General features: G+C 57.8%; 53 protein-coding genes and 1 pseudogene. 27 read left to right on the top strand and 27 right to left on the bottom strand.

Annotation, left to right across the window (positions count from 1 at the left end):
* The 6 genes from J3U88_RS30195 to J3U88_RS30170 form a co-directional block, all read left to right on the top strand.
* A partial coding sequence (locus J3U88_RS30195; RefSeq protein ID WP_207862751.1) for a hypothetical protein occupies positions 1 to 220 on the top strand: 220 nt, incomplete at its 5' end.
* A gap of 309 nt (positions 221 to 529) precedes the next feature.
* Positions 530 to 1,624, top strand: a complete 1,095-nt coding sequence (locus J3U88_RS30190; RefSeq protein WP_207862750.1) for a hotdog domain-containing protein — start codon at positions 530 to 532, stop codon at positions 1,622 to 1,624.
* A gap of 127 nt (positions 1,625 to 1,751) precedes the next feature.
* Entirely contained in the window at positions 1,752 to 2,648 is an 897-nt protein-coding gene (locus tag J3U88_RS30185) for an ABC transporter ATP-binding protein (RefSeq protein ID WP_207862749.1), read from the top strand.
* Positions 2,635 to 4,083 (top strand): ABC transporter permease, encoded by a 1,449-nt coding sequence (locus J3U88_RS30180; protein ID WP_207862748.1) that lies wholly within the window; start codon positions 2,635 to 2,637, stop codon positions 4,081 to 4,083. The genes J3U88_RS30185 and J3U88_RS30180 overlap by 14 nt, the downstream gene beginning before the upstream one ends.
* 208 nt (positions 4,084 to 4,291) lie before the next feature.
* A complete protein-coding gene (locus J3U88_RS30175; RefSeq protein WP_207862747.1) occupies positions 4,292 to 5,857 on the top strand; it encodes a protein arginine N-methyltransferase in 1,566 nt (521 codons plus the stop codon).
* A gap of 501 nt (positions 5,858 to 6,358) precedes the next feature.
* On the top strand, positions 6,359 to 7,921 hold the full coding sequence (locus tag J3U88_RS30170; RefSeq protein ID WP_207862746.1) for a tetratricopeptide repeat protein: 1,563 nt from the start codon (positions 6,359 to 6,361) through the stop codon (positions 7,919 to 7,921).
* Position 7,922: 1 nt separating this feature from the next.
* On the opposite strand, the gene J3U88_RS30165 is transcribed toward J3U88_RS30170, so the two are convergent.
* Both J3U88_RS30165 and J3U88_RS30160 read right to left on the bottom strand, forming a co-directional pair.
* A complete protein-coding gene (locus tag J3U88_RS30165) occupies positions 7,923 to 11,930 on the bottom strand; it encodes an Ig-like domain-containing protein (RefSeq protein WP_207862745.1) in 4,008 nt (1,335 codons plus the stop codon).
* A 43-nt stretch (positions 11,931 to 11,973) separates the two neighbouring features.
* Positions 11,974 to 18,567 carry an RHS repeat-associated core domain-containing protein gene (locus J3U88_RS30160; protein WP_207862744.1) on the bottom strand — a complete coding sequence of 2,198 codons (6,594 nt, stop codon included), beginning with the start codon at positions 18,565 to 18,567 and terminating at the stop codon, positions 11,974 to 11,976.
* 448 nt (positions 18,568 to 19,015) lie between these two features.
* On the opposite strand from J3U88_RS30160, the gene J3U88_RS34500 reads away from it, so the two are divergent.
* The 9 genes from J3U88_RS34500 (at position 19,016) to J3U88_RS30115 (ending at position 28,414) form a co-directional block, all read left to right on the top strand.
* Positions 19,016 to 20,035: an ATP-binding protein gene (locus tag J3U88_RS34500; RefSeq protein ID WP_207862743.1), complete on the top strand. Its 1,020-nt coding sequence runs from the start codon at positions 19,016 to 19,018 to the stop codon at positions 20,033 to 20,035.
* A gap of 105 nt (positions 20,036 to 20,140) precedes the next feature.
* Positions 20,141 to 20,506, top strand: a complete 366-nt coding sequence (locus J3U88_RS30150; RefSeq protein WP_243436232.1) for a roadblock/LC7 domain-containing protein — start codon at positions 20,141 to 20,143, stop codon at positions 20,504 to 20,506.
* Positions 20,507 to 20,553: 47 nt separating this feature from the next.
* The gene (locus J3U88_RS30145; protein WP_207862742.1) at positions 20,554 to 21,312 is read left to right on the top strand and encodes an oxygen-binding di-iron domain-containing protein; all 759 of its coding nucleotides are present in this window, start codon (positions 20,554 to 20,556) and stop codon (positions 21,310 to 21,312) included.
* Positions 21,309 to 22,193, top strand: coding sequence for a response regulator (locus J3U88_RS30140; protein ID WP_207862741.1), 885 nt, complete (start codon positions 21,309 to 21,311; stop codon positions 22,191 to 22,193). Before J3U88_RS30145 ends, J3U88_RS30140 begins: the two co-directional genes overlap by 4 nt.
* A 25-nt stretch (positions 22,194 to 22,218) precedes the next feature.
* Positions 22,219 to 23,010: a ParA family protein gene (locus J3U88_RS30135; protein ID WP_207862740.1), complete on the top strand. Its 792-nt coding sequence runs from the start codon at positions 22,219 to 22,221 to the stop codon at positions 23,008 to 23,010.
* Positions 22,988 to 23,518 (top strand): hypothetical protein, encoded by a 531-nt coding sequence (locus J3U88_RS30130; RefSeq protein ID WP_207862739.1) that lies wholly within the window; start codon positions 22,988 to 22,990, stop codon positions 23,516 to 23,518. The genes J3U88_RS30135 and J3U88_RS30130 overlap by 23 nt, the downstream gene beginning before the upstream one ends.
* A 261-nt stretch (positions 23,519 to 23,779) precedes the next feature.
* Positions 23,780 to 26,683: an ATP-binding protein gene (locus tag J3U88_RS30125; protein ID WP_207862738.1), complete on the top strand. Its 2,904-nt coding sequence runs from the start codon at positions 23,780 to 23,782 to the stop codon at positions 26,681 to 26,683.
* 1 nt (position 26,684) lies between these two features.
* The gene (locus tag J3U88_RS30120) at positions 26,685 to 27,740 is read left to right on the top strand and encodes a diguanylate cyclase (RefSeq protein ID WP_207862737.1); all 1,056 of its coding nucleotides are present in this window, start codon (positions 26,685 to 26,687) and stop codon (positions 27,738 to 27,740) included.
* A 77-nt stretch (positions 27,741 to 27,817) separates the two neighbouring features.
* Positions 27,818 to 28,414, top strand: a complete 597-nt coding sequence (locus J3U88_RS30115; RefSeq protein WP_207862736.1) for a YfiR family protein — start codon at positions 27,818 to 27,820, stop codon at positions 28,412 to 28,414.
* Between the two features lie 7 nt (positions 28,415 to 28,421).
* Here J3U88_RS30115 and J3U88_RS30110 read toward each other — a convergent pair whose 3' ends face one another.
* On the bottom strand, positions 28,422 to 30,590 hold the full coding sequence (locus tag J3U88_RS30110) for a TonB-dependent receptor plug domain-containing protein (RefSeq protein ID WP_207862735.1): 2,169 nt from the start codon (positions 30,588 to 30,590) through the stop codon (positions 28,422 to 28,424).
* 364 nt (positions 30,591 to 30,954) lie between these two features.
* The gene (locus J3U88_RS30105) at positions 30,955 to 31,677 is read right to left on the bottom strand and encodes a glutathione S-transferase family protein (protein ID WP_207862734.1); all 723 of its coding nucleotides are present in this window, start codon (positions 31,675 to 31,677) and stop codon (positions 30,955 to 30,957) included.
* A 164-nt stretch (positions 31,678 to 31,841) separates the two neighbouring features.
* Between J3U88_RS30105 and J3U88_RS30100 the strand changes: the two genes are divergently transcribed.
* Both J3U88_RS30100 and J3U88_RS30095 read left to right on the top strand, forming a co-directional pair.
* Complete coding sequence (locus J3U88_RS30100) at positions 31,842 to 32,642, top strand: hypothetical protein (RefSeq protein ID WP_207862733.1); 801 nt, start codon at positions 31,842 to 31,844, stop codon at positions 32,640 to 32,642.
* Positions 32,643 to 32,763: 121 nt separating this feature from the next.
* Positions 32,764 to 34,749 carry a vWA domain-containing protein gene (locus J3U88_RS30095; RefSeq protein ID WP_207862732.1) on the top strand — a complete coding sequence of 662 codons (1,986 nt, stop codon included), beginning with the start codon at positions 32,764 to 32,766 and terminating at the stop codon, positions 34,747 to 34,749.
* Between the two features lie 11 nt (positions 34,750 to 34,760).
* Here the strand turns inward: J3U88_RS30095 and J3U88_RS30090 are convergent, their stop codons facing one another.
* Positions 34,761 to 35,492, bottom strand: a complete 732-nt coding sequence (locus J3U88_RS30090) for a pseudouridine synthase (protein WP_207862731.1) — start codon at positions 35,490 to 35,492, stop codon at positions 34,761 to 34,763.
* Between the two features lie 136 nt (positions 35,493 to 35,628).
* On the opposite strand from J3U88_RS30090, the gene J3U88_RS30085 reads away from it, so the two are divergent.
* Genes J3U88_RS30085 through J3U88_RS30070 form a run of 4 tightly spaced genes read left to right on the top strand, consistent with a single transcriptional unit; the run spans position 35,629 to position 45,156 of the window.
* Positions 35,629 to 36,990 (top strand): hypothetical protein, encoded by a 1,362-nt coding sequence (locus J3U88_RS30085; RefSeq protein ID WP_207862730.1) that lies wholly within the window; start codon positions 35,629 to 35,631, stop codon positions 36,988 to 36,990.
* Positions 36,987 to 39,188 (top strand): CHAT domain-containing protein, encoded by a 2,202-nt coding sequence (locus tag J3U88_RS30080; RefSeq protein WP_207862729.1) that lies wholly within the window; start codon positions 36,987 to 36,989, stop codon positions 39,186 to 39,188. The genes J3U88_RS30085 and J3U88_RS30080 overlap by 4 nt, the downstream gene beginning before the upstream one ends.
* On the top strand, positions 39,181 to 43,980 hold the full coding sequence (locus J3U88_RS30075) for a hypothetical protein (protein ID WP_207862728.1): 4,800 nt from the start codon (positions 39,181 to 39,183) through the stop codon (positions 43,978 to 43,980). Before J3U88_RS30080 ends, J3U88_RS30075 begins: the two co-directional genes overlap by 8 nt.
* Before the next feature lie 3 nt (positions 43,981 to 43,983).
* Entirely contained in the window at positions 43,984 to 45,156 is a 1,173-nt protein-coding gene (locus J3U88_RS30070) for a hypothetical protein (RefSeq protein WP_207862727.1), read from the top strand.
* A gap of 435 nt (positions 45,157 to 45,591) precedes the next feature.
* On the opposite strand, the gene J3U88_RS30065 is transcribed toward J3U88_RS30070, so the two are convergent.
* The 8 genes from J3U88_RS30065 to mbhE form a co-directional block, all read right to left on the bottom strand.
* Complete coding sequence (locus J3U88_RS30065) at positions 45,592 to 46,224, bottom strand: hypothetical protein (protein ID WP_207862726.1); 633 nt, start codon at positions 46,222 to 46,224, stop codon at positions 45,592 to 45,594.
* A 161-nt stretch (positions 46,225 to 46,385) separates the two neighbouring features.
* Complete coding sequence (mnhG, locus tag J3U88_RS30060) at positions 46,386 to 46,778, bottom strand: monovalent cation/H(+) antiporter subunit G (protein ID WP_207862725.1); 393 nt, start codon at positions 46,776 to 46,778, stop codon at positions 46,386 to 46,388.
* Positions 46,775 to 47,068 carry an MrpF/PhaF family protein gene (locus tag J3U88_RS30055; protein WP_207862724.1) on the bottom strand — a complete coding sequence of 98 codons (294 nt, stop codon included), beginning with the start codon at positions 47,066 to 47,068 and terminating at the stop codon, positions 46,775 to 46,777. Before J3U88_RS30055 ends, mnhG begins: the two co-directional genes overlap by 4 nt.
* Positions 47,065 to 47,397 carry a Na+/H+ antiporter subunit E gene (locus J3U88_RS30050; RefSeq protein WP_207862723.1) on the bottom strand — a complete coding sequence of 111 codons (333 nt, stop codon included), beginning with the start codon at positions 47,395 to 47,397 and terminating at the stop codon, positions 47,065 to 47,067. Before J3U88_RS30050 ends, J3U88_RS30055 begins: the two co-directional genes overlap by 4 nt.
* The gene (locus tag J3U88_RS30045; RefSeq protein ID WP_207862722.1) at positions 47,394 to 48,893 is read right to left on the bottom strand and encodes a Na+/H+ antiporter subunit D; all 1,500 of its coding nucleotides are present in this window, start codon (positions 48,891 to 48,893) and stop codon (positions 47,394 to 47,396) included. The genes J3U88_RS30050 and J3U88_RS30045 overlap by 4 nt, the downstream gene beginning before the upstream one ends.
* Positions 48,890 to 49,237, bottom strand: a complete 348-nt coding sequence (locus J3U88_RS30040; protein ID WP_207862721.1) for an NADH-quinone oxidoreductase subunit K — start codon at positions 49,235 to 49,237, stop codon at positions 48,890 to 48,892. Before J3U88_RS30040 ends, J3U88_RS30045 begins: the two co-directional genes overlap by 4 nt.
* Positions 49,213 to 49,653 carry a Na+/H+ antiporter subunit B gene (locus J3U88_RS30035; RefSeq protein ID WP_207862720.1) on the bottom strand — a complete coding sequence of 147 codons (441 nt, stop codon included), beginning with the start codon at positions 49,651 to 49,653 and terminating at the stop codon, positions 49,213 to 49,215. The genes J3U88_RS30040 and J3U88_RS30035 overlap by 25 nt, the downstream gene beginning before the upstream one ends.
* A complete protein-coding gene (gene mbhE / locus J3U88_RS30030; RefSeq protein WP_207862719.1) occupies positions 49,650 to 51,989 on the bottom strand; it encodes a hydrogen gas-evolving membrane-bound hydrogenase subunit E in 2,340 nt (779 codons plus the stop codon). Before mbhE ends, J3U88_RS30035 begins: the two co-directional genes overlap by 4 nt.
* An 809-nt stretch (positions 51,990 to 52,798) precedes the next feature.
* Between mbhE and J3U88_RS30025 the strand changes: the two genes are divergently transcribed.
* Positions 52,799 to 53,572 carry a hypothetical protein gene (locus J3U88_RS30025; RefSeq protein ID WP_207862718.1) on the top strand — a complete coding sequence of 258 codons (774 nt, stop codon included), beginning with the start codon at positions 52,799 to 52,801 and terminating at the stop codon, positions 53,570 to 53,572.
* 495 nt (positions 53,573 to 54,067) lie between these two features.
* Here the strand turns inward: J3U88_RS30025 and J3U88_RS30020 are convergent, their stop codons facing one another.
* Entirely contained in the window at positions 54,068 to 54,871 is an 804-nt protein-coding gene (locus tag J3U88_RS30020; RefSeq protein ID WP_207862717.1) for a hypothetical protein, read from the bottom strand.
* A 479-nt stretch (positions 54,872 to 55,350) separates the two neighbouring features.
* On the opposite strand from J3U88_RS30020, the gene J3U88_RS30015 reads away from it, so the two are divergent.
* Together J3U88_RS30015 and J3U88_RS30010 are read left to right on the top strand one after the other, a co-directional pair.
* Positions 55,351 to 56,688, top strand: a complete 1,338-nt coding sequence (locus J3U88_RS30015) for an SRPBCC family protein (protein WP_207862716.1) — start codon at positions 55,351 to 55,353, stop codon at positions 56,686 to 56,688.
* Between the two features lie 52 nt (positions 56,689 to 56,740).
* Positions 56,741 to 56,884 (top strand): hypothetical protein, encoded by a 144-nt coding sequence (locus J3U88_RS30010; RefSeq protein ID WP_207862715.1) that lies wholly within the window; start codon positions 56,741 to 56,743, stop codon positions 56,882 to 56,884.
* A gap of 336 nt (positions 56,885 to 57,220) precedes the next feature.
* Here the strand turns inward: J3U88_RS30010 and J3U88_RS30005 are convergent, their stop codons facing one another.
* The 8 genes from J3U88_RS30005 to J3U88_RS29970 all read right to left on the bottom strand — a co-directional run bounded on the left by J3U88_RS30005 (position 57,221) and on the right by J3U88_RS29970 (position 69,383).
* Positions 57,221 to 58,027 carry a hypothetical protein gene (locus tag J3U88_RS30005; protein ID WP_207862714.1) on the bottom strand — a complete coding sequence of 269 codons (807 nt, stop codon included), beginning with the start codon at positions 58,025 to 58,027 and terminating at the stop codon, positions 57,221 to 57,223.
* Between the two features lie 245 nt (positions 58,028 to 58,272).
* Entirely contained in the window at positions 58,273 to 58,719 is a 447-nt protein-coding gene (locus tag J3U88_RS30000; protein ID WP_207862713.1) for an AAA family ATPase, read from the bottom strand.
* Positions 58,720 to 58,815: 96 nt separating this feature from the next.
* Positions 58,816 to 63,675, bottom strand: coding sequence for a non-ribosomal peptide synthetase (locus tag J3U88_RS29995; protein WP_207862712.1), 4,860 nt, complete (start codon positions 63,673 to 63,675; stop codon positions 58,816 to 58,818).
* Positions 63,676 to 63,924: 249 nt separating this feature from the next.
* A complete protein-coding gene (locus tag J3U88_RS29990; RefSeq protein ID WP_207862711.1) occupies positions 63,925 to 65,103 on the bottom strand; it encodes an ABC transporter permease in 1,179 nt (392 codons plus the stop codon).
* Positions 65,104 to 65,113: 10 nt separating this feature from the next.
* On the bottom strand, positions 65,114 to 66,268 hold the full coding sequence (locus J3U88_RS29985; protein WP_207862710.1) for an ABC transporter permease: 1,155 nt from the start codon (positions 66,266 to 66,268) through the stop codon (positions 65,114 to 65,116).
* A complete protein-coding gene (locus J3U88_RS29980; protein ID WP_207862709.1) occupies positions 66,265 to 66,993 on the bottom strand; it encodes an ABC transporter ATP-binding protein in 729 nt (242 codons plus the stop codon). The genes J3U88_RS29985 and J3U88_RS29980 overlap by 4 nt, the downstream gene beginning before the upstream one ends.
* Positions 66,990 to 68,216, bottom strand: coding sequence for an efflux RND transporter periplasmic adaptor subunit (locus J3U88_RS29975; RefSeq protein WP_207862708.1), 1,227 nt, complete (start codon positions 68,214 to 68,216; stop codon positions 66,990 to 66,992). Before J3U88_RS29975 ends, J3U88_RS29980 begins: the two co-directional genes overlap by 4 nt.
* Before the next feature lie 237 nt (positions 68,217 to 68,453).
* Positions 68,454 to 69,383, bottom strand: a complete 930-nt coding sequence (locus tag J3U88_RS29970; protein WP_207862707.1) for a DMT family transporter — start codon at positions 69,381 to 69,383, stop codon at positions 68,454 to 68,456.
* 400 nt (positions 69,384 to 69,783) lie between these two features.
* Here J3U88_RS29970 and J3U88_RS29965 point away from each other — a divergent pair, with 400 nt between their 5' ends.
* The 3 genes from J3U88_RS29965 (at position 69,784) to J3U88_RS29955 (ending at position 75,911) form a co-directional block, all read left to right on the top strand.
* Positions 69,784 to 71,247 carry an aminotransferase-like domain-containing protein gene (locus tag J3U88_RS29965; protein ID WP_207862706.1) on the top strand — a complete coding sequence of 488 codons (1,464 nt, stop codon included), beginning with the start codon at positions 69,784 to 69,786 and terminating at the stop codon, positions 71,245 to 71,247.
* A gap of 157 nt (positions 71,248 to 71,404) precedes the next feature.
* Positions 71,405 to 71,821: a hypothetical protein gene (locus J3U88_RS29960; protein WP_207862705.1), complete on the top strand. Its 417-nt coding sequence runs from the start codon at positions 71,405 to 71,407 to the stop codon at positions 71,819 to 71,821.
* A 16-nt stretch (positions 71,822 to 71,837) separates the two neighbouring features.
* Positions 71,838 to 75,911 carry a sensor histidine kinase gene (locus J3U88_RS29955; RefSeq protein ID WP_207862704.1) on the top strand — a complete coding sequence of 1,358 codons (4,074 nt, stop codon included), beginning with the start codon at positions 71,838 to 71,840 and terminating at the stop codon, positions 75,909 to 75,911.
* On the opposite strand, the gene J3U88_RS29950 is transcribed toward J3U88_RS29955, so the two are convergent.
* The 5 genes and pseudogenes from J3U88_RS29950 to J3U88_RS29930 all read right to left on the bottom strand — a co-directional run.
* Positions 75,877 to 77,562, bottom strand: a complete 1,686-nt coding sequence (locus J3U88_RS29950) for a diguanylate cyclase (RefSeq protein WP_207862703.1) — start codon at positions 77,560 to 77,562, stop codon at positions 75,877 to 75,879. The two genes, J3U88_RS29955 and J3U88_RS29950, sit on opposite strands and share 35 nt — an antisense overlap.
* Positions 77,563 to 78,580: 1,018 nt before the next feature.
* Complete coding sequence (locus J3U88_RS29945) at positions 78,581 to 79,018, bottom strand: tellurite resistance TerB family protein (RefSeq protein WP_207862702.1); 438 nt, start codon at positions 79,016 to 79,018, stop codon at positions 78,581 to 78,583.
* A 150-nt stretch (positions 79,019 to 79,168) separates the two neighbouring features.
* Entirely contained in the window at positions 79,169 to 81,250 is a 2,082-nt protein-coding gene (locus tag J3U88_RS29940; RefSeq protein WP_207862701.1) for a TonB-dependent receptor domain-containing protein, read from the bottom strand.
* A gap of 217 nt (positions 81,251 to 81,467) precedes the next feature.
* A complete protein-coding gene (locus J3U88_RS29935) occupies positions 81,468 to 81,878 on the bottom strand; it encodes a hypothetical protein (protein ID WP_207862700.1) in 411 nt (136 codons plus the stop codon).
* 483 nt (positions 81,879 to 82,361) lie between these two features.
* Positions 82,362 to 82,584, bottom strand: a pseudogene (locus tag J3U88_RS29930) (hypothetical protein); the annotation flags it as partial.

Below are 82,584 nucleotides of genomic sequence, written 5' to 3'. Positions count from 1 at the left end.
CCGGCCGAACGGCGAAGAGGCGAGCATCAGGCAGATATATCGTGAAGATTCAAATTTTCGCGCCTGGCTACAAATCAAACCGCTAGCCCATTTTCCTATCGTTTTGGTTCTTAACTTAACGGCATTGAGGGTAGGGGGGCGACGTTTTTTTCAGGGGGGTTGTCTGATGATCCATCTTGGGGTCCTCTCCGATTGGGTTCCTGTCCATCCTACAACATGATCGCAAGCGGGTTGGTTTGCAACCTTTTCGCCAAGTGGTTATCCTTTGTCCCCGTCGCTTTTTTTGAAATTTCAGGGGCGGGGCGCCGCGGTAAATGTTTTGATAAATAAGTTCGACACCCCTGTTCAGTTCCACCTGGAACGGGGTAGGTTGTCAGAGGTTGGCGGTTCTCGGGCGCGGGTGTTTGATCCGCCGCAAAAGGATTGCTTCCGAACTCAGGTCTATGTCGCCTCGCGTCGATAACCCTCGGTAACGCGATGCACGGCGGTGCACCCACGCAACCTGCGATGCGCCCGGTTAGGAGAAGGTATGAATGAGGTAGCGGCCAAACGGCCCGGCGACTCTCGCTTCGAGAAACGGTTTCTGTTCAGCAGCGATCCCGCCCTACGCGAACGGTTTATCAATTTTTTCGGGGATTTGCGCTTTGGCATTTTATTAGAAGAAATGGATTCGGCCGCCGGCGTGGTGGCCTATGACCACACCGACGGATTCGACAAGGATCTCACCATCGTGACCGCGGCCTGTGATCGCATTGAACTTCTGTGCCCGCTGCAAAGTGATCGCGATTTGCGCATCCTCGGCCAGGTCAACTATGTGGGTCGCAGTTCCATGGAAGTCGGCCTGCAAATGGAATCGAAAACCCAGCGCGGCTGGGAAGCGGTCGCCAATGCCTTCTTTATCATGGTCGCACGCCGCGAGGAGGGCGCCTTTCCGGTGCCGCCGTTGCGGGTGGAAGGCGAGCAAGAAATGCGCAGCTGGGACGAAGGCCGCGTTCGCCAGGGGGAACGGCGTTCTCAGGCCAAAAGTCATTACCTCAACAAACCGCCCTCGGCCGAGGAAAGCGCCTTGTTGCACAGCTTGCTGCGCGAGACCGAACAGCAAAGCCAAAAAGGCGTGCTGATGAAGGATACCCATCGCCAGGCCACCATTTTGATGCATCCCCAGAACCGTAACATCCACAACAAGGTGTTTGGTGGTTACATCATGCGGCTTTCCTTTGAAACCGCCTGGAGCATCGCCCATATTTTTTCCCGACGCCGCCCCTTGTTTTTGGCCGTTGACCAGTTTGATTTTCTCAAACCGGTTGAGATCGGTTCGATTGTTTCCTTCGACGGCATGGTGACCTTCACCGGTAAAACCAGCTACATCATTGAGGTGAAAGCCGAGGTGATTAATCCCCGCAACGGCACCCGCGAAATTACCAATATTAGTTATTTCACCTTCGTGGCCGCCGACGCCGCGGGGCAACCGCGACCGGTTCCGGCGGTCCTGCCGCGCAGTTACGACGAGGGCTTGAAGTTTATCGACGGACGGCGCCGTTACCACATGGTCAAAGCGAAGCGGGAAACCGCGTCCGACACAACGCCCGATGAAACATCGGACACGCCCGAGGAAGGCGCCTAAAACGAATCAAAACCGGCTTTGTTATCCTCGGATCCGGCTTCCTGCTTGCACTTGACGCAACCATCGGACAATAATGGTGTTACTTCATGAATGGTCCGTGTTTGATGATTTGCTTGGAGAGTCGCTTTTGATTTTATCGGTGGACGGTGTCTCGAAGTCGTTCGGCTCCTTAAAGGCCGTTAATAACGTAAGTTTTGAAATCAAGAAAGGGCGCATCTGCGGGTTTCTCGGACCCAACGGCGCCGGAAAAACCACCCTGATCCGCATGATTATGGACATTTATACGCCGGATCAGGGGCGGGTTACCCTGGCCCCGGACCTGACCGACCACGACCGCAAGAACCAAATTGGTTACTTGCCCGAGGTGCGGGGTTTGTACACCAAAGCCAAGGTGCGCGAGACGCTTTTGTACTTTGCGCGGCTCAAGGGTTTGTCCAAGCAAAAGAGCGTAGAACACACTGACTTTTTTCTCGAGCGGCTTCACATGCAGGACGTGGCTAATCAGAAAATCGAAAAGTTATCCAAGGGCAACCAACAAAAGATTCAGGTCATCGCGGCCATGGTCGCCAAACCACCGCTGCTCATTTTGGACGAACCCTTTTCCGGGCTCGATCCGGTCAACATCAAAATGGTATCCGACCTCATCACCGAACTTTGCGCCGAGGGCGTCAGCATTGTCCTGTCGACCCACCAAATGAATCAGGCCGAAACCTTTTGCCACGATATCTTGCTGTTCAACAAAGGGACCTTGATTCTGTCCGGTGAAATGGGCGCGGTGATCGAACAATTTTCCGGCAATGTGCTCATGTTGGAAACCTCGGATGAAATTCCGCCTTCCCCGCTTTACCGTTTGATCGGCCGCGAGGGCAAGGTGAGCCGCATTGAATTGGCCGAGGATATTACCGTCCAAGCCTTGCTGCATTGGTTGGTCTGGAGCGGGGTGGATACCCATTCGCTGCAACCCTACCGCGTGCCGCTCTCCGACATCTTTATCCAAGAAGTGAGTCGCCATGAAACCCGCTAAGATCGTGCTGGTGGCGAAACGCGAATACTTTGGGCAGCTTCGGCATTGGTCGTTCTGGATGGTGACTTTTGGTTTGCCCGTGATCCTGCTGATGGTCGGCATCGTCTTTTTTATATCCTTCATTTACTTCGTGGGCCATGAGTTACGTGAGATGAACACCGAACAACGGGTACCCAAGGTGGTCGGTGTCGTGGATCCCGGGCAGTTCCTTGATTTGTCCGCCTTTGAAGCCGACGAACAATCATCGGGCGACCCCAAACGCGAACGGGTGGCCAAGTTCGTTTTGGAAGAGATGAATCTGCCCGCACAATTCCGAACCCCGTTTGAAGAGATCATGCGGCTGAGCAACGAGTTGGAAGCCCGTTACGCGTATCAAAGCTACCCCAGCGTGGAAGCGGGCGAACAGGCGTTGCGTGATTTGGAAATACGCGCCGTCCTCTTTGTGGATCCGGCCTTTCGCGAGAATTTCCACTCCCGGTTGACCTATCTCAACGAGGAGAAGACCTTTTCGATCCCGCTCGATCCCATCGAAAACCAACTGAGCCGCAACCTTATCCAAGCGCGTTTTGAAGACGCACCTGTCGACGCCCTAATCGAACCGCTTAAATCCATGGAAACCGGCTTTGTTGCCGCGCAAGCCGTGGCTGAACCCGAATCGGAAGAACAGGGTCAGGCGGATGCTTCAGCCGAAACCGGGGGCGCGTCCGCCACCGCGGATGGCACGGCCGAGGGCGAAGAATCGGCCCAAGAAGCGACGGTGATGGATATGGGGCTGGGGATATTTTTTGCCTCCGCCATGTTAATGCTCGTCCTGGTCTCGACCAACCGCCTGCTGATGGGTTTGGTGGAAGAAAAACAGAACCGTGTTTTGGAGGTCCTCTTGTCCTCCATGTCGGCTGAAGACCTGATGGGCGGCAAGGTCATCGGTCTGGGGGCAGTCGCCCTCACCCAGTTTGGGGTTTGGTCCATGCTGGGTATGCTGCCGATGTTTATGCTGTTCCACGGGCTCGACATGAGCCTTTACGAGCTGGTTCTGTTTTTTATTTACTTCTTGTTCGGTTACCTGCTGATTGCCATCATCATTCTCGGTTTGGGTTCGCTGGTGAGCAATGCCCAAGAAGCGGGCCAGTGGACCGGGTACTTGATCCTGCTGTTTATCATCCCGCTCTACGCCATTCCTTTTGTGGCGCGGGAGCCCGGGACTTGGATCGAGACCTTTTGCACCATGTTCCCTTTTTGTAGTCCGGTCATGGCCGCGTTTCGCATCGGCGTCGGTACCTTGGGTTTGGGCGAGGCAATCATTAGTCTGGCGATTCTCGGTGGGACCATGTACCTTTCCCTGCGACTTATGGCCAAGGTGTTCCGGCTCGGCATCCTGATGACCGGCAGTCCGCCGTCACCGATGAAGTTGGTCAAGTTACTGCGCGAGGCATAAACCTAAGCGGCGCTGAAGCGAGGGGTTTTGGCTAAAGATCTGGAGCGAAATGGTTTGGAAAAAGCGATCCGGGGCCGCGTACGTCCGCAGCCACTGGCCCTGAGCATTTTTGTAAGCCGTTTAAGTCCAGGTTTTTAGAGAAAGTCACCGCGAGTTATCGTGCTTCTTAGGTTAAACCGAGGGTAAATCCATCCCCAAGGAAGGAACCATGAACAACGGCTTGTCACTGCGAAATGCGTTGCGCGGCAAAGACCAGGCCGCCTGTGATGCGACCCTGGCCGCATCGGCCTGCTTGGTTTGCGGTAACAGCGGCTTTACCGGTTCGCTTGATTGGGGGCCCCTCAAAAAGCACCGACAGCTCTTGTTTTACGAGGTGGTCAAAACCTGTGTTTGCGGCTTTCAAAACCGCCTGTTTGTGATCGCCAACGATGTGGAACGCCGCCGTGCCCCGGCCCTAAAAACCAGTGAGGCCGCCCTTGCCGACGCCTTGGCCCGCGGCAACCTCGATCCCGTTGAGCTGGATGAATCGGTAGCCCACATCATGGCACTGGTTTTTGCAAAAAAAAGCGCCGAGGCGCTGGCCCGCGCCGAAGCGGCGGTATCCATCCTATCCGATCACCCGCGCGCTTGGTACAACCTCGCCTGGCTTTACGGTGAGATGGGCCGTTTGCAGGAGGGGATCGTCGCCTATCAGGTTTCGCTTTCGCTTGCCCCTGATTCCATTGAGTCGCTTTACAACCAAGCTTTTCTTATGGCCGAAATCGGGGATGCCGGTCGGGCCGTGCTGAACCTTGCCCGGATCATCAGCATTGCCGAACGCAACGGCGATCAGCAACTGGTTGACGACATGCACAAGCTGGTCGGCGAAACCATGAAAGTCAAGGACCGCTCCGTCGGCCCAATCGGCACCGTGGAAGTGGTGGAGGACGACCTGGGCCGCCGCGTGCTCATCGATCAGCAAAACCAGGGCGGCGCGCTTTTTTCGCCCTCGGCCGCGCTTTATTTGGCCAGCCTGCCCGAGGCCTCCGTCTGGACCGGCAACAACGATAGCGAGGCGCAACCGCTTGCGCTTGAGCCGGGACCGGTGCCGGATAGCTTTTTCTCGACGGCTTGGACCGCGCTCGCGCTGCAACATGCCAATGTCACCGGCTTGGCGCTCGGTTTGGGGTCCGGCACCGGTTTACTCGCGCTTCTGGCCGCCCAACCCAAACTCAAAATCACCGTGGTGGAAGTATCACCCGAGGTGGTCGCCCAGGTTCGGCGCTGGTTCCCGCTGCTGCGCTGGTTTGAGGACAGCGGCCGGCTCACCATTGAGATTGATGAAGGAGGCGCCTGGCTGGACGGTCATAACCTCGACCCCTATGCGTTTTTGATCACAGATGTGTTTTGTGGTGAAGCCGAGGTGCCCGATGTACTTACCGCATCGCGGCTTGAAAAATGTCGCCGGGCCGAGGTCGATGTCTGGCTCAACCTGATCGTTGATCCCAAAAAAGAGCGCTTGGCCCTGCTTGTGCGGCGCTTCGAGGCGGCCGGTTTGCCCTTGGCCTACGCGGGCTTGTCTTGTCCGCCGCTTGTTGCGCGACGCATTAGCGCACACTGGATTTTGGCCACCCGCGCACCCGACTTTGCAGCGATGAAACGGCACCAGCCTTTTGGGTGGTGTCTGCCGGATCCGCTGAACCTGTTCCACAGTTATTACCGCCTGCTCGGCGAATGGTGTTTCAACGCGGCGGAAATAAAGCGTTGGTTCACATTGACCGATATGTCCCAATAACAGAACAGGCAAAACCCCGAGCGTCTTCCTTCGGGCACACCTGCCTCGGCTTCCGCACCCGCAACTTTTTTAACCGGCCGTTCATCAAATCCGAATCTGTCCGCAATTGGTAACCTATCCAAACCATGCTTGTATCCGTTCTTGCTGTTCCTTCCGCGTTGGGCGTGGGTAAGCGGCAGAATTGCAATGATTTATGTTTTACCAGAATTTATCTGGAAAGATGAGCAACGCTAACAGGCTCTTTCTCAGTTAATTACATGTACGTTCTTCATCCTTTGGTCCAAAAAATCGTCATCTAAATCGGCTGTCGGGACGAATTCATTGACGATCACACCTGTTTTTCTTTGTTGTCGAGACGACTTGGTCTGTCAATTGCAAGTGAGTATTTGTCGCTTCATGAGGCACAAAGACGCGAAATCGTGACAAAGATCGATGTTTTCAAGCTAACAAAGGAACCATATTGATGGTGGTGGGGTTGCGTGCAACCAAAGGAGCATAGCCATGGCAGAGGACACCGCAACGTTTACCCGACAGCCCTCGTGGCATCAATACTGGGAGCAAGCACTCCACCTCGCGGATTCGCGCAGACTCCAATCTGCCTTGGCCGCTTGTGATCGCGCCTTGGCGCTGAGTCCACCGGAACAAACCCTGTACAGCGATTTGCTCGCCGATTGTTACCTTGAATCGGGCATGAACTTTTTGGAAGCCGGTCGGCCGGCACGCGCGTTGGATCAGATCCAAAAGGCCGAACGCTTGAATCCCGACAACGCGCTCATTCATTTTTATGCCGCCAGCCTGCTGGAGATGCAGGGCCGGAGCACCGAGGCCTTGGCCGCGTGTGGCCGTGCGGTTTCCCTCGACAGTCAATTCGCGCAGGCTTACAACCTGCGAGGCGTATGTCTGCTCAAACAGGCTCGATTTGAAGAGGCACTCAAAGATTTCAACAGTGCGCATCTGTTCAAGCCCCACGAATCTTTGTATTTATCCAATCGTGGAAAAGTTTTACAGAAGTTGGGCAGGCACCGCGAGGCGATCACCGACTTTGATGTCGCCTTGTCGATGAACCCAAAAGATGCGGACACCTGGAACGCGCGCGGCGTCGCCTACAAAGCCTTGGGTGAACCGGAGCGGGCGCTTGACGATTACGAGCGGGCCATTGGTTTGGCCTCGGATGAACCGCTGTATTTGCTCAATCGCGGCAACACCTTGGAAGATTTAGGTCGTTGGCGGGAAGCAATTGCCGATTGCACCGCGGCCATCGAACTGGATCCCCAATGCAGCCGCGCCTGGAATGTGCGCGGCATCGCCTACAAACAGCTTGGCGAATACTTTAATGCGCTCGATGATTTTAGTCAGGCTTGCTCGCTGGATCGTCATGAAACCATGTACTTTTTTAACCGCGCTTTGGTCTTTGAAAAATTAGATTGCTGGGAAGACGCGCTGGACTGTTACGGCCAAGCCTTGGCCCGGGATCCACGTGCTTCCACCATTTACAACAACCGCGCCGTGGCTTATGAACACCGCAAACGCTGGCAGGACGCCCTTTACGATTATGGCAAAGCTATCGAAATGGATCACCTGGAGCCTCTTTATTACTGTAACCGCGCCGAACTGCTTCTGCGACTGGGCAAACACGAGGAAGCTTTGGCGGATGTTGATCAGGCACTGGAAATTTCCCCGAAACAGGCGCGTGTCTTCTATTGTCGCTCCGTGATTAACGAGGAGATGCGCCGCTTCAAAGAAGCGCACAAAGACATTGACGAGGCGATTGCCCTCGATCCGCAACAGGCGGTTTTTTACCACATGCGTGGTGTGATTTTTGCCCGCATGGGCCGTCTGAAACACGCCCTGACCGAGGCCGGCGAGGCCTTGCGTTTGGACCCACAACTGGAAGAGGCCCGGTTTAGCATGGCCGGCTATTATGCGCGCCTGGGATTGTGGGAGCCCGCGGTTGCCTGCTACAAACCCCTAACGCGCTCACCCAAGGCCGACTATTGGTATGAATTGCTTTCTTCAAACCCGGATTACGACACCTTGCGCCAACAGATCCGCGAACTAGATTAAGTTAAGGCGTACCGGCAGCCGCGCTTAAAGAAAACGAATAGGTCCCAACCGCGTCGTTATCCGTTTCACCAACGATGATGGTGTAGGTTCCACCGCGGCTTAGCAACCGCGAGCCGGGGTCGCTACAGGCCAGGCAGGTGTCGAAAACAACCGTGCCCCCTTCATCCATGCAACGCCAGTCGAGTGTGCGCACACCGTCTTGGGTAAGTGAATCAAAAGAAACGGTTTGGCCCGCCGCCGCGGTGAAGATGTACACATCCATGGCGCCAGGTACCTCGATGCGTCCGGCACCAATCATCGGATCATCCGGCCCAATGCGGTCTCCCAGGGCGATGTCAAACTCCTGAGCCGCCGGTACCTCGGTCACGGCAAAGCGGTAGGTTCCGGTGGTGTCGTCGTCATCTTCACCGACAACGATTTGGTAGGTCCCCGTTGCCGGCAGGTTGATTGAACCGGGATCGCCACAGGCGAAACATTCGCTAAAGAGCAAGCTGTCGTCCGGGGCAAACAGGCGCCATTCCAGGATGCGAATCTGGGTGCTGTCCTGTACGTCGAAAAAGACATTTTGGCCGGCGGTGCCCGCGAATTGGTAGATGTCAAAGGCCCCTGGCGTCTCGATGTTGCCCGCCCCGGCGGCGGGCGTGCCGTCTGAAACCGTATCGCCGATGTTAAGGGTAAAACGTTGCGGCGCGGGGACCTCTGTCACTCGAAAGCGATAGGCGCCCGTCTGGTCGTTGGTATGTTCGCCGACCTCAAGTTGGTAGGTTCCCGTTTGGCTTAGCGTGAAATTACCGGGATCGCCGCAACCAAAGCATTCGTTAAAAACCAAACGGTCGTCCGGTGCGTACAAGCGCCAATCCAAAATCCCCAATTCACGGTCATCTTGTACGTCGAAAAAGACGGTTTGGCCGGCGCTTCCTTCAAAGCGGTACAGGTCAAACGCACCCGGGGTTTCGATGAGGCCGGCGCCCGCGGCGGGAACCCCCTCGGAGACGCTATCACCGACGGCGATTTGGAAATGTTGCGCGGGCGGGACCTCGGTGATTCGGAACTGGTACACCCCGGTTCGATCATTGTTTGCTTCTCCGACCCAAAGCGTATAAGTGCCCCCGCGTTCCAATAGGTGGGTGCCTGGATCGCCGCAGCCGAAGCATGTCTCAAACAGGTTCGCGCCGGTTTCATCTTCCAGACGCCAATCAATATTGCTTATGTCATTTGAGCGCTGCACATCGAAAAAGACCCGTGTTCCGGCCGCGACGGAAAAACGGTAGCCGTCGAAGGCGCCCGGCGTTTCAATGTTGCCGGCGCCTGGGCCGGGCGACCCGTCGGAAACTGTATCGCCGAGGTTAATGTCGAACAGGTTGGCGGGCGGTACCTCGGTTAATCGAAAGCGGTAGTCGCCCACATCGTCCTCGCGGTCTCCGCCGACCTGAATGGTATATTCCCCGGTTTCAGCCAAGCGAAAGGTGCCGGGATCGCCACAGCCGAGACAGTTTGAAAATAAAGCGACGCCTGCCGGATTTTCCAGTTGCCAATCCACGCTGCTGAGTTGACCGTTGCGTTGCACATCCAAAAAGATCTGTTGTCCGGCGGTGGCTTGGAATCGGTATTGGTCAAGGGAGCCCGGTGTTTCAATGCGGCCCGCGCCCGGACCCGGTATGCCGTCCGACACGGTATCGCCGATGGTAATGGCGAACCGGTCCGGCTCAGAAACGTCCCACAGTTGGAAGCGGTAGCTGTCGGTATTGTTGGTGCCCGGCTCACCCAGTGTGATGAGATAAATGCCTGGTTCTAATAAAGAATATGAACCAGGATCGGCGCTGCCGAGGGATTGGCGGAAGAGGGTTTCGCCGGAAGGCGTGAGGCAGGCCCAATCCACCGTTCCCAGGTTGCCGCTGATTTGGCGATCAAAGAATACCCGTTGACCGGGGGCGGCCACAAAGGCGAAACGATCCAATTCGCCGGGGGTTTGAATGGCGCCGTCGACCACCGTGCCGATTTCGATGCGGGTCACCAATTCGAAGAGCCACTGAAAGGCGTCAACCGGATTGTTCGCCGCGTCGGTCAGGGTTGCGGCCAGGTCGGCGCGGTACCGACCCGCGGGCAGGGACGTGGGGAAGGACAAGGTGACCGTCGCACCGACCACCTGGACCACGCCCTCGGGGAAGCGGTGATCGTCCGCGGTGTCGAAAGTTTCGTCGGGACCTGCTTCGCGGAGTAACAGGACGCCGGGGGTAAGGCTGCTGGGTTCAAGTGGTTCGTCGAAGGTGATGCCGACTTGGTCGATGAAATCCTCGGCCAAAATGCGATTGGGTGCCGGACTGACCGACAAGCGCGTGGGTGCGGTGGCGTCGTCCACCACTGAAAGCGTGAGTGGTTCCGAGCGGCGGTTGTTGCCGCCGGTATCAAAGGCGCGGGCACGCACGGTGAGGGTGGCCCCGTGTTGGGCGGGTGCGAGGAAGCGCTGCTCGAAAGGGAAGCTGCCGTCGCTTGGAACCTCGGTTCCGTCTAGGCTGAACACGACCTCGCGTACTTGAATATCGTCGTTCACCTCGGCAGTGACCAGGAAGGGGCGACCGCCTTCAACGCGGTTATCGGCGCGGCCGGTGAGGTTAAGGCTGATCGCGGGAGGTTGGGAGAGGGTATCGCTGCCGAGGAAATTGACGACGCGCAGGCCGCCCGTCCCATCTGCCAAGTAAGCCAAACCATTGTAGACGCTTAAGCCTCGAACTTGGCCAGGCGTGGTGAACGATGTGATGAGGTTGGTGACATCGCTGGGTTGGCTGAGGTCGTAGAGCGACAAGGCCAGCGTGGTGGTGCCGCCGAAGCTGGTAACCACCAGCAGGGTGTCCGATCCAGTCAGCCCAAAGGCGTGGGCGGCGGCCTGGGTACCGCTTGGTTCGCCGATCAGTTGCGGGTTTGTGGGTTGACGGATATCGATGGTTTTGAAACCGGTGAAGGTGCCGACGAGCGCCAAATCGCGGCCGACGCCCAGCGTGCGACCGGGTGCTTGCGGGACGGCTGAACCGGTGATGGCGAGGTTGCCCAATTCGGTGTGGTCGCGGCCGGGATCGTAGAGGCGCAGATCGCTGTTGGTGAGGACGAAAAGCAAACCGCCGCTTTGTGCCATGGCGTCGATGCGGGTGTCACCGGTGGTGAGGGTTTCGCGCAAGCTGCCGTCGTCGGGGTCGAACCCAAGCACGCGGCCGTCGGCCAGACCCGCGTAGATGTGTTCGGGACCGATCTGAACCGCGTTGACCCGTGCGCCCAACTGGACCGTGCTTACCTGGAAGCGGACGGCGAGGTTGGGGGGATCGGCGACGTCGATGACGACCAGCCCGCCGGAACCGTCGGCGACGGCGAGGCGGTTGCCCGCGCCGTGGAGGTGTTCGGCGCTGCCGGGCGTATCGATGCGACCGATGAGGAGTGGGGCCATGCCGTTAAATACGTTGTAGAGTGAGATGCCTGCCGCGCTCTCGGCGACGGCGACGCGGTTGTTAAAGGCGCACAGGTCCCGGGCGATGTCGGCGGTGGGCACGGCGGCGATGATGCCGGTCCGGGCGATCAGGCCGTCGAGGAGGTCAGAGCCCTGTTCGAATTCGAAGCCGTCGTCGAGGCCGTCGTTGTCGGTGTCGGCCAGGGCGCCGTTGCTGCCCAGGATGAATTCGGCCTCGTCGTGAAGGCCGTCGCCGTCGCTGTCAAAGGTGGCGGGGCGGCGCAGGGTTACGGCGGGGATGGTGAAGCCGCGGCCGGGTTCCGGTGTTTCAAAGGCAAGGACACCGACAAAGAGGGTCGCACCGTCGAGCAGCCACTCGCGGTACCGGGTTTGCGGTGCCAAAATCAGGTTCCCGGCGGGAATCCCGCGAGCGTCGGTTTCGCCACGTTGCACCACGCGCCCGGTTTCGGCTTCTTCGATGAGGTAGTAATAAGTTTGGGACCATGCGGAGGTGGTCATTATAAAGAGGGTAAAAGCCATATTAATAAATCTGAATGTTATTTGATGAATCATTAATGAACCTCCTAGATTGAAAGAATTCTATGCTGAAAATTTATTAAAGACAGGACGTTGCGCAGAAGCCGTGTTGTGCATAAAAGCCATCTGTATATTCGCCATTACATGAATCAAAAGAATCTCTTAAACATCGTCTCATGCAGCGCAACCAACGAGTATCACCCAAGGAGTCTTCAAACCATTTACTGACCGTATCAAGCTTCACGATTTTTGGACCGCCATAGTTACCCAAAAGTTGCCAATACGCATCGCCATAGGTTTCTCTTACGGAGGGTCCATAGGGGATTCCTTCTTTGTAAGGAGAGTACCCCACGTTATAAATAGCTCCGCTTACAGCACCGACCACCGCCTGAAATGCTGCGCCAATCGCCCCGACCACGCCCATTTGAACTTTATATTCTCCAGTTGGGTCAAGGCCGTTTAATGGGTTGTTGTGGAGATAGCTGCGAGCATGACCTAGGTTGGCCCTGTCGACCCAAGGGCCGATCGGATCACGACTGGTGAACTGTCCTGTTTTGGGATGATAATAGCGCTTACGGTAGTAGGTAAGCCCGGTTGAGGAATCTGACCGTCTCCCGGTAAAGTCGTAAGGGTTCCCAACCATTGAAGCCGCTAATATTTGGTCAGCGTTATCTAAGATAAGGACCTCACCAAAATCACGGTATTTGTACCGCTCGGTTAATATTCCAGTATGATCGCTAATACTTCGAACATGATACAAATCATCGGAATGATACCAGTATCGTTGCCCGTTTCGGTTCATGTTGAGGATTTCATCGATGTAATTACCGTACACATAGGTCGCGGAGGTTTCTTGCGTTACGTCTTGTTCTTCAACCACTTGCCAACCCGAGTAAGCAAAAAAGGTGATCCCCGTGGTGCCGGTATCAACCGTTTTTGAAAAACGTCTGCCGAAGGGATCGTAACCGTAGCGCGCGGTTTGCGTGGCGTCGCTGTAGCGCACCAACCGGTTGCGGTAATCGTAGCCGTACACGCGCGTCAGGTTGTCCGTGCCGACGGTTTGGATCAGGTTGCCGTTGCGGTCGTATTGGTGCGTCCCCAGCGGGGTTTGCGTGTATTGGTTTTGCTGGGCGTCGGCCGGTTCCGGGGTGGTTGCGTCGCGGGTGTAAACGCCGGGATCAGGGCCGCCGCTGACGGAGGTGCGGTTGCCGACGGCGTCGTAAGCATAGGTCACCACCGCATCGTCCATCCCGGTTTGGGTCCTTTGCGAGCGCTGCAGCCGGTAGATCGAATCGTACTGATAGCTTTGGTTAATACCGTTGACCAAATCCACCTGACCCCTTTTGTTGTTGCGCCCGTCCCACCTATAAGCGCGGTCGTCGAGAAGGCTGCTGTCGCTGATGCGTGCGTGGGTGGTGCGCACGATTTGTTTGGCGCCGAAATCGCCGGGCACATTGGCGATCCCGTCGATTCCGTTGTAACCCACATCCAGGCGGGTTCCGTTGCCCAGGTCGCGGCGTTCCACCCGGTTGGGACCGAAATAATGGTAATCGGCAAGGGTTCCCTGGCTGTCGCGGATGGTCGCTTTGCGATTCAGGCTGTCGTAATCGGTTTCAATAATCCGCCCGCCGGGATACACGCAACGCACCATGTTGCCCTCGCCGTCGTGTTCCGCTTGGGTCGTTTGCCCGTTCAGCGTTTCGCTGGTGCGGTTGGAGAGGCTGTCATAGGTGAAGGTCACCAGCGCGTCGTCGTCCTCCGCCCGAATCACGCGGCCTAACCCGTCGTAACGGAAGCGCTCGAAGGTGGTGTCGGCCACGGCCCCGTCGCCCACCACTACATCGGCCGCGGTTACCCGGTTGAGGCGATCATAACGGTAGGTCACGCTGTTGCCGACCGCATCGGTTTCGTTGACGACATTGCCAAAGACATCGTACCGCCGCCCGGTTTCCGTCAGGTCGGCGAAGCGCGTCGTGGTTTCGCGGTCCAAGGCATCGAACCGGGATTCGGTGATGTTGCCGTTGCCGTCGATGCGCTGCACCAGGCGCGAGCTGTCGTCCCAAACCTGTTCCAGTACAATACGGCCGACCTCCTCGCTGTTGCCGGTGCCGTCCTCGGTCAGCACCCATTCTTCCCGCACCAAGCGATTCAACCCGTCGTAGCGGTAATGCCGTTGGTTGCCCAAGGGGTCCACCGAACGCACGGTGTTGTGGCGGGAATCGTAAAAGGTACGGGTGAGATTCCCGGCGGAGTCGGTGATGGTCGCTGGACGGTCCAGGGGATCGTAGCTGATGTGGGTCGTGAAACTTTGGGCCGGGTTGTCCAGATCCGAAACCTCGCTTTCTACCACGGTGACCACGTTGCTGTTCGCATCGTAGCGATAATCAAGGGTGTTCCCCGCGGCGTCGGTCTTAAAGTCAGGGCGGTTGGCGCTGTCGTACTGAAACGCGGTCACCCTTTGGTTGTCGTCGGTGAAATGCAGCAATTGCGAAACGTCGCTGTACCGCCAGGCCTGGGTTTGGATACCGTCGCTAAGCGGGGCTTGGGTGGCCGCGTCGAAGAAGGCGCGTTCACGACGTTCCAACCGATCCATCGCATCGTAGTTCAGCGTTTCCTCGGCCAAGCGCAGGTTGTTGGTGTCGCCGACCCCGTCTTCTAGTTCGCCCTCGGTCACGGCTCGGGTCGGGTTGCCGTTGGCGTCGTAAAACAAACGCCGCACGTTGCCCATGGCGTCGGTGGCGGTCACCAGACGATTAAAGCCGTCGTAGGCAAAGACCGTGACCCGCGGGGTGGGCGCCTCCAAACCCACGCGGCGCACCACCGGGTTGCCGTTGCCGTCGTAATCCGTTTGGGTGGTGGCTTGAACCGTGCGTTGCGGCGCGCGAACCTCACGAAACAACAGGTCGCGTTCGTCGTATTCATAGCGCACTTCATTGCCCGGCTGGTTGCCGTTGGTTGCCTCGCCGTTGCGGGTCAACACCAGGTTGCGGTTGCGGTCGTAGCGTTTTTCGGTCACAAGGTTGCGGGTTGCATCAACCTCACGGGTGGTCACCAGCGGCATGTTGAGGATGTCGTAGGTGGTGGTTTGGGTGAGCCGCGCATTTTCAGCCGGGGAACCTGTTTCGTCGCGGTTGGCCACGTCGACTTGAACCAGGTTGTCGTTGGCGTCATAAAAATAATCAATCTCATAACGCACCTCTGAACCGGGTGCAATCGGGCGCGACAAACGCCGCACCACTTGGTCGCGCTGGTTGACCACGTAGTGGGTGTCAAATCCGCGCGGATCGACTTCGCGAACTACATTGCCGACCGTATCGTATTCATAGGCCGTCGTCAGCGCCGTTCCATCCGCATCCACCACGTGCTCGTGTAAATAACCCCGTTGATGCCCGCTTTCGTGGTAGCGAAAAACATCGCGGCGACGCGACCCGTTGCCGTTGTCGGGGTGATGGTGCTCGGTCAGTTGACCGAAGGCGTTGTAATCAAAATCTTCCACAATGGTGCCGAGGCGATGGGTGGTGCGCGTGCGGTTGCCGGCGCTGTCGTACTGATGAACCGTTTCATTGCCGCGTCCGTCCACGTGGTGGGTCACAAAGTTGAAGCAGGTGCCGCAGCCGAATGCATCGCTGTAGGTGAAGTGTTCCTCAATCACCGCCTGATCGCCGGGCGGCGTGTGGCTGCCCGGCAAACGGCGGATGATGCGCAGGTTGGCGCGCGATCGCACCGGCGCCGCCGGGTTGAGGTCGCTTTCATAAACGTATTCGGTGATGTTGCCGTTGGGAAAGGTTCGTCGCTTGAGCAACGAATCGTCGGTCCATTCCAGCCGCGTTTCAAAAAAGGCGGGATCGCCGGGACGCAATTTACCCGCCGGCCGGTTCTCCGTCTCGGTGGTGGGTAGGTTTGGCACCGCGCGGCCCGTGTAATCGCGATGGCGCACGCAGCGGTTGCCCAAATCATAAAAATATTCTTTCACGTTGCCGACGCGGTCGTTGACGATGGTTTTCACCACCGCCCCGTCGTTTTCCGGCGAGGCCGTCAGCGGGACATAACTGAGATCGATGATGTCGTCGCGGTCGCCCCAGCGTTGCCGCACCACGCGATCAAACAGAAAATGGCGCGGATTGGTTTCGCTGCTGTATTCGTTGACCAGCCAGGTTTGGCCTTTTCCGTCCGTGACCGTAAGCAGGTTGTGGTTGAGCCGTTCGTCCGCGAACCCCGTTGCGTAGGTGTAAACCGTGGTTTTCCCCGCGGGGAAATCATTGCCGTTGGGGGTGCCCACCACCGCCGGCGTGGTGACCGACTTGAGATCACCCGCGTTCCCGCCGGGTTCGACACCGTCGTAATAGGCGAACCGCAGGGCGCGGCCGGCAAAATCGGTCACGGCTTCAATCAGGCCGCGAGGGTTGTAGCTGAGGGTGATGATGCGGTCGAGCGTGTCGGTAACCCGTGTTAGCCGGCCGCTGCCGTCGTATGAAAAGGCAAGCTGATTGCCGTTTCGATCAATAGAAAAGGCGAGCTTGCCCGAGGCTGCGCCCGCGGCGAAGCCAAAAAACACCCAGCGGCCCCGATCCTCAAAGGTCAAGGTGTATTGGTCCGTTTCCGGGTCGTACTGCAGGGTGCGGAAGAATTCGCGGCGACCCCAGGTGTTGGGGCGGCCGGGGAGTGGGAAGTAGCGATCTCGGCGGGAATTGCCGTCGCACATCAGCAGCGCGGACCCGCTTTGTTCGAGAAATACATGGTAGGAAAAATCCCAGCCGTTGCCTTGAGCCGTGTTGGGACCCCGCTGCGAGCGGTACTTGCGCGACCAAACAAAGTCCAGGCCGCGACCGGGAATGCGCCAATCCTCAATTTCTTCATAGTACTCGCCGGAAAACAGATACACCGGATCGGTGGGGTTGTCGCCGCTGTTCGGTTGGTTCGGGTTCTTGTCGCAATCGGGATTCGACGGCCGGTTGTTGGGTTGCGCGGGTGGACTTGAGCCGGTGCCTTTTTCGTAGGGCGGGGCCTCGGGCGCGTCCGGTGCGCCGCCGCCGCCTTGACTGGCGGGATTGACCCCGTGCCAGCCCGGCGCGCGAATACCGACACCTTCGTCCGTGCACACCAGCAAGCCGTCGGCGCTCACCGTCATGGAACCCACGATTTCCCAGCGTCCGCGGTCGTGGTTAAAACTCCAGAGCGCGGTTTTCGCGCCCGGCGGCAGTCGTTGACCGCTGTTGGAATCGGGTAGGTTCGGCAAACAGATCGCGGCGGGCTCATCGAAATTGGTGGCGCCGTCGGTTTGAACCGTCACCACCAACCCAAAATCCAAGCCGTCGGGTAAGGCACCGGGAATGCGATCAGGATCAACGGGCGCGATACCCACCTGGCCGCCCTGGCTGCCGTCGTCGGCGAAAAGGGCGCCGGGCGGTACCAGCAGGCGCACGCCTTCCCATTCGGGGTTTTCCGCCAAAACGGCCGCGGGGAAGTTGACCACCGTCGTGCTGGTTTCGCTGACGGGCTGCAGGGTATCGGCCGCGATCAGGGGTAGGTAGACTTCGCCGATGTTGGTTTCTTCCAAGGGGATCGCGGTCCAGGTTTTGCCGACAAAAGGGTAGTACCCGCCCTCGGCCGGGTTGACCGCGGTACGCCCGTCGATATGCACAAAAAATTCACCGGCCGGCGCAGGTTCCAAGCGAAAATCGCCGTTGGCGTCGGTGCGCGCAAATAACTGATTTTCTAAGCCGTCGACCGTGATGGTGACCCCTTCGAGCGGTTCGTTAACGCCGGCGTCGGCCGGCCGTGAGGCGAACACACGCCCGCACACCGCCGTTCCCTCCACCACCGCAAGGGAGAGCGTGTCAAACGAGATTCGTGCCGTGCCGCCGGGCAAACCGTCGCCGTCCGCATCCAGCAAACAACCGTTTTCCAGAACAAAGGCGTCCGCAGTCAAATCCAGTTGGACCCTTGCCCGCTCGGGCAGCGGCGCCGCATAAAACAAGGTGAGGGTACGCCGGTTTTTGGCCAAACGCCGGGTGAAGGGGCGCGATGAATCGCCGACCTGAACCGAAATGGCGAGATCGTCGGGGGAAACCGCCGGCGCCAGGGGTTGCGGGAACCGCAAAATGGTTTCGCGGGTGACCGCCACACCGCGGTCACCGTGAGCGGGGGAAACCGTCAAAAACCCCGCGTCGTTGCACAGGGTTTCGTTGCGAACCGTAACCGCCATGTCGCGCCGTATCCGAAACAAACCGTCATCCACGAACAATACGAAACGGTAGGTGCCCGCCTGGGTTTCATCGGGCGCAAAGGAGAACAAGCCGGAGGATGAATCAAAAGCGGCGTTGGCGGGTAGGGCCGGCGCGAAAAAAGAAAGCGAATCCCCGTCGAAATCCTCGGCATCCACGGTAAAGGCAAGGGTTTCGCCAACCGTCAAAAGGCGGTCCTCAAGCATGGCGACATCGGGTGGGGTCAGATTCGGTGTCTGGTTCAGCAAACAGACCAAATCGACGATATCGGCGGATTCATCGCCGTTGCAATCCCGGCTGTCGGAACCCCAACGCGCCAGTTCCGCCCGCAATTGGCCGGCACTTAACTGATCACAGCCTTCGCGATCACAAGCCGTTGCCGACGGAATGAGCCCGTAAAAGAAAAGCAATAAGCCAATAAAACCGGCGTGAATAAGCTTGCAACACATGAAATCGCTACCTTGTGAAATTGTTTCTAGTGACAGTCTAACCGAGTGACCACGGAAAAAAGAATGAATTAAATATAAAGGTAAAAGTTATCTGTTGGGCATTACCTCTGTAGAGAGAATCACATAGATAGCAACACTTTTTTCACGGTCATGAGGATCAAACCGAGGCAATTGCCTCATCGTCCCAAACCCATCCCCAATGCCTCGTCGGTATGAGCAGAAATGAACCAGCAGCCTCAAGCGGCGTATCCATCCACACCTTCATGCGCAAATTTTCGCAATGGACCGGTCTTTACCGTGGGATATCACCCTGTTCTTGGTTGAAAGCCGGGCGATAGGGTCGTTTTTCGACTAGGCACGATGGTTGCTATCCCTGCAACAAGAACAGCAACCGTTGTGAAATCCATCACCCGGCCCTGTTTAGAATCACCAGAGAAAGGAGCCCGACGTGGAAGCCACCGCTTTTCAGCTAGAACCCGTCGCGCATGTTCCCCAAATGTGGCTGGACCGGCATTTCATCATTCAAAAAACCGCCGGTCTGGGTGAATCTTTTTTTGACGGCGATCAGCCCCTGGTCGGCGCCTCCTTTGAAACCCGTTTTTTACCGATTCCCGCCGAGGCGCACACGGCCGACAAACCCTTTTCCCTGTGCCGCGACTTTGACGCCTTCACCCTGGTGTTTCGCTTTCGTCCCGCGACGGAACCCCATCCCTGGGCCTGGCATCTCTACTTGCATCGACTGGACGAGGAACAAACGGTGAGCAAACACCAAACCCGTTTGCTGGAAATGGCCACCGTCAACGAGGTGTTGCCTACCTTTTTACACGAATTAAAAAACCCGCTGGCCTCGGTGATGGCCATGTGTGAACTGGTTTTGGAAGACGATTTACCCGAGGACCAGCGCGAGCTTTTGGCCGGCATTTACCACGAATCGCAACGCATGAAACTCGCCTTTGACGGCATCGGCAGCGTCTCGCAAAAACTCACCCACAACGAAGTTCAGGATATCGGCATGGCGCTCCTCGAAACCTGTGCCGTTTTCCGGCCGCTGCTCGAGCGCTTGGGTGTCGATTTGGTGGTGGACCTCGATCCCTTGCCCCCCCTTCCACTTGAGACCGGCGGCATTCGCGGCATGTTGTTTAACCTTCTCAACAACGCCAAGCAGGCCTGTCAACCCGGCGACCAGATTCGCGTGCAAGCCGGCCTCGACGACGCCGGCTGCTTCAGCTTCGAAGTTCGCGATACCGGGATCGGTATGGATGCCGAAACGGTCAGCCAATGCACCGACCTTTTCTACACCACCAAATCCATGGGGAGCGGGATCGGCATGGCCATGTGTCGCGCCGCCTTGGCCGCCCACAACGGCAGGCTCACCATTCAATCGGCGCCTGGCGAAGGGACCGCCGTACGTGCCGCGATCCCGCTGGAAGGACATCACGAACGACCGCGAGCGGCCGGCCGCGATTAAGCCGTTGCCGACCCGTACCGGCCATCGGCAACCACGGGTAGAGGACCACATCCGCGACGGTGAAACACCAAGGGCGCCGCGCGGGGAAGCAAAGGAGTTTGGCACATGAGCCGCATTGAACAGATCAACGAAATTTTGCGTTACATGCAGGGCGGAACCCCGGATGTCGAGGGCTGTGCCGTCGTGAGTGAGGACGGGCTGATGATTGCCTCCGCCTTCCCCGCTAAGTTTGACGACGGGCGTGTCGCCGGCATGACCTCGACCTTGCTCAGTTTGGGCACCCGCACCGCCCAAGAACTCGAACGCGGCGACCTAGAACAGGTGTTCGTCAAAGGTCGCGACGGTTATGTGATCGCGATGAATGCCTCGGAAGGCACCGTTTTGGTGGCCTTGACCAACGGCCGCGCCAAGTTGGGGCTGATTTTCCTCGACATGAACCGCGCCGCCGAACAACTCAAACGCATCTTGTAACCCAGTTCCACGGATTGACGCATCGCGAAGATTGGAGAAACACAAGCATGGAAGTTTTATTTGAGCAGGACGGCCACCGCAACATTTGGCTCGAGGATTTCGGCCACGGTTTGGCGGTTCAGGCTAACCAACACATGATTATTGACGACGGCTTGGCGCTGTTGCTCGACCCCGGTGGGCACAAGGCGTTTAAACCCACCTTGGCCCAGGTGACCGGTTTGATCCGCGCCGCCGACTTGAAATACCTGTTCTTATCCCACCAAGATCCCGACATCGTCGCCGCCATCAACGGCTGGCTGCTCGCCTCCGATGCCGAGGCCTACTGCTCCAAATTGTGGGTGCGCTTCGTGCCCCACTTCGGCCTCGACAAGTACCTACAGCACCGTCTCCACGCCGTCCCCGACGAAGGGATGGTCTTGGAACTGGGTCGCAACAAGCTCCACCTGTTGCCCGCCCATTTCCTCCATTCCGCGGGTAACTTCCACCTTTACGATCCCGTTTCCCGCATTCTGTACACCGGTGATCTCGGTGCATCCATGGGCATTGATTACGCCTTTGTCGACGATTTCGAAAGCCACCGCGCCTACATGGAACCCTTTCATCAGCGCTACATGGCCTGTAACAAAGCCATGCGCACGTGGGCGCGCATGGCGCGACGCCTCGATATCGACACCATCGCGCCCCAACACGGCGCGGCCTTCCGCGGTCCCGAGATGGTGAACCAGTTCATGGATTGGGCGGAAAACCTCGCCTGCGGGATTGATCTCCTCGACGTGCTCTACGAAGAAGCGGCGGCATCGCTATGAGACGCATTTTGGTGTTGGAGGACGAGTTCTTTTTGCTCGACTCCATGACGCGTTACTTGCGCGGCATGGCGGATGTGCGCGTTTACGGGTACAGCACCCTGAAGGCCGCCTGTCAGGGCTTGCGCGATCATCCACCCGATCTCGTTTTCTCGGATATTCGTCTGCCCGACGGTTCCGGCTTGGGGCTTATTAAAGAAATGCAACAGCTCGGCACCGCCGCGCCGCTGGTGTTCATTTCCGCCTACAGCGCCGACCACCGCCACGCCATCCCCAACTCCGGCAACATCACCGTGCTTGAAAAGCCCGTGTCCCTCAAAAAACTGCGCGATCTCGCCGAACAGAAGTTGCGGCGACCCGACGAATCGGGCGAGTTCCAGTTCGACCTGTCCGATTACCTGCAAATCGCGGCCATGGGGCGGCATTCCGTCCGCATTAGCTGCGGTGACTACGGTGCGATTGTCATCCTCGAAGGCCAACCCTGGCACGCGGAAGACACCGCGGGGCAGGGGACCCCCGCCTTTAATCGGATCGTGGCCAACTGGGAAACCCACAAACAGGAAGTGCCCGTGATTTGCAGCCAGCAGGATGTCGGCACCGCCGGGCCGCAAACCTTGATCGGCACCTTGGACGGGTTGCTGCTCGACGCCTTGCGTGCCTTTGACGAGGCCGGTCGCGACGCTGAAACGCCCGCCGAACCCGCGTTGGCCGACGCCGGCGATTTTGATCGCTGTTACGAATGCGGTGTCGAAGCGATGTTGGATCGCGATTATGTCGTGGCCCATAAGGCCTTTGCCGCCGCCGCCAAGATGCAACCCAACAACGGCCTGGTCCGCGCCAATTTGGAACGGCTCGGTGTTTTGATCGAGCAACAAGCGGGCTGAAACCCGCCACGAAAAAGGAGAAGCCATGAGTGTCCGGCTTGCGATTACCAGTCAAAAAGGTGGGGTGGGGAAGTCCACCTTAGCCCTGAACTTGGCCTTTACCTTCGCCCAAATGGGATACCCGACCGTGCTGGTCGATACCGATCCTCAGTCCGCGGTGAACCTTAATTTGGCTAAGGGCGAATCCGAGTATGTCGGTTTGGCCCAATTGATCAAAAATCCAGACGCGTTACCCTCGCTGTTGTTGTCCACCAACCATCCCAATTTACGGTTGTTGCCCAAGGGGCGGATGGCCGCCAAGGCCGTGCCCGCTTTCGAGTGGGCCTTGTACCGCGAGGGCGTTCTTCAGAAGCTGGCCAATCATGAAGCGCTTGGCGATGGGCTTGTTCTCTTCGATACCCCCGCCGGGATGGGCATGATCACGCGCGCCGTGTTGCGCGTGGCCACCCATGCGCTGACGCCGTTTCGTCCCGATCAACTCAACCTGCGTTCCATGAACCAACTCATGGAAACGCTTGACTTCATTCAAAATGAGGAAAACCCCAACCTGCAATTCCTCGGATTCGTGCTGAATATGTTTTTGCGCGAACGGGCTGAGGATTTGCGGGTCGCCGCCGATTTGTGGCGCGACATCCCGATGGTGCTGGATACGGTGATCCCGTTCAGTACCCGGTTTGCCGCCGCCCAGGAAGAAGGCCTGCCCGTGTCGGCGCGGGGCGCAACCGCCGAGGCGCGGCGTTTTCGTCAATTGGCCGAGGAATGTTTGCAGAGCATGGTGACCAAGGGAGAAACCCATGAAATTCGACAGCTCGTATGATCGCGACAAGGCACGCCGTCTGGTTGCCAATTTACAAACCCGCAAAAACACCGCCGTGCTTATGAATAAGGAGCCCGTGCGCAACGCCGTTGCGCTGCCGACCGGTGGGATGCCCAACCTCGATGTAAACGATCCCGGCGTGTATCGGCAGGATGTGATCAATGGATTACTCGATTGGCTGCTCAGTACCGAGGGCATGGCCAGGGTGATGTTGGTGGACCAACGCGGTTTGGTTGTTGCCGACCGTGGCGAAACCGGTGATTGGGATATGGAATCGCTGGCCTGTCATATGATTGAAGCCTTGGGTTTGCTGAGCCGGGTGCGCGAGGGCGGGCACAGCCCCGATATGTTGCTGTGGCAAAGTGGCGATTGGTGGCCCGCGGCGGTGGTCCTCCCATTGGAGCCGGAGCCCTTGGTCTTGGGGGTGGTTTCCAGTGTGACCCTGACCCCGGAATCGCTTTCTTTTTTCCGCCGTCGTCTTTACGAGCGCATGCTGGAAACCCCTTAGTAGGTGGCAGTTTGCTTGAATCGGTTGGATTCGTGAGCGGGGAAGAGTACAGGATTCGTCCTAAATGAAGCCACGGCGAATGAAGCCCCGTTAAGTGTGTCTGATGGGAAAAGTAAAATACTGCTTGAAAACCGGTGCTCCCGTCGTGGTGTGGGTCTGTTGTTGCGGTTGGGATGCGGGAGGTCCTGTGGTATTCTTTGCCAATCCTCCGCCGCTTACAAAAGACCCGCCGCCTGAGTCGGGTGCATCCTGGATTTCCCTATGGCGCGATCCACTGATATGACCCTTAATCAGCGTTTGATGCTGATTATCATGGCGACGAGTGTTAGCTCGTTAACGCTGGCCTGTTTGATTGTCTTTTTTGCCTGGAATAATTATTTCAAAACATCATTGGAGAACCACTCCGCTGTTTTGGCGCAGGTCGCCGGCTCCATGTGTGAAGCCGCCTTTGACTTCGACCAGCCACGTGATGCGTTAGAAACCCTGGCCCATTTACGTGCCGAGCCTCAGGTCGCCTTGGCCGTCGCCTATCGACCAAACGGCGACGTTTTCGCCGCTTATCATCGCGATACGGCGGCGCAACCTGCCGACCTTCCGCCGCTCCAAACAGCCGGTGCCTTTTATACGGAACGTTATTATTGGATTTATCAACCGATTCTTTCTCACGAGGAACACATTGGCACCATCTTGTTGCAGGTAGAGCTCACCGCCATTCATGAACTCTCGTTTAAAAACATCTTCCTCATTCTGGGTGTAATGGTTTTCTCAACCGTACTTGCTTTATTTCTTTCTTATCGATTACAGCGTACCGTTTCCGAACCCATAATGAACTTGGCGCGCATTGCCCGCGAGATTTCCCAGTCGGGTAATTTTACCCTGCGTCCCGTGGCCAAACGTGGTGGCGAAGTAAGTACACTGATTAAAAGTTTTAATTACATGTTGGATCAAATCGAACAGAGCAATGACCAAATTCGGCAATCCGAGGCCGGTTACCGAAAAATCTTCGAACGCTCCACCGAGGGCATTTTCCAATCGACGCACCAAGGTCGCTTCATCAAGGTCAATCCCGCCATGGCCAACCTATTCGGCTTTGATTCGCCCCAAGATATGGTCGACGGCGTGACCGATGTTTCCGCCGAACTCTACGTCAATCAAGACGACCGGATTCAGTTCACGCGGCTTATTGAAGAAAACGCCAGTGTGCTTAACTTTCAAACCCGGGTGTACCGCAAAGACCGCTCGGTGATGGATGTCGCCATCAATGCCCACCCAGTCCGCGGTGAGGACGGTCGATTGTTGTATTTTGAGGGCACCTTGCGTGACATTTCACTGCTGTTACGCGCCGAAAAATTAAAAATCGATGTGGAGGCGGCTCAAGCCGCCGACGAGGCCAAAAGTAAATTTTTGGCCAACATGAGCCACGAAATTCGCACACCGCTCAATGCGATCATCGGCTTGTCCAATTTGGCGCTTCAAAAAGAGCCCACGAATGAAGGCCGACAATTTCTTTCCCAGATCCTCAATGCCTCCAAGGTATTGCTGGGGCTGATTAACGATATTCTCGATTACTCCAAGGTGGAAGCAGGCAAGTTCAAGATTGACGCGATTGCCTTTAACCTTGGCGAAGAACTCAACAACATTCACGACATTTTTAGCCAAAAAGCCGCTGCCAAAGGGATCGCCCTGGCGTGGATGATCGACCCGCAACTGCCGCCGATTGTGATTGGGGATCCCCTGCGGCTCAACCAGGTCTTGATCAACCTGATCAACAACGCGCTTAAATTCACCCTGGTTGGTTCCATCAGCGTGAGGGTCTCCCTGGAAAAACAGGATGATCGAGAACTGACCGCCAAATTTGTCGTTCGCGATACCGGTATCGGCATTGATTCCGCCAAGTCGGGAGATGTGTTTGAGGCGTTTTCCCAAGCCGATGATTCGATTAACCGCCAGTTCGGCGGTACCGGACTTGGGTTGGCAATTTGCAAACAATTCATTGCCTTAATGGGCGGAGAAATCGGACTTGACAGTGTTCCCGGGCACGGCAGCACCTTTTGGTTCACCTTGCCGTTTCGGGCTTTTGACGCCGGCACGGAACACATGGCTGACGTGCACCCGGCCGAGGAGGAACACCTGTGGAAACCCACGAGGGAGAAACCACGGGGGCCGGCCGTCATTCTGGTGGCGGAGGATATCGAAGTCAACCGCGTGGTCCTGCGGGGTTTGTTGGCGGGGACCGAGATTCATTTGGACTTTGTCGACAATGGACAGAAGGCTGTTGCCGCCGTGGCGCACAAGACCTACGACTTGGTGCTGATGGACCTGCAAATGCCCGAGATGGATGGGTTTGAGGCCACCCGGTTGATTCGCGCAAATAGTGCCCATCAAGCCCTCCCGATCGTCGCCATGACCGCCCATGCCCTTGAAAGTGAGCGGGAAAAATGTTTTCAAGTCGGCATGAACGACCACATTACCAAACCCATTAGCCCCAAGCGGATTTATGATGTGATCCGGCGTTTTGTGCCGGGTGCCGCCGTGAAGGCCGCGCCGGAGGTCGAAAACCCGCACAACCTGTTACCGGCCGCTCTGCCGGGTTTTGATGTGGTCGACGCCCTCAATCGCATTGGGGGAGATGAGCCGGTGTTAATTCGGCTGCTTTATGATTTTTGCGAACAAGCCGTGGATTACCGGAGCGATTTGGGCAAGGCATTGGCGACCGACGACCGCCTCTCAGCGGCCAAAATCGCCCACGCCTTCAAAGGTCTGGCGGGGAATTTGGGGGCGCGGACCATCCATCGGGCGCTGGTCTCTTTATACGATGAGCTCGCGACCGACCGTCCCGCCGACTTGGGTCCGCTGGACAGCGCGTTGAAGCAGTTACCCGAGGTCCGCGAAGGTTTGGCGGGTCTGCTTCCGAGGGCGGATGTGGCCCCGCAACACCGTCTTGGTCGGGACGAAATTGACGCTTTGTGGCTCAGGATGCGGGACCTCGTCGCCAAACGTGACATGGACAGCGACGAATGTCTTGCCCAACTCATCGCCGGCTTGGGTGCCGGCGCCCTTAAAAACCAATTCATCGCGCTTCAGCCGCTGCTGGACGCCATGACCTATGCCGAAGCCGAAAGACTAATGGACACCATTGAAAACCACTTGAAAGGGGAGCAGTGAGATGCCGGCGAAACACCCTGACATTCTGATTGTCGACGACCAGGTCGCCAACCTTAAATTGTTGCGCGCCGCGCTGCGGGATCGCTACACCGTGCGCGGGGTGACCTCCGGCGACGATGCCCTAAAACTGTTGGAGGGCGACTTGCCCGATTTGGTCCTGCTCGATATCGAGATGCCCGGCATTGACGGTTACGAGGTTTGCCGGCATATCAAGGCCAAGGAACGAACGCAGCATCTACCGGTGATGTTTTTGACCGGCAAAAACAACTCTGGTGACGAGGAAAAGGGCCTTGCTTGCGGGGCCGTGGATTACATCGGAAAACCCTTTCAATTGCCCATTGTCAAAGCGCGTATCCACACCCAACTCAGCCTCAAATTTAGCCGAGACCGCCTTTTGGCCCTGTCCACCCACGATGCGTTAACCGGCATTGCCAACCGCCGTCAATTCGACATTTCCTTGGGGTTGGAATGGCGTCGGGCTTTACGCGCTGAAACATCGCTTTGCATCATCATCGGTGATATTGATTATTTCAAAAAGTACAACGATGGTTACGGGCATACCGCCGGTGATGAAACGCTCAAAAGGGTAGCCGAAATTTTGTCCGGCTCCATTCATCGCGCCGGCGAGATTCTGGCGCGTTACGGTGGCGAGGAATTTGTCGTTATCCTACCCAACGCCGACATAGAAAGTGGCCGCAAGGTCGCCGAATCCATGTGCCGCGATGTGGCAGCAGCGGCTCTGTCCCATCGTTTTTCGCCTCTAAAACAGGTCACCATGAGTTTTGGCGTCGCTGCCTCGGTACCCATGGACGCTCAATCACCCGAATACCTCACCTCGTCCGCCGACACCGCGTTGTACCAAGCCAAAGGCGGCGGACGCAACCAAGTCCATGTCTACACGGGGCCGATCTCCCGGCTTAAGTCACCGCACGAGGTGGCGTTGTTGGAGCCCGCCCCGGTCACCCTCAGCGAGGATCAATGGCAGATCTTGGCCGATGCCGTTGCCAGGCGCTGTATGGATGAGCCGGTGCTTTCCATGTTGCGGCGGTTGGTATAAATCCTGAATGGAGGGTAGGGTGACGCCGCCTAAATGGTGTGAACCTGCTGGATAAGGAGTCGCCCGCGGGCAAGATCATGAAACAAGCAACCAATCGAACAAGATCAGGATGTCGGCGTCGCGGCAACGTCGTGCGGTGTTCCTTGCTGTGTTTGATGCTTTTTGGGGGCCTGATTCATGGCTGGGCGCAAGATCCCAGTCAAGAAGAATTTGTCAAAACCGCTTACAAGATTAAGGCGAGCATGCTGTATCGCTTTGTGAAATATGTGGAATGGCCGTCCGAGTTTGGTGATCTTTCCGAACTCACCATCGGCATCGTGGGTGACGATCCCTTTCAAGGTGCCTTTGAACCCGTTGAGAACAGCCGTTATCTTGGAAAAACCTTGCGCATTCACCGCTTCGGGTCCTACCACGCCGACCTGGATTTTACCCGCTGCCAGGTGTTGTTTATCAGCGTTTCCGAGCGAGCAAATATCAACACCATTCTCACCAAAACCAGGGGGAAAATGATCTTGATCGTGACCGAGGGCGCCGAGGCGCCGGTCATTACCGGCATGGTGAATTTCCGCATCCAAGGGGATCAGGTGCTTTATGAGTTGAACCCGGCCAACGCCGCCGCCAACCGTCTGCGGTTCACGACTTCGATGCTCAAATACGCCCACGTGATTTATTAACAGCGCTTTAATATCGGTACTGAAAACGCACTTGATAGGAAATACCGGCGCGTGGAACGTCATCAATGAGCCGGCCGCTCTGATCTGGGTCACGCCAATGTTCGTCGAGCAAATTGAATCCCTGGAGCTTTATGCCTAATTGAGGGGATAGTCTGGCCGTGAACGCGGTATTGAGTAGCGTCCGCGACGGCGTATCAGGTCGGGCATCCAGGGGAAGACGCGTACCGTTTTCGAGATAGGTTTGTTCCGAACGCCCGCGCGAACCCACGTGGTTAACGGAGCACGCCCATTGCAATGACCGGTTTAGTTCGTGCTGGAAACTAAGATTGGCCAGTAAATCGGCCGTATAACCGGGCGCAAAGGTGATGATTTCGCCGTTTTGATCCTGCTTCCGGGTGACATCGTTGAACGATAGATTGCCGCGTACCGAGGTTTTGGTGGTTGGCATCCAGCGACCTTCCACTTCCATGCCGTGACTGTCGATTTGGTCCGCGTTGGTGTGTAGGGTGTTGATGACCTGGATGTTGTCCTTGAGATCGATCTCGAACAGGGTGAGCCCGACCTCGAACCGGCGCGAGGCCTGGTAACCGATTTGAAGCTCGTACGTGGTGAGTTGCTCCGGTTGCAGATCGGGGTTGCCGATAATGGCTGGGTTGTTCTTCTGGTAAAGTTCGTCAAAGGTAGGAACCCGAAACGCTTCGCCGTAGAGTAGTTTGAGGAAAAAGCCCGATTTAGCGCCGTAAACCAGACCGATCCTGGGACTGGCGGCGCTTCCCACGTCGTCATAATCGTCGTAGCGTAAGCCCGTGGTGAGGGTGAGTGTTTTTGCAGCGCGCTGAACAAGAGCACGCAGGTCCCAAATGGCTTGGGTGTAGAGTGCACGGTTGAATCGGTCTGCCGGGGAGATCCAGTTGCCTCCGAGCGTGTGAAGGTCGCGGAAGCCACCCAAATACTGGTTGGGCAGGTAAAGGGTCCCGTCTATGGTGAGGGGCACCCCGGTGACATTGGCGTTGGCGCGGTGAAGGGGCGCGTATATTTTTGATTGGTTTAACGCAAGCCCCGCCAACAGGGAAAACCGGTCCGAAATTTTGGCGTCCAATGAGAACTCGATACCCGTGTCGGCATAGGTCACAATGGGTTTACCCACCACCCCCTCGTCCTCTGGAAAAGGTGTGTCTGGATTGGGGTTAATGAATGGGGTCGAAGCCTCGGAAAGTAGTTCCAAGGCTTGATCGATTTGGTAACGGTTGTAGTACACCGCCGTGCTGAGCGTGACGCGGTCTTCTCGGATTTTTTTTTTATAACCCAATTCGGCATAGCTGTAGTTCACGTCAATGTGGTTCTCGTCCGTGGCCGCACCAATCATGCCGATCGGTACATTCCGATTGAGTCGATTGTGGAATACATTGATGGAAAAAGACGAACGAGATAGCTTGAGATGGGTTTGGAAAAAATCCGCATCGATGGTGGTCCGTGTGGGAACCGCGCTTGCGTCCTCCCCAAAAAGAAGACGTGCGAAATCGTTGTTAATGGGTTCCTTGTAACCGTCGGTTTCGTAATAGGAAGCCGCCCATTGAATAGCCCAGTGACCCACGGTTTCGGTTAGGTTGATACTGGGTGAGACCGTCGCGAATTCACCAACCGTGAGGGCGGCGGAAACAGGGTGTTGCTCCCCGTCTTTGGTGATGATGTTAATGACGCCGAAAAAGGCATTTCCACCGTACAGGGCCGAACCGGGACCGCGAATGATTTCCAGCCGCTTGATGCGGTCCAAGGGGAAATAATCGAAATAGTGGAGCGGCGCACCCGTGAGCGAGGTCAGCATATGGCCGTCTAGCAGGTATTTGATGCCGTTTGCCGAAAAAGACAGGCTCTTAACGCCCCGCACGGTAAAGCTTAAGTTGCCGCCCAGCGCTTGTTGGGCCGGCTCAAAACCCGCCACCATCTGCAGGACGTCCTCGATGGTTTGAACCGGCAGTGCCGCCAACTCTTCCGCGGTAATCACCGTAACAATGGCAGGAGCCTGGTTTTGTGTTTGTTCCCTTTTGGCCGCAACCTGAATCTGAATGTTTGCCAGTTCTTCGAGGCTCAAGTCAAAGAAGCCGGGATCATTGGGGAGCGCGTAAAAAACAAACGTCCAGAAGAAGGGGAGCCATGCAAGACGGGTGACGACCATTGTCGAACCTTCGCGTTTCGATTGGGGGTAATCGATTTTAACACAGGATCAGCGAAAAAGTGACGTGTCGATAATTAGAGGAAAAGACATGGATTTCGGAGGATAATTAACAACTGAAAATCTAGGTTTTTCAGGGCTGTTGAAAACGAATGCCGGCGTTTCCAGGGCGATTTGGGTGACGGCAATCGCGGCTCAGAGTTTGAAGCAGCACCAGATGGGAAAGGTACGGCGCACCAGGTGGTACGCCTTTTCAAATAGTGCCGCGCGGTTCCCGCGAGAAAAGCGCGTAACGCAAGCCGCGCTTGTTTTAGCAGGTGGAGGACGCTTTGAACCTTCGACCGCCGGGAATCCCGGCGCTGATGCATTAGTCCATTTTTACGTCGTGTTTGAAGCGTTCCGCGTTTTCTTTTTCTTGCGCCGCCACGTCGCCTTGGCCGAAAAAGGCCCAGAAGGGACGCGGTTTCTCCAATGCCGCCTGGGTTTTTTCCCGGCCGTCGATGCGTGCGAACCAGGCTTGCAAATGGGGTAATCCCTCCACGGAGACATTGGCCCAATAATGGGCGCGCGCCCATGGATAGGTCGCCATGTCGGCGATGGTATAGGTTTCGCCGACCAGGTAGGTTTTGCCCTCGAGGTGGGTGTTCAGCACCTCGAATAAGCGGCGTGATTCGTTGACGTAACGTTCAATCGCGAAGTCGTCCTGATGCCCTTGTTTGGCCGCGATGCGTTGGAAATACATCGCTTGCCCCATCATGGGACCGATCCCGCCCATTTGGAACATCAACCACTGCAGCGTTTGGTTTTCCAGTTTGGGATCGTTCGGCAGGAATGCGTTGTACTTTTTGGCCAGGTACCACAGGATCGCGCCTGATTCGAATACCACAAAATGGTCGTTGCCGCGATCCACCATCGTGGGAATACGGCCGTTGGGGTTGAGCTTGGTGTACCATTCGGACTTTTGTTCTTTTTTCGAAAAATCGATGTGGGTTAGTTCATAGGGGACCTCGGCTTCCTCCAAAAAAATGGTGGGTTTCCAACCGTTCATGGTTGAAGCCGTGTAGAGGTGAATGTCGGGCTGATCGCTCATGGGTGTCTCCTTGTCTACCGGAATCCTTTTGAATCCATCCTCGCGAAAACCGGCGCGGGCGTCAATTAGTGGAAAAAAGGTAACCAGGGAGGGCGCCCTGGTTTTGAATGGATGGGTGAGCGCGAACGCTATAATTCCGGGTGTAGGGTCGGCTGGGAGATGAGATGAACAAAGGCTCGGACGCAACATGGTACTTGGAAATGCTTTCCAAACTGGGGATGGCCGGTGGTTTCCTGTTTTGTCTGTTCCTGCTTGCCGCGGGGCAGAATTCGCCCTGGCCCGCGGTTTGGGTTGGCTCGATGTCGCTGCTCGGCCACGGCCTGATCAAACTCTATAAAAAACGCCTGCCCTGGCGACTGCGCCACCAATCCATCTCGTCTTTGGTCGATGAGGCCCATCAAATCGGGGTGACCCAAAGATCGGAGGTCCACCTTGTTTTGGGGGATGTGCTCTCGGTGCTCCACGACCCCTACCAGGCCTCCCTCAAGAACGGGGAACTTGAGCTGACCGGGACGGATGGCCGCCTGATCGCCGCGGTCATTGATGCTGTCCAGGCTTATGGGATGGGTTTGGGACAGCATGCGCGTGGGCGGCTGGAGCCCACGCGAGAAGCGATCCAAACCGACGGCGGCGACGTGGAAAGCCTGCCCATCCGCTATGCTCGGGTGTTGTGGCTCTTGGGTGACGTCTTGACCGGTGAGTTAACGGCGCGACAAAAGACTCAGCTGAGCGTGGCGCAAGCCGACTGGGATCAGGCCTTGGTGCTTGTGGTGCGGTGGGTCGTCGCCCACCAGGCCGCGCGTGAAGGCAACGCAGCCGATGCGCGGGCGTGTTTTCAAGCATTGGCCGTGGATGCGCCTTCTTTATACGTGCTCCACGGACCCGTCGGCACGCTTTCCCCTTCGGCGCCTCGTTTAAGTGGCGAAGAACGCGGTTTAATCACCCCGGAATCGGGCGCACCCTGACCGCCCGCGCTTGGCAGCGGATCGCTTTTAGGGCAAGATGGAAGCGGTACCCGTTTTTCAATTCAACCCCGACCGACCTCAAACGCCGCACCTCATCCGTCTCGGGGTTTGCCGAGGATCTATGAAAACCACCCTGTTCCTTTTCTCCGCGCTCTTGTTCCATCTAATCTTTGCTGCCGAGCAGGCCAAACCGATTCATTTGGTGTTTGATGTGTCCGGTTCCATGTGGGGTCGCGTACCCGATCCAGACGGGGGCGAAGCACGAATGAAAATCGCCGTGGCGCGTGAGGCCCTAAACGCGCTCCTGCAAGACTGGGATCCCAAGCAGCCGCTCGGTTTGACCGTGTACGGTCACCGCCGTGCCGGCGATTGCGCCGATATCGAAACCCTGTTTTCCACCGGCGAAGTGGACGTTGCCGCCTTGCGCCGGCGGGTAAGCACCCTGAAACCCAAGGGGAAAACTCCGCTGGCCGCCGCCGTACGCCGGGCCGCGCAAGACCTCGCTTTCGAGAAACAAGCGGGAACCATTATTCTCCTGAGTGACGGCATTGAAACCTGCGCGGAGGAGCCCTGTCAATTAGTGAAGGAATTGGCGGCCAAGGGCATCGATCTCAAATTACACGTGATCGGGTTTGACGTCGACACCGCCGCCGCCGACCAACTGCACTGCTTGGCCGATGCAACCGACGGCATGTATTTCGCCGCTGAAAACGCGGCTGACCTAAAAGACGCGCTAACCCAAGTAGTTGCCTTCGAACAACCGCAACCCGAACCGGAAAAAATCAGCGCGGCCACGGTTAGCGCACCGGCCGAGGTTCCCGCCGGCGCGCCTTTTGAGGCCGCCTGGACCGGCCCGGCCAACCCCGGTGACCGCTTGCAAATCCAAGCCGTCGACGCCGCGGTGAGAAGCCGTGCCTTCGACACCGCCTACATTGAACAAGGGAATCCATCCAAATTACGGGCACCGGATCAGCCCGGCAGCTACCAAGTGCGCTACGTCACCGCGCGCAGTCGCAAAATCCTGGCTGAGGCGGTGGTCCAAGTGGTCCCGACCCAGGCTGAAGTGGACCTGCCCGCCGAGGTCGTCGCCGGCGCCATTGTGGACGTTGCCTGGAAAGGGCCCGGTCATTCAGGCGAAAAGTTGGCGGTTTATCCCAGTGGCTGGAACGGTGAAAACAAAACCTGGCTCACCATGAACTATGCCTACCGCAATCCGGTGAAGATGCGTGTCCCGGTCGAGCCGGGTGCTTATGAAATGCATTACCTAACCGCGCGCACCAAGGAATCGCTGGGTTTTGCGGCCTTCACCGTGGTCAAAGCCGAGGTGACCTTAACCGCCGAGCCGCGTTTCGACGCCGGCGCCGATGTGTTTGTCCGGTTCGAGGGTGGCGGCCAGGGGGGTGATCGCATCCATTGGTTCGGCCCCTTGGGTGAGGCCGGCAAGCGCGGTGACAGTCTTTATGTCAACCCCGATAAACCCGACGTAAAAATGCGCGGTCCTGTCGAGCCGGGTCGTTATGAATTCCAATACCTTAACCACAAAAAAGAAGTACTCGCCCGGTTGCCGTTTGATGTAGTGCCCAGTGTGGTGGCCCTGACCTTTCCCGAGCAAGCCTCGGTTGGTGCCCATCTGAATATCACCTGGCAGGGACCGGCCGGTTCCGGGGATCGGATCCAAATTTTGGAAGGACCTGAACCGCGACCCGAGGTGTGGTACAGCGCTTACATCAATCCCGACAAAGAGGTGGTGCGCGTGGATGTGCCTTCCCGTCCCGGCGAATACCGCGTGGTCTACCGCCATGGGCGAGCCAAGACGGTGCTGGCCGAATCGGTGTTGCGCGTGAAGGACGTTACCGTGACCCTCAAGGTGCCCGCGACCGTAAAGGCCGGCGAACGGATGGTGCTGTCGTGGGAAGGGTCGCATAACGCCAACGACCGCATTTTCATCATGGACGGGCAGGGTAAACGCGTGCGTTCCGCTTATGCCCAGAGCCGCAAGGAAATGGCCGTCAAGGCACCCGATGCGCCGGGTGACTACGAGGTCCAGTTTTTGGTCGGTGTCAAACACCGCCGTGTCGTCACCACCGTACCGCTAAAGGTTCAATAGGTTCTATAAATTCAGGAGGCGGCGGGCCCTTGTCCGGTTCCGCCGCCCCGAAACGGTTTGGGTTTGGGCGCCCGGATCGTGATCGTCTCGCCGCTAACCGGATGCTCGAAGCAAAGTTGCCAAGCGTGCAGCAAATAGCGGTTGTGTTCCGGCCCGCCGTAGAGGGTGTCGCCCAGGATCGCGTGGCCCGTTTGAGCCAGGTGAACGCGAATCTGATGGGTACGGCCTGTTTTGGGACGGGCTTCGATAATCAGGCGGTTACCCTGTTGGCTGAGCCGCTGGAATTCGGTGATTGCCGTGTCGCCGCCACCGCGCACCGCCGTCATGCGCTGTTTGTTTTTTTTGTCACGGGCCAGGAAATTTTGGATCGTCCACCGTTGCGGCGGCGGTGCTTGACCGGGACGCAGCACCACCACTGCCAAATAAACCTTGCCGATGCGGCGCTCGCGAAAGGCATCGTTGAGGGATGGATTCACCGACGGGTCTTTACTGAACAGCAACACGCCCGAGGTGTCGCGGTCAAGGCGATGCTGTAACGCGATTTTGGGCGACGCCCCATCGCGTGCCTGGAGGAAGCGTTGCAATGCCGCGGTAACGTGATCGCGTTTCGGGTCATGGGTTTGGTGGCAGGGGAAACCCGGCGGTTTGTTGACCGCGATCAGCACCGCGTCTTCGTAAAGGATGCGGTTCGCCGTGAGTGCCAGGGAGGGTGGGGGCGCTGTTTTTTTGGTGGATCGGGGCACGGGTTTCTCCTTCAACACGCCATCATAACCGAGCACAACCACGCCTGGCTTTCCATTTGTGAATAAGCGGTTTGGGGCAGGTCGCGTGAGGATGCTATACTTCGAAAAATCCGTAATTTCGCAGGTTCGCTTCATTATGAACGATCCCGTTTTTGTGATATCGCCGCAAGCACGCCTTGCCGAGGTAACCCGTGAGCTCGACCAGCTGCAGGGCGAGGTTTCCGCCTGGCTTTCAACCTGGGCGAACCGGGACCGCGCCGGCTTGTTCCAAAGTCAGCGCCAGGTGCTGGCGCGGCTGTTCGCAAGCGCCCATGATCAACTCAGAACGCGCTTGGCGCCCGAGCAATGGCCCGACACGCCGGACGAACGGCGGCTGCACGGATTGCGAACCGCCAGGGATCAGGTCTGGTTGCGTCGTTTGCTGGGGTATTACCGCGATAAATACGCCCAGCGCGAGACCGCCGCGGAGCTGTTAAGCGCCGCCGATGAAGTCGTGTGGAGCTGTTACGCGCCCGCGCTGATCGAGGCCGAGGATCTGGCGCTTCCGCTCGATCACCGTCCGCCACCCCTCGCTTATTTGCACCACGAGGTATCGCCCGCCGCCGTCTTGCCCCACATGGTGCCGGGTGCCGTGCGCACCCACGATCCCAAGTTAAGCGCATTCATCCAAACCCTGCCGATTCCGCTGTTAATCCTGCCCGACCTCAACCAACGCGCGCCCTGGTGGCTGGTGTTGATCGGTCACGAGGTCGGTCACCACCTGCACTACGCCTTGGCGCCCAAGGGGGCCTTGATACCCGCCTTTGAAAACGCCGTGCGAACTGCCGTTCGCGACCTGGGCTTGCCGGATGTGTACCTTTGGGGCGATTGGTCGATGGAACTTTTTGCCGATGTGGTTTCGGTTCATCTGATGGGACCCGAGGCCGTCAGCGCCGTGGCCTGTTTTGAACTCGCCGACCCGCGCGCCCTGGACCAACACAAGGCACGTTATCCCGCGCCGCTGCTGCGGGTGGCTTTGCTCGGTGCCTGTTGGAAACACTTCTCCGGTGACGACCGTCCCTTGCTCGGTTCACCTTGGTCCGATCTACTGGCCGGGCTCGCCAACGCTTCGCCGACCTATGCCGCCGTGGATCAGATCGCATCGGCCTTGTGTGGGGATTTACCCGGACTCGGCGTCTCCATCAGCGAACTTTGCGGCCGCAACCCGGCGGATTTTTTACCCGGCGGGCGGGTTGACGACCGGGCCGCCTGGCTTTTGGGAGACGGCGCCCCGTCCCAATGGCAGGCTTTGGATGACGCCGCCCTTTTCGCCGCCGCCGGTTTCCGCGCCTGGCGCGAGCTACAAAACGAACCGGCCGCGCGACTAAAACACCTCGCCGAACGCATCCTGCAGACCCTCAACCGCTGCGGCCCACCCGGCGTGCGTGACGACCGCCCCATCCCGGCGTTGGACGTCCCCGATGCCTTGGCCTTTTTTGCCGACCAGGTGCCCTCATGAGCACCGTCTTTAAGCTTCACCTGGCCCGCGACGGCGCGGACCGGCTCACCATCACCCTTGCAACCCAAAGCGGTGAGGAACTTTTGCTACGCCATGTCCCATGCGCCGAACACGAACGGCGAACCTATCCCTTGGCACCCGCCGCCGACCCCGACCGCGCCATCCCCGATTTCGGCGATTGGTGCACCTTGGCCGAGGCCGTTTACCAAGCCTTTAAAGGTTTGGCCTCACATCGCTTAACCCGCGAGTCAGCCGCCAAATGCGGCGCTTTTCTCTTCCATGTGCTGCTCGGCCCGGACGGTTGGGACAAACTCGCCGCGGTTGCCGGCGGCAAACACCTTTACCTCAGCACCGACCCCGACTGCAGCGGGCTGCAACACCTGCCCTGGGAACTGATGCGCCTCGGCGACCAATACCTGGCGATGAAAAAGGTCGATGTGGTGCGTTATTGCCCCGATCCCGCCGCGGCCGTCCCTGTCTTAACGGCACCCCTGCGGGTGTTGTTTGTGGTCGGCCCCGAATCCGACGGTCGGCGTGCCGACACCGCCGGACACCTTGGCGTCGGCGGCGAATTCATCGGTTTACTGCGACGTTTGCGCAAACGCGCCCTGCCGATGTGTGAACGCCTGTTGATGCACCCCGACATCGAAACCCTGAAAAACACCATCGCCGCCTTCAAACCCCAGGTCGTCCATTTCATCGGTCACGGCGGCATCCACGAGGGTCGCCCCACGCTGTCCTTCAGCGATGGCCAGGGTGCCGTTGAACGAATTGGCGGGGAAGCCCTCGCCGCCGCCATGATTTACGACGGAACCGCGCCGCTCACCGTGCTCAACGTGTGCCACAGCGGCGGCACCCTGGAAAAATTCGTCACCGGCGTGGACGACGGCAGTTCGCTGGTGATTGACCTCGTGCGCGCCGGCATCCCCCTCGCCGTCGGCATGGGTGGCCGCGTCCGCGACACCGTGTGCCGCCTCTTCACCCGTCGCTTCTACGAGGCGCTGATGGAAGGGGAGTCGCTCGTCGACGCCGCCGCCGAGGGCCGCTGGGCCGCTTTCCGCGACCAGGTCGACGGCGCCCTCGTCGATTGGGCTCGCCCCGTCATGGTCCGCAACGCCCTCACTCCGATCCAAATGGATCCCGATTCCTGCCAACGCGCCAAAGACAACCTGGCATCTCTCTACCGTATTGTTCCCGAACAATACGAAGAGACACTCTGTGACCGGGTCGACGTCTTTCGCGGGTACCAGAACCTCCTGCAACAACAAAATGGTTACCTTGAAACCTTACTTATCTTGGAAACCCAAGGCGATGTACGTGAAGATAAAATGGGCAAAACGATGGTGCTCTGCGAGTTAGCCGGGCAGATCATGCTTGACGGTTACTTGCCGTGTGCGGTGCTGGAAGGAACTGCTGAAAACCTCGATTTTGATTATCCAGCGGTTCTAGACGACAAGCCCGTTCTCCTGATTGCTTTTCTCCTGCTTGAGGCGGCGCGCATCACCCGCAATGAAGTTTTGGCGTTTGATCGGGATGAACCCTTCCCAAACAGCAAAGTCGAAGGGCTGATACACTTTGCCTTAGATCCAGATACTCATCTCTTGGATGCCGATCTTCATGCGGCCCGAAGGCTGGGCCAAGTCGACCTTCGCAAAGCGGCAGCCCTTGCCGTTCGCAAGGACCTGATCGCCATTCAGGAAGAATGCGGGAAACCTTTGTTTGTGTTGGTTGACGACGCCCATCTTTTGATCGATAGGGAGCTTACCTTCCTACGTTACTTTGTGACCGCCGACGGTTTAGGCGACAAAAAAACGCCGATACCCTTGATCATCACCTGCTCCGACCACGGCACCGCCGAGCAGGAAAACCAAGTTTCTCTACTCAAAAATTGGCTGAACACGCGCCCACCTATTTGGGCCAAAAACCGAGTAGTTCTGTCGCGTTTCAGCGGCGACGATAGAACCATCGCATATGAGCAGTTCCCACTGGTTCAGCAACAGCCCCTTGTCCGTGCCCAACAAGTTTCTGACTTACAGACCTGTCGCTATTTGAGCTTCATGGACGGTTTTGTTGAAGGGGTCCCTTCACGATTGGCCAAGCAGGGCGCCATAATCCTGGAGAAATGTATTGGTCACGAGTTGCGAAAGGCCGATGACGACGATCTTCTCGAGCTATATCGGGAGTCGGGTTATGAATAAGTCCGAATTTAGCCGGTTGATGCAAGAAGCTGAAGCCCAAAGCCGCGTGAGGCGTCGCCGAAGGCTAGAGACCTTGGGCGACGATTACCGTCGCTTGTCCGTTTTGCCCGCTTGGACACCGCGTCTCCTGGCGATACTTGGCATAGCAGGCGATGAAGCTTGGCTAAACCATTTGGTAAAAGAAGGTTTTGCGCGAAAAAAAGCACCGCGAAGATTCTGGAACCAACGCGGAAAAGCCTCCGCCGACCTCTCCGTTTATGAGGTGACCGACCAATGGCGTGAATGGGTTCTAGCGGACGTGCTTCACGACGAAAGTCAAAACCTCAGCGATTTGGAGCGGCTGCTCAACCAATTGGCAACCCGCATCCACGACCTGTGCCAATCGGAGATGGTGGCGGTTCCGCAAGCGACTCGCTACTGGATGCAGCTCGCGGGAGATACTGAGCTGGGTTATTTTCGGTATAACCTTTTTGCCCTGATGGACAACGCGCTGGAGCAAGGACATGATCACCGTGCCTTGGCCTATGTGACCACCGCGCGTCGTTTGCTCCCTTACCTCAATCCGCGCGCCAAGTTGGTGGTCGACGGCGGCGCCCGTCATTTAGAGGTGGTACGCCGCAAAAAAGCCGATTTACAAAAACTACAGTATTACCTGGTGCGCGACGCCCAAATCGATGCTTTTGAACAAGTTCTGGCCGATCCCGAGGCCTGGGCGCTCCATTATCTGGGCATGGGCGGCATGGGCAAAACCATGCTGATGCGTTACCTGGTCAGCAAGTACATTCCCGAAAAAGGCGGCGTCGCCGCTCGGGTCGATTTCGATTTTCTCGACCCCGATTACCCCACGCGGTCACCCGGCCTTTTGCTGGAAGCCTTGGCCGAGGAACTGTGTTTGTTTGATCAGAAAGGCGCGATTAGCTCGCTTCTGCCAACGCTCAACAACGAAATTCTCGGGTTCCACGAAGAGCTGATGTTACCCAACCAAGAAAGAGGTGAAAAACCCGTAAACCACAAACGTTTTGACGGCATTCTCCGGGTATTCGCGGAGATGATCCACCAACTGCCGCAACCCGTGGTGCTGATTCTCGATACCTGTGAAGAGCTCAGCGGCACCCGCGGTCACGGCGACCGTTCCCGCGCCGTGTTGGATACCTTCGCCATCTTCGAAGCACTGCGCCGCAAGTCGTCGGCTTTTGTGTTGGTTCTGGCCGGCCGCCGCTTGTTGGCCCAAGCCGGCGCTGATTGGGACGCGGGCAAAGAAGCACCCGCGGCCTTGCCCAAACGCGCGTACCTCCAGCTTTATCCGCTTCAGCCCTTTGAGCGCCACGAGGCTGAACGTTATCTGGAACAACGGGGTGTCTTGGAACATCACCGCGAATCGGTGCGAACCCACTGCCAAACCGATGTGTTTGTCCGTTTCGACTTTTTGGCAGCGAAAACGGCGCCGGACTACTTCAGCCCCTTCGATTTGGCCCTGTACAGCGATTGGTTGGACCAAGAGCCGGATCTGGATTTAACCAAAGCCGCCAAGGATGAAGACCGCTACGTGGCGCGGCGCATTGTTGGCCGCATCACCGATCCGCTGCTAAAGGATTTGCTGCCGGCGGTTGCCTTGCTGGGCCGCTTCGACAAACCGACCCTCGCCGCGGCGATGCCGCACGCCGGCGCCGACCAATTAGACCGCGCCTGGCTCGACCTCACCGGACTCGAATGGATCAGCAGCCAAGGGGCGTTTTTGTCCGTGTTGGACGGCTTGCGCGCGCGGCTCAAGCAATGGTTCGCCCAGCAGGAGCCAAGCAAAACCCAAGCGACCAAGGATCGCCTGGAAACCTTCTTTGAAGCATGTACCCGGGACAAACCCTTAAAGGTCGACCCAGAATACTGTGTCGACTTCATCCGTTTGGCCCCGATCCCCGTCGTAGAAACCTGGTGGCCGGTGGTGCGCGATGCCATGGTGATCGCCGAACATTGGGAACGGCTTGCCTCTTTGTTTTCGCGATTATTCGAAAAAGCAGAGGTTTACGACGAGATCGTTCCCTCGTTACTCCAAATCGATTATAATATCTACGCTACGAGGTTTAATTTAAGGAAAAGCTTTCAAAAACGTCTAGACGGAACTGCTGATAGCAACCGGTATAATTTTGTATATCTAGCTTGTTGGTTTGAGGATTATTATATTATAAGAGATAGAACTTTTGATCATGTCAATCTGGCGCGATTTAAATCAGCATTGAATCATGCTTTCCAGCAAGAACTTGTATATGTTGGTTTCGTTCGAGATATACCAAAAAAACCAGAACTTTGTGTGTCTTTGCTTAATGCTTGTGAATCGATTCTAGATTTTGGTTGGAACGAACCCAACGATCTTGTTGAACAAATGACTCGTTTTCTAATTGCCGTTATGCACCATGAACCAACAACATCTATCGGAATTTATGCAGCTTTTTTAAAAGCACGGTGTGTTCGGCACACACGTAAAAAGACAGCTCTCTCGAAACAAATACGTTCGTTCTTGGCCGATCACAGCCCGCTCTCGGCACTTCCTGTCCGCGCTTACCTCAGTTGGCGCGCGCCCCGTGACCTTAAGCCACTCATTGAAGCCCACTGCCTCCGCCTATTTTCGGAAGGGGTGTTAGATTATACGGATATCGAACACATGCTCCGTTTTCAAATGGATTCGCTCGAAAGCCGATTATGCAGTTATTTTTATTGTCGCTACGCAAATGATGCCGATGCCGCGCTTGATAAGTACGACGGCCCTCCTTTTCCCTTAGATCATCCCCCTTATCTTTTTCAGGGTTATTCGCTTCAGGTTGCCGTTCTAGAACGCAGCGCGGTTGATCGACCGGTAGAATCACTCCAAATGGTATTTGATACCCTTAAAAAAATGGTGAGTCGAACAGAGAGCAAAGCAGATGCACCCTGGTTGATCGAAATAATTAAAGCTGCAGATAACCGTTTGGCGGATCTTTTTCTTCGGTACAGCTATGCGTGGCTTGGACGAAAAACCTATGGACCTTTTTTTGATCTGGAGTTTGCTACCGCCTCCACTGAAGAACGGTCAAATGCGGTTCATGATGTCTGGCAGTGGTATGAACCTTATGACAAAGCGTCGGTTGAAACGATGTACGCTTCTTTTCAAAAGTTAGTACCCGTCAAGGCAAACACCCAGTTGGGTCTTCATCTGGCCTTGGATATGGTGGAATTTAATCGAATAGCACCATCTTATGAAATGCCTTTGCTTGACCTCCCCGTTCAAGACTTCACCAAAGAAATTTACCTATGGAAACGGCGCCACCCCTTAGAACGTGTCGCTTACTTATTGCTCAAAATTCGAGCTTGGGCGTTGGGTGTTTCTCGTAAACCCAACTTTGCGCGGTTTTCCAAGCGTTTGGGGTCTCGCACCCTTGCCTTGACGTTGATCCAGGAAGCGATTCGTCTCGGGCGACGCCTGCCGGAACAGACGGTCCCGCTTTTGGAAGCAGCGTTGGATCATTTAAGCCCAAATCCTTCGCCCGATTCGGGATTGCACCTTCTTTGTCATGTGAATCTTTGGTACTGCTTGAGCCGAACGGCCGAGCCGACCACGACCCACCACTTACTCCCGTCGATAGATACGCTGATGGATCGCATGGGTAACGATGAGGGTGTTTCGGACTTGCGCCTCCTATTAAAAGGTGTGAAGCAATTAGTGCGTACCGAGGAAGAAGCCGACGATGATTTGCCACCGGTTGAAACCGGTGAAGATGAACCACTGCTCGCCGGCCCTGAATCAGAAGCAGCTTTACCCGGGGAAGGTTTAGCTGTGCCGGCGGCCCCGCAGATGGCTTCAGATTGGGGCGGGGAGGGGCCCGCGGCTGCCAAACCCCTTGAGCCTTTTGTGGTTCAGGTTCAGTATCGCGGAGAGCTTGAGGCCACGGCAACCGAGGGGCTTTATTTTTTTGATCATGAAAACGCGGTCCTTGAGGTTCAGTTGGACGATGATCGTGCGGTCGGCGATTCCATCACCGAGGTTGCTCCCTGGATGGAACAGCGCGCGCAACGACCGGGCGTCCCCGTGCTTCGCATTCGGTCCCAGCAAGCGGCTTTGCCCGCGTGGGAGTTGATGGCGGTTGATGACCGGCGGCCGAAAACCAAACAGGGCAATCGCCTCGATTTAACCTGTCTTTACCGACTGGTTATGTTTGAGGAACCATTTATACCTGCCCCGCCGCTGAACGGTGTGTTCGCCCATGGCGGCTTCGATAACTTCATGAGCGGCGTCCTTAGCAAAATGTGGGGGCTCTTTGGGCGGGGGGCGGATGACAACCTGGTTCATGTGGTTGGGCGGCCGATGCGGCTCGGTTACGATGAATACCGACTCTCGCTCGGGGGAGAGGGTCACCGACAATCCGGTGAATTAATGTCGCCGGAAGAAATCCTAGCGGAAAGAAAAGCATTAGCCCTAGTGATCGTCCAAGCGCCGGTGGATGAATTTGGCGCGCTCCATACCTTGGAATGCGCCCATGGTCGCGCCTTTGCGACCGCATTGCTCAGCCGTCGCGGGGTCGCCGCGGTTTTGTTTCTGCCACCTTTGCCGCCGGACATCGTTGCGCACTTGGTCGACCTTGGCCGCGTGCTTTTCGAGCATCGCGACGGTAACTGGCCCAATGCGCTGCTCCACGAGGTGAAACAGTTGCGGCAACACATTATTGCGAGTAATCCGCAACGGGAAGCGCTCAACCGTGAATTGGCCGCCCAGATTTGCCTGATGACCCAATTTTTTATCGATGTCCAACCCGAGGAGGAATAAGCGATGCCCATCCAATGGTTTAAACAGAAATTCAACGAGAATCGCGATCAACTGGCCGTGGTGCCCCTCGGCAGCGACGGCACCGCCCAGGGGACGCCCGGAACCGCCGCCGTCGCCAACAAACACTACTTCCGGTTGTGGCTGCGCGCCATGGTGCTTTCCCGCAAACGCAAGTGGTTCGAGGACTTTTCACCGATGGTGCACTCCCTCGTCAAACTTCAGTACGGGCGGCAGCCCTTCGTGGAAATTCCCCACGCTGCCGGCCAATTCAATCTGAAGGACGTCAAAGCCGGCAACCTCGAACGGGTCGTTTCCCGCGACCACCCGTTGACCTCGCTGCTTCCCTTTAAAGGCGGGACCGTCGAACTTTCCGCCGGTTTGTTTTCCGTTAAACAAAGCGCCTCGGTCGACGCCTTCCTCAAAACCCTCGGCAGCTTCTCCAATTTGTTGGGCGTGCCCAGCGTCTCCACCGCGCTCAGCGTGGCGTCACCGCTGGTTGCCGGTGTGCAAAATTTACTCGGCGCGGACGGGGACGAACTTTGCGTGGGTCTCGAGCAGTCCTTCACCGCCGGCGGCGGCGGTCAACCCCTGGTGGATCGCCATTTCGCCGTCTTCCGCACCGCGGACCACATCGACCCCGACCAGCTCGTCCTGCACCGCGGCCAATTGGCGCTGCAGGCAGGCGACGGTGAACCCAGCCCCTTAACCAAGGTCGATTACATGTTGTTCCATCTGGAGATTCTAGAAACCCGCGATGATTGGGAAGTATTTTCCGAAATTGCCGACCCGATGAATGCCATGCAGACAAACCTGATCAACGGCAAAACCAAAGAAGCCCTGAACGAACTCCGCAAAGCTCTAAATGCCGCCGCCCAATCCGCCGATCTAACCGGTTTGGATCGCCGTTTGGTCATGGGCAAAATCAAAGCAAATTACGATGAATTCCTCGCGTTTGGCGCCGGCATTCCCGATACACCGGCCGCGTTTGCGTTTGATCTTCCGGCCAAACCCGAGGGTACCTTGAGCCTGGGCTTACCCGAGGTCACCCGGTCCGCCGATGAAGCCCCCGCGCCGCGGCGGAAACCCATCGGCCTCAACGCCTTGATGAAAATCACCGTGGAGGAACGCGACGCCGTCGATCTGGATGAACCCATCGAACGCTTCCTCACCCTGTAACTTCAAACAAAAAAGGACACCCCTAACCCGCTTTTCTCACAAGGATTCGTCGCGAGAAGCTGAAAGCCTTGTCAGTACGAAGGTTACGACCGAGAGTCGGCACAGGGGTCCGAGCTTTCGCGGGGCCGACCATTCGGTGTAGCAGCTGAGGCGAAGGCGGCCCGACGGAGTAAGGCGGGAGGCCGCCCCGCGGAAGGCGGCCCGACGGAGTAAGGCGGGAGGCCGCCCCGCGGAAGGCCGCCCCGCGGAAGGCCGCCCCGCGGAAGGCCGCCCCGCGGAAGGCCGCCCCCTCGTAATCGCATGGCTTTCGGCTTCGTAGCAGAATCACTTGTGAGAAATGCGGGCGAAAGCCAGGGTGTCCCTTGTCTCCGCGGTTCCGGCCACGTAGGAAAAGGGCACCCAACCTAGGCGATGTCCTACTGGAAACGGTTCCGGCTACGGGGTTGGAACCATTGCGTCACATACATTCAAAACCGAGCGTGGTTCCACCACCACAAACTGATTGCCGTCGTGGAAAATGTCCGCCGGTAGGTTGGCTGAGAACTCGGGAACCCAGGTGATGCCGTCCGGGCTGCTGTAGATCATGGAACGCGCACGGCCCAGGAAACCCTCGGCGCCGGCAACCAATTCAATGAGGGCCGGGGCACCTTCGACCCTTGTCCAAACCAGCCCGTCCTGACTCTGGTAGACATGGTTGATGCCCACCAATCGGTAGCCGTGTTGCGGGTGCCGGTCCAGGGAGCCGAACCCCTCATTTTCCGGTCCAGGTGTGACCGTTAGCCAGGTAACCGCGTCGCACCTGATCGCCACGTGGGTGTTCTCGTGAACCATCCATTGGTCGTTGAGCCAACGTACCCCAGACGCAAACCAGTCGCCCACGCGGCCCGCTTCGACCCATTGACTGCCGTCCGTGCTCGTCAACAAGGGACCTTCTCCCGCCGTCACCAGAAATTCGCTGCCTGACCAGGCGATCCCCGTCAATCCCTCACGGCTGGAACCAAAGCCTTGTTGGTAAACTGTTTCCCAGTTAAGTCCGTCACTGCTGCGTCGAATCTCGCTTTGATTCAAACGCCAACCGACCGCCGGGCCCACCTACGCGCGCTCCCTGGTTTCAGAACGTGCCGCCGACAAAGCCAGCGCCGCGGGGTACGTGCAGGCCTTTAAGGTGCTCCAGGCTTACCCATGGCCGGATTGAGCCACCCCTTGCGAAAAGGGGTTTAACCCGCGCTTCAGGCTTTTTGGGTGCCTTGTGCGGCTGCTTTCTCGCGGCGACTTTGTTCCTGCAGCTCTTTTTTCAGGTCGTCTTTCCACTGGTCGATTTTGGTTTCCCACATTTTTTCTTTGACCAGGTAGGCCGCCCGCGCCAGCGCCATGGAACCAATGGGTGATTTGACGAACAGCAGCATCGCGATCACCGAAGCTTTGAACACCGTGCTTAGGTCCGGGGTGACCAGGCAGTAACCGATAATGATCAGAATGATGCCCAGTGAACCGGATTTACTGCTGGCGTGCAGGCGCAGGAAAAAATCCGGGAACCGCATAAAGCCAATCGCCGCCAGCAAGGACACCAAAGCGCCCGTAATCAAAAAGAACGAGGCTAAAATCGCCAAAAACAAGCTCATGGTTTGTTCCTCTCTTCCAGGTAACGCGCAAACCCAATCGTGCTTAGGAACCCGAGCAACGCCAACACCAAAGCCACGTCCAGAAACATCGGGTTCCCTGTTTTAAGGCTGTAGAGCACAATCGCGCCCAGCAGCAGCAGCGCCGTGAGGTCCAGCGCCGCGACACGGTCGCTCAAGCCCGGACCGCGCAGCAGGTGGACCACCGTCATCCCCATCGATACTAAGATAATGATGGTGCTGATCAGGGCGACCGTTGCCAGCCAGGGTTCGCTTTCGATGATCGTCGTCATGGCGTCAAGGCTCCTATTTTGTCTTCCAGTTTCTTGATTTCCTGTTCCACCTTGGCGATCTCTTCCACGTACATCACGTGTAAATACAAGGTTTTAAGGTCGTCGGATAGGTCGAGGGCGATGGTCCCCGGCGTCATCGTTACCAATGAGGCGAACACGTACACTTCCCATTCCCGTTCCAGCGTCAGCGGGTGGGCGATAATCGCCGGTTTCATGTAGTGTTTGGCCGTAACCACGTCCTTTGCGACTTTCCAATTGGATTTGATGATCTCGATGGTATAGAACACCGCCAAATCGCAGAAGGCGAAGAGGACCTGAAAGGGGTTCATCGTGCGTTACCTCCCATGACGGCGTCAATGTACATTTGTGGTGCAATCAGTTGCTCCGCCGCCAGTTCGGCGAAGTGGAACACGTGGCCGGCCGAGAAACCGATCACCACCGTGACCACCGCCAGTACCGCAATCGGCATGGTCACGGTGAGGTCGAGGCGTTTGATCTTAGCCGGTCGCCGTTCGTTTTCACCGACGCCCTTTTTCCAAAACGCTTCCATCCAAATCTTGGTCATGGAAATCAGCGTGAACACGCCGACCGCCAGCGCCATAAAGGCCATGAACATGTCGCCGTTTTCCAGGCTGGCGCGGATGAGGAACAGTTTGGAAAAGAACCCGCTCAGCGGCGGAATGCCCGCCAGCGACAGCGCCGGCACCAGGAACATCACCGCCAGCAGGGGATAACCCTTGTAATAACCGCCCAGTTTCTTCAGGTCATTGGTGCCGCCCGATTTTTCAATCGCGCCGGCCAACAGGAACAGGTTGGTTTTCACCACGATGTGGTGGACCAAGTAGAAAATCGCGCCGGCCAGTGCCAGTTTGGTCGCCAGTGCCAAGCCGATGATCATGTAACCGATCTGGCTGATGATGTGGTAGCTGAGGATTTTTTTGATGTCCATCTGCGCCACCGCGCCGAGGACGCCGGTGACCATCGTCAGAATCGCCATCCAGTAGAGAATCGGCTGAAAAATGGCCGTGTCCTGGTTGAAGATCAGCGTGAAGGTGCGGAACAAGGCGTAAACGCCGACCTTGGTGAGCAAGCCGGAGAAAATCGCGGCAATCGGGGCGGGCGCGGCCGGATAGGCCGGCGGCAACCAGAAAAAGAACGGGAAGCAAGCGGCTTTGATAGAAAACGCCACCAGGAAAAACAGCGCGGTAGAGGTCAGCAGCACCGTGCTTTCCGTGTTTTGCAGTTGCACCGCCAAATCCGCCATGTTGAGCGTACCTGTTTTGCCGTAGAGCAAACCCAAACCCGTCAGGAAAATGGCCGAGGAAACCAGGTTCAGCGCAACATATTTAATGGAAGCCAAGAGCTGCGCGTTCGTTTTGCCCAGCGAGAGCAACACGAAGGAAGAGATCAACATGACCTCAAACCACACGTAGAGGTTAAACATGTCGCCCGCGAGGAAGGAGCCGTTCACGCCCATCAGCAGCGCGTGGAGCAGCGGGAAAAACACACCTTCGCGGCTAAGGTTCATGTCCTCTTTGAGGGCAAACACCGCCACCGCGGCGCCCACCAGGCCGCACACCGACAGCATCAACGCCGACAGGTAGTCCGCCACCAGGGTGATGCCGAACGGGGCTTGCCATGAGCCCATGTGGATCACTTGGATCCCTTCCTCGTGAACGCGGCTCAGGATCAGCAGGCCGACGGCCGGCAAGCTAAAAGCACCGATGGTGCTGACAATTTGCGCCAGACGTCGGTTCTTTTGACAAAACAATAAAAGGAGCGCGGTGATCAATGGAATCATCACCGGCAACACCAACAGATTCATGAAGCGCCCCCACCCAAGCGGTCAAGGTTCTCACTTTTGTTCGACTTATAGGCGCCCTGCAGCAGGGTCAGGAAGTACGCCAGTACACCGAACCCGATGACAATCGCGGTTAACACCAATGCCTGCGGCAAGGGGTCCGCGTACGTACCGGTCAAGGTCTCCTTGCCGGCGGCGATCATGGGTGGTGCGTCTCGGGTTAACCCGGCCGAGGTCATGATGAGCATGTTGGCCGCGTTACTGATCAAAATCAGGCCCAGAATCAATTTCGAAAGGTTGCGCCGGAGCATGAGGTAAATGCCCGCGCCGAACATAATCCCGACTACGACGGCCCAGAACGGTTCCATAACTCAAACTCCTCCAGAGAGAATAGGATCGAGGTGGTCACACCGACGACCGCGAAAAAGACACCGATATCAAACAGGATGGGCGTGCCCAGGGGAAGTTTGCCCAGCAGCGGGACTTCCACCTTGTGCCACAGCGCGGTTAGCATGGGTTTGCCGGCGAACATCGGCATCAGCCCGCTAATTAACGCCGTGGAAACGCCCGCGATCATCAGATGCAGCGGTGACACGCGCATCCATCGTTTGGCGTCCTCGACCCCGCGGGCAAAACACCAGAAGGCAATCGCCGCGGCCGCGACCAGCCCGCCGATGAACCCGCCGCCCGGCGCGTTGTGGCCGCGAAGCAGGATCCAGATCGACATCACCAGCAGGAACGGGCACAGCCAAGGCACCGTCATGCGGATCAGATAAGAATTCACGCGGCACCTCCCTCGGTGGCTTTTTTGGCTTTTTTGAGCTTTTGGCGGGTCAGGCTGTACACCCCGAGCGCCGCGATCAAGAGCACAACGATTTCGCCCAGCGTATCCAGCGCGCGGAAATCAACCAAAATCACGTTCACCACGTTTTGGCCGTATCCTTTGGTCATTGAGTTCTCGGCGAAGTAACCGGAAATCGGGTCCTGTAATTGGATTAAATCGGCTTTCCAAATCAGCAGCGTCATAAAGGCCCCGCTGGCCGCCGCCAGCAAGGCGTCGAAGCGGCGGCGCAGCTCGGATTCCTTGGTGTTGAAGTCCGGGAAGCGGTGAACCACCAGCACGAACAGCAGGACCGTCAGGGTTTCGATCACCAACTGGGTGATCGCCAGGTCGATGGCGCCGTGGATCATGAAAAAACAGGACACCGCGAAACCGACTACGCCGAGACAGGCCGCCGCGACCACCATTGACTGGGCGCGAATCGCCGCCGCGATGGCCGCCACGATCACCAGCCCGATCATCAGTTCGAAGAGGGGCGGGTTGTCCAGCGGCACCGGGTTAAACGGCCAAGCTACGTTGGTGATTTTGAGGATGGTGAACCCCAAACCCAGGAAAACCACCATGATAAAGGTCAGGTTGTGGCGCAAGGCGTCTTGGAACAAGATGCGGGTTTGCGCGTTGGCTAGGGCAAAGGCTTGTTTGAGGCCGAATTGGAAAACAGCGGCGCCGTGGAAGGCCGCCGGCCATTTGGCGTACACCGTGCGTTTGAGGTAGGCCGTGATTTTGTCGCGTTTCAGCGTCAGGCCGACACCCGCGCCAAGAATCAAGAAACTCATCAGCAGGGCTAGGTTGAAGCCGTACCAAAGTTTGACCGTCATTTCGAGGTTTTGGCCCTGGATTGCACCGACCGCCGCCGAGAAAAACGGCCCGGACCAAAAGCTGACCAGCAGACCGAGCGGCACCGGCAGGATCGCGAAAAACAGGGGGCCGGCCCAGAGCAAGGGACCGCCTTCTTTCGCTTGCTTCGGCGTGGGTTTCGGCGTTCCCCGGAAGGGACGGAAACCCACTTGCCACGCGCTGACCGTGAGGCAAGCCGCGCTGACAAACACCGCCGCGATCATCAGCATGCCGTACCATTCCGCTTTCAGCGCCGCTTCGATCAGTTTTTCCTTGGCGATGAAACCGAACAGCGGCGGGATGCCCATCATCGAAACAGCCGCCAGGCCCGCCGCGACCGAGGTAATCGGCAGGGCCGAACGCAAGCCGCGTAATTCGTCGATGTTGCGCGTGCCGCATTGGTGATCGAGAATGCCCGCCACCATAAACAGGGATGCTTTGTAGAACGCGTGGGCCAGGATGACCGCCACGAAAGCGGGAATCGCTTTGTCGACGCCCAGGCCGAGCAGCATCGTCAGCATGCCCAGCACGCTGACCGTGGCGTAGGCCAAGATGGTTTTGAGGTCGCGTTCCCATGGGCTGCGGAGTGCGCCGTACGTCATGGTAATCGCGCCGGCACCCGCGACCAGCGGCGTCCACCACAGGTGGTCGGACAGCAGCGGATGCAGACGGGCCAGCAGGAAAATACCCGCTTTAACCATGGTGGCCGAGTGCAGGAAGGCACTGATCGGGGTGGGGGCGACCATCGCGCCCGGCAACCAAAAGTGGAAGGGGAACTGGGCCGACTTGGTGAAGGCGCCCGCCAGGATCAGCAGCAGGGCCGCGTCGGAAAGGGGGTGACGGATGAACGTATCGCCGCGTAGGAGCAACTCGGAGACGCGGTAGGTTCCGCCGATGTCCCCCAACAAGATCAGGCCCGCCAGCAACGCCAAACCGCCCGCGCCGGTTACCAGCAGGGCTTGCAGCGCCGAGCGCCGTGCTTCTTCGCTTTCGTGTTTGAAACCGATCAGGAAGAACGAGGAAATCGAGGTCAATTCCCAGAAGATAAACAGCAGGATCAGGTCGTCGGCGATGACGAGCCCGAGCATGGCCGAGAAGAAAAGGAGAAGGAAGGCGAAGAGTCGGCCGAGTTGGGGATGGTTGCCAAGGTAACCGCCCGCGTACATAAAGATGAAGGTGCCGATGGCGCTGATGAACAGCATGAACAGCGCGGATAGGCCGTCGAGGTGGAAGGCGTAACTCATGTTGAGCGACGGAATCCACGGTGCTTCAAACAGCAGCGGGGTGTCGAGATTGGGCAACACGGTGGCGCATAGCCAGAGGCAGACCGCGGCCGGAAACAAAGCCAGCAACGGGGCGACCTTTTGGCCGAGCAGCCGTCCCAAGGTGGGTGCGAGGCAGCTCAAAAGCAAACCAACGACCACAATCAATGGAAGTGCCATGTGGAAAAGCTCCTGGGAGGGTTGGATCACGGAATTACCGAAACAAGCGGTGACCGATGTCGCCGCGCTAAGTGGAAGAAAGAGAATGCAAGACGTGAAAATGGGTTGCGGATGATCATGATCAGATTAGCAAGGGTAACTCCCGGTGCCAAGGAACAAACAGTTTTACCTCAACGGCGTGATAATCGCGAGCTGTTTTGGCTAAAGATCTGGCGCGAAATGCTGGTAACAAGTGAGCCCGGGTCGCGCACGACCGTACCTGGCCGGCAAGGGTCACATTTTTGAGGCTCCTGCATTCCTGCGATTTCGTCAAAACCACCGCAAATCATTGTGGTGTTTCGTTATTTGGGTTACAGGCAAAAAAAAGACCGCACCGTGGACCGGACGAACACGGTGCGGTGTGCCTGGAGAAGGCAGGGACGAAAAGATGTCCGTATTTCATCCAAGAATTTCCTTGAGATGAAACCCTTGGATGAAATACGGACGGCGTAACAGAGGAGAAGTTTGACGGGTGTGTCGGTCGTGGTGGCTGGGTTGTGGTGGTTTGAAAAAGCAACCGACTCACCCGTCGTTGGAAGGTATTCTAGGTTCTATTGATTTTAAAATCCATAAAAAAATGAATTTTTTTCTCAATAATCGCCTGAGTTCCATTAGAATAGTCCCCGGGCGCTGCTGTCGCATCCTATTAAATAGGCTACGTCGACACCTTTTCGAACTTTATCTTCATCGGATCCAATCTGTGTTTTGCCAACCCGGACCTTTGTCCAGGCCGGCACAAGGGTTGGGCGCTCGACCCGGGAGGAAGACCCATGCTGAACCGCATCATCCGCAAACGCACCCAATTGGAGGAGCAGGCCTGGCAAACCGTTCTAAGTTTGATGCCGCGTCGCCGCCAGACCCGCGGTATTCAGTACCAGGTCCTCGAATACCTGTTCGCCCACCTCTACGAAAAGGTTTCCGAGGAGGAACTGGGCCGATATCTCCAGGAACAGCGCGGTTCGCTACCGGCAACCGGTGATCCGGTCAAAGGCGCCATCAACCAGGCAATTAAGGAGTTGCAGCGGCTGCCCGAACCCCTGTTCGAACTGGTCAAGATCCAGGAAACCCAACTCGGGACGGGCAAACGTTTCGTGCGCATGAACTTCACCAAGTTTGAAGAAGTCATTGCCTACGACCAAATGCAGGAGTACCTGAACGACATCCTCAAGGGCGAAAAACACTTCGTGTTGCGCACCGTGGCATTCCTGGCGCCGCCCTTCGATAACCTGCCTTTTCCCGGTTTGGAGCCGGATCACCTCAACCACTCCTCGCTGCACGCGATTGTGAACGAGGCGGCCCGCGGAGCCGTTCCCGGTGAGGGGGATTACCGCTTCCTGCCGGATTGCGTGGGCATGTGGGAGTTTTTGCTGGTTTACGAGCACGAGGACGCGCCGGTCCCGTTTTTGGGATTTATGTCGGATGCGGGTTTGGGCGGCGCGGTGGAGGAAAGCCGTTGCATCCTCTACCGGGGCGCCGAAAAAGCATCCAAGTTAAAGTTTTTAAACGCCTTATGGCACAAGCTGGCAGCCCGCGCCGAAGCTTAAACTCGTGTTGCATCGGTGCGGGCTTGGTTTTTTAGCCGCCCACTACTTGGTTGAGAAAGAGATGGGTGCGGCGTGGGTCGTGGCGTGAACAAAAAAGGGCGGATACCGGCGTTAAGTGAGGCGCCTGCATCCACCCTGGGCCGGTCGTGTGGTGGCGAAACCAAGGCCCCTTTTTGCTGGGGGTTGTCCTGGATTTTAAGCCGCTTCGGCCGTTGGATCGCCCGGTTCCATGCGCAAATTGAAGGCTGCGAGGCATGTAGCGAGGATCGCGATGGGTCCTTGCACCAAAGGTACCTATATATAGGGGCCCAAAATCCACATGTTGGCGTCGGCTAGGATCATCCAGGGCGCGAGGAGAACCGCAAAGAGCAACAGCGCCGAATTGACCAGGTTGGCGACGGCTGTTGCCATGGGGCGCCCTCGATTGATCCACGCCAACATGATCATCGGTAGGTACACGATTTGACGAGGGAGACGTTAGCGGCTCTAACTAACTCATTGGTAGAGGCGGTCCATCGGGTGATTCGCGCGGGTTTTGAGGATGATGTAGGCGGTCAGGGTTGTGATCAGGGCGATGAATCCTTGGGTTAAGGGGATGCCGATCAGGAACCAAAGGGTGCCGTCTTGCGCATCGGTCAGCCGGCCTGTTGCCAGGTAGCCGGCGGGCAGGAGCAGCAGCGCGCTGTTGCCGATGTTGGCGACGGCGCGGCTTCCCGGTAGGTGACGGCCCGCAAATTCAAACAGGGTCAGGGGCAAAAAGACACTTAGCCCGAACACCGCGATCACCAAAAAGAGGGTGAAGTATTCATCCGAGGGTTTGCCCAGGAAAGGCAGGTAACAAAGCGCCTGCGCCAGTGGCGCCCACAGAAAACTTTTGCTGTTTTTGTAACGCGCCCAGAGGGATGGTGTTTTGTCCGCCGTGTCGGGTTGCGGCGGCGTCGGTGTGCGGATGTAGGTTGCCAGCCACAATACGGCAAGCGTGGCGGGCCATTGGAAGAAGGGGCCGATGCTCGCCCAGTGGAAGGGGGACACCCCGGTTTTTTGTCCCACCAAGCTGGTTATCGCGTAAACCGCGAAAAAAACCAGCGAGGCGCCGTGGATGAGGTGGAGATGGTTGCGGCGATGTTCCCTGGGTAAAGCCAACAACCACAGGGCGCCGTAAGGCGCCAAGTTCCACAGGCTGTAGGCGAGCAGTTCGTGGACGGGCGGGGTGGGATTGCCCTGTTCGTTGGCCGCCAAAACGACGCCCAAAGCCAGGTGCAGCGCTTGCCAAACCATCGCCCCGTAAACCGGCTTCATGCCGTCCTCCCCGTGTTTCGCCCAACCCTGTGGACGATTGATTGTTCCGATGCGCCCATTGTAAACGCGGTTCCCGGCGTGTTCGGTTGGTTGTTGGTAAGTAGCGTGAGATGAACCCAGCAGTACCTCAAACGAAATCCCTGGTTTGGTGCAGAGGGAGTTATCGCCGGACTGGTGCGGCCGAGTTTGGGAAGGTGATGAATGGAAAAAACCAAGGAACCGATGCGAAAAACCTTTGCGAGAGAAGCTGTAGGCGTACCGAAGCTTGTTCCTTTAAACGCCTGGCTGGATATGTTTTAACATCAATCGTGCACCATGATTGCGAGGAGAAGCGAAGAGGGAGATTATTGACCGTGTTCAAAAAAAGCCGGCATTTGGTTGGTGTCTCTGCTAATCTGAACGCGTTCAGAAAAACCGGCTTGAATCTTTGGCCGGCGCGGTGCCCACGAGGTGGTTTGTCGGAAATGAAGGAGGGGCGAATGGCCGCTATGTCGCGTGCGCATTTTACGATTTGGATTGGGGTGGTGCTTTCCATCAAACTCACCGTCGAACGCCTGCTGCGTTCGGATCCGGTAACGGCATTTGATTGGTCCAACTTATTGGTGCCCGGGCTGTTACCCGCTGGTTCCCAGGGTGATCCCGTTTGGGGCCACCCTCTGGTTCTCGGCGTGATTGCCACCGGGTTCGCTTTGGTTTTGGCGGAAGCGCGGCTCCGCGATTGTGGTATGTCGCGTTTTTCCCTCATCCTGCTGTTGGTGCCCTACATTAATATGCTGTACGTCGTGCTCCTGATGTTTTTTCCCGCACGGGAAGCGCTGCCGGCCGAGACAGACGATGACGAATTAAACCCCCCGCCTTCCGGCACCCTGTTCCTCGAAAGTTCCGTCATGGCGCTGGCGGCGAGTGTCATCTTCGGCATTGGCTCGGTCGTGATTCTTGCCTCCTTCGGTGGCCACTATGGTTGGACGCTGTTTATGGGGATCCCTTTTGTTTCAAGTTTCCTCGCGGTGGCATTGCAGCTCAAAAACCGCAGTACCTATTTGAGCTGGGCGGGCGCCATGACCATCGCCTTCACCACCACCGCCTTGCTCGGCGGGCTGCTGGTGCTGTTTGCCATCGAAGGTCTGATTTGTGTGTTGATGTACCTACCGCTCGCTTTTTTCCTGGCCATGCTCGGTGCCTCCGCCGCCATGTCGATGAAGTTCATGTACCAAGGCGGTTTCACGGTGCGGCGTGCAATGGTGCCCTTCTGCGTTTTCCTGCCCATGTCGCTGGGTTTGGAGCAAACCAACCTACCGCCGCTTCAAGAAGTGACTTCCAGCATCGAGATCAACGCGGCACCCGAGGCCATTTGGCCCTACCTGCTCGCGTTCCCCAGCATTCCCGAGCCGGAACAGTGGATGTTCCGCTACGGTGTGGCCTACCCGACCAAAGCCTGGACGGACGGCGCCGGGGTTGGTGCGGTTCGCTATTGCGAATTCAACCACGGAACCTTTGTTGAACCCATCGAGATTTGGGACCCGCCCCATCACTTGCGTTTCCGCGTTACCGAGCAGCCGATCCCCATGAAAGAACTGTCGCCCTACCGCAATGTGCATCCACCCCACCTGGAGGGTTATTTCGAAAGCGAGCGCGGCGAATTTGTGTTGATCCCGCTGGAAAACGGCGGCACCCGTGTGTTGGGAACCACCTGGTACCGCCATGACATGGAACCGATTCGCTATTGGTCGTGGTGGACGGATTACACCATTCACCAAATCCACGACCGCGTTTTGCGCCACCTCAAAACCGTGATCGAAGCGGCGCCTGGTTCCTGAATTCCCCGGCAACGTCGGCGTACGCGAATGGTCGCTGGAAGGAACCGTCCTTGTGCTCGGCCTGCCCGCCGGGTTGGGAATGGTCATCGCGTTATTGCTGCGCGGTTTCGAACTTTTCGCTTTACTCCTGCTCGCCGCGATGTTCCACCTGCGCAACGGCTTGCGACGCCTGCTCACGGGAAACGCGCCGATCTAAACCGTTTTACGCCTTTAGCCCCTTCCGCGCGGTTTCCGCGAGTAAAGATCGAAACGCAGTCTTTGATTGGGTTAGGAGCGTCCCTGAATTAGGTGGTGGTTCTAACCCGGGGAAGGGAACTTACTGCTTCGCGTCGGGTCCCTTCCCCGGGTTGAAATCCTGCACGGCGTTGCCATGCCACCGGTTGACGCGTTAGCGTCCCGTCGGTTCAGGGCTGGGTATCGGTTGTGGCGGAACAAAACCGGCCCATATCGGTCGTGGGGCGGCTGGTGATGTTAGGTTATGGCGAAACCAAAGCCGGTCCAATCCGACAGTGTGAGGGGGGGTGGTGATGGGTTAGGGGGGAACAAATATTGGGCCGAGGTTGGCTTTGTTGCGTGTGTTGGTCAGAATATACGCGCCAAGGGCGATGGTAAACGCAAGCGCGGCCTGGATGAAATTGAGGTCCGCGGAGAAAAAGAAACTGTTGGGTACCCTTCCCGTTGCGCCGCAAGCCAACAGGTAAATCACGGGGATTAAAAGCACGCCCACCGTGCCTACATTCGCCAAAACCCGGTAATCAGCTGTGTTTTTGCCACGACGCGCTAGGTACCACAATGGCAAAAAGGGGATCAGGTACCAAGACCAAAATAACGGCAGAATCAGGACATCGACTATTGAGGTGACCCCTGTTTTCGAAACCAAGTGGGCCATCGGAATTTTGAACAAAGGTAACCAAAGATAGGGATTTGCATGGTTAAAGCCTTGCCACCAAGTTTTTTGTTTTTTTGTGGTTTTTTCGGATTCGGTTCTGGTCCGCGGGCGGCGGCCGGCCAACCATAGGAACACGAGTGTAAGCGGCCATTGTACAAGTGGGACAAGGTAAGCGCCGTGAACGGGACCCCACCAGAAACCCTGTTGGGCGGAGGCTAGCAAAAAAAGGCCGCAGAATATGACCGACAGCCATTGGTTTAGAAATGCGGCGGCATCTGTTTCGTCGCGTTTCACCGCGTGCCATAGCAAGCCATAGGGCGCCATGGTCCAAAGACAAAAAAGTATGGCGGTCGGAAAGGATGCATCTGGATGTTTCCAGTTATAGGTGTTTAGAAAAAATAAGAAGAGCTGCGTCTTCTGAAGAACCAGCGCCATGGCTGCATAATGCATGGATCGTCCCCTTTCATGAAACACGTGGCTTGGTCATTTGTTTTATCTATCCCCGAAACCAGAGATTCTAATATTCCCAAGTAATATCCTCCAAAGGCGTTTGCCAATCGGATAAGGGGTCACTGATGATGAACGATTTGAAACGCGTGAACGCCCGTCCGCGTCGCGTTTTAGGTTGCCCATCATGATTACGTCAGTCAGAAAGAAGGTACCGCGTTTCTAAAATGAATCTATGTCTTTAAGTCTCATTGCTTCCAGTCCTCCACGAGGAATCGGTCGTTTTCATCGATGCGCACGAAATAGAGCGTGCCGAAACCTTCCTCAAAACTCGGCGCTTCCAGGCGGTTGCGGGTGGCGCGCACACCCGCGTCGGGAATGCGCGCTTTGCCGGTGCGCCGCGCGTTGCGGGCCAGACAGGCGTCGATTTTGGCCTCGAAGAAGTACCCGGTGATGGTGTAGTCGGCTTGTTTGGCGGCGGCGAGGTAGCGAGTACGATCACTTCGGGCCGGATTGGTGTTGTCGATGACGCAAGAGAGCCCCAGTTTGAGGGTGGTCTCGAACAAAACGCGTTCGCGATGGCGGGTGCGCAGCATATCCAGGTTAATACGCACGTGGCTGTCGTAAAAACGTTCGCGGCAAAAGGTCGATTTCCCCGACCCCTGAATCCCCATCAAAACCACCAACTCCGGCATAGACGCCTCCCTTATAGAAGTTTACGCGCAACAGGGGCGTTTTAGGGTGGCTCGGATGGGGGATTTTTCATCTCAGCGTTGATTTGGGGGTTTGGTTCAACCTTGTTTCGGCACCAATCCCAAATCCGAAAGAGAGGCTTCGCCCTCGTCCAAAATACGCAGCAGGATCGATTCACACGAACTCACCAACGAATGGACCATGTCTTCCTGGATGCGGTGATGGTCGAATGCCAGACGCCATTGAATCTCCGCGCCGATGGTCACGAAGGTGTTGAGCGCGAACGGATAGTGCTCGAATTGGTAATGCGGGGTCATGGTCAGCGTGGGCACCACATCCGGCGGTTGCCAAGCCGGCTCCAGCAGGAGGATGTGGTCGAACATCGCCTGGTCCGGGGTGATCTGTTCCAGCGGGAGCGGGGTCAGGCGTTCCATCTCCGCGGTGAGGTTTTGGGTGTGACGCACCAGCTCGGCGAAATCGTGTTCGCGGTCGAGGTGCATGCACCAGGGCACCAACACTTGGAACAAACCCAGCATGGTTTGCGCTTCGCCCAGTGCCTCGGGCCTGCCGGAAAGCGTGGTACCGAAAACGGGATCGGGTCGCTGGCCTTGGCGGGCGAGGGACAGGCCCCACAGCGCCTTGAGCGCGGCGTTCATGGAGAGGCCCCGTTGGGTGGACCAATGACGTAGGCGGCTGACCAGGGTTTCCGGCCAGGTGATGGTGAAGCGGCGGTGCAGGGGCGCTTCAGGCTCGGGCGCGCTCAGCAGTTGGGGTTCCGTCTCATTCAGGTAGTCTTGCCAGAAGGCGAGGGCGCCCTCGCGGTTGCGGTCGTGCAGCCAGTGGGTGTAATCGCGGAAGGGCGGGCGATGGCTGAGTTTGGGGGCCTCGCCGTCGAGGAAGGCTTGGTAGCTGATCAGCCATTCGTCGAGCAGGTGTTGCATGCTGCGCGTGTCGCCGAGCAACGGGTGCAACCAAAGCACCATCTCGTGGTCGTCGCGGCCGTAACGCAGGAACATAATGTCGAGCAAGGTCTCCCGTTGCGCCTGATCCCGTTGCCGTCGTTTCTGTTCCTGGGCCCGTTCGATTTGTTCGGCGTCGCGGTAATGGCTCAGGTCGACCCAGCGCAATGGCGGGTTAAAGCGTTTGCGGGTCCATTGCAGCGCCGGCCCGTCGGTGGGCACGAGGAAGGCGGTGCGCAGGACGGCGTGGCGTTGGGTCAGGCCGGTCCAAGCGCGTTCGGCGGCGTCGATCTCCAGCTTGCCGCGCAGACGGAAACTGTGTTGCCGGAGGTAGCAGGGTTTGCCCGCGTCCGCTTCGTCACGCAGGATCGAGGATTGCCAGGCCGAGGTCGTGGTGAGGTCGGCCACCTCGCCGGCGTCCACTTGTTGTGCCGCGAGCAAACTGTCGAAGGTGGCTAGGTCGAGGTGGGTGATGCCGAAATCGCTGGGGGTCGGCCAGGTGGTTTTGCGGCTGCAACAGCGTTCCACCATGGCGTCGATGCCCGCCGCCAAACGTTGGGCGAACACGGTACCGTCGCAACGGATGGTTTCCCAGTTGAGCGTACCGCGCAAATGCAGTTGACCCTGCCATACCCAGAACCGCAGGCTGAGCGGGAAGCGGGCGCTGTTGAAGCGGGTACCGACGCGGCTGGGTGAGCCGTCGAGCTCACCGAGCAGGTTTTGTTCCGGCAGGTCGGTGTCGAGACGGTCGCACCAAATCAGGTGAATCGCGGCTTGGTCCTGGTGGAGCCGGGTCGGCCAGCTCTCCCGGCGGCGGTTGTTCTCCTTGGTGGCACGAATCCACGCGGGCCAGTCGTCGCCATGGTGGGGAAGGGGTAGGGCGACCAGTCGGGTGTGGCCGGCGACGGCGTGGCTGTAATCGGGGCCGGCGGTCACGCGGCGCACGGCGTCGCGCAGCCAGACCAGGTGGGGCAAACCCCAACCGGGTTCGGCATGGGCCAATTGCGCCAGCGCGGCGGCGACCAGTTCGACGGCGCGACAGCGAAAGGGTTTGCCCGCGCCGATCAGCAAGCCGCGGGTCTGCGAGCGGGTCCAGGTGTGGCCGAAGGTAACGGATTCAGTGGGCAGCGCCGGCGGCGAGGGGATGCTGATGCGCGCGGCGGGTGCTTGGTAGCGGTCGAGGACCAGCAAGGGATTGGGCGGGTTTTGCGCGAAATGGACGGGGCGTTCGGCGGCCAGGTCGCGGTAGGCCTGCTCCAAATCGCGACGCAACACCAGCATGTCCTGCTCGTCGCAAAGCAGCGGCGTTGCCGCAATCGCCAAATGGCTGTCGCCGATCAGGTAAATCGCCCAGAGGGGAAGTTGTTCGTGGTCAAAGGCCTGTTGCACGGCGAAGCGCGGATCTTCATCCGTCGCGGGCAGCAGGTGGATGCGCGCCGGCGCTTGGCACAGGCGCGCCCGTTCGCGGTCGTCAAAAACCCGTGCCAATCCGGGGTGCTGTTGTTGCACGTAGGTTGCGGCCTGTTCCAGCAGGCTCGGGTCGGGTTTGAGCAAAGGTCTGGTCACCGCAATCACCAGGCCCGCTTTTTTGGCGCCGTCGGCGAGCAGATCGCGCTGGTGGGGATTCAGCAGGAAACGCGTGTCGTGAAGGCGTTGGGGCTTGGCGGGTTCCGCGGCGGGGTTCCATGTTGGCTGTTGCTTTTCAATTTCGGCGGCAAGTTCTTTTAAAACCGGGAAATGGAACAGATCGGCAATGGTGAAGCCGTGGATGGATTCGGGTAAGGACGAGATGAAATGGATCGCGGTCAGGGAATCGCCGCCCAACTCGAAAAAGTGGTCGTTCACGCCGATGTTGGTTTGATCCAGCACCGCTTGCCAAAGTTTGACCAGCAGCCGTTCCACCTCCGTGCGTGGGGCCAGGTACGGTGTATCGCCGCCGCGGGTGACGTGGGGCAGGGCCTTGCGGTCGATTTTCCCGCTGCTGTTGCGCGGGAACTGATCGAGCACGATGAAATGGTGCGGCAACATGTGTTGCGGCAGGACCTTGGCCAGTTGACGGCGCGGATGGTTTTCGGCGTTGAGGCGTTGCCCTTTTTTGAGCACGATGTAGGCGATCAGCGCGCCGCGTTCCTGCTGGTTGCGGGCGACCACGACCAGGGCTTCGTCGACGGCGGGCCGGCGTTCCAGTTGGCCTTTGATTTCGCCGAGTTCGACGCGGTAGCCGTTAATTTTGACCTGGTCGTCGCGGCGACCGACGAACACAAACAAACCGTCGGCGCGTTGGTAGGCCAAGTCGCCGCTGCGGTACCAGGTTTCGCCGGGGTGGAAGGGGTCCGCGCTGAATTTGCGCGCTTGGAGCTCGGGGCGGTGCAGGTAACCCCGCGCCACGCCGCGCCCGGCGATGCAGAGCTCGCCGACGACGCCCGGGGGCAGGAGATCGCCTTGTTCGTCAACAATGTACATGCGCAGGTGGGGCAGCGGTCGGCCGATAGGCAGGGTTTGGCCGGGATCGAAGTCGGCGGGCACGGTGAAGAAGGCGGCGCAGACGGCGGTTTCCGTGGGGCCGTAAGCGTTGATCACGCGTTTACTTTGCGCCCAGCGCAGGCTGTCTTCCTGGATCGGTGCCTCGCCGGCGGTGATGATGGTTTGCAGCGGTTCCAGGGCGGCGTCGGACAGTTCGTGCAGGTAGGCCGGCGGGAAGGTGGCGTGGGTGACGGCAAAATCGGCGATCAGTTTGCGCAAGCGCCCGTGGTTGGCGACATCGGCCGATTCGGCGATCACCAAGGCGGCGCCGGAGAGCAAGGCCAAAAAGAGTTCGGACAAAGAGGCGTCGAAGGCGGGCGAGGCCATTTGCAGCACGCGCGATTCTTGATGGACGCCGAAGCCGGCAATTTGCGCGTGGATCATGCTATCGAATTGATCGTGTTGGACTTGGACGGCCTTGGGGTGCCCGGTCGAGCCGGAGGTATAAATGGTGTAGGCGAGGTCGCGGCCGGTGCAAGGGGCGTTGCTGCCGCGGTGTTGGCCGTGCCAAACCAGGCGGTCCAGGCGCACGACCTTGGCGTCGCAATCCTCGATCACGCCCGGCGGTCGGCCGTAACAGAGCACCACCTTGGGGGCGGCGTCGCTGAGCATAAAGGCCAGCCGTTGTTGGGGTGCCTCGGGATCGAGCGGTAGGTAAACGCCGCCCGCTTTTAAGGTGGCCAGCAGTTGCAGCGGTAGGTAGGCGCGTCGGTCGGGGTAGACCGCGACCAGGTCGCCGGTTTGCACGTCCAGTGTTTCCCGCAGGATGCAGGCGAGGAAATTGCTCTGTTGGTCGAGCAAACCGTAACTCCAGCTCAGGTCGCGGCTCTGCACGGCGGGATGGTCGGGGAACAGGGCCGCCCAGGCGCTGAACTGTTCGTGGAGCGGCTTGCAGCGGTGGGGCTCCGGTGTTTTGGGTTGCCAGGTTTCCAGCAGCAGTCGGCGATCCGCCGCCGGCAAAAGCACATTGCCCCGGGTGTCGCTGGGGCAGGCGGCGCCGTGGTGTAGGTAGCGGGTGAGCAGCGCGGCGAAACCGGCGCCCAGCTCCGGCGCGGCGGTGACGGTTAAGGTGACGGTTTGGGGATCGGCGAAAAAGGTAATCAAACAGGCTGCCGAAACCGGCGCCGTGGGCGCACTGCCGATCACCACATTGGCTGCCGGTGGATCGAGACACGGGTTTTGCAGGGCGGCGGTGAGGGCTTCCTGATCGCGGGCATCTCCTGGCAACAGATGGAACGACGCCCCGATTTGCCACAGGATCGGCGGGGTTTCGCCGCCGTTGAGCAGGGTCAGCGTGCGCAGGCACAACGCGGCCAGGGCCGTTTCGAGGGGCGCCTCAAAGAAACAGGGCTGTTGCCGATCCAGCACCAGGGTCACCTGCTCGACGGTTTCGCCCGGCGGCAAGCCCGGCGGCGGCGACAAGACAACGGGTACTTCCTGCTCAGATTCGATGGGTTCGGTAAGGGTTGAATTCATGACGCGCCTCGCTGCTTGGCTGAGAAAGGGCCATTGTGGCCCATGCAGCGTTGGGAAACAAGCGTTCCGCGCGGTAAATGTGAAAATTCACGGCTTCTTCAAGCACAAAAGAAACAGGTGGTTAGAGGATAATCGACCGGCGTAATTTAGGTGGAAAGGCCGCGATGCGGAAGAAGGTTAGGGAAGGGCCGCGCGATGGGTTTACTTTTCGGGAAAAGCCTTGAGCCGGCCTAGCATTCTTAGGTTGGCTTATTCGGAACGCAAGGCGTCGGCGACGGGGCTGCGCACGGCTTGTACGGCGGGAAGTAAGCCGCCGATCAGACCGATCACGGTCGAATAAAACACGCCCATGGCGAGCAAACCGGCGTCTACTTCAAAGGCAAAGGTCACCTGGCTGAAGCTCTGGAAGTTCATGGTGGCGGTGCGGAAGCCGTCGAACAACAGGTAGGCGATAAAACCCCCGATCAGACCGCCGGCCAGCGCAAGCAAGGTGGATTCCACCAAAATCGACAACACGATGGGCACGCGGTGGAAGCCGATGGCGCGCAGGGTCGCGATTTCCCGACCGCGCGCGGCCACGGCGGTCACCATGGTGTTGACCGCGCTAAAGACGGCGCCGGCCGCCATTAAGGTGCCGATAATGGCACCAAGCGCGGTGACCAAGGTGGTGATGGTCCGCGATTGCTCGGCATAGTAATCGGTTTGGCGCATGACCTTGACCCGCAAGCGTGGATCGCGAATGAGTTCGCTTTTAAAGGCCGTAAATCGGGCCGCGTCTTCGAGTTTGATGTACATGGACTGGAAGGTGTCGCCGCGCCGATAAGCGGATTGCAGTACCCCGGCGTCGGTCCACATCTCGGATTCAGCCACGCCGCCGCCCTCCGCAAAAACACCGACGATTTTCCAGCGGTTGGCACCGACCTGAATCTCCTTACCCAGTTCCACCTCGAATTGGCCCACGGCGCCGCGGCCCACGATCAGTTCGTTGCGGCCGGGTTCAAAGAAGCGACCTTCCAGCATCTCGAACTTTTCGCGCACCGCGTAACTTTGGGGCTGAATGCCCCGCAAGGGGACGTTGGCGTCGGTGCCGGTGCCCCGTTTGGGCAGGTTGATGATGACAAAAAGCTCGGCGGCGGCCGCGGGGGTGCCGTCCACTTGTTTAATGGCGGGATGGTCTTTGATGATGCGGGTGTCCTGGCGCGAGAGGCCGCTCATCATTTCGGTGTCGGCGCCGCTTCGAAGAACCATGGCCACGGCCGGGTCGCCCGAGGCTTTCATGGTTTTTTTGTAACCCTCGCCGATGGACAAAACACCAACCATGACCATGACCACGCCGGTAATACCGAATACGGCTGTGAGCACCGAACCGAGCCGTTGCGGCACGGTGCGCAAGCTAAACATCAAAATGGCAAGCACTTGTTCCAGCACGGCAGCCTCCTTAGCGGCGTAGGGCGTCGGCGATTTGCAGGGAACGCGCCTGGAGCGCGGGCAAGAAACCCGAACCCACGCCGAGGAGCACGACCAGCAACAGGCCGAGCCCCAAATCCGCCTTGGGCATGTAAAACACGGGCAGCATGCCGTTGGTGGGATCGCCCACTACCGTGATCAGCGTGAAGGACAGCAGTAGGCCGCTGAAGCCGCCCAAACCGGCGATGAGCAGGGCCTCGCCAAGCACGAACCACAGCACTTGGCCGTCCCCGAAACCGAGCGCCTTGAGTACGGCCAATTCGTTGGTGCGTTCCCGTACCGATTGCGCCATGGTGTTGGCGGCAACCAACAGGATGGTGAAAAATACCGCGCTGATGATGGCGGTGAGAATGGCGCCGATGTTGCCGATTTGACTGGCGAAACCGGCGAGGAACGCGCCCTCGGTTTCGGCTTTGGTCTCCGCGGGTGAATTGGCGAAGGTTTGATCAATGGCCTCTGCCACCGCATCAGCGTATTTGGGATCGTCGACGCGCACGATGTACCAGCCGACTTGGCCGCGGGTGCCGCGGTGGGCCTCGTCGAAGTAGTCATAGCGAAAAAACAGCGGTGAGGTGTCGGTACCGGATTTGGCGCCGTCATAAATGCCGACGATGTCGAAGGTCCAGGTTTGCGTCCCGTCTTTTTTGGGCCAAATCGTGGCTTGGATCGGCACGCGATCACCCACCTTGAAGCCGAAACGGTCCGCGGTGGTGCGCCCGACGATGGCACCGGTGCGGGTTTTCTTCCAGGCCTGGAGCTGTTCAGCGGGCAACAACAGTTCCGGGTAGAGGTTGAGGTGGTCGTCGGGAATGACCGGGTGTTGCGGGAAGAAGTTTTTGGGTTCCTGGTAGATACCGCCGAACCAGGTGGCGTGGGACACGTCTTTGACGCCGTCGATGCGGCGCATGCGGTCGCCGTAGGTTTCCGGCAGCATTTGGATAATCGAGACCGCGTGACGCACAATCAGACGGTCGGCGTCGGCAACATTGGCGCCCGAGGCAAAGGCCACGCGAATCGCAGCCAAAAACCCAAACAGCATGAAGGCCACAAAAATCGACAGAATTGTCAGCAGGGTGCGCACCCACTTGCGGCCAAGCCCACGCAGCATGAGGGACAACATGCTCATGGGTTTGCTCCCGATCCACTTTCGCGAATCAAGCGCCCTTTGTCCAGATGGAGGATACGGGTGGCGCATTCCGCGGCCTGGGGATCGTGGGTGACCATCACAATGGTTTTGCCCAAATCGCGGTTGAGTACCTGGAGCAGGTCGAGCACGTCGCGGGCCGAGGCGCGGTCGAGGTCGCCGGTGGGTTCGTCGCACAGCAGAATTTTGGGATCGGTGATCAGCGCCCGCGCGATGCCGACCCGTTGCTGCTCACCCCCGGACAAGGTGCGCGGGTATTGTTTCAAGCGGTGCCCAAGCCCGACAATGCCCAGGGCGATTTCCGCCCGTTTGCGCCGTTCGGCATGGGAGAGGTTGGTGAGCATGAGCGGGAGGGCGACATTGTTCAGCGCATTGAGAACCGGCATGAGGTTGTAAAACTGAAACACGAACCCGATGTTGCGCGCGCGCCAGCGGGTCAGCTCAGAGGATTTGAGGCTGTCGATGCTTTGGCCGTCTACGACCACGCTCCCGTGGGACGGCCGGTCGAGTCCGCCGATCAGGTTCAACAAGGTGCTTTTGCCGGAACCGGACGGCCCCATCAGCGCCAAGAACTCGCCGGTGGGGACTTTTAGGGAAAGTTCCTCCAGCACCACAATCGATTGGCCGCCGCGTTTGAAGGATTTGTCGACGCCGTCCAGGTGCAGCATCAAGGATTTGGGTCTGGGTTCAGGGGTTACCGCGCTCATGATGCGTCCACCTCCACCTCGGCGCCGTCCACGAGTGAATCGGGCGGGCTGAGGATGACCGTTTCGCCCGCATTCAGGCCTTTATTAATAATGATGTCGCCGCCGCGTTTTTCGCCGAGCGTTACCTTGCGCTGGACCGCGATGCCGTCGTCGTAAAGGAAAACCACGTCCGTGTCGTCACGCTGGACCACCGCGCGGCGCGAAACCACCAGTTGCGGGCCGGTTTGTTCACTTTCTTCCTGGTTGAGGAAAGAGACCTTCACCGCCATGTCGGGCAAAACGCGCGGATCGCGTTCGCGAAAACCGACGCGCACCCGAACCGTGGCGCGTTGCCGGTCCGCCGTGGGCACGATGGCGATCACGTAAGCCGGGATCTGCCAATCGGGATAGGCGTCCAATATGGCTTCAACCGGCTGCTCCGCTTGGACGCGGTTGATGTAGGCCTCGTTGACGTCGACCTCGATTTCCAGCGAGGCCATGTCGACCAGGGTACCGATCCCGGTGCGGGTAAAGCCGCCGCCGGCGGAGACCGGCGAAATCATCTCGCCCGGTTGTGCGTCCTTGGAAACAACCACGCCCGCGAAAGGCGCGCGAATCACGGTGTCGTCCAAATTTTGTTGGGCCACGGCGACTTGGCGTTCGGCCACGACCACTTCCTGCTCTTGGCGCAGCAATTGGGCTTTGAGCGCCCGCCAGGTCGTGCGCGCCGCATCCACCGTGGCTTGGTCGCCCGCGAGGTTGGCCAGCAGGTTTTTCGCGCGGCGGTAATCGATGTCGGCTTCTTCGATGCGGACCTTGGTTTCCTCGAGTGCTACTCGCGCCGCGTCGCGCTGGGCTGTTTGTAAATTGAACGCCGCTGCAAGGTTGACGTCTTCGAGGGTCGCCAAAATCTGGCCTTCTTCCACCGTCATGCCTTCTTCGATACGCACCGTGGTCACCTTACCGGTGATTTTTGCGCTAACCGTGGCCTGGCGGCGGGCGGTGACGTAACCGGAGGCGTTGAGGACCGTGTCGTCGTCGGCGGCTTTGAGTTGGCGCACGCTGCCGGTGGTAACCTTGTTGGTCGCGGCTGTTTCGGTTTCACCAGGTGGTTTGCCGAGGAACAGGGCGGCGAGGACGGCGACTAAAATCACCACCGCGATGATCGGTGTCCAATTGCGTTTGGGTCGCCAGGCTTGGTCGTCAAGGCGAAGGGCGTCGAGTTTCGCTTTCTCCACGGACATAAAGAATTCCTAGCCGCGAGCGGCACGCCGATGAAACGTGAAAGATCGGGTTGGCGGCGGCTGCCATAGGTTGTGATCGATACCGCTCTAAATTAGCACGAAATAAAGTGAAGGCAATGGGAAACAGCGGTCGCAAGGAGAATCGGTTGGGCTCGTTAATTTGGTCCGAACGAGGGGAGAAGCCCGCGGGCCTTGGCGATTCAGCCCGCGGGTTGGAAGCGTTTTGGAAAAGGTGGGTTATGCGGATGGTTGCAAGCGTCGGTTCATCCATTGGCGCATCAAGGGTAGGCCGTTGTTGGCCAAAAACACACCACATACGATCAGTGCCGTGCCCGGCAGGGTGGTATTGCCGATGGGTTCGTGCAGCACCATCGCACCGACAACCACCGCGATCACCGGTGAGATGTAGAGCCACAGGCTGGCAAATACCGGGTTCATGCGTTCAATTAGCCAGAAGTAAATGGAGGCAGCGACCACCGTGCCCATCACACTCAAGAAACTCAGCGACAGCCAAGCCGTGGATTGGCTCATCCAAGCCGCGTTGGTCCAGGCCGCCGGTTCCCAGGGCGCGCTTAACAGCAACAAACCCAGGCCGCCGATCAGTGATTGCCAGGCGTTGAGGGAGAGGGCGTCCACTTCACCGCCGCGCACCAGATCGGCGCAACGCACCGAGCCGATGGAATAGAACAGTTCGCCGACGACCACCGCGCCCATGGGTAACAGTACCGCCCAGGCCAAGCTCATTTGGAGCGTGGGTAACACCACCAGGAGCACGCCGGAGAGTGCCAGCGCGAAACCGAGCCACAGGTCGGGCGTGATTTTTTTGCCTTGATTGGTCGCGTAGAGCAAGGCGATGGCAATGGGTGCGCCCGCGGAAATGAGGGCGGCCATCCCACTTGAGATGTACTGTTCGGCCCAGTATACCCCGGCGAAACACAGGGTGGTGGTCAGCAAAGCGATGACGGTGATTTGGCCCCAGGCCTTTGCGGAGCCGGGGGTTTTCAGACGGCGGCTGAGCTTGAGGAGGCACAGCATGATCAAGGCGGCGGCCACGAAGCGGACGCCTGCCGAGTAGATGGGCGCAAGGCCGGCATTAAGCCCAACCTTAATCGCCAGAAAAGTGGTGCCGTAAATCAGGCACATGATCGCAAACAAAACGTATGGCATGGGGAAACCTCCATTCGCCGCCGCGGCGGACTGTAATGAAGAATTGTTATATATCACTTCTGTAGTGTTTTCAAACAATCTCTGCTGCTCCCGGCCTTTTTAACCCAATCTTGGCAAAACCTAACCTGAGTGTTACAACAGGGGCGGTCGTGCTACCCGCGGCGATCGCCGTGCGCGGCGTGGGCTTCAGTGGTTTCGCGCCGTTGCTTGGTTGATTCCACCTGTTTCTTGGGTAATAAGGTGGAATACTGCCATTTCGCTTTTTGGGTTGCCGGCATTTTCGACCACTTTTTCGCCGCCGCGAACGTTTTTCGGCTTATGCGGATTCAGAAAACGCCGATGCTTGAATACAGGTAAACAGTGGTCACCGATGTGTCTGCTGTGCTAGTTGGGGGATTTTTTGGAAATACCGGCCTTAAATCGCGAACACGGGGATTCGCTAACCGATCAGATCGTGCATGGGTTGCGCCGTCAAATTCAGGACGGGGTGCTTGAACCCGGCTCGCGCTTGCCCTCGATTCGCGGTTTGGCACGGCAGGTGGCCGTCAGCCCGATGACGGTCGTCAAGGCCTATGAATCCTTGGAAACCGATGGCTGGATTTCCCGTGAACACGGGCGCGGGACCTTCGTGAAAGGGCGCGATGCGGTCGCCGCCACACGCGGGGATACCGACTGGCAACTCGCCCTAATTGACGGTTTGCCCCGTGTTTCTGAATTGCCGTTTAATCCCACCGCCAACGTCGACGTTAAAATCAACCTGGCCAACGCGGTGATCGGTGAAGGCTTTTTGCCGACGGCCGCCTTAAGCAAACTGTTATACCGGTTCAGCCGTGATCCTGATGCCGTGCTCAGCACCTACAGCAACACCGCCGGCGAACCCGTGCTGGTTCGCGCGGCATCCGACCTGCTCGGCATTGACGAAAAAGAATTGATCATTACCAGCGGCGCACAACAGGCAACCTACATCGCGGCGCGTTCCTTTGTCGGGCCTGATCAAGCTATTGCTGTCGAAGCGCCGACCTACATGGGTGCGGTTGAATGTTTTAAAACCATGGGACGGCGTGTGTTACAGATCCCCGTCGACGAAGAGGGGATGCGCACCGATTTGTTGGCCGCGGCCTGCGAAGAGTACCCGATCCGCATGGTCTACACCGTACCCGCTTTCCAAAATCCAACCGGTGCGGTTATGAGCGCCCGTCGCCGCGCCCAGCTTTTAGAAGTGGCCGAGAACCATCGCTTGGTGGTTTTGGAAGATGATATTTGGGGCGACCTGTATTTCGAAAAGCCGCCGCCGACCAGTTTGTACAAAATGGATCAAGGCGGCCATGTTATTTATATTAAATCATTTAGCAAGATTGTTTCCCCCGGGTGTCGCATTGCGGCGGTGGCCTTGCGCGGTCATTTCCACAAAAGGTTCCTCGCCCACAAATCGGCGATGGATCTCGGCACACCGGTCCTGACCCAGGCCGTGGTCGGCCGGTTCCTGGAATCCGGGCAGTTACCCGGTGCGGTAGAACAGTTGCGCGTTCGCCTGCACAAACTGTATCAGTCCTGTGTGGACACCTTGGAGCGCGAGGCACCCGACGGCATGGTTTGGTTCCCGGTGCAGGGTGGCCTGACGATTTGGATCAAACTCCCCGACGGGGTGCGCGCCAACGAAACCGTGCGCGAGTTGTCCTACAAAGGCATCCACGTGCTGAGCGGCGATTTGTGTTACATGAACGAGGTTTTGGATCAGCACGTGCGCATTACCTTCTGTTATCCCGACACCAAACGGCTGATTCACGGCGTGTCCCAACTCTGCGAGACCGTCAAGCGCCTCTCGGAGCGGGGACGACCCGCGCGCCGCCGCCCCACGCTCTAAGCAGGCCGTGCCGCTGTCCGTTTCACCGGGCCGGCCCGTTCATTGCTAAAGGGTTTGGCGCGCTTTCTCCTGTTCAAGCGTGGTGCGAATGCGCTACGCTTGTCGCTTGGAATCGCCACTTTAGCTCTACCGTTTTTGCTTGTGTTTAGGAGCGTCCATGTTTGTCGCCACCTTCGGCATGGCCACCCTTTGGTTGCTGATGCACACGTCCAGTGGTCTGCCCCCCATCCAAACCATTTTTACCCAACACCAAACCGCCGCGTTGCGTGAATTGGTGCATGAGCAGACGCGGGTGGATGTGGATCTCCGACCCATGCTCAATGATCACGGCAAACTCAGCGCGCAACAAGTTGGGCTCAGTTTTGATAAACTGTTGCGTCAATACCGCTTGCTCGAAGCCAAAGTGACCAACTCTCAAGTGGATACCAACTACGCCTGGCTGGAACTCCAGCTCGAGGCTTCTTTTGAAGATCAGCGCCGCGGCCGACAGATGCGCGTCGTCTTTGCCTTTCACTTCAAACAAGTAGGGCAACAGTTGGTGCTGCGCCGCTGGGTGCTGCAAGACATCTATTAACGGCCGAGGTCGCCCTTTGACCGCTTTTTACGCCCTCCACGCGCTGATGCTTGCGCAACTCGCCTTGCTTTCGCGGCTTCCATGGCAGGCCGCGCTCGGCCTTCTGCCACTGTGCCTGGTCGCCGCCTATCTGTTCCGCAAACAATGGAACCGCGCCCTGCAGGTTAACCTGATCCTGGTGGCCCTGCTGCCCGCGCTGGTGTTCCTCCGCCAACGGCCGCAACCCTTTCCCGTTTTGCCCGCTGATGCGGCGCGCCACCTGCAAGAAAGCCTGGACCTCGAACATGTCCTCCAAAGCGGTCAACGCGAGGCGATTCTCCAACTACTGCGTCGCCCCGATCAAGGCCTCGCCAATCCCGATAACCACAAACTCCAAGCCGCGCTTCTACCCGAACCCTATCAGGCCGTGACCCTGCTCAATCTCGACGGGGAGCCCCTGCTCTGGGCCGGCAATACCTACGCCGAGATCGACCCGGTCTGCGAATCGGCCACGCCGCGGCTTGAGGTGGTCGACGGTCGATTGTTTTACCGTGTATGCCGGCCGTTTCCCGAGGCCGAACAAATCGAAGGGTATTTGTTGCTGGAAAGCCTGATTCTCTCGAGTCATCAATCCGAAACGCGCGATACCTGGCTCGTTCGTCAAATTCCACAATTCGCGTCTTATCAGGCGGTTGTCGCCGACGCACGCGGCGAATCCTTTGTTGCCGAACTCGCCGACCAACTCGGTGTGGCGCGTCTGCCTTTCGAATTTCGTTTCATGGAACTTGAGCGCATTTCGATGCTTGACGAGGTCCTGGTCGGTTTGTGGCTTGCGCTGCTGTTCCGGCTTATGCTCGGGGCACGTCGCCTCGCCAAAACCCGTCACGACGCCTGGCTGCCCGCCATCGGGTTAGCCATCCTGGTTTTTGCCAACGGGGTCCATCTTCCCAATGTCACGATCTTTGGTTCCTACATCTTTGCTTCAACCCAATTCTACGGTTTGCTGATTAGCCCCGGTCATTTCCTGGTTTCCGGGTATTTGGTTTTTCTTTTGCTCCATCATGTTCAGGCGCTTTTTCCAACGCGGGCCATGCTTTTTAACCTGTTTTTCCTGTGTTTGTTGGCTTGGTTCACTTGGCTGGGCGCGGCTTGGCTGCAAACGCTCAATAGTTTTTCCCTGGTCCACCCGCTGGAAGCGCTGAATGCGCCCGGTTCGCTCACGGTGTACCTGGCTTTTTTGGCGGTTCCGGTCTACCTGGTTTACCTTTTGCGCCAATCCAAATTCGACGGGCCCCGCGTCAAAATCGCCGTTTCCGCGCTGATTGCAACCCTGACCGCGATCCTCGCACCCGAGGCCTGGGTGGCCTCCGGTTCGCTGATCATCCTCTGGTGGTTTGTCCATCGTGCCGTGAGTCAGGTTTTGCTTGCCGCCCTGCTCGTGCTTTTGTTTTACCCCGCCATGGTGCGTCATGAACACCGTGCCGAGGTCGATTTCGTGCGCCACCAGATGTTGGACGAAATCACCCTCCTCGTTGAACGCAACCATTTCCGTATGGGCCGCCTCATCCGCAAGCTGCCCACGCTCGAAAAACAAATCGCCGACGGGGTTCATCCTTTGCTCATGGAAATGTTCGCCAAACGCAACGGTTTGCTTGAGGAACACATTGATTTCGCGCTGCAGCTTCGCGACGATAGCGGCACCGTGGTGAGCGTGATCGACCAGCACATTTCCCTGGACCGAATCCGCGAATTTGAAGTGCCCCTGGAGCAGATCGGCACCATGGCGGCGGCCGAGAATCCAGACGGCGCGGCCCCCGAATGGCTGGTTTTTCGAACCATGGTTTCCGCGGCGGGTCGCGATTATGAGTTCTTGGCGGTGCTCGGCAACAACTTCCACAACCTTTCGCTTATTCGCGAGTTGGGCAGGCTGCCCAACCAACGTTACCCGGTTCGCGCCGGCGACACCTTCCCTTATTTCGCCTATATCCTCGATGTTTACGATCAAAAAGGTCAATCACTTTACGATCAAGGCAATCCCGCCGCTTTAACCGTGGCCGAACGCGAGCGATTGGAAAAAGATTTCATTTTTTGGAAAGCGGACGTCAAATCGCCCCGCAATACCTTGTTCTTTTTTTCCGGGCCGCCCTACATCTACCGCATCACCCACAAAGCCACCCCGCTGCGCATGATCTCGGTTCGTTACCTCGCCTTAATGTTGGCCTGTTGGGTGATGTTGCGCGGTCACCAGTTGATGCTCAAGCCGACCCGCACGCCGCTCAATGCATGGCAGCGTTCGTTTTCTCTAAAAATGGCCGCGTTCATGTTTTTGACCAGTCTGCTTCCGACCGCGACCTTGGGTTACCTGCTGATTAAATCGATTCGCAAGAACCAGGTGCGCGAGGTCGAATCCATGGCGCGCTCCAACATTCGCATGGCCAAACGGCTGTTCCAACAACATCTGCACCCCAACGATACGGACGATGCCGACATTGACTGGAACGCGACGGAACCGCGCACCCGGCGTTATGAACAGGCCTCGCGCCGCTATCTGCCCGTGGCCCGCTTTTCGCGCATCCTCAACGAGGACCTCAGCATTTATCTGGACGGGCGTCTCTACAAAACCCAGCAGCCGGAAATTTACCGCATGGGTCTGTTGTCACGGCGATTGCCCTATCAGTTGGCCCGCGATCTCATCGTCGAGGGCAAACCCTATAGCTTCAAACGGCGCAACTTACCCGACGGCAGTTCGATTCTGGTGACCTACAGCGCGCTTAGGTTGGCCGACGGCCGCAACGCGGTGATTTCCATGACCATGATTCCCTTTAACCGTCGCCAGAGCTTGCGCTGGTTGGAACAATTAGAGTTCTCCGGCACCGTGCTCATTGGTCTGTTTTTCGCCATGGCCGGCTTCACCCGCCTGGTGGCGCGCAACTTCCTGAGGCCCGTTTCCGCCATTACCCGCGGCGCGATGCGGATGGCTAAAGGCCTCCAGAACCGGCCGATTGTGGTTCATCGCCATGATGAATTGCAGCGCATGGTCAGTGCATTTAACACCATGCAGGAACAAATCCGCATGAGTGAACACCTGTTGTTGGAGCAGTTAAAGGTCCAGAAAGAAACCCTGGTGGCCATGAGTGGCGGCTTGTTGGGTTTTGATCGTCGCGGCAAGGTGTTGCTGCAAAATGCCAAAGCTCGTGAATTATTGGAACTGGCCGAGGAGGCCGTCTCCCTTGATCATCTGATCGGGCAGCAGGCCGCGCTGAAACCTTTGCAAGCAATGCTGGAACAAGGGAAGTCGGGCGAATGTTCGATGCAGCTTCATCAGGAGGAAGGCGAGCAGGAACTGCTGATTAAAGGGCGGGTGGTGAATACCCCGACCGAAGACGGCTTGTATTTTATTGTGGCGGTGGAGGATGTGACCGACGCCTTGGCCGCCGGCCGGTTCAAGGCCTGGTCCGAAATGGCCAGGCGTGTGGCTCATGAAATTAAAAACCCGCTGACACCGATTCAGCTTGAAATTGATTACCTGGTCAAACTCTACCAAGATCAACATCCCGAATTTGAACAGGCTTTGAGCGAAACCCGTGTTGAGATCAGCCGTCAGGTGGAAATTCTGCGACAAACCGCCACCGAATTCGGTGATTACGCGCGGCCGATTGAACCGGATCTCGAAATGACCGACCTCGCGGTTCTGTTGGACGAGTTGGTTCAGCCTTACCAACGCTCCGCGGACGGGTTAACCCTGGATCTTGCGTGGCCGGAAACCATGGTGATTTTGGCCGATGTGCGTTTGTTGCGGCGGGCTTTGCAGAACCTCGTGGTGAATGCGGTTCAAGCCATGGGCGGCGAGGGCCGTCTCGGCATTGTGGTCGAGGCGGTCGGCGAGAGTTGGTTGTGTCACGTTGAGGATACCGGACCGGGGATTCCTCGCGAAGACCATCACCGCGTGTTTGAGGCGTATTTCAGCACCAAGGATCAGGGAACCGGCCTAGGGTTGATCATTGCCAAGCGCACCATTCAGATCCACGGTGGCACGATCCACATTGATCCCGACTACGAGGTCGGCACCCGTTTCGTTATTCGCCTGCCAAAATGGAAGGTGGCGCCTTAACAATCCGGTTGCGACCTTGTCGTTTGGCGAGGTACAACGCGCGATCCGCCGCTTCCATCACCGCGCCGGGGGCGGGGAAGTCGTCAAAAACCGCGATGCCGCCGCTAAAAGTGACGTGGAAGTGAACGCCGTCGGCGACATGGGTTACTTTGGAGAAGTTACGGCGAATTTCATCGATCACCTCATAGGCGGCCTCGAGTGGGGTGTCAAAAAGGATCAAGCCAAACTCTTCACCGCCGTAGCGGCCGATGACGTCGCTGCGGCGCAGGCGTTGCTTGAGGACGCGCGACATGCTTTGCAGCACGCGATCACCAACAGCATGGCCGTAGGTGTCGTTGACTTTTTTGAAGTGATCGATATCAATCATGGCGAAACACAGCGGTTTGCTGGTGCGGTCGGCGCGGGCCGCGTTAATTGACAGCTTCTCTTTGAGGGTCACGTGGTTGAGCAGGCCGGTGAGGGAATCGTGGGCCATCAGCGATTTCAGCGCACGGGTTCGGGCCAGACGCGCTTGCAGTGAAATCACCAGGGTGCGCGGCGAGATGGGTTTGCTCAAAAAGTCATCGGCCCCCGCGTTGAGGGCGTTGTAATGCCGTTCGATGTTTTCCTCGGTTGAGAGGAAAATAATCGGCATGCTCAGGTAACGCGGTTGTTGGCGCACTACCTTGGCCAGTTCGATACCGTTGCAGTGAGGGAGGTGGTAGTCGAGCAGAATGAGTTCTGGATCAGAGGCGCCCATGCGGTCGAGCAGCTGGAAGGGATCTACCACGGTTTCCACGACAAAACCCGCCGCTTGGAGCACGTGGGTGAAATGTTCGGCCATGCGTGGATCGTCTTCGACCAGCAAGACGCGGTAGGGATCCTGTTGTGTATTGCGCACGGCTTTGTCGACCACGTCGACCAGATCGTTGAGTTCGAGCGGCCTGTTTAAAAAGCCGTCGCCGCCCAGGCGCACCGCTTCCAAGCGGGCGTGAAGGTCCTCGCGGGTTGAGACATACACAATCGGCGCCTGATGGTTTTGCTGTAATACAAATTGGCGCAGCCCGATGTCTTGTTGGGCGGCCAGGATTTCGTCCAAATCGAGAATGAGCAGGCTGGCTTGAATGGGGTTTTCTTTTTCAAAGTCGCGTAGGCGCTGTAGGTTTTCGAAAGAAAAGACGCGGAAACCGTAAAAAGTAAGTTGCAGTTCCCACTCGCAGCGATCCGCCCGGTCCGCCTGAACCAAAATAATTTGTTTGCGGCCCGCGTCCGCGTTGGGTAAGACCGGGTCCTCAATCGGTTTGGGTTCGATCACGGTGGTTGGCTGATGGTCGAGCGGGCGTTGTGAGGCTTCAACCAGGCGGTCGAAATAATGCTCGAGCCGGGTCAGCGCTTCCTGCTTGAGGGGCAAACCTTGCTCCTGCCAATCGGTAAGGATGAGTTCGAACTCGCGCGCAACAAAATTGAGCTGCTTGTAACCAAAGTAAACGGCCGAGCCGGAAAAGCAGTGGATACGGCGAATGAGTTCCTTAAGATTGGCTTGATCCGAGGGATGGTTTTTCAGGACATCGACAAGTTCGCGGATGCCGTCAATTCTACCGGGAAGTTCTTTGCTATAGCTATCGCGAAGTTTTCCCAGTTTCTGCATAAATTTCTCTTGTTTTGCATCCATAGATACTCCACGCGAGTGCTTGAGGGGTTTGCCTATCTTATCGGAAGAATTCCTGGAATGCCCAATTTTTGATTTCAGTTGGGGGAGTGCGCGTATGACATTTGATTTTCACCGTGCCAAGGATTGCTGTTGGCGGCTGATAAAAAACAACTTTGGTCGTTTTTTGTCGGAATTGACCGTCCGTTCTTTGACGGGTTAAAGCCCATTATTAGTGTTGAATGGGGTGAAATCGGCAAGTGTAAAATGTAAAGATTGGGTAAAAGACGGTTCACCGAAGCTTGTTCTTGATCTGCTTTCTCCCCTATGGACCGGCTTTCGTTCCTTGGATGCCAAGCCCATTTCCTCTTTGTCGTGGGATAAGCGCATGCCCGTGCGGCGGCAAGACCGGTTGAACCAGGTGCTAGGGAAAAAGGGTGTTCGTGGTATCCATGCGACTGAAAAGAAGGCGATTTTTCGGTTTCTTATTCCTTGAGCAGGCATATGCGCCTTCCCGGATTCCAATCATCTGTCGTAAAACTATTTAGCGAGGGCTTGGCGCGGGTTAGCGTGGCCCCGTTTGTTTGAAAAAAAGCATGATTAACTGAGAAGTGCGCCCGCCGCGTGCCGCGTTTCGCGTCAAGTTTTCAGCTGTTGGCTGATTCACACGCCCGTGCCTTCGTCTAGGGGGAATTTGTCAACGGCGTTGCCTTTCTCGGTGATTGGAACCGTATGGGAATGGGCTTTCTGTTAGATGCAGCCCACGCCAAATCTTTAAGGTTCGGTAAAAACGGGGCGCGGCGCGGGCCTGGTTCATATCGTCGCGTGGAGGCCGGCGTTGCGCGTGGACGCCGCGCCGCGATGGTTTCCTACAAAGTTCCCTGTTATGTGCGTGGGGTTCACCGGTGTTTCACGGCGCGGTCTTCAAGCGCGGCCGACGCGACGACCATGGCGGTCGCATCTGAATCCACCAGGCCGAATGGCCGACCCGTTGGAAATACAAGCTTTTTTGAAAAAACGCGCAGAGGCGGTTGTTATGGGCCTATTCCGTGGGGGCAAAGGAGGATTTTGAAAAAAGTTGGCTCAGGCGCTGGTTGGGTGCGCTGACCGCGGTTTCCGGCTGTTGGGTGCTTTCAATCAACCGCCGATCCTCCGGCATGATCTTTAAAAGTTGGATCAAACGGTCAAAAACCCGGCGTTCCGACTTGTCGTAATGCTTGTCCACATGGGCCATGGTAAAGGCGCGGTAGGCAATCAAGAATCGGTCCTCATAGCGCTGAACGTGTTGGACCAAGTCGGCGAGTTCCGCGGTTTCCACCGAATCCAACAATTCTTGTAACTCTTCATCGCGCGCGGGTTGCGGGAGCATTTCCAGAAGAAAATCGCGTTCACGACGGTGAATGTGACCGTCGACCTGGGCCATTTTGGCCATTACCCGCAGTGCGGCGAGCCGTGCGTTTAACCGAGACTTGGTGGGCAAGCAAACCTCCTCATTGGCGTAAGCGTAACACCTAGCATAACCAGGTTTTTTCGAGAAAACAATCTTTTGATCGGGCTCATTTCGGTTCAGGAGAACGCGACGACCGCCGCAAACAGCGCCGGTCGCCGCGTTCCCCTTTGGTTTGGCTATCTAGAACCGGTACAAGAGGTTGCCGAAGATGTTGCGGCCAGGTTCCGCCACCCGTTCACCCGTAAAGGGGTTGCGGCTGTTGAGATGGTCCACGTAAAAGGTGTCGCCCAGATTGCGGACGCCTAGTTCCAAACGCAAGCCGTTGCTAATGGTGAAACCACCCTGAATATCGAATAGCGAATAACCCGGGGTGGGTTGTTCCATGCGACCGGCGGCAACCCGGTTTTGGGCGGCGACCGTGGTGGTGCGCAGTTCCGCCCAAAAACTCGGCGAACCCGAGCCGGCGCGCGATGCATCCGCGTTCCAGCGCAGGCTGTTCACCCAGCGCAGCGGTGCGATACCGACCGCGGCTTCGTCGTGAAGTTCTTCTTTGCCGTAGGTATAGGCGGCGCCGCTTTGGAAACGGAAATGGTCCGTCAGTTGTGCCCGCAGGTGGAGTTCGGCACCGACCGCGTCGAAGCCGTCGCCGTTGACATATCGGTAAACGGTGCGGGGACTCAGGGGCAGGGCCGGGGTGAGCGAATCATCTATTTGGTAGCTGATGTTGTCCTTGATGGTGCGGTAGAACAGGTCGGCGTTGAAACTGAAACGCGTCCGGCTGTAGGACAGGCCCGCGTTGACTTCGTTGGCCCGTTCCGGCTCCAGATTGGGGTTGCCCACAAATTCGGCCGGGCTTTGAAAACCGGTGGAAGGGAAGCGGTCCGCGTAACGTTCCAAAATGGTCGGGATCCGCACCACGCTGCCCGCGCCGGCGGTGCCCAACCAGTGTTCACCGAGGGGCACCACGAAACTGACCGCGGCGCTTAGGTTTTGGTCGTCCCGGTTGAGATCACCGTTGGTTTGGTCAATAAAATAGTCGGAAGCGCGCGGGATTTCCGTTTCGCTCGCGTCGTAACGAACCGTGGCGCTCCAGTTAAACGTCTCGGTGGTTTGGTTAAAGGCGGCGTAGGTGCCCAGTACCCGGGTTTGCGCGTCCGGCCAAATCGACTGGTTCATCATCACCATGCCGGTGTCGCGGCGGGCGATGGTGCGCTGGGCGTTTTGTTCCAATTGGTAAAAGTCGACACCGACTTTCCAGGTCCCCGTCCCTTGGCGGAAGGTCACGAAGGACTTGGCGCCGACGGTGTTGGCCTCGGTGGCGACCTTGATGTCAAGAGGAAAAGGCGGCCGGCGGTTGGGGTTGGCTTGTGCCGTGGGTTTGGCATCGTTGTTCATGCCGTGGTCCTTGTGGTTGCTGTACAACTGGACCTGGAAACGGGTGAAGGGGCCCGCATCAATGGTGAGCTTGAGGTCGTGCAAGCGGTTTTTGAAATAGCTTGCGTCCAGCAGGCGGCCGGGATAATCCAAATCCTGTTGATCCTGGTAGTGGCCGTTGTATTGCAGCACCGCGCCGGCGCCGAGTTTTAGCCCGAACCCCATCATCGATTCGTCGGTTTCGTAGGAGGCGGGCACCAGGTTGCCCGCGCCGTCTTCCACATCGCCGTTGCGGCGGTGGTTGTGAAACAGCTGGACGCGGAAGCGTTCGTTGCTGCTCCACACCGAGGCGGCCCCGTCCCGTTGGTCCTGATTGTCACCGTAACGCAGGCCCAGGTTGCCGTGGGTTTGCCAACCTTTGTCGGAAAATTCCGGCACGAAGGTTTCGACGTTTAACGCGCTTAAGGCGCCGGCGCCCCAGGACAACGCATAGGGCCCTTTGACGAGTTGGACCCGCTGAATTTCGTGGAGCGAGATGTGGCTGAGCTCGGAATCCATGCGGGCCGGGCCGGCGGCGAAGGCGCGGGTTCCATTGACGAAAGTGGCTAGTTGGGTGGCCTGCAAGCCGCGGAAATTGGGGTCGAGGTTAACCGCGCCGCGGCGACTCGCTTCAAGGCCGGGTACTTGACGTAAGCCCTCGGCCAAATCCTGCCCGCCGTAGGCTTCGATGGTTTCGGCGGAGGCGGCGTCGCTTTCCCCGTGTTCGGGGCTGGTGGCGGTAATGGTGATGGTTTGTTTGACGGTGGTGTCGGTGTCGGGATCGGCGGCGGTTACATAACCGTGGCCAAGGACCCACAAGAGGCCCAAGGCAAAAAGGGTGCATTTCATCCTATTCTCCAATACAAAAAAGGGGGATCCAATTAGGACCCTGTGATTGGGTTGGTACCTGGTCGCGCCCACGCGGGCACAGACCTCGGCCGGGCACACGCTATTCGAACCTTCATCCCCATGGCTGGGGACGAAAGCGACTCAGGTGTTGCGCCGGGCGTTAAAAGGCACGGGCAACCGTGCGACGCGGTTTGGGTCGCCGGCTGCGAATCGAGATCTATTCGTGTGAGAAGAGGCTGAAAATGGGCACTTTATCCGGGGGATCGGGGGCGATCCAATAACCGCGGTCGCGCCTGGGGCGCGGCGGATTGGCGCACGGTTCAAAAAGCGGGGCTTGTGGAAGCCCGGGAAAGACCACGCTGAGCAGACGGAACACGCCAACGCCGAAACCTTGGAAGGGAACGCAGTCTCGGTTCTGAAAAAAGGGGCGATCATCGTCTTCATCATGGTCGTGTTGCGTTTGTTTCTCACCCTGGCAACAGCACTGGATGTCGCAGCGCCCGGCGAGGGAACAGGCGCACTTGTGGCTTTGGCACACCTCGGAAAGTGCCGAAACAGGTGTGGGCGTCGGGCCGAGGCGAATGCCCGCGGCGAAAACCGACGCCAATACCAGGCAGATTACTGCCAAAAATCCTTGTAGGCGAAAAACCAAAAATCCCTCGCGGCGGGGCGTCCCTTCACGCTGCCCGCAAGATCCGCGGGCATTACAACACACTTGCACGCAAATGGAAACGATCCGCGTGACAACTGACCCCTGATTTTCGGCACCAGACCACTGCGGGTCAGGTTAAACCTAAGAGGCGCGATAAGAGCGAGGGGATTTGGCTAAAGATCTGGAGCGAAATGGCTTGGAAAAAGCGGAGGCGCACCCGCTGGGTGCGGTGAGCATTTTCACAGGCGGTTGTAGCCCAGATAGTGTGTTGTGGGTTTGAGTGCAAGGGGAAATCTCAGGTTCCACCGTTTTTGTTAGAGCCAGGCATACCCCGGCCTAGCGGCCGATGAAGCGGCCGCGTTCAGCGGGGGCATTTTTTCTCCTCAAAAACCTTCTTTTTGTGAAAGGCTTTTGAGGAGAAAAAATGCTATTGGGATTGAGGTCTACTAAAGACTGAGGTTAACTTGCCGCGGGGAGTTCCTTGCTGCTTTCATTCGAGAAACGATACGGTTCTCCCGAGATCAGGATGCTGCGCATTACCAGGATCATCTTTCTCATTACCGCACCAAGCGCCTGCTTGGCTGTTTTATTATTGCTCCTCAGTCGATCATACATCTCCCTGAACAATGATTTTTTGTTTCTAATGGCTGCAAGACTTGCCATGTACAACGTTTTCCGCAGA

The organism is Acanthopleuribacter pedis, from assembly GCF_017377855.1.
Classification (GTDB): Bacteria; Acidobacteriota; Holophagae; order Acanthopleuribacterales; family Acanthopleuribacteraceae; genus Acanthopleuribacter; species Acanthopleuribacter pedis.
The sequence above is the reverse complement of the archived record's forward strand: the minus strand, read 5'-3'. Positions and strand labels throughout refer to the sequence as shown.

What these genes read in the sequence shown, in the direction of transcription:
- J3U88_RS30190 (WP_207862750.1), top strand. Translation starts at nt 530, where the DNA reads ATGAATGAGGTAGCGGCCAAACGGCCCGGCGACTCTCGCTTCGAGAAA.
- J3U88_RS30180 (WP_207862748.1), top strand. Translation starts at nt 2,635, where the DNA reads ATGAAACCCGCTAAGATCGTGCTGGTGGCGAAACGCGAATACTTTGGG.
- J3U88_RS30175 (WP_207862747.1), top strand. Translation starts at nt 4,292, where the DNA reads ATGAACAACGGCTTGTCACTGCGAAATGCGTTGCGCGGCAAAGACCAG.
- J3U88_RS30170 (WP_207862746.1), top strand. Translation starts at nt 6,359, where the DNA reads ATGGCAGAGGACACCGCAACGTTTACCCGACAGCCCTCGTGGCATCAA.
- J3U88_RS30165 (WP_207862745.1), bottom strand. Translation starts at nt 11,930, where the DNA reads ATGATTCATCAAATAACATTCAGATTTATTAATATGGCTTTTACCCTC.
- J3U88_RS30160 (WP_207862744.1), bottom strand. Translation starts at nt 18,567, where the DNA reads ATGTGTTGCAAGCTTATTCACGCCGGTTTTATTGGCTTATTGCTTTTC.
- J3U88_RS30150 (WP_243436232.1), top strand. Translation starts at nt 20,141, where the DNA reads ATGAGCCGCATTGAACAGATCAACGAAATTTTGCGTTACATGCAGGGC.
- J3U88_RS30145 (WP_207862742.1), top strand. Translation starts at nt 20,554, where the DNA reads ATGGAAGTTTTATTTGAGCAGGACGGCCACCGCAACATTTGGCTCGAG.
- J3U88_RS30140 (WP_207862741.1), top strand. Translation starts at nt 21,309, where the DNA reads ATGAGACGCATTTTGGTGTTGGAGGACGAGTTCTTTTTGCTCGACTCC.
- J3U88_RS30135 (WP_207862740.1), top strand. Translation starts at nt 22,219, where the DNA reads ATGAGTGTCCGGCTTGCGATTACCAGTCAAAAAGGTGGGGTGGGGAAG.
- J3U88_RS30130 (WP_207862739.1), top strand. Translation starts at nt 22,988, where the DNA reads ATGAAATTCGACAGCTCGTATGATCGCGACAAGGCACGCCGTCTGGTT.
- J3U88_RS30125 (WP_207862738.1), top strand. Translation starts at nt 23,780, where the DNA reads ATGGCGCGATCCACTGATATGACCCTTAATCAGCGTTTGATGCTGATT.
- J3U88_RS30120 (WP_207862737.1), top strand. Translation starts at nt 26,685, where the DNA reads ATGCCGGCGAAACACCCTGACATTCTGATTGTCGACGACCAGGTCGCC.
- J3U88_RS30115 (WP_207862736.1), top strand. Translation starts at nt 27,818, where the DNA reads ATGAAACAAGCAACCAATCGAACAAGATCAGGATGTCGGCGTCGCGGC.
- J3U88_RS30110 (WP_207862735.1), bottom strand. Translation starts at nt 30,590, where the DNA reads ATGGTCGTCACCCGTCTTGCATGGCTCCCCTTCTTCTGGACGTTTGTT.
- J3U88_RS30105 (WP_207862734.1), bottom strand. Translation starts at nt 31,677, where the DNA reads ATGAGCGATCAGCCCGACATTCACCTCTACACGGCTTCAACCATGAAC.
- J3U88_RS30100 (WP_207862733.1), top strand. Translation starts at nt 31,842, where the DNA reads ATGAACAAAGGCTCGGACGCAACATGGTACTTGGAAATGCTTTCCAAA.
- J3U88_RS30095 (WP_207862732.1), top strand. Translation starts at nt 32,764, where the DNA reads ATGAAAACCACCCTGTTCCTTTTCTCCGCGCTCTTGTTCCATCTAATC.
- J3U88_RS30085 (WP_207862730.1), top strand. Translation starts at nt 35,629, where the DNA reads ATGAACGATCCCGTTTTTGTGATATCGCCGCAAGCACGCCTTGCCGAG.
- J3U88_RS30080 (WP_207862729.1), top strand. Translation starts at nt 36,987, where the DNA reads ATGAGCACCGTCTTTAAGCTTCACCTGGCCCGCGACGGCGCGGACCGG.
- J3U88_RS30075 (WP_207862728.1), top strand. Translation starts at nt 39,181, where the DNA reads ATGAATAAGTCCGAATTTAGCCGGTTGATGCAAGAAGCTGAAGCCCAA.
- J3U88_RS30070 (WP_207862727.1), top strand. Translation starts at nt 43,984, where the DNA reads ATGCCCATCCAATGGTTTAAACAGAAATTCAACGAGAATCGCGATCAA.
- mnhG (WP_207862725.1), bottom strand. Translation starts at nt 46,778, where the DNA reads ATGAGCTTGTTTTTGGCGATTTTAGCCTCGTTCTTTTTGATTACGGGC.
- J3U88_RS30055 (WP_207862724.1), bottom strand. Translation starts at nt 47,068, where the DNA reads ATGACGACGATCATCGAAAGCGAACCCTGGCTGGCAACGGTCGCCCTG.
- J3U88_RS30050 (WP_207862723.1), bottom strand. Translation starts at nt 47,397, where the DNA reads ATGAACCCCTTTCAGGTCCTCTTCGCCTTCTGCGATTTGGCGGTGTTC.
- J3U88_RS30045 (WP_207862722.1), bottom strand. Translation starts at nt 48,893, where the DNA reads ATGAATCTGTTGGTGTTGCCGGTGATGATTCCATTGATCACCGCGCTC.
- J3U88_RS30040 (WP_207862721.1), bottom strand. Translation starts at nt 49,237, where the DNA reads ATGGAACCGTTCTGGGCCGTCGTAGTCGGGATTATGTTCGGCGCGGGC.
- mbhE (WP_207862719.1), bottom strand. Translation starts at nt 51,989, where the DNA reads ATGGCACTTCCATTGATTGTGGTCGTTGGTTTGCTTTTGAGCTGCCTC.
- J3U88_RS30025 (WP_207862718.1), top strand. Translation starts at nt 52,799, where the DNA reads ATGCTGAACCGCATCATCCGCAAACGCACCCAATTGGAGGAGCAGGCC.
- J3U88_RS30020 (WP_207862717.1), bottom strand. Translation starts at nt 54,871, where the DNA reads ATGAAGCCGGTTTACGGGGCGATGGTTTGGCAAGCGCTGCACCTGGCT.
- J3U88_RS30015 (WP_207862716.1), top strand. Translation starts at nt 55,351, where the DNA reads ATGGCCGCTATGTCGCGTGCGCATTTTACGATTTGGATTGGGGTGGTG.
- J3U88_RS30005 (WP_207862714.1), bottom strand. Translation starts at nt 58,027, where the DNA reads ATGCATTATGCAGCCATGGCGCTGGTTCTTCAGAAGACGCAGCTCTTC.
- J3U88_RS30000 (WP_207862713.1), bottom strand. Translation starts at nt 58,719, where the DNA reads ATGCCGGAGTTGGTGGTTTTGATGGGGATTCAGGGGTCGGGGAAATCG.
- J3U88_RS29995 (WP_207862712.1), bottom strand. Translation starts at nt 63,675, where the DNA reads ATGAATTCAACCCTTACCGAACCCATCGAATCTGAGCAGGAAGTACCC.
- J3U88_RS29985 (WP_207862710.1), bottom strand. Translation starts at nt 66,268, where the DNA reads ATGAGCATGTTGTCCCTCATGCTGCGTGGGCTTGGCCGCAAGTGGGTG.
- J3U88_RS29980 (WP_207862709.1), bottom strand. Translation starts at nt 66,993, where the DNA reads ATGAGCGCGGTAACCCCTGAACCCAGACCCAAATCCTTGATGCTGCAC.
- J3U88_RS29975 (WP_207862708.1), bottom strand. Translation starts at nt 68,216, where the DNA reads ATGTCCGTGGAGAAAGCGAAACTCGACGCCCTTCGCCTTGACGACCAA.
- J3U88_RS29970 (WP_207862707.1), bottom strand. Translation starts at nt 69,383, where the DNA reads ATGCCATACGTTTTGTTTGCGATCATGTGCCTGATTTACGGCACCACT.
- J3U88_RS29960 (WP_207862705.1), top strand. Translation starts at nt 71,405, where the DNA reads ATGTTTGTCGCCACCTTCGGCATGGCCACCCTTTGGTTGCTGATGCAC.
- J3U88_RS29950 (WP_207862703.1), bottom strand. Translation starts at nt 77,562, where the DNA reads ATGGATGCAAAACAAGAGAAATTTATGCAGAAACTGGGAAAACTTCGC.
- J3U88_RS29940 (WP_207862701.1), bottom strand. Translation starts at nt 81,250, where the DNA reads ATGAAATGCACCCTTTTTGCCTTGGGCCTCTTGTGGGTCCTTGGCCAC.